Raw genomic sequence first — 115343 nt, 5'->3', positions numbered from 1 at the left:
GTTAAAATGAGTCACATCCCACACGGGATGTGTGAGTAGAAATTCTTATAATCCATGTAACCCCTCCTTAATATTTGTCACATCCCACACGGGATGTGTGAGTAGAAATCTTGTCAAGAGACTGGTCTATAATCTGTTTCATGTCACATCCCACACGGGATGTGTGAGTAGAAATTACGAAATTACCGCCATTTAATGTTGATAATCCCGTCACATCCCACACGGGATGTGTGAGTAGAAATGAAGATGGACAGATCACTTACACCTGCAGCAGATGTGTCACATCCCACACGGGATGTGTGAGTAGAAATGACCTTAGTAATTTTGATACTTCAAATGTAACTAAGTCACATCCCACATGGGATGTGTGAATAGAAATGAAATAAAGGTATTGAAAAGGTAAACATTATTTGTTCGGTGGAGGGCTGATTCTCCATTTGACAATTATCTGGAAGAATTGTCAAGGTGTGCAGTAGAAGTATATCGTGTGTTACATTTTTTGAAAAAATAAAAAAAGTCTTGACATATTTCAAAGCTTATAGTATAATAAATTTCGTTGATGACGTGGGATCTTAGCTCAGCTGGGAGAGCATCTGCCTTACAAGCAGAGGGTCACAGGTTCAAGTCCTGTAGGTCCCACTTATTTTTATCAATATTTATGGCGGGATAGCTCAGTTGGCTAGAGCACGCGGTTCATACCCGCGGTGTCGCTGGTTCAAATCCAGTTCCCGCTATTTTTTATTGCATTTAAGCCGGACATATGTGGTTTGATGCATGGTTTTGGTCAGTGGAAGCTGATAGATACTTATAATTTAATAGACGAACGGACAAGGTCATTATGCAAAGCTGCCTCGTATTTTACACAGTTAATGTGTTGATACATTGATTCTTTACTCAAAGGGCGCAGTTACTGTATAATGGCTTTTTTATGCTGTTCATGTAAATTTTTGTGAAGAAAAACTTTTCTCCCGCTATCGGATGTGGTAAACTGAAAAAGGAAAAATAAAAAGTAGAATAAGAATTCGCATAGTGCGGAGTTTGGAGGACCTATGAGAATTGGAAATGGTTATGACGTACATCGTCTTGTAGAAAATAGAAAGTTGATTCTTGGTGGTGTGGAGATTCCTTATGAAAAAGGACTGCTTGGACATTCGGATGCGGATGTATTGTTGCATGCCGTAATGGATGCACTTCTTGGAGCAGCGGCTCTTGGAGATATTGGAAAGCATTTTCCAGATAATGATCCGGCATACGAGGGAGCAGACAGTATGAAACTTCTTGAAGAGGTTGGAAAGCTGTTACAGGAGAAAGCATATTTTATTGAAAATATTGATGCGACAGTGATTGCGCAAAGACCAAAGCTTGCATCGTATATTCCACAGATGAAGAAAAATATTGCGAATGTACTTGGAATTCAGGAAGGCCAGGTTAATGTGAAGGCTACAACGGAAGAAGGTCTTGGATTTACTGGAGAAGGTCTTGGTATTGCGGCATCTTCTGTGTGTCTTCTTTCGGAAATTCAGAATTATGTTGGGGCAGATGTTCTCATGGAAGACAGAAACTGTGCCGGCTGTGGAGGCTGCGCCAGATTTGGGGGAACGAGAGAATGATTGTCTGGGATGACGGAACAAAAAAGCAGAGAATTTATGAAATGTGGCAGGACAATTTTCATGATCCGGTCTCATACGCAGATTTTTATTTTAAGGAAGTATATGGAAAGAATGAAGTCTTAATAAATCAGGAAGAAGATGTTGCAAAGGGTATGTTACATTTGAATCCTTATCTGCTTCATGTAAATGAACAGCCGGTTAGGGCAAAGTATATTGTTGGGGTAGCGACCGATAAGGAATACAGAAGGCAAGGCGTGATGAAGGAGCTTTTAATAGAAAGCTTTCAGACACTTCGCAGCAGGGGAGAATGCTTTACGTATCTGATGCCGGCAGATGAGAATTATTACCTGCCGTTTGATTTCCGATTTGGAATGACACAGATAGAACAGGAAGTAGAGTATCTGCCGGATCTGTATATACTAGAAGAAAGAGAAGCGGAGAAGTATACATTTAAAGCAGAGATTTCTGGAGGAGAACTTGAGAAGATTACAGCACAGGAAAATGCGGTTAAAGATACGGTATTTGATATTTATACAGACATTTCTCCAGACTATATCCGAAGAATGGAAAAGGAAGTGGAAAGTGATTTTGGGCAGGTTCTTTATGTTTTTGAAGGAGAAAAGTATATTGGAAGAACTGCGGTAGGCGCAGAAGACAGCTATTTTGTCTTGTCCCAGGTCTTTTGTGCAGACGATGCGAAAAGAGAAAGCTTTTTAGAACAGACCATGCTGTATTGTGAAAAGAAGTATCACTATAATCGTTATCAGCTTATTCTTGATGCATCATGGAAGGATGCCACAGATAAAATCGGATTACAGGGATGTTTCCGGTATATGCCTGCTAAACAGGTAAAGAAGATTATGTTCCGTTTGTTAGATTTAGAGAAGCTCAGTGCATTTTTAAAGTGTAAAGTGTCAGGGACACAGGGATACAGTACATTGGAAGAGAAGACAGCCGGTGATGAAGAAGCTATTTGTGAAGCAGATATTTATATAGAAGACAACTATCTGGAAGAACAGAGTGGGGTATATCATTTTCTGCTGAAAAATGGAAAAGTTTTAATTCAAAAGACAGGGGATACAAAAGAAGACTGTAAAGAAAGTATTTCTGTTGCAGCATTTACAGAATATCTTTTTGGTGCGGAAGAAGAATGCGTAGATGATTGTACTACGTTATCAAGAGAGACAAAGAATTTGTTAAAAGATATTTGTCCACTTTCAAAAAACTGTATCATGGAGATTGTTTAAAAGTTTTTTGGCATATGATTAGAGTTTTGTTTCTGTTATCAGGTATTTTCTTTGATTTCTTTATTGACAAAAGTGAGGAAATTGAATAGACTAAAAAGTACGTAAATAAAGACGGCGGAAGGCTTCGTCTCAGGGAGGCGGAGCTTTTTCATTGATAAAGGAGGATGACTATGAAACTGTATAATACACTTACCAAACAAAAGGAAGAATTTGTTCCGGTACACGAAGGAAAGGTTGGTATGTATGTTTGTGGACCTACCGTATATAATTATATCCACATCGGTAATGCAAGACCAATGATCGTGTTTGATACAGTAAGAAGATATTTTGAATATAAAGGATATGATGTAAATTACGTTTCTAACTTTACAGATGTAGATGATAAGATTATCAAGAAGGCGAATGAAGAGGGCGTACCGGCTTCAGAGATTTCAGAGCGTTTTATCGCAGAATGTAAGAAGGACATGGAAGGGCTTAATATTGAGCCTGCAACACACAATCCAAAGGCAACTGAGGAAATTGACGGAATGATTGCCATGATCTCTACATTGATTGAAAAAGGCTATGCTTATGAGAAGAATGGTACAGTATATTTCCGTACCCGTAAGTTTAAGAATTATGGTCAGCTTTCTAAGAAGAATCTTGATGATATGAGAGCAGGAATCCGTATCGCGGTAAGTGATGAAAAAGAAGATGCGATGGATTTCGTATTATGGAAGCCAAAGAAGGAAGGCGAACCAGCATGGGTATCTCCTTGGGGAGAAGGCCGTCCGGGCTGGCATATCGAATGTTCCGAGATGTCTAAGAAGTATATCGGGGACACGATTGATATTCACGCAGGTGGAGAGGATCTGGTATTCCCTCATCATGAGAATGAGATTGCACAGAGTGAGGCCTGCAATGATGAAAAGTTTGCAAATTACTGGATGCATAACGCATTTTTAAATATTGACAATAAAAAGATGTCTAAATCAGCAGGGAACTTCTTTACGGTAAGAGAAATCAGCGAGAAGTATCCTTTACAGGTAATTCGTTTCTTTATGCTCAGTGCCCACTACAGAAGTCCGTTAAACTTCAGCGATACTTTAGTGGAAGCTTCTAAGAACGGTCTTGAGCGAATTCTTACTGCTGTTGATCATTTAAGAGAGGTTCTTTTAGCAGCTCCGGAAGGTGAGCTTACAGCAGAGGATCAGAAGCATATGGAAGAAGTAACTTCATTAAAAGAGAAATATGAAGCGGCTATGGAAGATGACTTCAATACAGCGGATGCTATTGCTGCAATCTTTGAGCTTGTAAAACTTGCTAATATTACAGCGGAGAGCGGAAGTAAGGTATATGTACAGCATCTTTTTGATACGATTGTACAGTTGTGCGATATCCTTGGTATTATCACAGAGAAAAAAGAAGAACTTCTTGATGATGATATCGAAGCATTGATCGAAGAAAGACAGGCGGCAAGAAAGGCAAAGAACTTTGCACGTGCAGATGAAATTCGTGATATGTTAGCAGATAAGGGAATCATTCTTGAAGATACAAGAGCAGGTGTCAAATGGAAACGTGCTTAAAAGGAATCGCAGAACATTTTCCTTTGACGGAAAAAGAGCTTCGGGGATACTCTTCCCTGGGGCTTGCCTATATTGGAGATTGTATCTTTGAGTTGTTTGTCCGTACAATGGTTGTGACAAAGGGGAATGATAAGGCGAATCACTATCATCAAAAGACGATTGGTTACGTTAATGCAGCAGCACAGACAGAGATGATGGAAATAATAAAACCTCTGCTTACCGATGAAGAAAAAGCAGTTTTTCGTCGTGGAAAGAATGCAAAGTCTTTATCTCCGGCTAAAAATCAGTCCAGTCACGATTATCATATCGCAACAGGTTTTGAAGCATTAATGGGGTATTTATATCTTTCCGGCCAGATGGAGCGGTTAGAAGAATTAATCCGTATCTGTCTGTCCGAAAAAGCAAATAGAAATGAGGAATAACATGGCATACGAAGAATGTACTGTCGTTGGGCGTAATGCAGTTTTAGAAGCATATCGTTCCGGTAAAACGATTGATAAATTATTTATTTTAGATGGCTGTCAGGACGGACCGGTCAGGTCAATCCTTCGTGAGGCCAGAAAAAGGGACACATTAATTAAGTTTGTCTCTAAAGAGAAGTTAGACTCTTTATCTTCTCACGAAAAGCATCAGGGTGTTGTTGCGATTGCAGCCGCTTATGAATATGCAACGGTAGAAGATTTATTCAAAAAAGCAGAGGAAAAGGGTGAAGCGCCATTCTTTATTCTTTGCGATGAGATTGAAGATCCACATAACTTAGGAGCAATCATTCGTACCGCAAATCTTGCGGGCGCACATGGTGTTATTATTCCAAAAAGACGTGCGGTAGGACTTACCGGTACAGTAGCTAAAGTATCTGCCGGCGCACTGAATTATACGCCAGTAGCTCGTGTGACAAATCTTTCAAGAACAATTGATGAACTGAAAGACAAAGGTATGTGGTTTGTCTGTGGTGACATGGGAGGAGAACTCATGTATGATCTGAACCTTACCGGTTCAATCGGTCTTATCATTGGAAATGAAGGCAATGGTGTAAGCCGCCTTGTAAAAGAGAAGTGCGATTATGTTGCTTCTATCCCAATGAAGGGAGATATAGATTCTCTGAATGCTTCCGTAGCAACAGGAGTACTCGCATTTGAAATCGTAAGACAGAGAATGGGGAAATAGTTCTGAGTAGTTCTGGTTTAATTCGGTGACAGACAGACGCCCTCGAAGAAAAAAGATACCCTATATTTGTGGCTTTAGTTGCAGCGGTTTGAACGCTCGCTTTATGTGCTTGCATCCAAACCTTGCTCCAAGGCTACAAATATAGGGTATCTTTTTTTTTGAGGGCTGGCTGTGGATGGGAGGATAAATGAAATATGTTACGAATGGTAACCTCGCTGTAGGAAATCCTATGGTGAGGTTTTCTATATATCAATTTTTTTTTGAATATGGTATACTTTTACCATAAATCATCGTAAGTATTTAGAATTATTGCGTAAAATATGGCGGAAACCGCAAGGGTCTAAATAATTACAAATCATCAAACAGATGATTGGAAAAATGATTAGAGAAATGAAAAAAGAGCGGAGGATAAAAAATGGCTGAGTTAGAAAACAGCAAAGATTTGATTAGTGTATTATGGAGTGGAGCGGATATTCTTCGTTCAAAGATGGATGCAAATGAATATAAAAATTATTTGTTGGGAATTGTTTTTTATAAATATTTATCGGATTCTTTTCTGATTAAAGTATACGATATGATCTGTGATGGCAAACCGGGAACTTTAAAAGAAGCTTTGGAAGCTTATGAAGAAGTATTACAGAGTGAAGATGGGGAAGAATTAAAGGAAGAAATGAAACAGGAATGCCATTATGTGATGGAGCCAGAACTTACTTATACTTATCTGGCAGAAGCAGCCAGAAATAATGCTTTTCATCGGGAACAGTTACAAAAAGGATTCAACAATATTGAACAGAGTGATTCCATATTTGTAGATTTATTTGCTGATATTGATTTATACTCGAATCGCCTTGGTATGGGCGATCAGAAACAGAGTGATACAGTTGCCAATCTGATTAAAGAAATTGATAAGGCAGATTTGTTAGATTCTGATGCAGAAATATTGGGAAATGCATATGAGACATTAATTGGATGGTTCGCATCCGAAACAGGTAAAAAAGCTGGAGAATTCTATACACCACAGGCAGTATCTAAAATTTTAACAAAAATTGCAATTGATGGACAGGAAGAAAAGAAGGGATTGTCTGTATATGATCCATGTATGGGGTCTGGTTCCCTTCTTTTAAATGCGAAAACATATTCTAAAGAACCAGAATATATCAGATATTATGGGCAGGAATTAAATACTTCAACTTACAATCTGGCGAGAATGAATATGTTTCTACATGAAGTAGATGTGGAAAGTCAGAAGCTTCGAAATGGTGATACCTTAGATGGAGACTGGCCTACAGGAGAAGAAACAGACTTTAATATGGTACTTATGAATCCACCATACTCCGCAAAATGGAGCGCAGCAGCCGGATTTTTACAGGATGAAAGATTCAGCGATTATGGTGTGCTGGCACCAAAATCAAAAGCAGACTATGCATTTTTACTTCATGGACTCTACCATTTAAAAAATAATGGAACAATGGCAATCGTTCTCCCTCATGGAGTGCTGTTCAGAGGAGCGGCAGAAGGAAAAATCAGAGAAAAATTATTGCGTTCCGGTAATATCTATGCAGTAATTGGTCTTCCGGCAAACCTTTTTTACAATACCTCTATTCCAACTTGTATTATCGTATTGAAAAAACACAGAGATGGCAGAGACGTGCTGTTTATTGACGCATCTAAAAAGTTCAATAAAGGCAAAAAACAGAACGAAATGACAGACGAGCATATTGAAGCTGTGATGGATTTATATAGTAAGAGAGAAACAGTAGAAAAAGAATCCTTCCTTGCAAGCTTTGAAGATATCGAAAAGAACGACTTTAACCTTAACATTCCTCGCTATGTAGATACTTTTGAAAAAGAACCAGAAATTGATTTGAATGAAGTATTAAAAGAAATGGAACAGACGAACAAAGAAATCGAACAGGCAGAAGGAGAGTTTTTATCTCTTTTAAAAGAGCTGACATCATCAGATGAGAAGATAATGGCATCGTTAAATGACTTGATTAAGAAGATGGAGAGGTGAGAAAATGGGAAAGCCGAAGATAAGATTTAAGGGGTATACGGAAGATTGGGAACAGCGTAAGTTCGGAGAAATAGTAAAAAAATATGAAGATTCGATAGAAACTCCAACGGAAGGCTATACAAGACTTGGAATTAGAAGTCATGCTAAAGGAACATTTCATAGTTTTGTTGAAAAAGGTAAAGAACTTGAGACAGCTAAGATGTTCCGAGTAGCAGCCGATAAATTCATTGTGAACATCACATTTGGATGGGAACATGCAGTAGCAATTACTGATGAAAATGATGCTGGAAAGCTTGTTTCTCATAGGTTTCCACAATATAGCTTCAATGCAGGGATGGTTCCGAAATTTTTTAGATATCTGATTCTTGATGAAAACTTTAAACATCATTTGGAATTATCCTCACCAGGAGGAGCCGGAAGAAACAGGGTTTTGAAATTAAGCGATATGCTTGAATACAAAATGAATTTTCCATCTGAAGCAGAGCAGAAAAAAATTGCTACGTATTTTGATAACATAGACAACCTCATCACTCTTCACCAGCGCAAGTGTGATGAGACCAAAAAGTTAAAAAAATGTATGCTTCAGAAGATGTTTCCGAAGGAGGGAGAAAAAGTTCCGGAAATTAGATTTTCTGGTTTTACTGGCGATTGGAAACAGCGTAAGTTAGGAGAAATAGTCAATCGAATTACTAGAAAAAATTCAAAGTTAATATCAGAATTACCATTAACAATTTCTGCGCAACAGGGACTTATAGATCAGAATGAATTTTTTGATAAAAGAGTTGCTAGTAAAGATGTCAGCGGATATTACTTGATAAAGAATGGGGAATTTGCCTATAACAAAAGTACATCGAATGATGCACCTTGGGGAGCAATTAAAAGGCTGGATCGTTATGAAAATGGTGTATTATCAACATTGTATATAGTATTTGAAATAAAAGATGAAACTCTTGTTAATTCAGATTTTTTGGTTGCTTATTATAGTACAAATCTTTGGCATAAGGGGATTCATGAGATAGCAGCAGAGGGAGCAAGAAATCATGGACTTTTGAATATTGCACCAACGGATTTCTTTAAAACAAAGTTGAAGTTACCTGCTGATATAGAAGAACAGAAAGAAATCGGAGAATATTTTAAAAAAATTGATTTGCTCATCACTTTTCATCAACAAAAGTGTGATGAATTAAAAAATATAAAGAAATTTATGCTACAAAATATGTTTGTGTCAGAAAAATAAGCAAAATATATAAAAAGAAATCAAAACATAAAAAAACTGTTAAAAGAAATCTTTATTGGAAAATAAAGGACACTTACGCTGAGTTGAACGATAGTTTTTTGAATTATAGTGCAATTTTGAGGGATATTGCTTGCAGATGTCAGGAGGGAAAATGGACAGTAGGAAGATAGAATTATATCATGGAAGCGGACAAATAGTTGAATTCCCTGAAATTAGAAAAACAAGATATACAAAAGATTTTTCATGGGGATTTTATTGTACGAATAGTTATGAACAGGCATATCGCTGGGCGGACCGTAAACATGCTCAGGGAGTAGTTAATATATACTCCTATATAGAAGATCCACGATTAAATATTAAAAAATTTGATAAGATGAGTGATGAATGGTTAAATTTTATTGCAGAATGTCGTGCTGGAAAGATACATGAATATGATATTGTAGAAGGTCCGATGGCAGACGATACTATCTGGAATTTTGTAAATGATTATTTGGCTAATAATATTAGCAAATCAGTTTTTTGGGAATATGCAAAATTTAAACATCCAACCCATCAAATCAGCTTTCACAGTATCCGAGCATTGGGATGTTTACGGTATGAAAGGAGTGAAATAGTCAATGATGAGGAAGTGGAATAACGATGATTTGTTTTATGTATGTTCAATGATTGAGTTTGTAGCACGAGAGACCCATAATAAAACGAAAGACATCGTAGCTAAATTATCAGATAAAGAGTTATCTCATCAGTTAAAGGCGGCAGGAGTAAACCATTGTCTCTCATTTGAGCAGGTGTGTGATGAATGGATTGAGGAATATGGAATAGAAGAAGGCACATTTGATAATGTTTCAACCTGTAAATATAATGTTCCAACCGTACTTTCTATAGGACGGGTGTATCAAACATTGATATTAAATGTTATGGAATTATATGAGGATGTGATTGAGGCAATAAAAAAAGTATATAGTTCATTTATTAGTGAAGAAATTTCAAATTTTAATTCAAATGTCTACTATAGTAATCCAGATTATATAAAATGCTCTTATGAGGCAGGAATGTTGTTGGATTAGAGACATTTTTTATCGTAGTTTTGAGGCATCACTTTTTCTTATCGTAAGTCTTGAGATTTGGATAAAATATGGATATACGTTTGGAAACAGCGTAAGTTAGAAAGTTTATTGGATAATTTACAAAATAATACATTGTCAAGAGCTGACTTATCTTATGAAAAGGGGAAAATAAAAAATATTCATTATGGTGATATCCTCATTAAATTTGGAGAGATATTAAATATTAAAAAAGAACAGTTACCAAATATAGTGAATGAAGATGTTGTAAAAAAATATAAAACTTCTATTTTACAAAATGGAGACATTGTTTTTGTTGACACAGCAGAAGATGAAACAGTAGGGAAATGTAGCGAAATAGCTGGATTGACAGATGAAATAGTATTATCTGGATTGCATACAATTCCTTGTAGACCGAAACTGAAATTTGCTGATGGATATTTAGGGTATTATTTAAACTCTGAAATTTTTCATCAACAATTATTACCCTTTATGCAAGGAATTAAAGTGACATCCATTTCTAAAGCAGCAATGAAAAAAATGAATATTATTTATCCTAAATCTGTTGAAGAACAGGCTAAGATTGGAGGCTATTTTTATAATTTAGATAATCTCATCACTTTTCATCATCGTAAGTTAAATATTCTTAATAAAATATATAGATACGCTTGGGAACAGCGTAAGTTGGGGGAACTTGGGACAGTCCAGACATGCAAACGAATTTTTAAAGAACAAACATCTGAACAGGGGGACATTCCTTTTTTTAAGAATGGAACTATTGGATTAGAACCTGATTCATATATCTCGAGAGAAGTGTATGAAGAATTTCGTAGATTATATCCTTATCCAGAAGTAGGAGATACCCTGATTTCAGTAGTTGGAAGCATTGGAAGAACTGCTGAATATACAGGGAAAGATGAGTATTTTCAGGATTCAAATGTTGTATGGCTTAAGACAGATGGAAGCATTAATAAAAAGTTTCTCAAGATATCTTATCAAGTAATAAAGTGGTTGATAGAAGGGTCTACAGTCAAGCATTTATATAATGATAATATATTGCGAAGTGAGATTGTTATGCCGGTTTCGCAGATTGAACAAGCAAAAATAGCAGAGTTTTTTGAAGAGCTTGCTCAACTCATCACTCTTCACCAGCAGAAGTGTAAACAATTACAAATTATAAGAAAATTCATGCTAAAAAATATGTTTTTATGACAGATGGATAAAATATAGGCTAAAAAAAGAAAGGAGAAGGATGCGTATGGAAATAATCATTTATCATGGCAGCAACGTGGAAGTATACAGACCACGTATCCTCCAAAATGGATTCTATAAAGATTTTGGATACGGATTTTATTGCGCAAATTTTGAAAAGCAAGCGAAACGCTGGGCAATGTCTAGAAAAGGGAAGACGGTCGTAAATTACTATAAATATAAACCAAGTAAAAATTAGAAAATTTTGAGCTTTCCAGAAATGTCTGATAAATGGTTGTATTCTGTACGGAAGATGCATTAAAGACACTTATTTTTGAAGGAAGTGATACATTATGAAAAACAAATATTTTCCAGACGAAGAGATAACTATGAATGACTTATATTTTATTTGTTATATGATTGAACGTGTGGCCAGACATATTAAGCAGAAGAATAAATATGTAGTGAATGCTATAGGGAAAGATGAATTATATCACTTACTTAGCTGTGCCAGCACGTTGCATTGTGAGAATCCAGAAAAGGTGGAAGCGGATTGGATTAGAGATTATGGACTTGTAGAAGGAAGTTTTGACATTACAAATGTCGATTCAGAATTAGCAACGATTATTCCGACTTCGTTGGATATGGGAGAAGTATATCAAAGATTGATTGCAGATACACTTTCTACAAAAGAGGATTTTACAGAGGGAATCCTTCGGGTTTATAATGATGAAATTTGCGATGTGATTGATAATTATAATTGCAGTGCTTTTTACGAACCATCTTATGTGATTGCAAGAGCATATCAAAATGGTGGTTTCTAAGAAAGAGGATAGAAATAGAATATTATTACGGGGGATTACCAAATGCCAGAATTAGAATCAACAATAGAAAGAAAACTGATAGAGCAATTAGTTTACGGAGAATCTCAGTGGACCTATAGAGAAGATTTAAAAACGGAAGCGGATTTATGGGCAAATTTTAAATATATTCTTGAGCAGAATAATAAAGACAGATTGAACGGAGAACTGCTCTCGGATTCAGAATTTGAACAGGTTAAGAACCAATTACAGTTTTCTTCTTTTTATAAGGCTGGAGAATGGTTGGTTGGTGAAAACGGAAAAGTACAGGTTCATGTGCAAAGGGATACGGAAAGATTGCATCTTGTAGTCATGAATCATGAACATATAGCTGGTGGAAGTAGTGTTTATGAGGTGATAAATCAGTACAGCGCATTAAAAACAGAGGAAGATAGTACGGCATCAACCAGAGACAGGCGTTTTGATGTGACATTGATGATTAACGGTCTTCCATTGATACATATAGAATTGAAGAATAAGCAGCATTCTTATAAGGATGGATTTTGGCAGATTAGAAAGTACATCGGAGAAGGTAAGTTTACTGGTATTTTTTCAGCAGTGCAGATGTTTGTTGTCAGCAATGGCGTAGATACCAGATATTTTGCGGCAGCAGGGGATACGGAATTGAATCCGAAGTTTATGAGCGGATGGGTGGACAAGGAGAATAATTCTGTATCTGATTATCTTGATTTTGCAAAAAGTGTACTCAGAATTCCGGAAGCACATGAAATGATTGCAAGATATACGGTTTTAGATGAAGATGCAAAGCGGTTAATTTTACTTCGACCATATCAGATTCATGCAATTGAATCTATAAGAGAGGCTTCAAAAACGGGAAAATCTGGTTATGTATGGCATACGACTGGATCAGGGAAGACATTAACTTCTTATAAAGCAACCAGAAATTTATTGATGGATATTCCGGCAATTGATAAAGCAATTTTTCTGATTGACCGAAAAGATTTAGATACACAGACAACAATGGCTTTTCAGGCATATGCCAATAATGATTTGGTGGATGTTGATGAGACCGATAATGTAAATGATTTAAAGAAAAAGCTAAAATCTGAAGATAGGCAGGTTATTGTTACAACGATTCAGAAAATGCAGATTTTAATTAGTAAAAGGCTAAAGGAGGATACACCAGAATATCAGAAAATTAAAAATTTAAAAATTGCATTTGTTGTAGATGAATGTCATAGAGCTGTTACACCAAAGACGAAAAGAGAATTAGAAAGATTTTTTGGACGTTCTTTGTGGTATGGTTTTACCGGAACGCCTCGGTTTGCAGAAAATCCATATCCACAGTTGGGAGATTTGCCAAGAACGACAGAAAAATTGTATGGAAAATGTCTTCATAAATATACGATACAAAATGCTATTAAAGACAGGGCGGTATTAGGTTTTCAGGTGGAACATAATGGCCCGAAAAATGTAACAGATGAAACAGATGGCAGAGTATATGATAATGAAACGCATATGTTACGGGTGCTTGATATTATTCTTAATAAATCCTATCATAAATTGGGATTTCAAAATGGAAAAGGCAAGACTTATGAGGGACTTCTTACAACAAGTTCCATTCAATTAGCACAGAAATATTATGATTTACTGACAAAAATAAAAAATGGGGAATCTTCATTAAAAATTGATGAAAAGATAAAGCAGGTATTGCCGGATTTTCCTAAGTTTGCAATCACATATTCTGTAACAGAAAATGAAGAAGGTTCCTGCGTGAACCAACAGAAAATGCAAAAGTCTTTAGATGATTATAATGGAATGTTTGGTACCAAATATGAATTATCACAGATACAGGGCTATAATGGAAACCTTAACAAAAGACTGGCGAGAAAGGATGCAAAGTTTAAGAGTAGAAATGAACAGCTAGATTTGGTTATCGTTGTAGATCGCTTATTAACAGGTTTTGATGCACCTTGTCTGTCCACCATTTTTATTGACAGACAGCCGATGGGACCACATGATTTGATACAGGCATTTTCAAGAACGAATCGTATTTTTGACAAAAATAAACGCAATGGGCAGATTGTAACCTTTCAAGCTCCGAAGTTATTTAAAGAAAGTGTTGATAATGCAATAAAATTATACTCAGCAGGTAGTACAGGAATTGCAATTTTAGCACAATGGGAAGAGGTAGAACCGGCATTTCGCAAAGCCCTTTCCGCGCTCAGAGTTTGTGCCGAGAGTCCTTCGGAAATCCCTGAAATGTCTATGAAAGAAAAGAAGATTTTTGCGAAGATGTTCCAATCTTTTGACAGTCTGTTTGCCCAGTTAAAATCCTTTACAAACTATGACGACAGTATGCTTGAACAATATGGAATTACCGAGCAGGAATATGATGATTATGTAGGACATTATAAAAATGTAATAGAGGAAATTCGAGAAGAAAAAGCGAATGATTCAGAAACTGCCGTAGAGGAGACGGAGGTAGATCAGGATTATGAATTGATGGCATATAGTAATACAAAAATTGATTATGAGTACATCATCAATCTTATTCAAAATATTGTTACATCAACAGAAGAGGAAGAAGATATAACACAAGAAGAAAGACAGAAGAAGATAGATGAAGCAAAACAGTATGTAGAGGAATTACGTAAGGATAATGAAAAAGTAGCAGATATTATGTCTGATTTGATAGAAGAAATCGAAAAAGATGAAACAAAATATAAGGGACAGTCTATTCTTAATATTGTAGAAAATATGAAGCAGGATTGCATAGAAAAAGTTGTTTCTGAATTTTGTGAAAGCTGGTATGCAATGAAAGGTGATGTAATGTATGCGGCAATGCATTACAGGAACGGTGAAATTCCTAATGAAAGTGTAATTAAAAAGAATGTTGATTATACTAGTTATAAGGCAGAGCAAGAGAAAGCTTTACCTAAGTTCAAATATTATTCCCGGATGATAGCGGAACTGAAGGAGACACTGGAGAAAGAAATTAAGCCGTTAATAGCACATATGTAAGAAGGTCCATTATATAAATGTTTGTATCAGCGTAAGTAATTTCAGGGGATGGAGGGAACTTATGCTTAATAACACAAATAATTCACCTCTCTTTTATGAATACTACGCACAGTGGGTTGATGTGTATAAGAAAGGTGCGATAAGAGAAGCTACAATGGCGAAGTATTTAATGACTCAGAAGTGGATACAGAAACTAGCACCAGAATTAAAAGTTTCTGAGTTGACAAGAACAGCATATCAGCAGATTTTAAATGATTATGCGAAAGAGCATGAGAGACAGACTACATTAGATTTTCATCATCAGCTCAAAGGAGCAATTTTAGATGCATTAGATGAAGGTATGATTGAAAGAGACCCTACCAGAAAGGCAATTATTAAAGGAAAAACACCGAGAGCAAAAAAGATAAAATATTTAAACCAGTTTGAATTACATACATTAATTGCTAACTTAGATCTTTCAGAAGAACCAAACTGGGATTGGTTTATACTTTTAGTTGCAAAAACAGGAATGCGCTTTTCAGAGGCTCTTGCGATTACACCATCTGACTTTGATTTTGCCAGACAGGCTTTGTCAATAAGTAAGACTTGGGACTACAAAGGAGAAGGAGGGTTTTTGCCGACTAAGAACAGGTCATCGGTAAGAAAGATTCAGATTGACTGGCAAATAGTAGTTAAGTTTTCAGAGTTGATAAAAGGGTTGCCAGAAGATGAACCTATTTTTGTAGGTGAATCGAAAATTTATAATTCTACAGTTAATGATGTCCTTACAAGACATTGTAAACAATGTGGCATTTCCGAAATTTCTATTCATGGTCTTCGGCATACGCATGCGTCGTTATTGTTATTTGCCGGAGTATCTATTGCCAGTGTTGCACGAAGATTAGGGCATGCAAGTATGACGACCACACAGAAGACATATCTGCATATTATTCAAGAACTTGAAAATAAAGACGTAGATTTAATAATGAGAACTTTATCTGGATTATAAACTTAAAATGATAAAAGAAATACTTACGCTGAATAACTACTATTTAAGTCTTTAATAAATAGACACCCGATAAGAAAAAAAGATACCCTATATTTGTGGCTTTAGTTGCAGCGGTTTGAACGCTCGCTTTATGTGCTTGCATCCAAACCTTGCTCCGAGGCCACAAATATAGGGTATTTTTTGTCTTTGAGAATGTCCATTTTGCCTATGGCAAATTACTATTGTCTATCGAAAATTAGTCTTTTTAAAGTCATTGACATCTCTTTCTTTACGGAATTCCTGCTTTTTCACCATTGCAACCAACTCTGGTTCCTTTTTAAGGGAATAGGCAAGAGCATGATAATGCTTTAATATATTTCTTTGAAACATAGGTGTGATCTCGGCATAATTTGCAAATTGTGCGAGAGTTTGTTTGTTAAGAGTCTCGTGCTCCTGAAAATGACATTCGGCCTCTTTGGCAAAGGCATGATACAGTTCTTTTTCTTCTGGTGTTTCTAAAGCAGCGATAATCATCTCATTTTTCATGTCACAGGAAAATGCCTGTAACTTCTTTAATGAGATGCGGTGGCGCATCAGGGTGAGCTTCAAATAGCGGTACCACGTATTACGGAACTTGATATAGTATTCGCTTACGCCTCCATCGTAAACGTCAAGACCTTTACAGAAGTTAAAGTTTCTCTTCATGTAAGTGTAATCAAAGAGAATATTCTGTATAAGGTAACTGATAAAGTAACCTGCCCGATAAAGTGGAGAAGTGTACTTATCATAATAAAGATAATCATCAAGATCAACATGCAGTTTTTTTATTTTCTGAAACTTGATATAATGATGAATACGGTAAGTAACATATATGATAATGATAATACCGATAAATGCGGCGCGGTAAAGGTTACGATGTACGCCGGTCATAAAAACAGATCGTGAAAGACCATAGATAGCGGCAACGCATGCGGCTACAATGGTAGCAAACATTTCAAACATAACACACATTCCTTTCTTAATTGTTTATCATCATATCGTATTTTTGTGAAAAAAACAATTGATTTATATGATGTGTTCCTGTAAAAAATTAATAAAAATATACAGTAAATAAAAACAAAATATGGCAAGTGATGATAAGAAAAGGGTAAAAGGCTATTGACCTTTCTGTAAAAATACGATATGATAATGAACAAACATACGTTTGCTAGATGGGAGGACGCATATGAGAAAGATAAAAGTGATTTTAATGTCAGCACTTCTGGCTCTTTTTATAGCAGGATGCAGTTCGGGCAATTCGGCTGAACTTTTTGAGAGTGGCAGCCAGATTTCCGGGAAGACGGAGCAGTCAGATTCCGGTATGGAAGTACATTTTATTGATGTAGGACAGGGAGATGCTACTTTGATAAAAGCTGGGGATCATGCGATGCTGATTGATGCGGGCGATAACAGTGAGGGAACAGCGGTGCAGTCCTATTTGAACAGTCAGGGTATAGAGAAGCTTGATTATGTTATCGGTACCCATCCGGATGCGGATCACATCGGAGGTCTTGATGTTGTAGTTTATAAGTTTGATTGTAAGAAGATTTTTATGCCGGGAGTGACTTCGGATACGAAAACATATGATGATGTTATGCAGGCATTGAAGTCTAAGAATCAGAGGGCACAGGCGCCAAAGCCTGGAGAAACATATACATTAGGAGATGCGTCTTTTACAGTGATTGCTCCGGTGAAGGGCTATGGAGATGAGACGAATAACTGGTCGATTGGAATGGTACTTCAATACGGAGAGAATCGTTTTTTGTTTACAGGTGATGCAGAGAAAGAAGCAGAGGAAGATATGTTAGCGAAGGGGGAAGATATTTCCGCAGATGTATATAAGGCATCTCATCATGGAAGTAAGACGGGTTCCTGTGATGATTTTCTTGATAAGGTACATCCTTCTTATGCGGTAATCAGTTGTGGTGAGGGGAATAAGTACGGGCATCCTTCTGCCCAGACATTAACTAATTTCCGAAGCAGAGGGATTAAGACATTCCGTACCGATAATCAGGGAACGATTGTGGCATATAGCGATGGAAAGAATATTACATGGAATGCTTCTCCGGATACAACCTGGACACCGGGAGAGCCAAAGGGTTCTTCGTCTAACTGGAATTCCTCATCGAAGAATATTTCTAAGGGAAAGTTAGGGGATAGTTCAAAAAATACTTCCAAAACACAGGTGTCTTATGTTATAAATGAAGACACAGGTAAGTTCCATCTGCCATCCTGTCGTTTTGTAAAGCAGATGAATGAGGAGAATCGTATTACATCTTCAAAAAGCAGGAATACTTTGATAAAGGAAGGGTATGAAGCCTGTAAAGTATGCGAACCGTAGATGAGGATTTGCAGATTTACAGATATGGAATGAAAGAGAATAAAGATATGATAAAGGAGAACGATAGAGTATTATGATGAAAGACGGAAAAAGTATTGTTTTGATCGGTATGCCCGGTGTAGGGAAGAGTACGATCGGTGTTATTTTGGCAAAGGAGATCGGTTATCAGTTTCTAGATGCGGATCTTTTGATTCAGGAACAGGAAGGAATGTTGTTGAAGGATATTATCGCAACAAAGGGGCATGATGGTTTTCTTGCGGTAGAGAATCAGGTGAATCGTGATGTGGATGCGAAGCATTCTGTTATAGCAACAGGTGGAAGTGCGGTATATTGTGAAGAAGCGATGTTACATTATAAAGAGACATGCCAGATTGTGTATCTTCGCTGTCCGTATGAGATTTTGTCAAAGCGTCTTGGCGATTTAAAAGGAAGAGGTGTGGCATTAAAAGAAGGGCAGACATTGCTTGATCTATACGAAGAGAGAAGTGTTCTCTATGAGAAATATGCGGATGTTATCATTGATGAAGATAACAAAGGAATTGAAGAAACACTGGAATTGCTGAAAGAAAAGTTTTGTTAGCATATTCATAGGCTGATACTAATCGGCATGTCAGTGTGTGAAACGAGATTAGAAAGTCGTTATGAAAAGCTGCTTTATATTACCATCTAATAAATATGAGAATATATATTATCAGATGGTTGGGAGGTAGTTGTTGCATAATGGCTTTTTTCGATTTGTGACTTTTGGTGACGTTGCTTCGTTTGCCAGATTTCACAGCTAGGGAAATCTGACATACTAATCCTTTTCACAGTCAGGGAAACCAGGTGTATTAATTCTTTTCACAAGCAGGGAAATCAGACAGATAATTGATTTTCAGAAAGCTCGAAAAAGGACGTATTAAAAAAACAGGTAATTCTTACTATAATGGCGTTGTAAACAAAAAGTGCTTGAAACACTTACAAAAAACACTTACAAAGCCACAGGCAAAAATTAAAAGCAGATTTAAAAAAGGAGGATTACATGATGAATGGAAATTGGCTGGGATTAGACGGACAGGTTGTTATCGTAACAGGTGGTGCTTCCGGAATCGGAAAACACGTAGTAGACACACTTGTAAAGGTTGGAGCAAAGGCAGTTGCAGTCGATCTTAATGTAAAGACAGGAGATGAGCTTGACGGAGCATATTGTGTACAGTGTAATGTTACTGATCCGGAAAGTGTAAACCAGATGGTACAGGCTGTTCTTGCAAAGTATGGTAAGATCGATGCATTAGTAAATAATGCAGGAATTAATCTTCCAAGACTGCTTGTTGATGTAAAGGGAGAAAAACCAGAGTACGAATTAAACGAAGATTCTTTCGGAAAAATGTTTGCAGTTAATGTAAAGGGCGTATTCCTCTGTGCACAGGCAGTTGCAAGAGAACTCGTAAAACAGGGACATGGAGTTATTCTTAATATGTCCAGCGAGTCCGGAAAAGAAGGTTCTCAGGGTCAGTCAGCATACTCTGCTACAAAGGGAGCAGTAGACAGCTTTACTCGTTCCTGGGCAAAGGAACTTGGAAAGTACAATGTACGAGTTGTTGCATGTGCTCCTGGTATCATGGAAGCAACAGGACTTCGTACCGCTGCTTACAATGAAGCTTTAGCTTATACAAGAGGGGTAAAACCAGAAGATTTATCTACAGACTACAGTAAAGTAATTCCAATTGGAAGAGATGGAAAGCTTGATGAAGTAGGAAGCCTTGTAGCATACCTTGTATCCGATCAGGCAAGCTACATCACAGGAACAACAGTTAACATTTCCGGAGGAAAGTCCAGAGGATAATTACTTCAGGATAATTACTTCATAGGAATGGAAAATGGAGAGAAGAAGGAGGTCCGCTATGATAAAGATGGCGTTGGTGATTGGACTTGCATTTGTGATCCAATTTGTGTTAAGCAGTTTTCAGATGAAGAATTTCAATAATGAATTTGTCAGAATGAGACGGAAGGGCAAGGTGGCAATCGGCAGAAAGTCCGGAGGATTCCATGCAGGAGCAATTGTAATGTTCCGCATAGATGATGAGGGGATTATTCAGGAATCCAAAAAGATAGAAGGGACAACATTTCTGGCGAGAGTGAAAAATTTTCCGGGATTTGAAGGACGATACATTGGAGAATTATCTGTAGATGATGTAGAAAAAGGTCATCGAAATCTGAGAAAAGCAGTAGAGGACGCAGCGCTGACTTATAAGAAATATATAGCAGGAGAAGAAATAGCACAGCCTCCTTCCAATTTCCAGAAAGCAGGCAATATCGTAACAAATCTATTTAATCGACGCGCAGGAGCGTAAAGAGGGAGGTAACTATGAATATTTTAGTTAAATTAGCGTCAGGATTTATGAATCTTTTTACATTGGGTGGAGAGCAGTTTGTAAGCTGGGTTACAGGAATTATTCCAACTGTCTTGATGCTGTTATTATTAATGAATGCGATCATCGCATTAGCAGGAAATGAATCTGTAAATAAACTTGCAAAAGTATGTACAAAGAATCCGATTCTTCGTTATCTGGTACTTCCATTTGTATCTGCATTTATGTTAGGTAACCCAATGGCTCTTTCCATGGGTAAGTTCATGCCAGAATTTTATAAGCCAGCATACTATGCATCTGCAACATATCACTGTCATACAAACAACGGTATTTTTCCACACATCAATGCTTCAGAGCTTTTTGTATGGCTTGGAATCGCAAATGGTATCTCTGCATTAAATCTTGATACAACACCATTAGCAGTACGTTATCTTTTAGTTGGTCTTGTAGCAAACTTTATTTCAGGATGGGTGACAGAATTTACTACAAGATATGTAGAGAAGCAGCAGGGTGTAAAACTTAGCCGCACATTAAAGGCATAGGAAGATTAGAAGGAACGATAAGGGAGGAACGAAAATGTCAGAATTAAGAGCAATCAGAATAGAAAGAGGCCCACAGGGATTTGGCGGACCGTTGATCATCCGTCCAACAGAACAGAAAAATAAAGTTATGTATATTACCGGTGGTGGAACTGCACCGGAATGTCTGAAGAAAATCGTAGAACTTAGTGGAATGACACCAGTAGATGGTTTCCATGGTTCAGCACCAGAAGAAGAACTTGCTATGGTTATCGTAGACTGTGGAGGAACATTACGCTGTGGTATTTATCCACAGAAAAGAATTCCAACAGTAAACGTTATGCCGGTAGGTAAATCAGGACCACTTGCAAACTTTATCACAGAAGATATCTATGTATCTGCTGTTACATCCAAACAGATTTCTCTTGCAGATGAAGCAGATGTAGAAGAAGCTGCAAAGTCTGTAGAGACTTCTGAGAAGAAGGAAGAAAAAACAGTGAAGTTTAATGCAGATCAGAAAGTATCAGAAACACTTGCTGCACAGGAAAACAAATCTATCATCACAAAAGTAGGTTTAGGTGTTGGTAAGTTTGTAAATACATTTTATCAGGCAGGTCGTGATGCGATTCAGACATGTATCACAACACTTCTTCCGTTCATGGCATTTGTATCTTTGTTAGTAGGTATCATTAACGGTTCTGGTTTTGGTAATGCATTTGCAAAATTACTGACTCCATTAGCAGGAAATGTTTTTGGACTGGTTGCTCTTGGTGTCATTTGTTCTATTCCTGGATTATCTGCATTACTTGGACCTGGAGCGGTTATTGCACAGATTGTTGGTACATTGATCGGAACAGAAATTGGAAAAGGAAACATTGCTCCTCAGCTTGCACTTCCAGCACTTTTTGCAATCAACTGCCAGGGTGCATGTGACTTTATTCCAGTAGGTCTTGGACTTGCTGAAGCAGAGCCTGAAACAATTGAAGTTGGTGTACTTTCCGTTATGTATTCCAGATTTTTAACAGGCTGGATTCGTGTATTAATTGCATATGCAGCAAGTTTTGGATTATACGCTTAAGTAAATAAAACAAAAAGTAAATAGAGGATGTCAGAGAAGAGGAATGCTCCGGCATCCTGCTCGACTTGAATAAAATATTAAAATTAGCTCTTACATGTATTGGAGAATGTGTTACAATTAAAAGGAGCAAACTGTAGAAAGGATAGAAGAATCATGGCTATAATTTATGAGAACAAAGTAAAAGAACTTGGAAAAGATATTATGATGATGAATGGAGGAGACTTCATTATTATTTTTGGAGACAGTGCTCCGGCAGAATTAAGAGATTATTGTTACTCTGTTGATGTGAATCCGATTAATGGAGAAATCAAGGCAGGACAGACATTAAAAATTGATGAAAATGAATATAAGATTACCTGTGTCGGAGAAGAGGCACCGGTAACACTCGCAGGTCTGGGTCATTGTACGATCCGCTTTAATGGCATGACAGAAGCAGAACTTCCGGGAACTCTTTATGTAGAGGAAAAACCAGTTCCGGAAATCAAGATCGGTACAACAATCCAGATTATAGAATAAGTAGTAATTCAGAATTATTGATGATTCGTTTTGGTGAATGGATTCTGAATAATTACAGAAAATATTAATACGAAACCAAAACATAACCAGAAAATCTGAAAAGGATAACGGACAAGGTATGAAAAATTTATTTGGTGACAACAGACAGGCTAACATCCTGTCTGTTTTGCGAAAAAGTTCTACATTAAATATTGAGACACTGGCAGAACGATTTGGCGTGAGTGAGCGTACAGTTCGGAATGATATAAAAGACATTAACAAAGAATTAAAAAACAGTGGCCTGATAGAAATTAATCAGGGAAAGTGCGGTCTTAGAGTGTTTGATACGAGAGACTTTCAAAATGCGTATGCCCGTATTATAGAAACAGATGATTTGATGAATTCTTCCCACAAGAGACAGGAGTATGTTTTTGCGAAGCTTATGAGAGCGATGGAGCCGGTACTTACAGATGACCTTGCTTATGAGATGAACATAGGGCGAAGTACATTAATCAGCGATTTAAAAAAGCTTCGCCAGACAATGGAAGACTACGAGCTTGAGATTGTTGGAAAGACCAGTAAGGGATTAGCTCTTGCCGGTTCGGAACTTAATATTCGAAAGTTTGTTATGGAGAATCTTTTTGACTCTATTTATCAGAATTATCCCCAGGATGAATTGATGCTAAAGGGGATCAGAGAAGCGCTGGCTGAACAGAATTTTGAAGAATCAACACAGAAAATGTTTGAGAACTATATGACATTAATGTTTGATCGTTTTCTTACGGGACATATCATTACCCGTATGCCGGAAAAGTATTATAATTTAGTATCAAGAAACAGTTTTTCATTTGTGAATCAGTTAATTGATAATCTTTCAAAAGAATTTTACATTGAAATTCCAATAGAAGAAAAAATATTTGTTTTTCTGCCGATCATTGGTATGCGTACACCTGCAGACAGTAAAAATATGTATAGCATAGAACTCGATGAGAAGATTCAGCCATTACTGAAAAAGATTGTAGAGGGGATTCGTCTGGAATTAAATATTTCAATCGATCCTCATGAATTTGCAGAGAAGTTTATGTATCATATTATGTTTATGATAAACAGGCTTCGTTATAATGTACACATTGATAATCCGATGTTTGAAGACATTCATTACAAATATCCGCTTGCATTTAAAATGTCAGAAATAGCGGCGAGAGTAATCGGTGAGGAAGCGGAAGTTGCAGTGACACAGGCAGAACTTGGGTATCTGGCAGCTTATTTTGGGGTGTTCCTTGAAGTAAATACTTTGAATCAAAAGCAGCAAAAGATTGCAGTGATCAGCGATAAGGGAAGAGTTACAGCACAGTTATTTGCTGTGCAGATTCGTAAAGTAGTTGACAGCAGCAGTCAGCTTGATATACTGGCACCGTCTGAAGCAGTCAGTGATATTCTTGATCAGTATGATATTGTAATCTGTACAACGGAGCACATGATAGAATGTGAATGTCCGGTTATTTATATTCATGAGATTTTTGATGAGAATGAACTGAAAAACAAGCTTCGCCAGGCGAAGTTTTGTAAAGGAACAGATGCGGTGATTCTTGATGATAATTGGTATGTAATGGCTAATATTTTAAAAGAAGATACCTTTTTTAATCTTTCAGAACAAAAAGATTATATTTCCGCTTTAGACCAGATGATGGATACTCTTTGTCAAAATGGATATGTTGATGAAGACTTCAAAGAACGGGTATGGGAAAAAGAATCGAAATCCAGTATGATCATTGACAATATTGCGATTCCTCATGCTGTACAAAAGGCAGGAGATGCCATTGTGTTATCTGTGGGAGTATTTCGTGAGCCGATGCCATATAAAAATGACAATATTCAAGTTGTGTTTTTGCTGGCGCTCCCGGAAGAAATTCGAGATGAAAATCTTTTGATCTGTGTCTATGATGAGATTATGTCACTTGTAAAAAATGATGAGCTCATTGAAAAAATTACGCATTCAGGGAATTATATTGATTTTATGAAGGTATTATATAAAAGAAATTAATTGTCTGCTTAAGAGAATGTTGCAAAAACAGCCATGTACTATAACAAGGATTCCCTAATAGTACATGGTATATCTCATTTCACATTTGGTATATATAATGAAAAAGAGAATTATCCAATAATATTCATTGGATAACTCTCTTTTTCTTTTTCAGCATAGATATAAGCTGATGACGAGACTTGAACTCGAGACCTCCGCCTTACCAAGGCGACGCTCTACCGACTGAGCTACATCAGCAATTCAGATATACAAACCTGACAAAAAGGATTCTATCATGCCCTATTCGGTTTGTCAACGGAATTTTATTAAATTTTTAAAAAATATGTACTATTGGCACAATATGATGATACCAGGGTCAAAAGGTTAAAATACGGAGTAATTCGTGACATCAAATCAGGGAAAAAATACCTTTTATGATACCAAGGTCAAAAAATCAAAAATGCATATTTTTTGTCTTCTTGTCATATATTATTAGAAATCGCGATAGCGAAATAATAAGACAGGAGAAAAATATGAATAGAAAAAAACATGGGAATTACAGGCATATTTTACTGGTGTTAGTGTTGTGGCTTTTTTGGTTTCAGAATGTCAGTGCATCACAGATGCTTTTTCCATTTGTAGCGGACGACTGGATTTCTTTTGAAGGGCGTACTTTTTTACAGCTTCAGCAAGAGAAAAAACAGACAGAAATAAAAAAGCAGAGGAATCATAAAAAAAGTAATGAGAAAAGTAATAAAATAAGTAATAAGAAAAAAGTAAAAGAGACGATGGCGGTTCCGGTAAAATATGATAATGAAATCAGTGCCGGTGACCGCCAGATTCTTTATAAAGTGGTTTCTATGGAATGTGATACAGGGTACGAAGGTTCGTTAGCGGTGATTAGCTGTATGTTAAATCGTTTAGAATCTGACAAATATCCGGATGATTTAATGGATGTAGTGAGGGAAAAGGCACAATTTAGTGCATATTATGACAAAAAAACTGAGACATATCCATATATAGACAGAAAGCCATCTCAGGAATGTATACAGGCGGTAGACGATGCGCTTGCCGGCAAAAAAAGAAATCTGCCTTCTTATATCATGTATTTTCGTGCTTCTTCGTATAAAAAGCTGAAAGGTTATAAGAAATATGGGCAGATTGGAGACAATACTTACTTCTATAAAGAAGAAGACCGTTGATTTTCACTTGTACAGGAAAAATAAGTATGATATGATAGAACGCAGTTAAAGGGAATCGAAGCCTTTATAGAATTACAGGAGGATGAGAATGGAAGAAAAAGAAAAAGTATCGAAAAATTTTATAGAGATGGCGATTGATAAAGATTTAGAAGAGGGTGTGTATGATCATGTCATGACCAGATTCCCTCCGGAACCAAACGGATATCTTCATATCGGACATGCAAAGTCTATTTTATTAAACTATGGGCTGGCACAGAAGTATCATGGCAAGTTTAATCTGCGTTTTGATGATACGAATCCTACAAAAGAAAGAATGGAATTCGTAGAATCTATTAAGAAAGATGTGCAGTGGTTAGGGGCAGATTATGAAGACAGACTGTTTTTTGCATCCAACTACTTTGATCAGATGTATGAGGCAGCCGTTTCTTTGATTAAGAAAGGAAAAGCATATGTCTGTGATCTGTCCGCAGAAGAAATTCGTGAATACAGAGGAACATTAAAAGAACCTGGGAAAGAAAGCCCATATCGTAACCGTTCTGTAGAAGAGAATCTTGAACTTTTTGAAAAGATGAAGAATGGTGAATTTGCAGATGGAGAGAAAGTACTTCGAGCAAAGATTGATATGGCTGCCGGTAATATTAACATGAGAGATCCGATTCTCTACCGCGTTGCACATATGACACATCATAATACAGGAGATAAATGGTGTATTTATCCAATGTATGATTTTGCACATCCAATTGAAGATGCAATCGAGGGTGTAACACATTCTATCTGTACGCTGGAATTTGAAGACCACAGACCTCTTTACGACTGGGTTGTAAAAGAAGTTGGTTTCGAACAGCCTCCAAGACAGATTGAATTTGCAAAAATGTATTTGACCAATGTAATTACCGGAAAGCGCTACATTAAAAAGTTAGTAGAAGATGGTGTCGTAGATGGATGGGATGATCCACGTCTCGTATCCATCGCAGCTCTTAGAAGAAGAGGTTTTACCCCGGATGCTATCCGTACTTTTATTGAGCTTGCAGGTGTTTCTAAAGCACAGAGTTCTGTAGATTATGCGATGTTAGAATTTTGTATTCGTGATGATTTAAAACTTAAGAAGTCTCGTGTGATGGCAGTTCTTGATCCTGTAAAGGTTGTTATTACAAACTATCCGGAAGGACAGATTGAGTACCTGGATGTAGAGAATAATAAAGAGAATGAGGAGTTGGGAAGTCGTAAAGTTGCCTTTGGTCGTGAACTTTATATCGAAAGAGATGATTTTATGATTGACCCTCCAAAGAAATATTTCCGTATGTATCCGGGCAATGAAGTTCGTCTTATGAATGCTTATTTTGTAAAATGTACAGATTACATTACAGATGAGAACGGCAAAGTGACAGAAATCCACTGTACGTATGATCCGGAAACAAAGAGCGGAAGCGGATTTACCGGACGTAAAGTAAAAGGAACGATTCACTGGGTATGTGCAGATGAATGTGTAGATGCAGAAGTTCGTTTATATGAGAACATTGTGGATGAAGAGAAGGGTGTTTACAATGAGGATGGAAGTCTTAATTTAAATCCAAATTCTCTGACGATTCTTCCGGAATGTAAGTTAGAAGCTGGTCTGAAAGATAGCAAGGCTTATGATAGTTTCCAGTTTGTAAGACAGGGATATTTCTGCTGTGATGCAAAAGACAGTACAGAGGATCATTTGGTATTTAACCGAGTTGTTTCTCTGAAGAGCTCTTATAAACCCAAAAAATAAGGTGTAAGCTCTCGGGATTTGTTATGAACTTATCGTTATATTTATGACAGGATAAAAGCAGAAAACCGCAGAAAGACTCATTTTCTGCGGTTTTTACTTGAGTTTTTTTCTTGTTCATGTAATAATAAAGGCACGCTAAAATTTAGTTACTTAGATTGGCGAGATTATGAGTGAGGTGTAACCGTATGTACAAAATCGTAAAAAAAGAAACGCTCAACAGCGTTGTAGAACTGATGGAAATCCATGCTCCTTTCGTAGCACGTAAATGTGAGCCTGGACAGTTCATCATTCTTCGTGTGGATGAAGATGGTGAGAGAGTACCACTTACTATCGCAGATTATGACAGAGAAAAAGAGACTGTTACTATTATCTATCAGATTTTAGGATATTCAACAACTCTATTAAGCCAGAAGAAAGAAGGCGAGTATCTGGCAGACTTTGTAGGTCCTCTCGGAGTACCTGCATCTCTTGAAAAGAGAGAGAACAAAGTCATCGGTGTTGCCGGTGGTGTTGGAGCTGCCCCTCTGTATCCACAGCTTCGTAAGTTGGCTGAGAACGGAACAAAAGTAGATGTTATCATTGGTGGTAAGAGCAAAGAGTACGTTTTATGGGCTGATAAGTTCCGCGAATTTTGTGAGAATGTTTATATAGCAACAGATGACGGAAGTGAAGGAACAAAGGGATTTGTTACAACGGTTCTTCAGGATCTTTTAGATAAAGGAGAAGTTTATGATGAGTGTATCGCTATCGGACCACTGATCATGATGAAGAATGTTGTGAATGTTACAAAACCTGCTGATCTTCATACAATGGTATCTTTGAACCCGATCATGATTGACGGAACAGGAATGTGCGGTGGATGTCGTGTTACGATCGGCGGAGAGACAAAGTTTGCCTGTGTAGACGGACCGGACTTTGACGGATTCCTTGTAGACTTTGATGAATGTATGAAGCGTCAGGGAATGTTTAAAGAAGAAGAACACGAATGTAAGATGATGGCACTGGGAGGAGAAGCATAAGATGGCAAAGAAGAATATGAGTCTGACAAAGGTTCCAATGCCGGAACAGGCACCAGACGTAAGAAATAAAAACTTTGATGAGGTTGCTCTTGGTTATACTGCTGAGATGGCGATGGAAGAAGCAACAAGATGTTTAAACTGTAAGAATAAACCTTGTGTAGGCGGATGTCCGGTAAATGTACCAATTCCAGGATTTATCGAGAAAGTAGCAGAAGGAGACTTTGAAGCTGCTTATGAGATCATCACAAGTGAAAATGCACTTCCTGCAATCTGTGGACGTGTATGCCCACAGGAGAACCAGTGTGAAGGTAAATGTGTGCGTGGTATCAAGGGACAGCCGGTAGCCATCGGACGTATGGAGCGTTTCGTTGCAGATTATCATATGGAACATGCTGCACCAGTAAAGGCAGAGATTAAAAAGAACGGTAAGAAGGTTGCTGTAGTAGGTTCTGGTCCATCCGGAATCACCTGTGCAGGCGAGCTGATTAAGAAAGGTTACGATGTAACAGTATTTGAAGCTTTACATAAAGCCGGTGGTGTTTTAAGCTACGGTATTCCTGAATTCCGTCTGCCTAAAGCCTTAGTTGCAAGAGAGATCAAGAGCGTAGAAGATCTTGGTGTAGATATCGAGACAAACGTAATCGTTGGACGTTCTGTGACAATCGATGAACTGATGGAAGACGGTTACGAGGCAGTATTCGTAGGAAGCGGTGCAGGTCTGCCAAGATTCTTAAATATTCCGGGAGAGAACTTACTTGGAGTATACTCCGCTAATGAGTTCCTTACTCGTGTAAACCTTATGAAAGGTTACAAGTTCCCAGAAGTTCCAACACCAGTAAAGGTTGGAAAGAGAGTTGCCGTAGTAGGTGCTGGTAACGTAGCTATGGATGCAGCAAGAACAGCAAAACGTCTTGGTGCAGAAGAAGTTTATATCGTATACCGTCGTAGCGAAGAAGAAGCTCCTGCCCGTTTAGAAGAGCTTCATCACGCAAAAGAAGAAGGAATCATCTTTAAGTTCTTAAATAACCCTGCTGCGATCGTTGGTGATGATAACGGCTGGGTAAAAGGAATGGAGATCATCAAACAGGAACTCGGCGAGCCAGATGCATCTGGAAGAAGACGTCCTGTACCGGTTGAAGGCTCTAACTACATCCTTGATGTTGAGACAGTAATCGTTGCGATCGGCCAGAGCCCTAACCCATTAATCCGTCACACAACACCAGGTCTTGAGTGCCAGAAGTGGGGTGGAATCATCGTAAACGAAGAAACAATGGAATCTTCCAAAGAGAACGTTTACGCTGGTGGAGACACTGTAACAGGAGCTGCTACAGTAATCCTTGCTATGGGAGCTGGAAAGAAAGCTGCCGCTGCAATTGATGAGAAATTGTCAAGTAAATAATTCTGATTTACCAGTTTGAATAAGACGGACGAACCTCCGAAATTTATAGTATGTAAAATGCTTCGTATCACTGCACTCTTAATGCTCACCCGCATTAAGAGCTTGCTCTAAGGCGCATTTTTACATACTATAAATTCCGGAGGTTCTGTTCATTTTAAAAACTACAAATTAGCGGAAAAACCTTAAACTTCTCAATAAAAAATTTTATGTATTGTTTATCTGATGGATTGGGGGATTTTTCAGAAGAAAATGATGTGAGCTTGCTTTTGCAAACAAGATGGAATATTATGTCTATAAAAATATATTGAACGGGAGATATTTAAAAAATGGAAGTACAGATTGAAGTGGGTAAGGGTATTCAATGTGATGGTATAGAGATTATGTTTGGAAATAGTATTTCGTCTGTTGTGAAAGCTGTGGGTGAAGTTGATAAGTACGAAGATAATTACTATTTTTACGAGTCATCACTTTTAGTACATGTAGATTCGAATAATTGTATCGATGAAATAGAAATTAGAAACGATGAAGAACATAGTCATGTTGTGATGTTAAATGGTACTAATATTTTTTCTGAGATGAAAGATGTTGTTATAGAATTGATTGTAAGATTGAATCAAAGCCCTGCCGAAGATGAATTGGGAACATATGAGGCAAAAAGAATTGGCCTGGCATATTCGTTTAGCATGACGGACGAAGAAATTAAAGAAATGATTTCTGAAGCAAAAGAAGAAGGAACATACGAAGAAATGAAGGAAGAAATAGAAGCGGATATTAAGAGGGCAAAATATCTGCAAACGATTTCTATTCGTAAAACCAAATAATAAAAAAGAACGAGAAGTCTTATTTTGAAGGTTTGAGAATAAACAGAACCACCGAATCCTGTCATATATAAAAATGTGCCTTTGAGCAAGGCCAAGCTGCGATTGAGCGGTTTGGATGCAGTGAAACGAAGCATTTTTATATATTACAGGATTTGGTGGTTCATCTATTTTTTAAAATTTAAAAAGTCAGATTTTTCGTCTATTTTTTGCAATACGTGAAATTGTATAACATTTAAGCCGGAATTTTATAAAAAACTGTTTTATTTGCCACGTTGACAAAAGTGGATTTATTTGCTAACATAATTTACTAATATTAGCTATATTTTTTAATCAATTATTCAAGGATGGAAAGGAAGAAAACAATGGGAAAAATCATTAAAGAAGCGATTACATTTGATGATGTATTATTAGTTCCAGGATATTCAGAAGTTATTCCGAATGAAGTTAATCTGGAGACAAAGCTTACAAACAAGATTAAGTTAAACATTCCATTTATGAGTGCCAGCATGGATACAGTTACAGAGCATCAGATGGCAATTGCTATGGCACGTCAGGGAGGAATTGGTATTATTCATAAGAATATGTCCATTGAAGCCCAGGCAGAAGAAGTAGATAAGGTAAAGCGTTCAGAGAACGGTGTTATTACAGATCCTTTCTATCTATCCCCGGAACATACTTTACAGCAGGCAGAAGACCTGATGGCGAAGTTCCGTATCTCAGGTGTTCCGATTACAGAGAACGGCAAGTTAGTTGGAATTATTACAAATCGTGACTTAAAGTTTGAGACAAACTTTAATAAGAAGATTAAAGAGTCTATGACTTCTGAAGGTTTAGTTACCGCAAAAGAAGGAATTACATTAGAAGAAGCAAAACAGATTCTCGGTAAAGCAAGAAAAGAGAAGTTACCTATTGTAGATGATAACTTTAACTTAAAAGGCTTGATCACAATTAAGGATATTGAGAAACAGATTCGTTATCCATATTCCGCTAAAGACAGCAACGGACGTCTTCTTTGTGGTGCGGCAGTAGGATGTACACCAGATATCTTAAATCGTGTAGATGAGCTTGTGAAGTCTCATGTAGATGTTATCGTTATTGATACAGCACATGGACATTCAGCTAACGTATTAAAGACATTTGCTTTAGTAAAAGAGAAGTATCCTGACTTACAGGTTATTGCAGGTAACATCGCAACAGCAGAGGGAACAAAGGCTATGATCGAATGTGGTGTTGATGCTGTTAAGGTAGGAATCGGACCTGGTTCTATCTGTACAACACGTGTTGTTGCTGGTATCGGTGTTCCTCAGGTTACTGCTGTTATGGATTGCTATGAGATGGCAGATAAGTATAATATTCCAATTATTGCAGATGGTGGAATTAAGTTCTCTGGTGATGTTACAAAGGCGATTGCAGCAGGAGCGAACGTTGTTATGCTTGGTGGACTTCTTGCAGGATGTGATGAGAGTCCGGGAGAGTTTGAATTATATCAGGGAAGAAAATATAAAGTATATCGTGGAATGGGCTCACTGGCAGCTATGGAGAACGGAAGTAAAGACCGTTACTTCCAGGCTAATGCGAAGAAGTTAGTACCGGAAGGTGTAGAAGGCCGTGTAGCTTATAAAGGTAAAGTGGAAGATACCATCTTCCAGCTTGTTGGAGGATTACGTTCCGGTATGGGATATTGCGGAGCAAAGACGATTCAGGAATTAAAAGAAAAGGGACAGTTTGTAAAGATTACAGCAGCTTCCTTAAAAGAAAGTCATCCTCATGATATTCATATCACAAAAGAGGCACCAAACTATAGTGTAGAATAATAAGAACGCAAAGGGCTGCGCAGATGGGGGAATCTTCATCTGCGCAGTTTTTTTACTTTATAGGAAAGTTTGATTTTTACTTTAGAAAGAGGTGATCAGATGTTTTTTTCCAGAGACCGGAAACAGGTCTGGAAGAATAATAAAGTGAGGAAAAGGAAAAAGTCTGGGAAAAAACGCAGAGGAAAGAAAAAGACATCAAATAGAAAGATATCAACTAGAAAGACGTCAAATAAAAAGCAGCTGATTATTACGGTTTTTCTTTTGGCATTATTTATTTCTGTTTTACATAATAGCCTACTTTGGATGCCGGCGAAAGTAGCAGGAACATCACAGGAGCAGGAAAAGGGAGAAGCATCCGGTAATCGAGTACTTCCCGCAGAGGATGGACCTTGTGGGAGACCGGAAATCACAGAAGACTTTTTAGATAAGAACCCATATAGCAGAAGCGGAATCGCCCTTAAAAAAGTAAAAGGTGTAGTGATTCATTATGTTGCGAATCCAGGTAGTACGGCAAAGGAGAATCGGGATTATTTTAATAATCTCCAAAATACACATACTACGAAGGCAAGCAGCCATTATATTGTCGGCTTAGATGGAGAGATTATTCAGTGTATTCCACAAAATGAGATTTCTTATGCATCGAATAACAGAAATAAAGATACGATTTCTATTGAGTGCTGTCACCCGGGAAAGGATGGAAAGTTTAATGAGAAAACTTATGATTCTGTCGTGCGTCTGACAGCATGGATTTGCAAGATGTATGGATTATCTTCCCAAAATGTGATTCGCCATTATGACGTTACAGGAAAAATGTGTCCTAAATATTATGTAAAACATGAGCAGGCATGGAGAGAATTTTGCAATAAAGTACAGGAATGTCTGGAAAAAAGATTGATTATAATAGAAAAATGAGATATGATAAAGAAACGTGAGTATCTATACCCATAAGTATTTGAATTATTAATTTGCAGGAAATGATGCGTCTTAATTCATAAAGGGTATGAAGATAGAAGAAAAAGGAAAGGGATGAAACGATGAGTTATAAAGTAGGTGTAATCCGAGGAGACGGAATTGGTCCGGAAATCGTGGCAGAAGCACTTAAGGTGCTCGATAAAGTAGCAGAGAAATATAATGAGAAATTCGATTATACAGATATTCTTCTTGGTGGTGCATCTATTGATGCAACGGGAAAGCCTCTTACAGAAGAAGCTTTAGAAACAGCAAAAAGCTGTGATGCTGTGCTGATGGGGTCCATCGGTGGCAACACAACAACTTCTCCATGGTATAAGCTTCCAGCGAATTTAAGACCCGAAGCAGGACTCCTTGCGATCCGTAAAGGACTTGGATTATTTGCCAATATGAGACCGGCCTATCTTTATGAGGAATTAAAAGATGCCTGTCCGTTAAGAGAAGATATTATCGGAGATGGATTTGATCTCGTTGTTATGAGAGAACTTACAGGTGGTCTTTACTTTGGAGAAAGAAAGACATTTGAAGAAGATGGTGTGACAAAGGCTGTAGATACACTTACATACAGTGAAGAAGAGATTCGCCGTATTGCTGTCCGCGGTTTTGATATCGCTATGAAGAGAAGAAAGAAAGTAACAAGCGTAGATAAAGCGAACGTATTGGATTCTTCCCGTTTATGGAGAAAAGTTGTTAATGAGGTAGCTCAGGACTATCCGGAAGTAGAGTTAGAGCATATGTTAGTTGATAACTGTGCTATGCAGTTAGTAAGAGATCCAAAGCAGTTTGATGTTATTCTTACAGAGAATATGTTTGGAGATATTTTATCGGATGAGGCGAGCATGGTAACTGGTTCTATCGGAATGTTATCTTCTGCTAGTTTAAAAGAAGGAAGCTTTGGATTATATGAACCAAGTCATGGCTCCGCACCGGATATCGCAGGGCAGAACATTGCTAATCCAATCGCAACCATTCTTTCTGCTTCCATGCTTCTTCGTTATTCCTTCAATATGGATGAGGCAGCAGATGCTGTAGATCATGCGGTAAAACAGGTATTAAAGGATGGATACCGTACCGTTGATATCATGTCTGAGGGAATGACAAAGGTTGGATGTAAAGAAATGGGAACTCTTATCGCAGAACGCATTTAAAAAACTTGGAGGTTAATTATGAATAGTGATCATGTAAAAAAAGGAATGCAGCAGGCACCACATCGTTCCCTGTTTAATGCATTAGGATATACAAAAGAAGAAATGGAAAGACCTTTGGTAGGTATCGTTAGTTCTTATAACGAGATTGTTCCAGGGCATATGAATCTTGACAAGATTACGCAGGCAGTAAAGATGGGCGTTGCTATGGCTGGTGGTACACCGGTCGTATTTCCGGCAATTGCTGTCTGTGATGGTATTGCAATGGGTCATACAGGAATGAAGTATTCCTTAGTAACAAGAGAATTAATCGCAGATTCTACAGAATGTATGGCAAAGGCACATCAGTTTGATGCATTAGTTATGATTCCTAACTGTGATAAAAACGTACCGGGACTGTTAATGGCAGCCGCACGTATTAATGTGCCAACTGTTTTTGTAAGCGGTGGTCCGATGTTAGCCGGACATGTTGATGGAAGAAAGAGAAGTCTTTCCTCTATGTTTGAGGCGGTAGGCGCATATGAAGCTGGAAAAATGACAGCAGAAAAAGTAGAAGAGTATGTTAATAAAGTATGTCCTACCTGCGGTTCCTGCTCCGGTATGTATACTGCGAACTCCATGAACTGTATGACAGAGGTTCTTGGTATGGGACTTCAGGGTAACGGTACGATTCCGGCAGTATATTCTGAGAGAATCCGCCTTGCAAAACATGCAGGTATGAAGGTTATGGAATTATTAAAGAATAATGTACGTCCAAGTGATATCATGACAAAGAAAGCATTCTTAAATTGCTTGACTGTAGATATGGCTCTTGGATGTTCTACCAATACAATGCTTCACCTTCCGGCAATCGCACATGAGGCAGGTGTAGAACTGAACATGGATATTGCTAATGAGATCAGTGCAAAGACACCAAACCTTTGTCATCTTGCACCGGCAGGTCCTACTTATATGGAAGACTTAAATGAAGCCGGTGGTGTATATGCTGTCATGAATGAACTTAGTAAAAAAGGCCTTCTTTACGAAGATCAGATTACAGTAACAGGAAAGACAGTAGGGGAGAATATCAAAGATGTGCGTAACTTAAATCCAGAAGTTATCCGTCCGATTGACAACCCATATATGGCACAGGGTGGAATCGCTGTTCTGAAAGGAAATATCGCACCGGATACCGGTATAGTAAAACAGTCTGCTGTTGTTCCTGAAATGATGGTACATGAAGGACCGGCAAGAGTATTTGACTGCGAGGAAGATGCGATTAAAGCAATTAAAGGTGGAGATATTGTTCCTGGAGATGTTGTTGTTATTCGCTATGAAGGACCAAAGGGCGGTCCTGGAATGAGAGAGATGTTAAATCCTACCTCTGCAATCGCAGGAATGGGACTTGGTGATTCTGTTGCTTTAATTACAGACGGACGTTTCTCCGGTGCATCCAGAGGAGCTTCCATCGGACATGTATCTCCGGAAGCAGCCGTTGGTGGACCAATTGCATTAATTGAAGAAGGAGATATCATTAAGATCGATATTCCGAATAATAGCTTGAATGTAGATGTTACAGATGAGGAATTAGCAAAGAGAAAAGAAAAATGGCAGCCAAGAGAACCAAAGATTACCGATGGTTATCTTCGTCGTTATGCCGCACTTGTTACTTCCGGAAACAGAGGAGCAGTTTTGGATGTTGACCAGTTAAAATAATTGGAAAGGGTAATTTATAATGAAGCAGGTTCTTAATGGTTCAGAAATCGTATTAGAATGTTTAAAGGAGCAGGGGGTGGACACCGTTTTCGGTTATCCGGGTGGTGCTATTTTAAATATTTACGATGAATTATATAAACAAAGTGATAAAATCCATCACGTTCTTACTTCTCATGAGCAGGGAGCTTCTCATGCAGCAGACGGTTATGCCAGAGCAACAGGAAAAGTAGGAGTATGTATGGCTACATCCGGTCCGGGGGCAACAAATCTTGTGACCGGACTGGCAACTGCTTACATGGATTCTATTCCGGTTGTGGCGATTACAGCGAATGTTGGTGTCAGTCTTCTTGGAAAGGACTCTTTCCAGGAGATTGATATCAAAGGAGTGACAATGCCTGTTACAAAGCATAATTATATTGTAAAGGATGTTGAAAAGCTTGCGGATACGATTCGTGAGGCTTTCCAGATCGCACAATCCGGAAGAAAAGGTCCGGTTTTAGTCGATATCACAAAAGATGTCACAGCAGCAAAAACTTACTTTGAATCAATGACTCCACCAGTGATTCATCCAGTTTGTGAGACAATCAAAGAAAAGAGTGTAAAAGAAGCAATCGAGATGATTGAGGCAGCAAAACAGCCATATGTTCTTCTTGGTGGTGGATGTATTTTATCCGATGCCAGCGAGCAGGTTCGGGAGTTTGTTAGAAAGATTGATGCACCGGTTTGTGATACGCTTATGGGAAAGGGTACTTTTCCGGGAGAAGATCCAGCGTATACAGGAATGCTTGGTATGCATGGAACAAAGACATCAAATATTGGAGTATCAAAAGCAGACGTATTGATTGCGATTGGTACACGTTTCAGTGACCGTGTCTATGGTAATGCCAAAACATTTGCCAGTCATGCAAAGATTATCCAGATTGATATTGATCCGGCAGAAGTGAATAAAAATATTTTAATTGATACCGCGATCATCGGTGATGTAAAAGCAGTACTTTCTATTTTAAATAGAAGAATTAATCAGCAGCATCATGAAGAATGGATGAAAGAGATTCAGGATATGAAAGCAAAATATCCGATGACTTATCATCAGGAACGTCTTTCTGGTCCGGGACTTATTGAGAAGATTTATGAGCTTACCAAAGGAGATGCGATCATTACAACAGAAGTTGGACAGCATCAGATGTGGGCGGCACAGTATTATAAATATAAATCTCCTCGTCAGTTCCTTACTTCCGGTGGTCTTGGAACAATGGGATATGGACTCGGCGCTGCAATCGGTGCAAAGTGCGGATGCCCGGATAAAGTAGTAGTAAATATTGCTGGAGATGGCTGCTTCCGAATGAATATGAATGAGATTGCAACAGCAACCCGTTCTGAGATTCCGGTAATAGAAGTAGTCGTTAATAACCATGTACTCGGTATGGTTCGCCAGTGGCAGAATCTTTTTTATGAACAGCGCTATTCTTCTACAACTCTTTATGATAAAGTAGATTTTGTAAAGGTTGCAGAAGCAATGGGAGCAAAGGCAAAGCGTGTAGAGACGATTGAAGAATTTGAGACTGCTTTTAAAGAAGCAGTTGATTCTAATGAACCGTATTTACTTGACTGTATCATTGACAGTGATGATAAAGTATGGCCAATGGTAGCACCGGGCGGTTCGATCAGCGATGCTTTCAATGAAGAAGATTTAGAAAAGAAAAAGAGTGAATTAAAATAAATTAAAAATAAGAAAGGAAGATATATAATGTTTCAGTATAAATGCTTAAATCCGATTTCTGCATGCGGAACTTCTCTTTTTACAGAAGAATATAAACAGGTAGAAGAATTACAGGAGGCCGATGCCGTATTAGTAAGAAGTGCTGCTATGCATGATATGCAGGACGTGCCGAATCTTTTAGCTGTTGCAAGAGCAGGTGCAGGAGTAAATAATATTCCTATCGCAGATTATTCTGATAAAGGAATTGTTGTATTTAACACACCAGGAGCGAATGCAAACGGAGTAAAAGAAATGGTTATCGCAGGGATGTTATTGGCATCACGTGATTTGATCGGTGGTAACAAATGGGTGGAAGAGAATAAAGAAGACCCAAATATCACAAAGGCAATGGAAAAAGCAAAAAAAGCATTTGCCGGAAGAGAAATTCAGAATAAAAAGATTGGTGTTATCGGTCTTGGAGCAATTGGTGTTCTCGTAGCGAATGCAGCACACAACTTAAATATGGAAGTTTATGGATATGATCCATTTTTATCTGTAAAGTCTGCATGGAATTTATCAAGAGCGGTACATCATGTATCTTCTATCGATGAGATTTTTGAAAACTGTGATTTTATCACAATCCATGTTCCACTGTTAGACAGTACAAAGAACATGATTAGTGCAGAAGGCATTGCAAAGATGAAAAAAGATGCAGTGATCCTAAACTTTGCACGTAATGGTCTTGTAGATGAAGATGCTTTAGTAGCTGCATTAGAGAATGGCAAGCTGGCGCATTATGTAACAGACTTCCCTACACCAAAGGTAGCTGGAGTAGATGGAGTGATTGCCTTCCCTCATCTTGGAGCTTCAACAGAAGAATCTGAAGATAACTGTGCAGAGATGGCAGTAGAACAGCTTATGGATTATCTGGAAAATGGTAATATCACAAACTCTGTAAACTATCCAAATACACAGCTTGGTGTATGCCAGACACAGGGACGTATTTCTATTTTGCATAGAAATATTCCAAACATGCTGACTCGTTTTACAGGGGCATTTGCAAAAGATAACATTAATATTACAGAAATGAGTAATAAGACAAAAGGTGATTATGCATACGCAATTTTTGATGTGGATTCTCAGATTACAGAAGGATCTGTACAGCATATCACAGATATCGAAGGCGTACTCAAAGTAAGAGTTATTAAATAAATAGCAGGTAAATAAACATAGATAATTATAGATAATTATAGAAAGGTGACATAGGAAAATGGATCAGAAATTAAAAGTAGGTATCCTTGGCGGTACAGGAATGGTAGGACAGAGATTTATCTCTCTTTTAGAGAATCACCCATGGTTTGAAGTAGTAGCAATTGCAGCAAGTCCACGTTCTGCAGGTAAAACATACGAAGAAGCAGTAGGCGGAAGATGGAAAATGCACAAAGCAATGCCGGAAGCAGTAAAGAACATTGTAGTAATGAACGTAAACGAAGTAGAAAAAGTGGCTTCTGAAGTAGATTTCGTATTCAGTGCTGTAGATATGAGCAAAGAAGAGATTCGTGCGATCGAAGATGCATATGCAAAGACAGAAACACCAGTTGTTTCTAACAACAGTGCACACAGATGGACACCGGATGTACCGATGGTTGTACCAGAAATCAATCCAGAACATTTTGAAGTAATCGAAGCGCAGAAAAAGCGTCTTGGAACAAAGAGAGGATTTGTAGCAGTAAAACCGAACTGCTCTATTCAGAGCTATGCGCCTGCACTTTTTGCCTTAAAAGAGTTTGGTCCTAAAGAAGTAGTTGCAACAACATATCAGGCAATTTCCGGAGCAGGAAAGACATTTAAAGACTGGCCGGAAATGGTAGAGAATATCATCCCATTTATCGGAGGAGAAGAAGAAAAATCCGAACAGGAACCATTAAGATTATTTGGTAAAGTTGTAGATGGTAAGATTGAAAAGGCAGCCGCTCCATTAATTACAACACAGTGCATTCGTGTACCTGTACTTGATGGACATACTGCTGCTGTATTCGTGAACTTTGAAAAGAAACCAACAAAAGAAGAAATCATCGATCGTTGGGAAAACTTTAAGGGACTTCCACAGGAGCTGGAACTTCCAAGTGCACCAAAACAGTTTATTCGTTACATGGAAGAAGATAATCGCCCACAGGTTAAATTAGACATTGATTTTGAAAATGGAATGGGAATTTCCATGGGACGTTTAAGAGAAGATACAATGTTTGATTATAAATTTGTAGGATTATCTCATAATACAGTACGTGGCGCAGCCGGCGGAGCTGTACTTTGTGCAGAATTATTAACAGCACAGGGATATATCACAGCAAAATAAATTCGGATTTGTAGATTTGATATAGACGAAAATTCAAGTCGAGCCGTCACTCACCACCTGAAAGAGGTGGGAGTCTTCTCGACTGAGATAAAAAAATGATATATCCCATCTGCTTTACAGCCGCTATGTTTAAGATGCTTTCCCGTATTTTAAACACACGCTCCAAAGCGATGTCAGGGATATATCATTTTTCTTTTTTTAGGAGGTTTTTATGTTGTTAGAAGCAACTTCATTGAAGTCTTTTGCTCACTCACTTATCTATGAATACCTTGGTAAAACAGGAGTGAAACTGGCAGATTTTTGTGGTGACATTATCGGGGCACTGCTGATTTTATTTATCGGTTTTAAAATCGTATCCTATGTGGTAAAAATGGCACATAAGATTTTTGAGCGTTCGATTATGGATACAACGCTGCAGACCTTCCTGCTTTCTTTTATTAAGATTGGCGGTAAGGTACTTGTTATTTTTATGGCGGTAACAAAGATTGGCGTAGCAGCCTCATCTATTGTGGCATTACTTGGTTCTGCCGGTCTTGCTCTTGGTCTTTCTTTACAGGGTTCACTGTCGAATATTGCCGGTGGTGTTATTTTGTTATTATTAAAACCATTTCAGGTTGGGGATTATATTATTGAAGGAAACTCTGGGAAAGAAGGAACTGTACAGGCAATTGGAATTATGTATACAAAGCTTTTAAGTGTAGACAATAAAGCGATCATGATACCAAATGGAAATTTATCAAATGCTAGTATTACGAATGTAACTTATCAGGAAAAACGACGTGTTGATCTGAATGTCGGTATTGAATATAGTGAAGATATCAAAAAAGTCAGAAAAGTATTAAATGCTTTAATAGAAAAAGAACCGGCAAGAATTACAGATGAGCCGGTTAAAATTTACGTAAATGAATTTCAGGCAAGTTCTATAGATATAGGGATTCGTTACTGGGTAAAAACAGAGGATTATTGGGAATCACGTTGGAGAGTATTGGAAGAAATTAAAGAAGAATTTGACAATAACAATATTGCTATTCCATTTGAACAGCTTGATGTAAATTTGATTCCGCAGGAAAAAGAATAAGGGAGAAAATTTACAATGGAGAAGAATTTAACAACGGGCAGTATTTTGAAGAGTATTTTATATTTTTCTCTGCCCTATTTATTATCTTATTTTTTACAGACGCTTTACGGTATGGCCGACTTGTTTATTATCGGACAGTTTGAAGATATTTCGAGTATAACGGCAGTATCTATTGGCAGTCAGGTAATGCATATGATTACGGTAATGATCGTTGGCCTTGCTATGGGAGCAACGGTTAATATCGGACAGGCGATTGGGGCGGGCAATAAGAAAAAAGCAGCCAAAGATATCGGGAATACAGTCACTCTTTTTATGATGCTGGCAATTGCAGGAGCAGCAGGTCTTTTATTTTTTATCAAACCCATTGTCGGCATAATGTCAACACCACAGGAAGCAGTTTCTGAAACAGTTATTTATCTTACCATCTGTTTTCTGGGAATTCCTTTTATTACTGCCTATAATATTATCAGTTCTATTTTTAGAGGAATAGGAGATTCTAAAAGCCCGATGTACTTTATTGCAGCAGCCTGTGCTATAAATATTATTTTAGATTATCTGTTTATTGGCGAACTGCATATGGGAGCAGCGGGAGCAGCATTAGGAACGACTTGCTCACAGACAATCAGTGTACTGATTGCTCTTGTCGTTATTATGAAAAAAAAGACAGGAATCTCTCTTTCCAAAAATGATTTTAAGACAGACAGGAAAACAATAAAACGATTATTAAAAATTGGTATCCCTGTCGCGCTGCAGGATGGATTTATCCAGATTGCTTTTATAATTATTACTATTATTGCAAACAGGCGGGGACTCGATACTGCTGCGGCAGTAGGAATTGTAGAAAAAATTATCAGTTTCCTCTTTCTGGTACCATCCTCTATGCTTTCTACCGTATCTGCACTTGGAGCACAGAATATCGGTGCAGGCAAGAGAGAAAGAGCGCAGAGGATACTTTATTATGCAGTGATAATTACTGTAGGGTTTGGTATAATGATATCAATTATCATACAGTTTATTGCAGGACCGGTTGTTGGATTGTTCACAGAAAATGCAAGAGTAGTAGTACTTGGTTCCCAGTATATCAGGGGCTATATATTTGATTGTATATTTGCAGGTGTCCATTTCAGTTTCAGTGGTTACTTTTGTGCCTGTGGACATTCAGAACTTTCCTTTATCCATAACATTATAGCGATTCTTCTTGTAAGAATACCGGGAGTGTATATTACAGCTAAAGTATTTTCCAGCCTTTTTCCGATGGGATTGGCTACAGTAGGAGGTTCTCTCCTTTCTGTAATAATCTGTGTAATTGCCTATGTATGGATGAAGAAAAAACAAGGATATATTAACTGATTTTGTTGTTTCTGTTCGTTAACCTGTGTTATCATGATATAAGAATAAAAAGATGTCTCATAAGATGAAATACAAGAGATTATGAGAATATATAAAAATTATACAGGGGGTTCCTATGGAAGAAAATAAAGAATTAGAAAAACCACATAAAAGACGAGTGCGTTATAAAGGAACGCATCCAAGAAAGTTTGAAGAGAAATATAAAGAACTGCAGCCGGAAAAGTATAAAGATACGATTGAGAAAGTAATCCGTAAAGGAAGTACTCCGGCAGGAATGCATATATCTATTTGTGTGCAGGAGATTTTGGATTTTTTACAGATTCAGCCGGGACAAAAAGGATTAGACTGTACACTTGGATACGGAGGACATACAAGAAGGATGTTAGAATGTCTCCAAGGCGAAGGACATATCTATGGATTAGATGTGGATCCGATTGAAATCGTAAAAACAACGGATCGTTTAAGGAAAGCAGGATATGGGGAAGACATTTTAACGATCATACAGCAGAATTTCCGTAACATTGATCTTGTAGCGGAAGAACATGGATTATTTGATTTTGTATTAGCCGATCTTGGGGTATCCTCCATGCAGATTGATAATCCGGAACGAGGCTTTTCTTATAAAGTAGAAGGACCTTTGGATCTTCGTTTGAATCCGGATAAGGGAATTTCTGCAGCAGAACGGTTAAGAGAATTAACCAGAGATGAAATAGAAGGTATGCTGCGTGAGAATGCAGATGAGCCTTATGCAGAACAGATTGCAAAAGAGATTATGAGGACATTTCGTCAAGGAGAACAAATCGATACGACAGGACAGCTAAAAGAAGTTATTGAAAGAGCGCTTGTATTTCTGCCAGATGATAAAGAAAAAAAGGATATCATCAAGAAGACTTGCCAGAGAACCTTTCAGGCACTTCGCATTGATGTAAACAGCGAATTTGAAGTACTAGAAGAATTCTTAGAAAAGTTACCACATATACTTGCACCGGGCGGACGTGTAGCGATTCTCACGTTCCATTCCGGAGAGGACAGATTAGTAAAGAAAATCTGGAAAAGACAGCAGAAGGAAGGGTTATGGAGTGAAGTGGCAAAGAATGTCATCCGCCCTTCAAAAGAAGAATGCCATCGAAACGGCAGAGCAAGATCTACAAAAATGAGATGGGCAATAAAATAATTTCATTCAGACAGATTTGTTGGCTTTTTTTTAAAAAGGACAGATGTCCTTGTTGGTAAAAAGAAAACATGATAAAATTTCTCCATCAAATAAAAATGTTAAAAGAACATGATGGAGGGGGACAAAATGAAGAAAATGAGTTTTTTATGTGCACTGAGTATTACGACAGGATTGTTCTGTGGCGTGTGGTCTTTTATTTCGGTGCCGTTGGGGCTGCTGACTTGGGCTGGTTTTGCGGGATGCACTACCTATTTTGCCACAGGTAAGCATGGTGCAGCCGGATTGAAAAATGCAATTATTCCTAACCTTATGGGAATTGTGTGTGGAATGAGTATTATTTTATTAGGACAGCTTTCTCCTGAGCTGGGGAATCTGGGTATCTGGAGTGGAATTATCTCTTTTGTAATCTGCATTATTACGAAGTTTGAATGGTTCAGTTTTACACCAGGAACGTTTCTTGGATGTTTTGCAACCTTTGCAGCAGGAGGCGACTGGAAAGTTTTGGTACCGTCTATCATTGTAGGTGCATTTTTAGGATGGACTTGTGATACTAGTGGTGCATGGCTCTACAAAAAAGCAACTGGTGGAGAACAGCAGGAAGAAAGTGCAGCACAATAAGAAATAGAATAAAGATTTTCAGAAGAAACCAAAAATGGACTGTAAGATTTGGATGGGAAGAATCAGGAAATGCAGTCCATTTTTTATGTAAAAATCTTTTTAATAAAAGTAAGGACAAAAAGATTTTTAAAGTACGTTAAAGTTTAAATGGAGGATATCTATGCTTATACAATCTATTTTTCAATCGCTGGCTATGTTGTTTTTATTAGTTCTCCCAGGAATATTTTTTCGAAAAAAAGAGTGGATGACTGAGAACCAGAGTCAGGGAGTCAACAGCATCATTATAAATCTAACCTGGCCTTGTCTTGTGATTGATGCTATGCAGATGAAGTTTTCTATGCGGATATTAAAAGATAGTGGATATATCCTTCTGGTCTGTATGGCAGTATTTATCATTCTTTTTGTGTTTAGCTATCCTCTGGCAAAAGGATTAAAAATGATGAAACAAAGACGGTATCTTATGACGTTTATGTTACTATTTGGAAATACTGGTTTTATCGGAATCCCAGTTATGAAAGCGCTTTATGGAGGTGAAGCGGTATTTTATGTGGCTATTGTAGAGCTGATTAATGATATTTTGATTTTTACAGTGGGAATTTTGCTGATTCAGATGTCTGTGGAAGCAGACCTGCATATGCAGTGGAAGAAACTGTTTAGTCCGGGAATGCTCGGGGTACTTTTAGGATTATTTTTCTTTCTGGTAAGAATCACGTTGCCTCCGATTATTGGAGATGCCATAAAAATGTTGGGGAATGCCACCACCCCGCTGACTATGTTTATGATTGGATTTCAACTGGGGGGAATCTGTTGGACAGATTTTTGGAAAGATCGGCATATCTATGCAGTTGCGGTCATCAAACTGGTAGCTGTACCGATGATTACACTTTTTCTGATTCGCCTGTGGACAGAAGAAATTTCTTTGCTGGAAAAAGTTGTTATTATGAGTTTTGCTATGCCAGTAGGTTCGGTTAGTGCTATTTTTAGTAAAGAATATAAAAGTGATGAAGAATTTGTGGTCAAAGAGGTGATGTTATCTACTGTGTTTTGTTTCTTGACAATCCCATTATTTGCGCTTTTGTTAGGAAAATAAAAGAGGAAACTCTCCACTAAAGAGAGGGTAAAAAAACGCAAAAAAAGCGAAAAAAATCTCTTTTTTTTGTTTTTTCTCTTGCATTCTTTTTCTCTTCGTGATAGAATCCACCCCACCAAAAAGCACATGAATTTTTTGACAAGATTTTTCAGAGCCAGAAATGAAAAAGAAGACGGAAAAGTATCGTGTTGGGGTAAAGTTAAGAAACGGGTTATGATGGCAGGAGGGGTATAAAGTAAAAACAGTCTGCCATCAAAGAAAGGAGAAGGAACCATGATGGATTTCGCATTAACAAAACAGCAGGAAGAGATTAGACAGGCAGCAAGAGAGTTCGCACAAAGAGAATTACTCCCAGGAGTACAGGAAAGAGACATGACAGAAGAGTTTCCGATGGATATTTTAAAAAAGCTGGGAGAAGAAGGTCTCATCGGGGTACAGTTTCCAAAAGAATATGGAGGACAGGGGAAAGATTATCTTTCTTTTGCTCTAATTGTAGAAGAATTATGTAAGATAGATTCTTCCTTTGGTATTGCCTATGCTATTTCTTCAACCTTTACTACAGGAATTTTCAAATTCGGAACAGAGGAACAGAAAATGCATGCTCTTCCAAGATTATTTGCCGGAGATGCTTTGGGATGTTTTGCGCTGACAGAGCCTGATGCCGGTTCAGATCCAGGTAATGCAAAAGCAACAGCAGAAAAACGTGGAGACACATATGTGATCAACGGAAAGAAACGATACATTACTAACTCTGCGGTGGCAGATTACTGTATGCTGATTGCCAGCACAGATTTATCCAAAGGCTCCAAAGGATTAAGCGCTTTCTTGATCGACTTGAAAACTACACCGGGGGTACGCATTGGTCATGTGGAAAACAAATGTGGAATCCGTTCAGCAAAAGTTGCAGAAATTATTTTTGAAGATTGTGTAATTCCAGCAGATCGGCTGCTTGGTGAAGAAGGTAGTGGTCTCCGTTATGCATTGACAGCATTGAATGCAGGACGAATCAGTGTGGCAGCACAGGGCTTAGGATTGGCAGAAGGTGCTTATGAAATTGCGAAAAAACACATGATGGAACGAGTACAGTTTGGTAAGCCAATTTATAAGAATCAGTATCTTGCTTTTAAAATGGCAGATTTAGAAACAGAAATCGATATGGCAAGATTGCTGCTGTATCACACTGTATGGAAACAGCAAAATGGAGAAAACTTTGCAGTAGAGGCATGTAAAGCAAAACTTGCCTGCACGAATTTAGCAATGCATGTGACAACGGAATGTGTACAGAATATGGGTGGTGCTGGTTATATGAGGGAACAAAATGTGGAAAGAATGTTCCGCGATGCTAAGATTACACAAATTTATGAAGGAACGAATGAAATACAGAGGATGATCATCAGCAAAAATATCTTTAAATAAAAAGAAGAAAATGAAATAAAAATAGGAAAAGAACAGCTATCAAAGAGATGAAGACAATATATTTTGTTAGCTGTTCTTTTTTTACACAAAAAAACTATCAGAAAGGGGAGAGTTTTGGAAAAAATTCATAAAAAAAATGAAAAAAAGTTTATAAGGGTCATTGACTGTGCGTTTGTGGGATGAATTAGAATGATTGTAACGCATAGGAATATGCAAAAAGATTAAAAGTGGAATATTTAACAGGAGGGTTTTAACGTGAGTGCAAGAAAAACAGCCGTATTAAGTTACAAAATGACTACAGCAGATGCCAATGATCCAGAAGGAAGAATTCCTTTCGGTCGTCAGTTCGATTTTATTGGAGATGTAGAAACAGAATTAATGATTTTAAATGATGGAGATGAATCTTTATGTCTTGGTTATACGGATGTAGAGCTTTTAGAAGATGCATATGTAGGAGATCAGCTTGATTTTACCGCTGAGATGATCAAAATCGGAGGAACATCAAGAACTTGTAAGATTCGTACATATAAAGTAGCAACATTGGCTTCCAGAATGGGAATCAAAGATGCAAGACCAGGTGATATGTACTATTTTGATGAACCAAAATTGATTACAGAAGGAACGGTAGTTCTTGTTGTAAAAAAAGAATTACAGCGTGGAGAACAGCCGGATGGTGCTGTTATTGATCCATGGAGAGAACTGGAACTCTAAATCAAATCAGTTCAGATCAATAAGTTAAGATCAGTATATGAAAAGAAGCAGAACAGATATGAAGACAAAATGTACTCTGTAATCTTTTTGTATTTGGTTGGCGGAAAGATTACAGAAGTACATCAAAAGGAAAAAGGAGAAGAATCATGTCCAAAGAAGTAACGATGAGATATAGAATGTCAGACAGAGATGTATTTTACGGTGGCGGAGTAGTCAATGGTGCCCGTTCCATTACTTATATGGGAGATGTAGCAGATCGTCTGATGGCAAAATTATATGGAAATATCAGCAGATGCAGCAAGGTAAGAAAAATTCGTCTTTTTGTACCATGCCATGCTGGAGATTACATGGAATTTAAAGCAAGATTAAATGAAGAAGCAGATGGAAAAGCAGTGATTGAAGTTCGTTCTTTTAAAGTATGTGAACTGCCAGTAGATCCTCCATTCCCAAGCTCTATTGATATGATGGTTGATCCACCATTATCTACTGTAGCCATTTTTGAATATGATATTCCGAAAAATGAAAAGAAAGATACGGAAAATGAAAAAAATGAAAAAAAAGTATCTGAAAAAAGCAAAAAAAGTAGAAAAAGAGTAAGAGCAAAAAGAGAGGGAAAATGATGAAAGCCTTAGAAGGATTAAAGGTGTTGGATTTAACCAGCGCATTGAACGGACCATTTTGTACAACAATGCTGGCAGATCATGGTGCAGATGTTATCAAATTTGAACCTCCGGCAGGAGAACAGTGCAGAACCTGGGGACCACTGGATGAAAAGAGTGGCGAAAGTGGATTCTATGCTTTTTTAAATAGAAATAAAAAAGGTTGTACTTTGAATTTAAAAAATGAAAAAGCAAGGGAAATGTTCTATGAACTGGTAAAGGATGCCGATGCTGTTGTGGAGAATTATCGTCCGGGTGTAACAAAAAAACTGGGAGTAGACTACGAAACACTGAAAAAAATTAATCCGAAGATTATTTATGCATCAGGCTCCGGATTTGGTCAGTATGGTCCGATTTCCCACCGTCCTTGTTATGATATTGTTGCACAGTCTATGGGAGGCATGGTTAATCTTACTGGATATAAGGATGCTCCACCGGTCAAAGTAGGACCGTCTGTAGCAGATCATGTAGCAGGAATTTATTTATGTGTTGGTTTTCTTTTAGCTCTCTATCATAGAGAAAAAACTGGAGAAGGACAGCATGTGGATGTTTCCATGATGGATACGATTTTTACTTTATTGGAAAATTCCATTGTAAAAACAACTATGCAGGGTATTATTCCAGAAAGACAGGGAAATATCGATCCGTCGATTTCTCCATTTGACATTTACCCTACTTCTGACGGTTATGTGGCACTGGGGGTTGGAAATGATAAGTTGTTCCGTACATTCTGTGATGTTATCGAACGTCCTGAACTAGTGGATGATCCTTTATATCTTACGAACGACCTGCGTTGTCAGAATTACGAAAATGGATTACAACAATTAATTACTGAATGGACAAAACAGCATACAAAAGCAGAACTGGAAGAGATTTTTGATGAAGCAGGTATTCCTTGCGGCCCCGTTCTTAATATGAAGGAAGCCATTGAACATCCACAGATTCAGGCAAGAGAGATGATGGTGCATATGGATCATCCGACAATTGGAGAAATGTATTTCCAGGGATGCCCGGTTAAACTTAGCAAAACTCCACCAAGTATTGATACACCAGCACCGCTTTTGGGCCAGCATAATCAGGAAGTCTTCCATTTAGATGACGAAACCTACGCGCAGTTAAAGGATGAGGGCGTATTATAGAACCGGGAGGAAACTATGGATTTTAAATTTACTGATGGACAGCTGATGTTACAGAAAACAGCAGCAGAATTTGCAGAAAAATATATTGAACCAAGAGCAGAAGAAATTGACCGTACAGGAGAATTCCCAAGGGACATTTTTAATGAAATGTGTAAAGTAGGATTTGCCGGTATTGGTACACCGACAAATTATGGCGGAAGTGGAGGAACAGACATTGATAAGGTGTTAGTAGTAACAGAAATTGCTAAAAAAGACGCCTCTTGTGCAGCAATTCTTTCTATTCATACAATTTTCGCTTCTGTATTAAGTAAGTTTGGTACGGAAGAACAGAAAAAGAAATACCTACCAGAAACTACTAATGGAGGTGAACTGGGGGCTTTTGCTCTGACAGAACCTAATGCAGGATCTGATGCCGGAAGTGCAAAAACTACAGCAATTTTTGATGAAGAAACCGGTGAATACGTATTAAATGGAACAAAGTGTTTTATTTCTGGTGGAAGTCAGGCAAAAAACCTTCTGATTTTTGCTCTGACTGATCCAGCTAAGGGAACAAAGGGATTATCCTGTATTCTTGTAGAAAAAGGAACACCAGGATTTTCTGTAGGAAAAATTGAAGAAAAAATGGGTATTCATGGTTCAGAAACAGCAGAATTAATTTTTGACAATTGTCGTGTGCCTAAAGAAAATCTGATTGGTCGTGAAGGACAGGGATTTAAGATTGCCATGACTGCTTTGGATGGTGCCAGAATTGGTGTCGCAGCACAGGCGTTAGGTATTGCTGAAAGAGCTTTGGATGAAAGTGTAAAATACATGAAAGAGAGAGTGCAGTTTGGGAAACCAATTTCTGCTTTACAGGGATTGCAGTGGTATATTTCCGACATGGCGACAAAAATTGAATGTGCAAAATGGATGATTTTCCGCGCTGCATGGCTGAAAGTTAGTGGACAGCCATACTCTAAAGAGGCAGCCATTGCTAAATTAAATGCATCAGAAACAGCTACCTTTGTGACGAATCTCGCTTTGCAGATTCATGGTGGATATGGATATATGAAAGATTATCCATTGGAAAGAATGTATCGTGATGCCAAAATTACCGAAATCTATGAAGGTACCTCAGAAATACATAAGGTTGTCATTTCCAGAGCGGTGCTGAAATAATCGGGAGGGAAAAAGATGAATAGTATTGTATGTATTAAGCAGGTGCCAAATACCAATGAGGTAAAAATTAATAAAGAAACAGGCACATTGATTCGTGAGGGTGTGGAAAGTATCATCAATCCAGATGATAAAAATGCTCTGGAAGCCGCACTGGTTTTAAAAGAGCAGACAGGAGGTACGGTAACAATCTTGAGTATGGGACCTCCCCAGGCAAAAGCAGCATTAAAAGAAGGTCTGGCTATGGGTGCTGACGAGGCTTGGCTTCTTTCTGACCGGGCTTTCGGTGGGTCAGATACCTGGGCCACAGCAACCATTCTTGCGGCAGCTATTGAAAAAATAGGAAATTATGACATCGTATTTTGCGGGCGTCAGGCTATTGATGGAGATACCGCACAGGTAGGACCGGAAATTGCAGAATTTTTAGGAATCCCACAGGTGACTTATGCCAAAGAAATCAAACCGGAAGAGAATGCTCTTCGTGTAACCAGATTTACTGAAAATGCGGACCTCGTTTACCATGTACAGACTCCATGTCTTATCACTGCCATTAAAGAACTCAATGATCCGAGATTCCCGACAGTGGCAGATATTTTCAGAGCTTATGATGAAGAAACGGACAATATCCATGTGCTGACTTTTGCAGATCTTTCGATCGATCCGACACAGATTGGATTAAAAGGTTCACCGACAAACGTATATCGTTCCTTTGTTCCAGTAAAAGACAAACAAAGTGAAATTATCGAAGGAATGAACGAAAAAGAAAAAGCAAAAGCTTTGATGGATAAGCTCGCGGCGCTGAAATTATTTTAGGAGGTGAACAGACATGAGAGCAAAAGTAAATCAGAATATTTGTCTGAATGATTATAAAAATGTCTGGATCATTGCAGAGCAAAGAAATGGGAAAATCGAACCAGTAACTATCGAATTAATCGGTGAAGGAAGAAAGCTGGCTGATATTTTAAGTAGAGAACTTATAGTAGCTGTATGTGGTTATGAAATGAAAGAAGAAACAGAAAAACTTCTTCATTATGGCGTAGACAAAGTTTGTTATGTAGAAAGTCCATTGTTAAAAGATTTTTCCACAGATGGTTATGTGAAGGCATTTGCAGATTTAATTAATGAAAGAAAACCAGAGATTGTTCTTGTAGGAGCAACTTCTCTTGGGAGAGATATCGGACCACGCCTTGCCGCAAGACTGGGAACAGGTTTGACTGCGGATTGTACCAAATTGGAAATTGATGAGACAGATAATAAATTATTGATGACAAGACCGGCTTTTGGCGGTAATCTTATGGCAACGATCGTTTGTCCGAAAAACCGTCCACAGATGTCTACTGTACGTCCTGGAGTAATGGAGAAAGCACATTTCCATGAAGAAAAAACAGGTGAGGTAGAAGTGATTGTTCCGGCATTAACGAAAGAAGATATCCGGACTAATCTGGAACAGGTAATCGTAGCTGATCAGAAGAAGGTGAATCTGGTAGATGCAAAGATTGTGGTTTCCGGCGGTCGTGGATTAAAGACGGCAGAAGGCTTTGCTTTAGTCCAGGAACTGGCAGATACGATAGGTGGCGTTGTTGGTTCTTCTCGTGCCTGTGTAGAAGCAGGATGGATTGATGCCAGCCATCAGGTGGGACAAACAGGAACTACAGTAAGACCGGATCTTTATATTGCCTGTGGTATTTCTGGAGCAATCCAGCATTTGGCAGGTATGAGCGAATCGAAATATATTGTAGCTATTAATAAAGATCCAAAAGCACCTATTTTTGAAGTTTGCGATTATGGTATTGTAGGTGATCTTCATAAGGTTATTCCGGCAATGATAGAGCAGATTAAAGAGAATCCTGATCTGTAAAGAGAGACAGACGAAAAGCAGAAATTTATATAGAATAGAATATGAAGATAGTCGCGGCATAGAAAATGCCTGACCGGCATTTTTATTTGCTCCGACATCATATTCTATTCTATATAAAATTTCCGCTTTTCTGTTTGTTGGCTCCATATGAAATGTCAATCCTTTAGAATTTAATTTCCCGGAAAGCCATAACATTCTGGAGAATTCCCGTGTTGCCAAACTGTGGATTTAGATTAGTCAGAAAAAAGAAAAACTATCCTATCCCAGATGCGGCTTGGGAGCGTGATTAAGATGCGGATGAGCATCTTAATCACAGCGACTACAGAGCAGATGGGATAGGATAGTTTTTCTTTTTTCGTCTACCTTAAATCTACAAATCAAGAGTTTACGCTTGTCATTGCCAGTAGAGTTTGTTATAATTAAATCAAATCTATTATAAAGAAGAGTTGCTTGATGTTCAGGCAGCTCTTCTTTATACATATACACCTGTCAGCCATCAGATTTTGTGAAAAATTAATGAAGTATGGGAGTTTACAGGTAGAATAGAACCACAACAGTTTAATAAGATAAAATTGGCAATGGAGTGATATCCTATGGAAGAAAAGAAATACTATTCAATCGGGCAGGTATCAGGTATTTGCAAAATTCCGGTTAAAACCCTGCGTTATTATGATGAAATTAAATTACTCGTACCACAAATAAGAAAGGAAACAAGCAATTACCGATATTATAGCAAAGAACAGTTAATTACTGCTTTTATGATTCGCCAATTCCGTTCTCTTGGATTTAATTTAAAAGATATTAAAGAAATTATCAGTAATAATACTATGGATTATTATCTGGACAGCATTTATATACATCTTAATGAAATTGATGCTGAGATTGCTGAATTGGAAAAGAGACGACGGGAAAATGAATGTTTGCTGGAACGTTTTATTAAAGGTCAGAATTATCTGCATGACCGGGTGGATGAAGAAGAATATAAAATAGAAGAGATTCCGCCAATTCATGTTTTAGGATCTCGTTCCATCATTAAATCATACCGTAATGAGGAAGTCAGTCTGGAACGCTGGATTACCATTAATGAAGAGGCGGTTAATCTTGGGCTTGAAATCGCCGGTCCTATTTATGTAACCTTCCACACTGAGATGTTCGGACAGTTTTTTTCTAAGGACTGTGATATCGAATTTTCCATTCAGGTAAAAGAAGACCCTTCTGTCAATGAAAATATCCATAGTTTTGGAGGGTTTACAGCAGCGACAGCAATTTATAGGGGAGATTATGAAAATATTTTTAAAACCTATATCGCATTAAAACGTTGGATTGATGAAAATAATTATGAAATATGCGGAGATGTTATGGAAGAATTCCTTGTTTCTCCTATAGATACAGCTAATGTGGAAGAACATATTACAAGAATCATCGTGCCGATTAAAGAACCTAAGGGAAAAAAGAAACCTAGGTAAATTTAGAAGCTGGTTTTGTGAAAGAGAATAAAAGCTCCTTTTACAAAACCGGCTTTTTCTTTATATGAAAAATCTTGAATGATTGTTTCAGAATTACGGGAGTAGCGTTAGCTACAGCAAAATGCCTTTTGAACCTAACATCATTAGTTATAGAAGAAACATATTTATCTCAGTTGAGAAGACTCCCACCTCTTTCAGGTGGTGAGTGACAGCAAATTTGTCTCAGTGGAAGTCCAATCTCCGACTAAGAAAACGCTCCGCGAGAATCACGCGCCAAGTCTCGCGGCGGCTCGACTTGAAAAAGAGAAAGTTTGACAAAAAAACGATAAATGACCAAATGTATTTATAATGGAAATATGGAGAGAAAACCGTCCATAGGTGGAGAGTTTTATGCGATATGCACAATAAAAAAACGAAAAAAAGAAAAAAACCTCTTTACTTGCCCAAAACTGTATGTATTAAAATGAGTACATAAGGAACTACCGAATAAGTTTTCATTAAATTATTAACAATGTATTCCCCTATGGAAACAGGCAATGTGGAAACAAATAATAAGGAAAACATAAAAGGAAAAATGGAGAAAGGCGGTTTTTACATTATGAGTAAAACAATCATCAAACCATACGACCAGGAATTAGAAAAAGGGTATGACTTAAGAAGAGCCATGGAGGAAGCTTCTCGTTGTCTTCTTTGTCACGATGCCCCATGTAGCAAAGGATGTCCGGCAGGAACAGATCCAGCAAAATTTATTCGCTCACTGAGGTTTAGAAACGTTTGGGGCGCAGCAGAAACAATTCGTGAAAACAATCCATTAGCAGGATGTTGTGCAGATGTGTGTCCTTACGATCAGATGTGTGAACAGGCATGCAGCCGTTGTGGAATTGACAAGCCAATCAATATTGGTAAATTACAGAGATTTTTAGTTGAACAGGAAAAAGAAGAGCAGATGAATTTTATAAAACCAGGCGAAGCAAATGGCAAAAAAGTTGCCTGTATCGGTGGTGGACCTTCTTCTTTAGCTTGTGCTCGTGAACTGGCTCGTGAGGGATTTGATGTAACTGTATTTGAAGCAAATGAAAAAGTTGGTGGAATGCTTACTTACGGTATTACCCCATCAAGACTTCCACAGGATGTTGTAGATTTTGATTTAGAGACAATCCGTCAAGCTGGAGTGAAATTTGAATGTGATCATAAAGTAGATTTAGCTGAACTGGAAACGTTAAAAGCGGAATACGATGCAGTATTTGTAGGTGTTGGTCTTTGGAAATCTAAAATGGTTGACGTTCCAGGAGCAGATCTTGAAGGTGTAGAAAATGCGATTGACTTCCTGAAAGCAGCAAGAAGCAGAAGTAAAGAATTTAAACTGGGTGAAAATGTTATTGTGATTGGTGGTGGAGACGTTGCAATGGACTGCGTATCTACAGCAAAACAGTTAGGCGCAAATGCAACAATTGTTTATCGTCGTACGATTGAAGAAGCACCGGCAAATATGGAAGAAGTAACTACAGTACAGAACATGGGTGTTCCAATTTTTACTCAGTTTGCGCCAACAGAAATCGTGGGAGAAAACGGAAAAGTTACTGCATTAAAAGCAGCTGGACGTGATGGATATTCTTCATTAGTACTTAAAGCAGATCAGATTATTTTTGCTATCGGACAGGAACAGACAGAAGAATATGCAGAATTGAAAGCAGCAGACGGTGTATATCTTGGCGGAGATATGCTTTACGGCAGAGGACGTACTGTAGTAGAGGCAGTAGCAGATGGAAAAGAAGCAGCAGCAAAAATTGCAGCTGATTTAAAATAGGGGGAATACGACTATGGCATTAAAAAAAGATTTATCCATTGATTTTTTAGGTGTGAAATGTGAAAATCCATTTTTCCTTTCTTCTTCACCGGTAGGAAGTAATTATGAAATGTGTGCAAAAGCTCTGGAAGCAGGCTGGGGTGGAATTTATTATAAATCGATTGGTGTTTATATCCCGGATGAAATTTCTCCGCGTTTTGATATCACTACAAAAGAAGGAACACCTTGGTTAGGGTTTAAAAACATGGAACAGATATCGGATAAGCCACTGGAAGTAAACCTTGAATATATGCGCAGATTAAAACAGGATTATCCAAACAAAGTTATTGTTGCCAGTATCATGGGAAGTAATGATGATGAATGGGCTTATCTGGCAAAGGCAGTAACAGAAGTGGGTGTTGACCTGATTGAATGTAACTTCTCCTGTCCACAGATGACTTCCTCTACTATGGGATCTGACGTAGGGACAAGACCAGAACTAGTAAAACATTACTGTGAAGTAGTAACTGCAAATACCCATCTTCCTGTAATTGCAAAAATGACACCAAATATTACCAATATGGAACTTCCGGCTATCGCAGCAGTGGAAGGTGGAGCAAAAGGTCTTGCTGCCATCAATACTGTAAAATCTATCAGTAACATAGATTTAGATCTCAACTCTGGTATGCCGGTAGTTAACGGTAAATCTGCAGTATCCGGCTATTCAGGAGCAGCAGTAAAACCAATCGCTCTTCGTTTTGTTTCTGATCTTAAACATGATCCTAAGCTGGTAGACATTCCATTATCCGGTATGGGCGGTGTAGAAACATGGAAAGATGCTTTAGAATTTATCTTGTTAGGTTGTGAAAATGTACAGTGTACTACAGCCATCATGCAGTATGGTTACCGTATTGTTGAAGATATGATCAGTGGTCTGTCTCACTATATGGAAAGAAATGGTATTGATAAATTGCAGGATTTAGTAGGAAGAGCTCTGCCAAGTATTAAGGGAGCAGACGAACTTGATCGTTCCTTCCGTATCCTGCCACAGTTTGATACAGAAAAGTGTGTGGGTTGTGGAAGATGTTATGTATCCTGCTTTGATGGTGGTCATCAGGCAATCGAGTTTGATCAGGAGACAAGAAAACCAAAACTTTTAGAAGACAAGTGCGTAGGATGTCACTTATGCTTAAATGTCTGTCCGGTAATGCATTGTATCACACCGGGAGAAGTTGTTTTCAAACCGGGTAGAGAAGAACATGATGTTATTCTGAAAACAAAATATGAATAATCGTCTCCTTAAAAGAGACAGATTTATGATTGTTCGCAGCCCAATATTGGGCTGCAACAAAAATAAACAGGGGGTAAAGTGGTCATGAAAAAATATGATTTACTGATTAAAAATGGTGTTGTCGTTACTACAACAGATATGTATGCCTGTGATGTTGCCGTAAAAGATGGAAAGATTGCAGCTATGGAATTGAATATGGATGAAGCAGAGGCGGAAAAAGTCTGCGACGTCAATGGAAAACTGGTGCTTCCGGGTGCTTTGGATGTACATACACATTTACAGATGCCTTTTGGTGGAACAGTTTCTGCTGACAGTTATCTGTCAGGTACAAGAGCAGCAGCCTGTGGTGGTGTGACAACGATCTTCGATTATCCTGTGCAGCATGCAGGAGAAACAATCCTTGGTCTGGTAAATTCCAAAAAAGAAATTCTGGAACAGGATGCCTGTGTTGATTATGCGATGCATTGCTGTATTACCAATTTAAATGATGGAGAGATTCTAGAAGAGATGGAACAGGCAGTGGCAGAAGGTATCACAAGTTTTAAATGTTTCCTCGTTTACAAAAAAGAAGGAATGATGGTCGATGATGCGACTCTTGCCAGATTACTTATTCGTGCCAAAGAACTGGGTGCGATGATTAACGTGCATGCAGAAAACCCGGATCTTATTGATCTGAATATAGAAAAATTCCTGAAAGAAGGAAAGACAAGTGCCTGGTATCATTATTTGAGTCGTCCGGAGTTTGTAGAAGCGGAAGCAGATAAACGTGCCGTTCACTGGGCTAAACATCTTGATGCGCCGTTATATATCGTTCATATGGCAGATAAAGAAGGTTTGGAAGCCTGTATTGAAGCAAAACGTCAGGGTGCAGAAGTTTACGTGGAAACTTGTCCACAGTATCTAGAATTTACCTGTGATGTTTATAAGAGAGAAGATGGAAGAAACTTTGTATGTTCTCCTCCGATAAAGGGACAGGAAAGTCAGGATGCATTATGGCAGGCAATAAAAGCAGGTCTTATTGATACGGTTGCTACCGATCATTGTCCATTCCAGAGTTATGAAAAAGACTGGGGAAAAGACGACTTTACCAAAATTCCAAATGGCTGTGCCGGCGTGGAAAATCTGTATCCATACATGCTTGATGCAGCAAATACAGGAAAGATTTCTTTCCAGCGAGTAGTAGCACTTTGCGCTACTACACCAGCTAAAATTTTCGGCTGTGACAACAAAGGTTCTTTAGTTGTTGGAAAAGATGCAGATATCGTTATTTATGATAAAGACAAAGACTTTACCATCACGCTTGATTCTATGCATTCCGATTATGATCATACAATCTGGGAAGGTAAACAGCTGCATGGTTATCCGGTACAGACTTACTTAAGAGGACAGCTCGTTTATGATAATGGAGAATTCGTTGGTAAGCCTGGTATGGGTCAGTATATAAAACGTAGTCCGAAAAAATAAGCAGGACAGCTTTAGATAAAAAGGAGACAAAGTGGATACACGGGCGGCAACAGCGAGAGAAAATTTACAGATTATACTGGATATAGGTGAACAAATGTTATCTTCGGGAGCGGAAATTGGTCGTGTAGAAGACAGCATTGAACGCATGTGTCGTGTATTGGGTGCAGAAGCGATTGAATGTTTTGCAATTACTTATGTTATTGTAGTGACAATCTCGGGAGAAAATCTTCCGGGATTGACGGAAATCAGACGTGTGGATCAATTTGATAGAAATATGCATAAACTGACCTTGTTAAATACATTGTCCAGAGATATTTGTGCAGAAAAAATCGAGTTAAAAGAAGCGAGAATCCGTTTGGAAACTATTGATCAGGCAAGTGCCAGTTCTCTTTATAGTAAAATGTTTATTTTTGCATTAATTTCTTTATCTTTTACGATTTTTTTCGGTGGAAGTATCGTGGATGCTCTTGTTTCTGCTCTGATTGGTGTACTGATCGCACCGATTGATCAATTTCTGCTTAATAAAGAATTGAATCGTTTCGTACAGGTATTTCTGTGTGCGGCATCAGCGGGATTTCTTTCAAATTTAGCAGCGAGGATAGGAGTAGGAATTTCCTCCGAATTGGTAAGTATTGGTAATATTATGATTTTTATTCCTGGTGTAATATTTACCTGTGCCATACAGGAGTTTTTTTCTAACAATATGCTGTCTGGACTTACAAGATTTACGGAGGCAATCATGTTGAGTCTTGTAGTTGCCACAGGTTTTGTCTTTGTAAACGTACTGCTGGGGTAAAGGAGAGAGAAAATGAACTGGATACAGATTATCAGCGGATTTTTTGGTTCCGTAGGATTTGCTCTGTTGTTTCATTTGAGAGGCAAACAGGTTTTAGTTACGGCATTAGGAGGAGGATTAGCCTGGGCAGTTTATATATTTTCCGGCTTGTTCATTTCTTCCTATAGTGTCCAGTTTTTGATTTCCGGAGCAGTTCTTGGAATTTATATAGAAATTATGGCAATCTATACTAAAATGCCAAGAACTGCTTATATCGCAGTAGGAATTATTCCCCTGATTCCGGGGGCGGCTTTATATCATACGATGTACTATTTTTGCCAGAGTAACAGGAGTCTTGGAAAAGAATATGCATTAGAAGCATTGGTTACTTCAGTATCCATTGCGGCGGGACTGATTTTAGCCATGGATTTTTGGAAAGCTTTGAGAAGGTATTTTTTTAAACATAAAAAACAAATAGTATAATTAATTTTAATTATAAAAATAGAGGAGGAATTTAAAATGTATACATGTAGTGAAGAACGTATGGGTGATAAAATAAAAACATTTAGCACATTTGGTGATGCTGGACATGGTGGAATTACAAGATATTCTCTGTCTCCGGAAGCATTGCAGGCAAGAGCAGAGTTCGTAAAAAGAATGGAAGCAATTGGAGCTGAAATTAAAACAGACGATATGGCATGTGTATATGCGACATTAAAAGGTTCAGAACCTGATCTTCCAGGTATCGTTATGGGATCCCATTGTGATTCTGTAAAAAATGGTGGTAACTATGACGGTATTCTCGGTGTTATGGGTGCTATGGAAGTTCTTGAAACCATCGCAGCAGAGAAAATTCCACATAAACATAATATTACAGCTATGATCTGGACTAACGAAGAAGGTTCTTTATACCCACCATCAATGATGGCATCTGGTGTTTTGTGCTATGATTATCTGCCAGAGGATATCCGTTATAAATTCGTGCACGAGGATATGCTCAATTCCAAGTCTATTCTGGATCCGACACAAACATTTGGAGCAGCTCTTGAAGCATCCGGGTACAAAGGACCAGAGGCAAACCGCTTAAATCCAAAAGATTATAAAGCAATGTTTGAATTACATATTGAACAGGGGCCTATCCTTGAGGCAGAGAATAATGATGTTGGTGTAGTTACTTGTGTACTGGGTATGATCTGCTACAGAATTAAAACTTATGGACAGGCTGATCATGCGGGAACAACACCGATGAAATATCGTCATGACGCATTATATGCATCAGCAAAAATCTTACAGTATCTTCATGATGAATTAGATAAACTTGATCCGGAACTGGTATATACAACAGGCGAAATTGCTCTTCATCCAAATGTGCATACAGTTATTCCTGATTACGTGGATTTCTCTATTGATGCAAGACATGAAGATCCAAAGGTAATTGAACAGGTAGTGAAAATTATTGAAAACATGCCAAAAGAAATCGTAGGATGTAAAGTAGAATACGAACCGGCATGGACACGTGATACGGTGTATTTCAACGAAGAACTGGTTGGTTATGTAAAAGAATCCGTAGAAGAACTGGGATATTCTCATCAGAGAATCAACTCTGGTGCGGGTCATGATGCACAGTTCTGCGCATATATGATGCCAACAACAATGATTTTTGTTCCTTCAAAAGACGGACATTCCCATTGTGAACCAGAATTTACTTCCGTACAGCAGTGTACACAGGGGGCATCCGTACTCTTAAACGCTGTACTGAAATGCGATGCAAAATAGTTAAAAAGATGGAGCATCAACAGGAAAATCAAATGGGAACGAAAGCCATTGTTCCTCTTATCATGCAAATGTCGCTGCCACCGCTATTTTCTATGTTTTTGCAATATACCTACAATTTTGTGGACTGTCTCTTTGTGGCACAAATCAGTGAAAAAGCATTGACTGCAGTATCATTTTCTTTTCCACTGACTACACTGATGCTGGCATTTTCCATTGGTACAGGTGTGGGCATAAACGTTTTGGTGGCCAGGTATCTTGGACGAAAAGAGCAGGATGAGGCCAATAATATTGTTAGTCATGGACTGCTGCTTTCTTTCCTTTTTGGTATTCTGCTGAATGTTATTTTTTATCTGATCCTTGAACCATATTTTCATATTTTTATTAAAGATGAAGAGATATATGCGTTAAGTATGCAATATATGAAGATATGCGTATTTTTGCAAATACCGAATATGGTGCATATTGCCATTCAGAAAATTCTTCAAGGTACCGGCAATATGCTGACACCAATGGCATTTCAGACGGCAGGTGTTGTATTTAATTTTATTTTTGATCCAATTCTCATTTTTGGTCTGGGACCTTTCCCAGCTATGGGAATAAAAGGAGCGGCAGTGTCCACAGTACTTGGATATACCGTTTCCATGCTGATTGCTTTTTATGTATTATTGTTTACCAAACAAAAGGTAAAAATCAAGACAAAAGGATGGAAATTGAATCCGGCTGTCTGGATAAATATTTTTCGATGCGGGATGCCTTCATTTATTATGAACGCATTAGGCGCCTTTATGGTGACTTTTACCAACAGTTTTCTAGCTGCATATTCCATGACTGCGGTTGCCTTCTTTGGTGCATATTTTAAAGCGCAGCAGTTGGTCGTTATGACAGTAAACGGTCTGATCCAGGGTTGTATTCCTATTATGAGTTTTAACTTTGGTGCAGGAAATAAAGAGCGGCTGAAAAAAACTATGATATGGGGAACTGTCATTGCTATGCTGTTTATGGGAACAGGGGAGTTGATTCTTTCTCTTTTTCCAAAAGAGATTTTAAAAGTCTTCATGGCATCAGAAGAAATGATGTCTTTTGGTGTGCCAGCTTTACGCATTATGACGACAGGTTATCTTTTTAACGGTATTGCAACGATGGTTGCTTCCTATATTCAATCAGTAAATCAGATTCGTTATAGTATAGTGATTAATTTATTAAGACAGCTGGTAATGTTATATATTTTCATGTGGCTATTCAGTCGATGCTGGGGAATGACAGGTGTCTGGATTTCATTCCCTGCTGCAGAAATAGTGACTTGTATTTGTTGCTTTTTCATTATGAAAAAAGTAGAACGGCAGGAAAAATAAACCACCTGTCGGGAGTAAGGGTGTGGTAAAATGGGTAAAACGTGTTCAAAGGAAACCGTTCCTTTTTTGACAAAGGTTGATTCTGACAAAAAGGAGGAATTTTCCTTGTACTTTAAAACGGCTCCGGATTGGCTGCTTAATGCCATTACCGTAGAAGAGGTGAAAAAAGGAACGCCGGTTTTTCATGAAGGAGAAAAAATTAATACCATTTATTTTATTGGAAAAGGACTAGTAAAAGTAACAGATAATAATATTCATGGTATGTCATATAACCATAGGCTTTTTACAAAAATGTATGCTTATGGAGCTATGGAAGTCCTGATGGAAGTAGAAGAACACTGTCATACTCTTCAGACTCTCACCGATTGCCTTCTGGTTAAAGTACCGAAAAATAAGTTTGAGCGATGGATTCATACAGATATTATAGCATTGAAGCAGGTATCAAAACTGATGGGAGAATATCTTTTTTCCCAGGCATGTAGCAGTAGAGACTTTTTATTTTTACAAGGAGCAAATCGCCTGGCCTGGTTATTCGTAGACTGGCATGAAAAATATGCACAAAATGGTGTTTTACGAATTAGCTTTGTTCGACAAGACCTTTCGGATTATACAGGGATCTGCGTCAGAACAGTGAACCGGTGTTTGCGAAAATTTATCAATGAGGGATATATTTCCCGAAAAGGCAACGATATCGAAATTAATCAGAAGCAGTATCTTCTTTTAAAAGAAAGTACAGAAGATGGATTTCGAGAAGCCATATAATCCAATCATTCCACATTTAAATTAAAAAATATATGTAAAAAGGGGCTGTACAAAACGGCCCCTAATCCTATAGCAGGGAGTCCATATACTTTATTGGAACCCCTGCTATATTTTTTGTATTTATTTATAGTAGTCTACATTAGCTTACATAGAAATAAGCCTACATAGAAATAATTCCCAATACATTCGCGATAGAACTGCACAAAATAATAATCAGGCAGATTGGTGCGAAATATTTAAGGAAGACAGTGTATAACTTCTTTCTGCGGAAAGAAGAAGACTGTTCGATTTCTTCTGAGATTTTCTTAAATCCAACAACCCTGAGGATTAAGAAGCAGGTTGCTAAAGCAGCAAGCGGCATCATTACAGAGTTTGTAAGGAAATCAAAGAAATCAAGGAATGCCATTCCGAAGATCTGAATGAAATCAAGGGCACCGTATCCCATAGAAGATGCGGAACCAAGAACAATCATAACAACAGCCATGAATACACAACATTTTTTACGGCTCCAGTGAAATTCATCTGCAAAAGTAGATACACAGGTTTCCATTAAAGATACTGCACTTGTAAGAGCTGCCAGCAGCACGAGTACAAAGAACAGGATACCAGCTGCGGTACCGATTCCCATACTGGCAAATACTTTTGGTAAAGTAATAAACATGAGGGATGGTCCGGCCTGTAAGTTTTCAGGATTTCCACCAGAGAAAGAGAAAACAGCAGGAATGATCATTAATCCGGCAAGTATTGCAATCCCTGTATCAAAGATTTCAATCTGTGTTGTGGATTGTTCAAGATCCATATCTTTATCTGTATAAGAACCGTAGGTGTAAAGGATTCCCATAGCAATGGAAAGAGAATAAAACATCTGACCCATTGCAGCAACAATTGTCATAAAAGAAAAATTCTTCATGTTAGGAATTAAGAAATACTTTACTCCGGCTAATGCGCCCGGACGTGTAACGGAATAAATTGTTACAACGATTGCTAAAAGTACAAGAATCGGCATCATGATTTTAGACATTCGTTCTACTCCATTTCTTACGCCGCCAAGGATGATAATAAAGATCAGGACTGCAAAAACAAGGAACCACAGTTCTGTTTGAAAAGAATCTGTGATGAATCCGGTAAAGTAGCCATCCTGTGCAACTTCTTGCACATTTCCTTTTAGATATTCAGCAAGATATTTGATAACCCATCCGCCGATCGTACTATAATAAGGAACGATCAGGATAGGAATAACCGCATTGAGCCAGCCTCCAAGTTTAAAAGGAAAGCTATTACCAAAAGAAGCAAATGCACCTACCGGACTTTTTTTAGTCATACGCCCAAGAGCTGTTTCGGACATAATAAGAACATATCCAAAAGATACAGTTAAAAGGAGATAAACTAAAAGAAAGATTCCTCCTCCATATTTTGCAGCGAGGTATGGAAAACGCCAGATGTTTCCAAGACCTACAGCAGAACCGGCAACGGCCAGCACATAGCCGATACGGCCGGAAAAACTTCCTCGTCCCTCTTTATGTGACTTTTTTGAATGTTTCATAGTTATTCTCCCTGTTTACTCTTCGTGTTCTTCAATCCATTTTTTATTGATCGCGATGACCTGTTCCATTGCTTTTGGACCTGGGGCACCGATAGTATTTCTCTTGTCAACACAAGTATGAACATCAATTGCCTCATAAATGTCATTTTCAAATACAGGACTGATTGCTTTATATTCTTCAAGACTCATATCATCAAGAGCAATTCCTTTGTCAATACAATACAGTACAAGACGTCCCACGATTCCATGAGCATCGCGGAATGGAACCCCATGATTTACAAGGTAATCTGCTGCATCGGTAGCGTTTGTAAAGCCATGTTTGGCACTCTGCTCCATGATGTCTTTATGGAAAGTAATTGTCTTTAACATACCGTTAAAGAGAGCAAGGCAGCCCTTTACAGTGTCATATGCATCAAAAGTGAGTTCTTTATCCTCCTGCATATCTTTGTTATATGCCAGAGGGATTCCTTTCATAGTAGTTAAAATAGATGTTAAAGCTGCATAAACACGACCAGTTTTTCCGCGGATTAATTCTGCAATATCCGGGTTCTTTTTCTGTGGCATAATACTGCTTCCGGTACTGTAAGCATCATCAATCTCAATGAAACGGTACTCATTAGAATTCCAGAGAATGATTTCTTCACAAAAACGGCTTAAATGCATCATAATTGTAGAAAGTGCACTTAACAGTTCGATAACATAGTCTCTGTCAGATACAGAATCCATGCTGTTTAAAGTAGGGCCATAAAAGTCAAGAAGTTCTGCCGTCATTTCTCTGTCTAATGGATAGGTAGTTCCTGCTAATGCACCGGAACCCAACGGACAGTAATTCATGCGGTCATAAATGTCACTTAAGCGGGAATAATCTCTTTTAAACATTTCCATGTATGCACCGACATGGTGAGAGAGTGTTAACGGCTGTGCCTTCTGTAAATGAGTAAATCCAGGCATAACGGTGTGAATATTTTCTTCCATTAAAGTCTGGCATGTCTTGATCAGTTCAAGAACAAGCTCTCTGATAGAAAGAAGCTCCTGTCTTGTATATAACTTCATATCAAGAGCAACCTGATCGTTTCGGCTTCTTCCTGTATGAAGCTTCTTTCCGACATCGCCAATACGCTCTGTAAGTACAGCCTCTACAAAACTGTGGATATCTTCATATTCTTCCGTAATAATAAGAGAACCATTCTCTACATCACGAAGAATACCTTCGATACCGGTAATGATCTGATCTCTTTCTTCTTCTGTGAGGATACCAACACTAGCAAGCATCTTTACGTGAGCAATACTTCCTTCCATATCCTGTTTATAAAACTTCTTATCAAAATTGATGGACGCATTAAAATTGTAAACCAGTTTATCGGTTTCTTTTGTAAATCGTCCGCCCCATAATTGAGCCATAAAACTTCCTCCTGATTATATAATTTCTAAAAGTGTTCTAAATGAATATTCTACATGAAAATATGATAACTGGCAAGGAAAAAGGAAGAAAAATCTTGTCTCTGATATGAGATTGGAGTATAATCTGTCCTATCTTTGCTATTTGCAGAAGAATTTGAGAGGAAAAGAGGTTGATGGAAGATGAAAGCACAAATGAAAGCGCAAGTGAAGACACATAAATTGCGAAATACATTTTTTCTGTTTCTGACAGCCATGATCTGGGGTGCGGCTTTTGTGGCACAAAGTGTAAGTATGGATTATATCGGGCCATTTACATTTATTTGCCTGCGCTCTGTAATCGGTGGTTTGTTTTTGATCCCGGTTATTATAGTACTTGACGGTATCCGGAAAAAAAGTCAGAATGAAAGTGCAGATGTAGTGAATTCTGAGAATATTCTTCATATAGAGACGGAGGAGAAACAAAGACTAAGTTGGAAAAACAAACAGCTTATAGAAGGCGGCATTGTCTGTGGTATTTTTCTGTTTTTTGCCAACTGTTTTCAGCAGACAGGAATTCAGTATACGACAGTAGGAAAAGCTGGATTTATCACAACATTTTATATCATTATCGTACCGCTTATCGGTTTGTTCTTTAAGAAATATTGCGGAATTCTTACATGGATCAGTGTAGTCATTGCATTAGCAGGATTATATTTTTTATGTATTACACAGAAATTGACGATACAAAGAGGAGATGCACTTATTTTATGCTGTTCGGTCTTGTATGCAGGCCAGATTCTTGCAATCGATCATTATAATCCATTTGTAGATGGTGTAAAAATGTCCTGTATCCAGTTCCTTACCGGTGGGATACTTGGTGCTGTGTTCATGCTTCTATTTGAAAATCCGAGCATAGCAATGATTTTAAGTGCGGCAGGACCGATTCTTTATACAGGTATTATGTCAACCGGAGTAGGTTATACTTTGCAGATTGTAGGACAGAAGGGGTTGAATCCAACAGTAGCAGCACTTATTTTAAGTTTGGAATCTGTATTTTCTGCACTTTCAGGATATGTATTCCTGCATCAGGTTCTTACAACAAGAGAATTGATCGGCTGTGTACTTATGTTTATTGCGATTGTATTAGCGCAGCTTCCGGATATCCGAAGAAAAGTATAAAAATGCATAGTACATGTTCATTTTATTAATTCAAAGTAAGTTTGATGAATATTTATTCAAAGAATATGCAGGAAGCACTTGTGTTTTTATTCGGTTTGTGGTATTTTTTATATTTAGAAGAAAGCTTTGCGTAGCTTTCTTGCAATACGCAAATTTTTTTAGAAAAACTTGTAATGAAATGAAACAAAGGAGAGAGAAAAATGAAGATGAAAAAATTAGCAGCCGTTGCGCTTGCAGTTGTTATGTCTGTATCCATGTTAGCTGGATGCGGTAGCAGCAACGACAAAAAGTCAGCAGAATCCAGTACTTCTGCTAATGGAACAGCTACAGTAAAGACAGCAAAAGATGGTGTTTTAACAATGGCAACCAATGCGACATTCCCACCATATGAATCTTATGAGGGTAATGATATTGTTGGTATTGATGCTGACATCGCAAAAGCGATTGCAGATAAATTAGGACTGAAGTTGGAGATTCAGGATATGGAATTTAACTCTATCATCACAGCAGTACAGTCCGGTAAAGCAGACTTAGGTCTTGCAGGTATGACTGTAACAGATGAGAGAAAGCAGTCTGTTGACTTCACTGACAGTTATGCAACAGGTATTCAGTCCGTTATCGTAAAAGAAGGTTCTTCCATTAAGTCTATTGATGACTTAAAAGGTAAAAAGATTGGTGTGCAGTTAGCAACAACTGGTGACATCTACGCAAAGGATGACTTTGGCGAAGAAAACGTAGAAGAGTACAACAAAGGTGCTGACGCAGTTATGGCTCTTACAAGCGGTAAGATTGATGCAGTAATCATTGATAACCAGCCAGCTAAAGCTTTTGTAAAGACAACAGATGGTTTACAGATTCTTGACACAGATTATGTTCAGGAAGATTATGCAGCAGCAATTCAGAAAGGCAATACGGATTTACTTAACGCAGTAAACGGAGCATTAAAAGAGCTGAAAGAAGATGGAACTATCCAGAAGATTCTTGACAAATACATCAAATAATTATACGTAGTTACGGAGATTGTAGCTATGATATGAAAAAGCAGGAAGCAGTGTATACCGCTTTCTATACCCGGGGCAGTTGTCCCGGGTACTCTTTTGTTTTATAAAGTAACAGGTAAATACGAATGAATATTTAAGAAAGAGAAGGTTGAGATTTTGAGTGAGTGGTTTTCAGGCATAAAAGCAAAGTTTATATTGGACTTTATTGCAGATCAGCGTTGGAAGTACATTACAGATGGTCTTAAAGTAACATTGGAAGTAACGTTCCTTGCATTGATTCTGGGATTAGTTCTTGGAGCAGTCATTGCGGTGATACGTACAACACACGATCAGCTGAAAGAAGATCAGAGCAAAGGTTTTGGAAGTTTTCTGATCAAGCTGGCAGACCTGATCTGTCGAGTATATCTGACAGTTATTCGTGGTACGCCAACGATGGTACAGTTATTGATCATGTTCTTTATTGTTTTAGCATCTTCTAACAATAAAGTTATGGTAGCGGTTATCACATTTGGTGTGAACTCCGGGGCGTATGTTGCAGAAATTTTCCGTTCAGGTATCATGTCTGTTGATAAAGGACAGATGGAAGCAGGACGTTCCTTAGGACTTGGCTATACAGATACCATGTTACAGATTATCATGCCACAGGCAATCAAAAACTGTCTTCCGGCATTGGTAAATGAAATGATCACATTATTAAAAGAAACATCCATCTGTGGTTATATCGGTCTTAACGAGTTAACCAGAGGCGGGGATATTATACGTGGTATAACTTATGATGCAATGCTGCCGTTATTAATTGTAGCGGTTATTTATCTTGTAATTGTTATGTTCTTTACATGGCTTATGGGCAAACTGGAAAGGAGACTGAGAGAAAGTGATATCCGTTAAAAATTTATATAAATCTTTTGGAAGTCATCAGGTATTAAATGATATTAATGAACATATCGCCCCTGGTGAAAAAATAGTTATCATTGGACCATCCGGTTCCGGTAAGTCTACATTTTTACGCTGTATGAACCTCTTAGAGCGTCCGACATCCGGACAGGTTATCTTTGATGGTATTGATATTACAGATCCTAAAACAGACATTAATAAAGTTCGTCAGCATATGGGAATGGTATTTCAGCATTTCAACCTTTTCCCACATAAGACAATCATGGAAAATATTACACTTGCACCGGTACGTCTGAAGTTAATGAAGCCAGAAGAAGCAAAAGAAGAAGCTCTTAGACTTCTTAAATTAGTTAACTTAGAAGAAAAAGCAGACGCTTATCCGGGACAGTTATCCGGTGGACAGAAACAGAGAATTGCCATCGTTCGTTCTCTTGCGATGAAGCCGAAAATGATGCTCTTTGATGAACCAACATCCGCCCTTGACCCTGAAATGGTAGGAGAAGTTTTAGAAGTAATGAAAAACCTTGCCGATCAGGGAATGACAATGGCAGTAGTAACCCACGAGATGGGATTTGCAAAAGAAGTTGGAACCCGCGTTATGTTTATGGATGAGGGAAGAATTCTTGAACAGGGAACACCGGAGGATATCTTTGATAATCCGAAAGAAGCAAGAACACAGGAATTTCTTTCCAAAGTACTATAATCCTGATTTGTAGGGGTTGAAACAGACGCCGCTGAAGGGAGATTACTTAACTGAATTGGATTGAGGTTTCTAAAGAAAAGAGAATTTTTATAAGTTTGATTTTGTTCCGTTGCGCTAAACGTTTCATTTTGCCTCGAAAAACGAAAACTTCGGAAAAACAAGTCCGAAGTTTTCAGAGTCAAAATTCCACAGCGCAAAGTCACAAAATGCAATACTTATAAAAATTCTCTTTTCTTTACCATAATTTCCTTACAATTCAGTAGAAAGTTCTATTACAGCGGCTGTCTAATCAATTCTACAAATGAATTAAAAAATAAGGAGCACAGTCCATGTTGCTAACTGTGGATTTAAATTAGACAGAAAAAAGAACAAATACTATATCCCAGATGCGGCTTGGGAGCGTGTTTAAGATGCGGATGAGCATCTTAAATACAGCGACTACAGAGCAGATGGGATATAGTATTTGTTCTTTTTTCGTATAGAAAATTCCACTCTGCCAATACTATTCACAATAAAAATTGTGTTTTAGGAGCGGCAGAGAATGAGACATTTTGTGATAACAAAAATAGTGCAGCCATTATTTCTTATTAGTTTTGGAGGAATGGTATATTTTAATTTTGAGATTCTATATCGGGGTTATTCTCATATATCTATGATTATTTGTGGGGGATTATCTTTTTATACGATTGGATTATTAAATGAAGGTAAAAAATGGCATCCCTCTTTTCTTTTGCAAATGATACTGGGGAGTCTTATTATTATTTCTTATGAATATTTAACGGGTGTCATTGTGAATATTTATTTGAAGCTTCATGTATGGGATTACTCAAAAGTGCCTTTTAATTACCGGGGGCAGATTTGTATTCCATTTCTTATTATATGGTTTTTTGTCACTCCGTTATGTATTTGGATGGATGATGTTATAAGAGAGGTAGTTTTTAAATCCTGATTTGTAGATTTGGTAATAGACGAAAAAAGAAACAAATAATACATCCCATCTGCTCTGTAGTCGCTGTATTTAAGATGCTCACCTGCATCTTAAATACGCTCCCAAGCCGCATCTGGGATGTATTATTTGTTTCTTTTTTCTGACTATTCTAAATCTACAGTTTAATAACATGGACTACACCAGAAGCTTATGACATTCCGGGAAATTAATTTCTAAAGGACTGACATTTAAATTGTTCTATGTTGCTGAATTGCATTAAGGTATCTAAAGAAAAGAAAATTTTTATAAGTTTGATTTTGTTCCGTTGCGCCAAACGCTCCATTTTTTCCTTAAAAAACGAGGAGATTCTCCAAAAGTCTACGATTTCTATTCAGATGGAAACTTTCAGAAGAAATGTGTCAATCTTTTAGACTTTAATTTCCCGAGAATTCATAATCTTTTGGAGAATCCCCATTTTCATCAACTGTGGATTTAAAGTAGTCAGAAAAAAGAAATAATACCATATCCCAGATGCGGCTTGGGAGCGTGTTTAAGATGCGGATGAGCATTTTAAACACAGCGACTACAGAGCAGATGGGATATGGTATTATTTCTTTTTTCGTCTACATTAAGTCTACAAATCAGGATTTTAGGTTGAGAGAGGTAGAATGTTTTCTTTTCTATTTTATGGAAAGTATTAAAAATTATAGATATTCAATCTAAGGGAATCGTGATATAATCAAAATATATTTGAATGGAAAATATAGAGGTGGGTTTATGGGTGTAAGTTATATTGAGGGAATCCAATCAATGTAGTATCAAATCTATAGTATCTGGAAAGATAAGTTATAAAAAGTTTGTAAATCAGTATGTAGGAAAGGAAAACGAATGAAAAATGTATTGATTATTTCAAGTTCGCCAAGAAAAAAAGGAAATTCACAAATCTTGTGTGAGCAGTTTAAAAAAGGTGCAGAAGCAAAAGGACATCAGGTGGAACTCGTACGCATCATGGAGCAGAATATAGGTTTTTGCAGAGCCTGTGACGGCTGTATGAGAAATGGTGGCACCTGTGTATTAAAAGATGATATGGCTGAGATACTAAAAATGTTTCAGAAAGCAGATGTACTTGTACTGGCTACACCGGTTTATTTTTATGGAATCAGTGCCCAGATGAAGACCTTTATTGACCGTACTTATCCTATCTGGCAGCATCTTGGTAAAAAAGAGATTTACTACATTATATCGGCTGGTTTGGGTGAGGACATTATTGAAAGATCGCTTGGTGATCTGAATGGTTTTGTAGAGCATCTGGAAGAATATAAGATTGCAGGAAAGATATATGCAGCAAACGTGATGGATGCTGGATTGGTCGAGAATCAAAGTGTTTTTAAAAAAGCCTATGATATGGGATATTCTATTAGACTTTAATTTCCCGGAAAGTCATATCCTTCTGGTACATTCCACGTTGTCCAACTGTGGATTTAGCATAGTCAGAAAAAAGAAAAAATACCATATCCCAGATGTGGCTTCGGAGCATGTTTAAGATGCGAGCAAGTATCTTAAACACAGCGACTACAGAGCAGATGGGATATGGTATTTTTTCTTTTTTCGTCTACACCAAATCTACAGGTCAGGATTGTCATGTTAAATTATTGAAATACATTTATATTTATAATATAATAAATATAAAAAATAAAGGATATCTTTGATATATCCAGGGAGGAAAGAAATGAGACTAAAACTAAAACAGATGATGGCAGTGAGTTTATCAGCAGCAATGCTTTTGGCTGTAGCGCCAGGAGAAGCAGTATTTGCGAATGTAAAGCAGGGTAACATAGTAAATACGAAGCTTATGTCAGGTGACACAGAAAAGAGCGGGGGCAGTGAAGCTTCAGAGTATGGAAATCTTATGTATAGGGATCAGCTTGATGATTCTGATATCACATGGAGTGTCTATGACAGTGGAAAACTTGTAATTGAGGGAACGGGAGCTACTCCGGATTGGTCACCATGGTTTTATTATAAAGAACAGATTACAGATGTAATCATAGGTGATGGAATTACTACTCTTGGAGAAAGAAATTTTATGAATTACCCAAATCTTAAGACTGTTACGATAAAGGGAGTGCTTTCTAAGATTAGCAATTCTGCTTTTGAAGGATGTAAGCAAATTAAAAGTATCACAGCAACAGGTGCAGTAAATGCTGCTGGTAAAAAAGTGCTTCAGCTTGGTGAATGTGTATTTAAAGATTGTACTGGTCTTGAAAGTGTAGAATTTACAGGAAGTCTTGCAGTAAGTAAGAATGCATTTGAGGGATGTACAAGTCTTGGAAGTGTAAAAGTAAAAGAATCAGATATGGCATTACTTGGAAATTATGCTTTTTTGAATTGTACTAAGCTTACCGAAGCAGATATACCTGGAAAATTATTAATACAGGAAGGGGCTTTTTTTGAGTGTACAAGTTTGAAAAAGTTTGATTTTTCAAAAGTTTCCAGTATTGGTAAAATAGCATTTTATCATTGTAGTAGTTTGGAAAACATTGTATTGCCTGAGAATGTTACTACTATTGGTAACAGTGCATTCCAGGGTTGTAACGGAGTGACATCATTAAATATTCCGGGCACAGTAAAAACAATTGGCGAGTATGCATTTTATGGCTGCGAGAATCTAAAAGAACTTGTGATAGATGAGGGTGTTTCCAGCATTGGAAAGCATGCATTTGCTGAATGTAAAAGTCTTGAGACGATAACACTTCCTAAAAGTGCAGCGCTCGGTGAAAATATTTTTACAGATTATAGACCAATAAAAACAATCAGATATACTGGAACAAGAGAAGAATGGATAGCTGCCGGATTGAATCAGAACAACTTTTACAATGCAACGGTTTATTACGAATACACAGCAGATCATAAACATACCTTTGTAACTTATACATATACTTATACAAATTCATGTACGGAGCCTGGAGAAAGAGTAACGAAGTGTAAGGATTGTGGTTATATACAATTAAAAGAAACACTGCCGGCACAGGGACATGACTGGGAAGTTGTCAGTGAGAAAAAAGCAACGTGTAAGGAAGAAGGGTTACAGAATCTGAAATGCAGGAGATGCGGCGAAACAAAAAAAGTAGTACGAATCGGAGCGCATCAATTTTCTTCCTGGCAAACAATAAAGGATGCTACTGTTTTTTCACCGGAAGTACAGATTCGTACTTGTAATGTGTGCGGATATAAAGAGACGAGAAACAATGGAAAGAAGCTTGCAGCAACAATGAAAGTAAATGCAGCAAAGCTTCCGTTAAAAATAAAACAGAAAACAACTGTCCTGAAAGTTAGCGGTCTTGCAAATGGAGATTCTGTAGCATCCTGGAAGTCTGGTAATACAAAAGTTGTAAAAGTTTCTGGAAAGCCTAATGGAACCTGTACTCTTGTAGCAGGACGAAAAAAGGGTAAAACAACAATTACCATAATTTTAAAGAGTGGATTAAAGAAAAAAATTACAATTACTGTTCAGAAAGCCGCAGTAAAAACTGCAAAAATCACAGGAATGTCTAAGAATCTGAAACTGAAAAAGAATCAGACAGTAACATTAAAAGCAGCGGTAGCACCATTGACAAGTCTTCAGAAATTGAAATATAAATCCAGCAATAAAAAGATTGTGACGGTTACTTCAAAGGGTGTTGTAAAAGCAAAGAAAAAGGGTAACGCTGTGATTACTGTGCAGTCTGGAAGTAAGACAGTTAAATGTAAAGTGACAGTAAAATAATAATTATTTAAGAGTTTAAGAAAGTTCTCCGGAGGATACGGATATAATCCCCCTAAAGTAGACAAGGCAAATAACCAAATCTACTTTAGGAGGATTTTTTTATGTCCAAGAGAAGGAAATATTTACCCGAAGAAAAAATCAAAATAGTTAAATCATTTGCTGTGCAAATTAGGATTCAACTGATAGTAGAGTGCGATTTTCCTATAAATGTGTTAGGATATTTATATCGAAAACAGGTTTCTAAATATAAATTTGGAAATAAATACTATCATTTTATGGGAGCGTGAAAATATGGTTGAGCCAATAAAAGTAGGAAGGTTCATAGCACAAAATCGAAAGAATCTAAATTTGACACAAAAAGAACTGGCAGAAAAATTAGGAGTAACAGACCGGGCGGTTTCAAAGTGGGAAAATGGACGCTCTATACCAGATGTAGGAATTATAGAATCTCTTTGCAAAGAATTGAATATAAGTATTGGCGAATTCTTTGCGGGAGAAAAAATACAGGAAAAAGAATATAAAAAAGAGACAGAAAAAATGTTACTTGCCTCCCTTGATGAAAAACAGCTTTATGGAGTACAGGCAGTAATCTATATTCTCGAATTTGTGAGCTTGGAATTGCTCATGCTGCCATTTCAATTATCTGAAAAATGGCCTTCTATTAATAGAATAAATATAATTTACTGGATCTTGGCAGCAGTAGTTTTTTTCTGTATGTGTTATCTTGATAAAAAAATGCCAGAAAGAAGGTTGCGTAATTCAAATAAATGGATACAGGGAATAGAAGCGGCTGTAGGATTCTTGTGGGTGGTATTTCCAATAGCATCAAAGGAAAGAATGAATATATTTCAAGGTATGAGTATTGGGGAAAGTATTGCAATAGGTCTTGAAATAATCATTGGATTTATTATAGTAGTTGGCGTGGCAGTTATACAATCAAAAACGAGAAAGGAAGAATGGGAAGAAGAAAACAATAGCAAAAAATCTGATTGAGCAACATCGTTGTGCCATAGCTTTCCTAAGCCATCACGTCGCGATGTTGTTCAATCAGGATTTAGATTTGAGTTGTTGCAATGTATTATTACTTATATTACAATAAATATAACAGATAGAAGGGAGGGATATTTATGATGTATCCTTTTATGACGCTGAATGATGATACGGAAATCACTCATTCTGAGATGAAGGCAGATGGTAGTGTAAAAGTGTATATTGAAACTCCAGATGAAGTAGGTGGATTCCATAATGCAACATGTTGGTTGCCAGCCTATAAATGGGAAAATATTGAAGGATATAGTGATACAGAAATATCCTATTTTAAACAGTTGATTCGTAAAAATGCTCATCTTATTATAGAGTTTTCGCAAGAAGGGGGCGTTTTAAATGCCGCAACTTCTTAGAATTGGACCATACAGTATTTATTTTTGGTCTAATGAAGGTGACCCGTTAGAACCTATTCATGTCCATATATCTGAAGGGCGAGCTAAATCCACCGCAACAAAAATTTGGATTACCAGCACTGGGAATGTAATTCTTTCTAATAATAATTCACAGATTCCTGAAAGAATATTAAAAAAATTAATGCGGATGATAGCTGCAAACAGTGATGATATCATAAACGAATGGATTAACCGTTTTGGTGAAATAAAATATTTTTGTTAACATAATTCTTGGGCTTTGTCTGTTCCTTTATCTCACTCCACATATTTCCCAGATTTTGTGTGAATCTGTATCTATATTAGATTACCTGCTGTTTTATAATAAATAATAATTATTTTTTTTATTATAAATGGACGGGGTGGAATGAAAATGAAAAAGAGAATAGGTATTTATCATTATCAATACTATAGAGGGGCCTGCAAACTATGTTACAGACATTTTATTCAAGAGATGGTAGAATCCTATGAAAAATGCCATGAAGTAGCGGAAGAAATCTATGGAAAAGAGAATTGTGAGTTCCTTCATTATACAGATTTTGGACAATATGATTCAGAAAATACAGACAGACCAGGCTTTCGCCGTATCATGGAAGCGATAGAGAAAAAAGAGTTAGATGTAGTGATGTGTTATGGGCTGAATAACATTACGATCAATGAAGAGCTTTTAATTAAGTTCTATAAATATGTTCGCTCACAGGGAATGGAATTTTTAACAGCTGATCATGGAAGAGATGCGATGAAATATATAGATATCTACATCGAGAAAAATAACTTGTGAAGCTGCAAGACAGACGAACTCAGGAAAAAAATTGCTCCGAGGCCACAAATATGCTTTATTTATTTTCCTGAGTTCTGCTTGTTGGCAGCTCAAAAATCAGTTGGAAGGATTTGGAGGGGAGAAGACTGGAGATATAGAATGTCAGGGGAAGTGAATCCTCAAATTCTTCAACATGAATGTTTGATTTTGCTTCAGCCAAAACACAGCTCCCAAAGAAAGAAGCCACCCTATATTTGTGACCTTAGAACGAGGATTGGATGTGAGCCGTTTAGCGCACATCCAACCCGCAGTGATAGAGTCACAAATATAGGGTGGCTTCTTTCTTTGGGAGCGTCTCCCCTGCCTGCAGCAAACCAGAATTATTTACTGTGGTTTTTCTCTAATTCCTGCATTCTCATTGCACGAACTTTTAATGGAAGACCGAATAATGTGATGAATCCTTCAGCATCGTGGTGATCGTACTGATCGCCTGTTGTAAAGGATGCGAGTGTTTCGCTGTAAAGGCTGTATGGAGAAGTTGTTCCAGCTTTGATGATGTTACCTTTGTAAAGCTTGAATTTAACTTCACCAGTTACATATTTCTGTGTGGATTCTACAAATGCCTGGATTGCCTCACGAAGTGGTGTGAACCATTTTCCTTCGTATACAACCTGAGCAAGCTTATTACCCATGTCTTTCTTTACTGCCATAGTATCTCGGTCAAGTACGAGTTCTTCTAACTGTCGGTGTGCTTCCATAAGGATTGTTCCGCCTGGAGTTTCATAAACACCACGTGACTTCATACCAACAACGCGGTTCTCTACGATATCAACGATACCGATACCATGCTTTCCACCTAATTCGTTTAATTTACGAATGATATCAGCAACTTTCATTTCTTCGCCGTTGATTGTTTTAGGAACGCCGGCTTCAAAAGTCATTGTAAGATATTCTGGTTCATCAGGAGCTTTTTCTGGAGAAACGCCTAATACTAATAAGTGATCATAGTTTGGTTCACAGGCAGGATCTTCAAGTTCAAGACCTTCGTGGCTGATATGCCATAAGTTACGGTCGCGGCTGTAGCTGTTATCTACAGAGAATGGAAGGTGAATATCATGTGCTTTACAGTATTCAATCTCTGCATCACGAGAATCCATCTGCCACTTGTCATCACGCCATGGAGCGATGATCTTTAAGTCAGGAGCTAAAGCTTTGATACCAAGTTCAAAACGAATCTGGTCATTACCTTTACCGGTAGCACCATGACAGATTGCAACGGCATTCTCTTTACGTGCGATCTCAACTAATTTCGCTGCGATTCCAGGACGTGCCATAGAAGTACCGAGAAGGTATTTGTTCTCATATACGGCATCTGCCTGTACGCATGGCATAATGTAGTTTTCACAGAAATCGTCTGTAATATCTTCTATATATAACTTAGAAGCACCGGAGTAGAGAGCACGTTCTTCTAATCCGTCAAGTTCTTCGCCCTGTCCACAGTCAACGCAGCAGCAAATTACATCATAATTATATGTTTCTTTTAACCAAGGGATAATTGCGGTAGTATCAAGACCACCGGAATAGGCTAAAACTACTTTTTCTTTACTCATTCTATATATCCTCCTAAATTTTTCATCAGATGATTAAATTGTCTTATATACTATACGTCATTATAAAGGAAAATGCAAGAGCTTTTTTTGCATATTATTAATAAAAATTAATTAATACTTGCATAAATTGCTTTTTAGCTGTATAATTATGAAAAATTCCGAATAAATATGCAAACAAATATGCAAAATGATGCCTCTTGTTTTTTGGAAAACTTTGTGGGATAATAGAAAACTGAAATTGATTTGCAGTTTTCATATATAGATTATGTATATTCAAGAATGTCTTGGCATTCTTGCTGCGAGATGCGCATCATCTCACATCTGATATAAAAGATGACTACAAAGAGTAAAAAGAATGATAAGGATGCTAAGAATAAAATGTACTCACAAAATCAAGTGAAAGAAAGACTCTGAGAGTACATTAAAGAGAAAGGATGATAAAGAATGATAAGAGCTGGTATTATTGGTTCGACAGGATATGCAGGACAGGAGCTTGTCCGCATTTTACTTGGACATAAAGATGTAGAGATTAAGTGGTATGGTTCTAGAAGTTATATAGATCAGGCATATGCGAGTGTATTTCAGAATATGTTCCAGCTGGTGCCGGATATTTGTAAAGGAGAAGATTTAGAGCAGCTTTGTGAGGAGGTTGATGTTGTATTTACGGCTACTCCGCAGGGGCTTTGTTCTTCTTTAGTAAGTGAGAATGTATTATCTAAGGTAAAGATTATTGATCTGAGCGCTGATTTCCGTATTAAAGATGTAGACACATATGAGAAGTGGTATGGAATCAAACATCAGAGTCCACAGTTTATTGAAGAAGCTGTTTATGGGCTTTGTGAAGTGAACAGAGATAAGATTAAGAATGCCAGATTGATCGCAAATCCAGGATGTTATCCGACCTGTTCTTTCCTTTCTATTTATCCGTTAGCTAAGGCAGGGCTTATTGATATGAAGTCAGTGATCGTAGATGCAAAGTCTGGAACATCTGGAGCTGGAAGAGGAGCTAAGGTTGCGAATCTTTACTGTGAGGTTAATGAGAGTATTAAGGCGTATGGTGTAGCAACACATCGTCATACACCGGAGATTGAGGAGCAGTTATCTTATGCATCCGGACAGGAAGCGGTTATTAACTTTACGCCACATCTTGTTCCGATGAACAGAGGTATTTTAGTAACAGCTTATGCAAATCTGGTTAAGGATGTTACGGAAGAAGAGCTTCGTAAGATTTATGAAGATGCATATAAAGATGAACAGTTTGTACGTTTCTTAAATGCAGGTGTATGTCCGGAAACCCGCTGGGTAGAGGGAAGTAATTATGTAGATGTCAATGTGAAGTTAGATGAGAGAACACATCGTGTCATTATGATGGGTGCGATGGATAATCTTGTAAAAGGTGCAGCCGGACAGGCTGTGCAGAATATGAATTTATTATTTGGTCTGCCGGAAACAGAAGGACTTTTAATGCCTCCTGTATTCCCATAAACAATTATTTTGATTTTTACAAGGTAAACATATAAGGTAAATATATTCTGAAGCTGGAGGTTATTATGAGAGTGATAGAAGGTGGCGTTACTGCCGCAAAGGGATATAAAGCAGCAGGTCTTCGTGCCGGGATTAAGGCAGGAAAGACAAATAAAGATATGGCAATGATTTATTCTGAAAAAGAAGCAGTTTGTGCAGGAACATTTACAAAGAATGTTGTGAAAGCAGCTCCGGTTTTTTGGGATAGAGATGTTGTATATAAGGAAGGAAAGGCACAGGCCGTTGTCGTAAACAGTGGAATTGCGAATGCGTGTACAGGAGAAGAAGGGCTTGCGAATTGTAAGAAAGAAGCACAGAAGGCAGGAGAACTTCTTAACGTAGCACCAGAGCATGTGCTGGTAGCTTCTACCGGAGTAATTGGAGCACAGCTGGTGATGGATGTTGTCGAAAAAGGAATTGAGATGCTGGTTCCACAGCTTGCTTATGGAAAGGAAGCTGGAGAGGATGCCGCAACAGCTATTTTAACAACAGATACCTGCAAGAAAGAAATCGCAGTAGAATGTACGCTCGGCGGAAAGACAGTAACACTTGGCGGTATGTGTAAAGGTGCTGGTATGATTCATCCAAATATGGGAACCATGCTTTCCTTTATTACAAGTGATGCGGCAATTGATCAGAAGCTTTTACAGCAGTTTTTAAGTGAGATTGTAGAGGATACCTTCAATATGATTTCCGTAGATGGAGATACTTCAACGAATGATACCTGCCTTGTACTTTGTAATGGTATGGCAGAGAATTCGGTAATTACAGAAGAGAATGAGGACGCTGAAGAATTTAAGGCAGCACTCGCTTACGTTATGGAATATCTTGCAAAACAGATTGCAGGAGATGGCGAAGGATGTAACCGTCTTTTTGAAGTAACCTGTAATGGGGCTGCAACAAAGGAGGATGCGAAGATTATCAGTAAGGCTGTTGTATGTTCGACTTTAACAAAGGCAGCTGTATTTGGAAAGGATGCTAACTGGGGAAGAATTCTCTGTGCGATGGGATACAGTGGAGTAACATTTGATCCAGGGAAAGTAGATATTGTTTTAGAGAGTGAAGAAGGAAGCCTTGCTATTGTAAAAGATGGTATTGCAACGGATTACAGTGAAGAAAAGGCAACACAGATTCTTTCAGCAGATCCGGTGAAGGCGATTCTCGATATTCATGCCGGAGAGGAAAAAGCAACCGCATGGGGATGCGACCTTACTTACGAATATGTAAAAATTAATGCAGACTACCGTTCATAAAGAGGAGATAGAGATATGACAGAAATGGAAATCAACAACAATGTAGATGAAATTATGACAAAAGCGAATACGCTGATTGAAGCGTTACCTTATATCCGTCGTTTTAATGGAGCAACAATTATTGTAAAGTATGGTGGAAGTGCCATGCTTGATGATCAGTTAAAAATGAACGTAATTAAAGATGTTGCTTTGCTTAAGTTAGTTGGTATGCGTCCGATCATTGTTCATGGTGGTGGAAAAGAAATCAGTAAGTGGGTAAAACTCAGTGGAAAAGAACCAGAATTTTATAATGGTCTTCGTGTGACAGATAAAGATACCATGAATGTTGCGGAGATGGTTCTTAATAAAGTAAATAAAGAACTTGTTGGTCTGATGCAGAAGATGGGTGTCAATGCGGTAGGTCTTTGTGGTAAAGACGGAAATATGATTCGTGTTAACAAGAAGATGCCAGATGGAAAGGATATCGGATTTGTAGGTGAAGTTTCTACAGTAAATACAGATCTTTTAAATACATTAATGGATAATGATTTTATTCCTGTAATTGCACCAATTGGTCTTGATGATGAATTTAATGCGTACAATATCAACGCAGATGATGCTGCCTGTGGTGTAGCAAAAGCGATGAATGCAGAAAAGTTAGTATTTCTTACAGATATTGAAGGGGTCTTTATTGATCCAACGAATAAAAAGACATTAATTTCTGAGATGGATATTAAATCTGCAAAAGAATTTATTGAGAATGGTGTAGTTGGGGGAGGGATGCTTCCAAAACTCAATAACTGTATTGATGCGATTGAACAGGGCGTTTCAAGAGTACATATCTTAGATGGCCGCGTGGCACATTGCCTTCTTTTGGAGTTCTTTACAGAAAAGGGTATTGGTACTGCTATTTTAAAAGAGCCTCTTTTTTAATATAAGATGTACTCTCGGAGTCTAAATCAAGCACAAAACGATTCCGAGAGTACATTATAGAATAAAAAACAGAACTTCAAACAATTATATAAATACTTTACAGTGGTTAAATTAAGTGAGGAGTGAACAGTATGACAAAGATGCAGGAATATATGCAAAAGGGAGAAGATTATATTTTAAAAACATATAATCGATATCCGGTTGTATTTGAAAAAGGAGACGGTGTTTGTCTTTATGATATGGATGGAAAGAGATATCTTGATTTTGCAGCAGGTATTGCAGTATTTGCATTAGGATATAATAATAAAACATACAATGATGCATTAAAAGAACAAATTGACAAGATCTTACATACTTCTAATCTTTATTATAATCAACCGGCGATCGATGCCGCAGAGAAAATCGTTAAGACTTCAAAAATGTCTAAAGTATTCTTTACAAACAGCGGTACAGAAGCGATTGAGGGTGCTTTAAAAGTGGCAAGAAAGTATGCTTATTTAAAAGATCCTTCCAAAGACTATGAATTTATTGCTATGAATCATTCTTTTCATGGAAGAAGTCAGGGAGCATTATCTGTAACAGGCAATGCACATTATCAGGATGGTTTTGTACCGGTAGAAATGCGTGCAGTATTTGCAGATTTTAACGATCTTGATGATGTAAAGTCTAAGATTACTGATAAGACATGCGGTATTATCTGTGAGGTTGTTCAGGGTGAAGGCGGAATTTATCCAGCAAAGAAAGAGTTTTTAGAAGGACTTAGAAAACTTTGCGATGAGAAAGATATCCTGCTTATATTTGATGAAGTACAGTGTGGTATGGGAAGATGCGGTTCTTTGTATGCTCATGATCTTTATGGAGTGAAACCGGATGTTATGGCACTTGCCAAAGCACTTGGCTGTGGTGTTCCGGTAGGAGCTTTTGTAACAAATGAGAAAGCTTCTCATGCCTTAGTGCCAGGAGATCATGGAACAACTTACGGTGGAAATCCATTTGCAACAGCAGCGGTGTGTGAAGTATTCCGTCAGTTTGAAGAAAGGGATATCGTATCTCACGTGAATGAAGTGGGAGCCTATTTATATGAAAAGCTTGAAGAAGTGAATAATCAGTTTGCACAGATTAAAGCACATCGTGGTGTTGGTCTGATGCAGGGACTTGAATTTGAAAAACCTGTTGGGGATATTATTGTTACTGCTTTGAAAAAGGGTCTGGTTATTATTTCAGCAGGAGCCAATATTATTCGTTTTGTTCCGCCGCTGGTTATTGAGAAGAAAGATGTGGATGAAATGATTGCCATTCTTACGGAAACATTGAAAGAGAATGGAATTCAGTAAAAATTAAATATCGTATAAAAAAGTAAAAAATCTCCATACTAAAAGAAAGGTACTCAGGGAATCTTTCTGTGCTTGATTTTGTGAGTACATAAAAATAAAGGAAAAAGTATGGAGGTTTTTTATGTTTGGAATTATTGCAGCGCTGCTATCCGGAGCGCTTATGAGTATTCAGGGAGTTTTTAACACAGAAGTAACGAAGCAGACAGGGACATGGCTTACCAATTCTTTTGTGCAGTGTACGGGTTTTCTTGTCTGTCTTATTATATGGTTTTTTAAAGAAAGAAAAAAGAATCCGCCAATAGAAATTTTGACAGTAGAACCGAAATATTATCTTTTAGGAGGGGTTATAGGGGCATTTATTACATTTACTGTAATTGCAGGGATGTCAGCGTTAGGACCGGCAAAAGCAGTGATGCTTATTGTGGCGGCACAGCTTATTGTGGCATATCTTATTGAAGTATTCGGAATCTTTGGAGTGGAAAAAAGTGGATTTGATTGGATGAAATTATTAGGAACGGGACTGTTTCTTGCAGGAATCATTCTATTTAAAGCAAGAGAGTAAAAGAAAATTGTCATATCCTCTTGTGTTTTTTTTAGATATTCGGTATTATTAATAAGACTATGGACAATATGCAAAGGCAACATTTTCTGCGGAATATGAAGAAATATTCCGGAACTGTTTCAGTAAGGAGGAGAATTCCTGATTTGAGACGGAGTATAGTGAGAAGGTTGATTAGCACAGCACTTGGAATCGTAATGATTATTTTGTCAGGCTGTTCTTTTTCTGTTCCTGTAAGAGAGGAAGAAAGTATAGATTCTACAGCTATTGTAAGGGCAGAAAGAAAGACAGAATGGAATACAGAGCAGACGAAAGAGACAGAGATTTATGTTCACGTCTGTGGATGTGTGAAGAAGCCGGGAGTATATTCGTTACATTTTGGTGCGAGAACGCAGGAGGCGATCAATGCCGCCGGAGGTTTTTCGGAGAAAGCGAATCAGACAGCATGGAATTTGGCGGAAGTTCTTCAGGATGGAATGCAGATTTATGTTCCGTCAAAAGATGAGGCGAAGGAAGCGCTTAATGAAGAGCAATCTTCACAAAAAGATTTGTCAGCTTCCCAAAGAAAAGATACGGTGAACATTAATAGAGCATCGAAAGAGGATCTGGTAACCCTGCCGGGGATTGGAGAATCAAGAGCAGATGCGATTATTGCCCGCCGGGAAGAAAAGGGAACCTTTACTTCCATAGAGGAAATTAAAGATGTCGCTGGAATAGGAGATGGCATTTTTAATCGAATAAAAGATTTAATTACAGTTAACTGAGGTGTGTTATGGGAAAAAAAGTGCTGGTTGTCGATGATGAGCGTCTGATTGTAAAGGGAATTAAATTTTCTCTTGTACAGGATGATATGGAAGTTGACTGCGCCTATGATGGGGAAGAAGCCCTTGAGATGGCTAAGAAGACAGAGTACGATATTGTTCTTCTTGATGTGATGCTTCCGAAGATGGATGGGTTTGAAGTCTGCCAGAGGATTCGGGAATTTTCTAATATGCCAATTATCATGCTGACAGCAAAAGGTGATGACATGGACAAGATTCTCGGTCTGGAGTATGGAGCAGATGATTATATTACAAAACCATTTAATATTCTTGAAGTAAAGGCCAGAATTAAGGCCATCATGCGCAGAAGCTCCAAGAGAGTAACAGAAGATGAGAAGAAGAAAGTATTTGAGAAGAATGGATTGAAGATAGATTGCGACAGCAGAAGAGTATTTGTTGAGGGAAGTGAAGTGAAACTTACCGCCAAAGAATATGATTTGTTAGAACTTCTTTCTTTCCATCCTAACAAAGTTTACAGCAGAGAGAATCTGCTCAATATTGTATGGGGGTATGATTATCCGGGGGATGTTCGTACAGTGGACGTACATATCCGAAGGCTTCGTGAAAAGATCGAAAAGAATCCGGGTGAGCCGCTTTATATTCATACAAAATGGGGGGTAGGATACTATTTCCAAGATTAGTATAAGGAGAGTTTTCCGCTATATTTCATTATATCAGGTAGTCGGAATCTTAACATTTTTCCTGATTAATATTTTTTTGATAGTGGGAATTTCAAGTCAGATCAATTATTATGAGAAAAAGGCGATTGATCAGAGAGTACGGTACACACAAAAGCAGTGTGCCGTACTTTCTAATCAGATTGTAAATAACGGATTCCGAAATTATAATATGAGCAGTCTTTCGGGAGAGTCTGGGGCGAGTATATTTGAAGTGGAGCAGCTTGCCAATAATCTTGAGGGGAGGATTCTGTTAATAGACAGCCACTTTAAGATTCTTGCTGACACATATAATCGTAACTGTGGAAAGTACCTTGTTACAAAAGAGACGATTCATGCTATGAACGGTGAAAAAGTTTCCTACCGATATATAGGGGATCAATATCTTCAGATTATTCTTCCCATAGAGGATAAGAGCAGTGAAAAGCCAGATATAAGAGGATTGATCATTGCAGTTGTTTCGCTGCATAATTGTAATGAGATGTCGGAATATCTATATGATCAGAGAGATAATCTTCTTGGTATTTTTATAATCATTACAATAATTTTTAGTGTTCTCGTTGCACTTCTCATTCGTAATAGTTTTCGAAGAATGCAAAATGAACTTGATATTATTGCAGCAGGACATCAGGAAGAAGGATTGGTTGAAGAGAATTTTAGAGAATTTTATAATCTTTCCTCTACTTTTAATAAGATTATTAATCGATATAAGGAACTGGAGAATACAAGACAGGAATTTGTATCGAACGTTTCTCATGAATTAAAGACACCGATCACTTCTATGAAGATTCTGGCAGATTCCCTGTTGATGCAGCCAGATGTTCCAGTGGAGCTTTATGAAGAATTTATGAATGATATTGTTCATGAGATTGACAGGGAGAATCAGATCATTACAGATTTGCTTACATTAGTGAAGATGGATAAAACGCAGGCAAATTTAAATATTTCCTCTGTAAAGATTAATGATCTGTTAGAGGTGTTGTTAAAGAGGATTTCTCCTATTGCGGAAAAGAGAGGCATTAAGATTCGTTTGGAGACGATGCGTGAAGTAATAGCAGAAGTAGATGAGGTAAAGCTTTCTCTGGCATGCAATAATCTTATTGAGAATGCTGTAAAGTATAATGATGATAACGGAAGTGTAGATGTTTCACTGAATGCGGATCATAAGTTCTTTTATATTCGTGTAAAAGATACGGGATGTGGTATTCCGGAAGATTGTCAGGAACAGATTTTTGAACGTTTTTATCGGGTAGATAAGGCACGTTCAAGAGAAACAGGCGGTACCGGTCTTGGTCTTGCTATAACAAGAAATGTTATTTTAATGCATAAAGGTTCCATTCGTGTTCACAGCAAGGAAGGAGAGGGTTCAACATTTATTATCCGTATCCCTCTCAATTATATTGGATAGGAGACAGACACATGAGAAGATTAAAGAGAAAAGGATATCTGTTATTTTTCCTGAGTCTGCTTTTATTAAGTACTTTGTGTGGATACGGTGGCAATACGGCATCTTCCGCAGCATCAAAGGAAAAGACGGACAGCGGGGAAGGGATAACAACAGAAGCGGCAGAAGATAAGAATACAATTAACTTATATTATCTGAATGCAGAAGAAGATGGATTTAAAAAGGTTCCGTATACTTTACAGAATCCGAATGATTCGGTAAAGGCATCTTATGAAGTGCTTTATAAACTTTCCGATACAGAGGGGAATAATACAAGTGAGTATAAGGCATCCATTTTTGATGGGATTGCAGTAAATGATGTTTCGCCTTTGGAAAACGGAAAGGAGAATATAGACTTTGGTGCAGCCTATGGTCAGCTTAGTCATGTAAAGGAAGTATTACTTCGTACATCTGTTGTGAAGTCGCTGCTTCAGATTAAAGGAGTTGAAGGGATTACTTTTTCTGTCAATGGTTCTAGTTTATTAGATACAGACAAAGTTCCGGTAGGGCTGATGAATGAAGATACTCTTTTGACAGATGATGGAGAGAAGAGTATTTATTCAGAAAAGAAAAAAGTAAAACTATATTATACGAATAAGACAGGAGATAAGCTTATTTCCTGTTTTAGAGAAGTGGAAGTAAAGAATAATGTTCCACTTGAAACGCAGGTTCTTCTTATGCTGAAGAATCCTCCGGCTTCAAAGAAGAATTTGAAGAGTCCACTCTCACAGGATTTTCATGTGAATCAGACGCAGATTATGAATAATACCTGTTATGTGGATTTGAGCAGTGATATAGAGAATGCTGTAGCAGATGTAAAGGAAAAGATTACGGTGTATGCGATGGTGAATACTCTTACTGATCTAGATACTGCTTATCAGGTTCAGTTTACGATTGATGGGAAAAGAGTCAGTAAGTTAAATGAATTTGAAAAGTTCGATACGTTTCTGACAAGTAATTTTTCTTTATGTAAATAATATGATGTCAGGGTCAAAAGGTCAAAACGCCGTTCGTGCTTGTACGATAAGGTGTTTGACTTTGGGACCCTAACATCATAATATTGACCGCAGATCAGGTATACATATAGGTGATTTGCGATGAACCAATAAAGGGAGAATAAGTGAAAAGACCATTTTTTCTGTTTTTTATGGGGCTTGTGCTTGGAGAGGCTGTAGCCATTTCTTTAAACAGGACAGGTTTTTTTGTGATGGCTTTGTTTCTTTTTATTCTTATTTTAATCTGTTTTGGATTGTATCAGAGAATAAAAAGAAAACGGAGCCCTCTTTTTATATATGCAATTATATTTTATGGTTTATTTTTTGCCGGAGGTCTTTTGCTTCTTAGAGCAGAATACCCGGATACGGCAGATCAGATGCTTGCGAAAAGAGAGATTGATGGTACATTAAGCGGAAATGTAGAGTTTGTAAAGAAAACAGCGGAAGGGGAGTACCAGCTTACATTAAGTGAAGTTTCATTTTGGGAAGAAGGGAAGGGTTCTTTAAAGTATAAAAAAGGAAGTTATTTTTTTGAAAATTATAAATTAAGGGCGAAATGTCGTATTTTAAAGATTAAAGTATCTGAAAAGAAGATTTATCCGGGAGATCAGATCAGTTGTACAGGCAGACTGAGTGCAATCAAAGAAACTTCTAATCCAGGAGAATTTGATGCAAGAACATATTATTATTCCTTGGGAATCCGCTATCAGTTCTTTGGAAAGGCGATTAGCAGAAAGAAGGAACGGCCTTTGTCGGTATATCGGATGGCAGGCAGGGTAAGAGAAAGAATGGATGCAGTTTATTGCTATATACTTTCTGAAAATGAATATGGTTTATTAAAAGCAATGTTTCTGGGAGATAAGACAGAACTGTCTAGTGAAGAGAAACGTTTATATGAAGAAAATGGAGTGGCGCATCTGCTGGCCGTTTCCGGGCTTCACGTTTCTATCGTTGGAGGAATGTTGTTTCGTTTTTTAAGAAAAAGAAAGTTTAGTTATGCTGTTTCATGTATCTGTTCAAGCTTTGTTCTGTTATTCTATGCGATTATGACCGGTTTTGGAAATTCTGTTTTCCGGGCAGCCATTATGTTTTTGGTTTTTTTGCTGGCACAGTATTTCGGAGCAGAATATGATATGGTTACTTCTATGAGTCTGGCGGGAATATTAATGTTATATGACAGTCCACTGAGAATTCTGGAAAGTGGATGTATTATTTCATTTACTTCTATTTTTGCCATTGGAATGATTGTTCCTTTTGCGAAAGAACTGGAGGAAAAACGAAGAAAAAGTAAATTGATACCGGGTGAATTCTTAATAGAAAGCAAGTGGAAAAAAAGAATAAGGCAGGCTTTTTTTACAAGTGTTATTATTTCTATGGTAATTGGTCCGTTATTGCTACGGTTTTATTATCAGTGGAGTCCATATAGTGTTTTGCTGAATCTTTTTGTAATTCCGGCAATGAGCCCGCTTTTGCTTAGTGCGATTACAGGTGGAGTCGTGGGATTGTTTCAGCTATGGGCAGGCATGGCAGGATGTATCCCCGCAGTCCTATTGTTAAGAGGCTTTCATGTGATATTCCAGTTTATTCATAAGATGCCGGGTGCCGTTATTGTAACAGGGTGTCCATCATGGGGGAAGATTCTCCTTTTTTATCTGGCAGAGTTGTGTCTGTTTATTTGCTGGTATTATCGTTTATGGAGTGTGGGATGTGTTTTTATACTTATCTTGATTGCAGGAAGATTCTGCAGACCGGTGCCTCCTTTACAGATCAGTATGCTTGATGTAGGTCAGGGAGAATGTATTTTTTTAAAAACCCCTGCAAACGAAACCGTATTGATTGATGGGGGCAGTACATCAACGAAACATATTGCAGACTATACGATTCTTCCTGCCTTGAAATATTATGGAACAGATCATCTAGATTATGTTATAATAACCCATACGGATGAGGATCATATTTCGGGGATAAGAGAATTGTTAGAAGAAGAGTATCCTGTGAAAAATATTATTCTTCCGGATACGTTAGCGATGCGTTTCCCTGAACAAAAGACAGAAAAAAGGGAAGTACAGGAAAAAGACAGAGAAAGCAAGAAAAATATATTGGAAGTTATAAAAAAGAGTAACGCCAATGTTTTAAAAATAAGTAAGGGAGATATTATAAAGCTTGACAGAATAAGCCTATCTTGTCTTCATCCAGTAAAAGGATGGGATGATGAAGATGTTAACAGTGGTTCTATAGTATTTGCTCTCTCATATGAAAAGTTTACGATGCTGTTTACAGGTGATCTGCCAGGAGAACAGGAAGCATTGTTCATGAAAGAGGTACCGTCACCTGTTTCTATTTTAAAAACAGCGCATCATGGCTCAAAGAATTCTACGACAGATTTATTCTTAAAAATGGTGCATCCTCAAAAAGCAATATTGTCAGCCGGAAAAAATAATTTATATGGGCATCCACATAAGGAAACCATAAAAAGACTGCAAAAAAATGGAGCAGATATTTACGGAACTTTATGGGGAGGTGCGATTCATATCGAGAGTAACGGGCAAAAGTATCAGATAAATTATTTTAAAAATCAATGAACACGAGGAATTTATTTTTATGAAAGAAATAAAAAAACAGATAAAAGAAAAATCTTTTTATAAAGTCTATCTTCTGACTGGAGATGAACCATATCTTATCCTTCAGGCAAAGCATATGCTGAAGAATGGAATGATCAGAGAAGGTGATACGATGAACTACGCAGAATTTACCGATGCGAAAGTAGATATCAATACCTTGCAGGAACTGGCATTTACCTATCCGTTCTTTAGCGAAAAACGTCTTTTGCTTTTAGATGGAACAGGAATCTTAAAAACAGGAAAAGATGAATTTGTGAATATTATGGATAATATGCCGGAAACGACCTGTATTCTTATATGCGAATCAGAAGTGGATAAACGTTCTAAAGTATACAAGTGGATAAAAAAGAATGGTTATATTGGAGAATTTTTGAAAAAGAATCAAACAGAAAAAGTTCTTCTGCGCTGGATTGCAGCTTTGCTTGGAAAGGAAAAGAAGCAGATTCGAGAAAATGATGCAATATATTTTCTACAAAAAGTTGGAGATGATATGTTTCAGATAAAGAATGAAACAGATAAGTTAATCGCCTATGTCGGAGAAAAAGAAGAAATTACAAAAGAAGATATTGATGCGATTACATCCGGGGAAGTACAGGATAAAATATTTGACCTTGTAGATGCCATTGCCAGAGGAAATAAGCCGGCGGCACTTGGGTATTATAATGATCTTATTCTTTTAAAAGAACCGCCAATGCATATTTTATTTCTGATCGTGCGTCAATATCGGATTCTTCATATTATTTCCAATATGCGCACACTTCGCAAACCAGATGATGCCATCGCCAAAACCGCTGGAATCCCACGATTTGCCATTCGAAAAAATGAACAGCAGCTAAGAGGTTATGGAGAAAAAACATTAGAAAGATGTATCGAGGAATGTATTCAGATAGAAGAAGACATTAAAACCGGAAAAATAGGAGATCAGATTGGAGTAGAAGCTCTGATTTGCAAATTACTTTTGCCCTAATATCATACAATTTGGCAAAATAACAAGATAAATTCAAGTCGAGCAGCCGTCACTCACCACCTGAAAGAGGTGGGAGTCTTCTCGACTGAGATAAAAAAATCTCCGAAAAGCAGCCGCTCTTTTCGGAGATAAATGTTTTATTTTAATTAAGCAATTCCGTTAACCGCTTTTGTAAGACGGGAAACTTTTCTTGCTGCTGTATTCTTGTGGAAAATTCCTTTAGAAGTAGCTTTGTTGATTTCAGAAATAGCAACTGTTAAAGCAGCCTGTGCAGCTTCTTTGTCACCTTTTGCTACAGCAACTTCTACGTTCTTAATACAAGTTTTTACTTTAGATTTAATAGATTTGTTCCTTAATGTCTTTGTTTCGATAACTAAAATTCTTTTTTTTGCAGATTTGATGTTAGCCAATCTGTACACCTCCAAATATTATTACTTATAATTATTATTATGTTTATATTGTTTTGCATTATTTCGGACACGGACAATCTAATGTAAACATACTTCTATATTCTATTGATTTTCGAGCAGTTTGTCAAGCGTAAAATGAATTTTTTTTTGAAATATGTTATACTGAGATAACGTTTTTAAATTTAAAAGGAAAGGATCATTTATGGGTGCAATGTGTGAGATATGTGAGAATCGAAAAGACTTGGAATTATATATCCATATTCCATTTTGTATAAAGAAGTGTAACTACTGTGATTTTCTTTCTTTTCCTTCAAGTGCAGAAGACAGGGAAGAGTATGTTCGATGTTTGGTAAAAGAGATAGAGAAGACAGGTATAGTTTTAAATGATATTTTAAATAATAAAGATACTTATCAGGTAAGAAGTATTTTTATAGGAGGAGGTACCCCATCTCTTCTTTCTGGCAATCAGATAAAGAATATTATGCAGGTGGTTCAGAAATATTTTCTTATAAAAGAGGAAGCAGAGATTACAATGGAGGCGAATCCGGGAACTCTTACAAAGAAAAATCTTTCTGCATATAAAGATGCTGGTATAAACCGTCTGAGTATGGGATTGCAAAGTGCAGATAATTCCTGCCTGTATTTATTAGGAAGAATTCATACATGGGAAGAGTTTTTGAAAAATTATGAGCTGGCTAGAAAGGCTGGATTTGAAAATATTAATATTGATCTGATGAGTGGTCTTCCGGGCCAGACGATGAGTATCTATAAGAAAACGCTTGAAAAAGTAATGGCATTGCGACCGGAGCATATTTCTGCATACAGTCTTATTTTAGAAGAAGGAACCCCTTTTTACGAATCAGAAGAGATTCATAAAAAGATTCCGAATGAAGAAGCAGACCGCGAAATGTATCAGTTTACAAAGGAGATTCTTGCAGAAAACGGATATGACAGATATGAAATTTCTAATTATGCATTAAAAGGAAAGGAATGTATTCATAATCTTGGATATTGGAGCGGGGTTCCATATATTGGCTTTGGGCTTGGCGCATCTTCTTATTTTGAAGGAACTCGTTTTTCAAATGAGAGAAACTTGGAACATTATAAAAAAGAGCCGTATGTTCCTTTTATGATGAGGGAAGATTATACTGTATTAAGCCAAAAAGATAAAATAGAAGAATTTATGTTTTTAGGGCTGCGCAAACGAGCTGGCATTTCTAAAAAAGAGTTCAGGGAGTGTTTTCATAAAAATATCATGGACGTGTACGGAGAAGTGATATCTAAATATGAAAAGATTGATCTGCTTGAATGGATAAAAAATGGGGAAATGCTTCGTCTTACAGATGCAGGAATCGATGTGAGCGATTATATTTTCTGTGATTTTATGTTGTAAAAAGATTTTAAGAAAAAAATCGAAAATATACTTGACAAGGATTGCAGATAGTGATAACTTAATGAATGTAGATATTAGCACTCGATAATGATGAGTGCTAATAACTAAGAAGGAAGGGAGTAAGAGATGGAACTGGATGAACGTAAGATGAAAATTTTAAAAGCAATTATTTCTACTTACTTAGAGACCGGAGATCCGGTAGGAAGCAGAACGATTGCCAAAGATTCTGATTTACATTTGAGTTCAGCAACGATTCGTAATGAGATGGCGGATCTCGAAGAACTTGGATATATCCTCCAGCCACATACTTCTGCCGGAAGGATTCCTTCAGATTTAGGATATCGTTATTATGTGAACTGTCTGATGGAAGAGAATGATGAGATTCGAATCAGGGAAACCGAGAGGGAGAAGGAACATCAGGATCTGATTAATAAGATGGATCGCATGGAAGAGGTTCTGAAGAACGTTGCAGATTTACTTGCAGCGAACACGAACTACGCTACATTGATTTCCACACCACAGATTAAGGAATCGAAGCTTAAGTTTATTCAGCTTTCTATGGTGGATACACAGAGGCTTTTGGTAGTAATCGTAGTTGGGAATGATACGGTAAAGAACGTACTCATGAATATGGATGAACCACTTGGAAATGACGAGATTTTAAAACTTAATATTTTGTTGAACTCTTTTCTTCAAGGACTGACACTGAATGATATTAATATCGAGTTAGTTCATATGATGAAGGTGCAGGCAGGGATGCATGCAGATATTTTAGAAGGAGTTTTCAGTGGAATTGTAGAGGCAATTCACGAAGCAGACAACATGGAGATTTATACCAGCGGAGCAACGAATATGCTTAAGTATCCTGAGCTTGTTAATCCTGAGCATACAACAGCACTTCTTGATACATTAGTGGAGAAGAAGCAGCTTGTAAAGCTTGTGGATGATACAGTGAATCAGGAAGAAAAACATGGCATACAGGTTTATATCGGTAACGAGACGCAGGTACAGTCTTTAAGGGATTGCAGTATCGTAACTGCCACTTATGAATTGAAGGAAGGCGGAACAGGAACGGTCGGAATTATCGGACCGAAACGAATGGATTACCGAAAGGTTGTAAATACTCTCAGAAATCTAACCGATGATTTAGATGAGATTTTTAATAATAAATCATAGAAAGGTGGTACTTAAGTGGAAGAAGAAAAAAAAGTATCCGACGAAAGTATCGTAGAAGAGGCGAAGGGAGAGACTCCGGAAGAAACAACGACGGAGGACGGAACGGAAGCCAAAGAGACAAAAGAAACCAAGACGAAAAAGAAAAAGAAGTCTGCAGCCGCTCTTGAAATTGAATTAAAAAAGAGTGAAGAAAAGGCAGCAGAGATGACAGATAAATATCAGCGTCTGATGGCAGAATTTGAGAATGCCAGAAAGAGAAATGCAAAAGAGCAGAGCCATATGTATGATGTAGGAGCGAAAGAGGTTCTTGCAAAGTTACTTCCGGTTGTTGATAATTTTGAAAGAGGTTTGGATGCTCTTTCAGAAGAAGAGAAGGAAGGGGCATTTGCTCAGGGATTTATCAAGATTTATCAGCAGATGATTACCGTACTTGAAGAAATCGGTGTAAAACCGATGGATGCTGTAGGAAAGGAATTTAATCCAGATTTTCATAATGCAGTTATGCATGAAGAGAATGAAGAGATGGGTGAGAACCTTGTATCTGAAGAGTTCCAGAAAGGATATATGTACAAAGATGGAGTTCTTCGTCACAGCATGGTAAAAGTAGTTAATTAGTCATATTTTAGATATATGAATTTGACAGAATACAGGAGGAAATAATTATGGGTAAAATAATCGGTATTGATTTAGGTACAACAAACTCATGTGTAGCAGTAATGGAAGGTGGAAAACCTGTTGTTATCACAAATGCAGAAGGAATGAGAACAACTCCTTCCGTAGTAGCTTTCACAAAAACTGGTGAAAGAGTTGTCGGTGAGCCGGCAAAGCGTCAGGCAGTAACAAATGCTGACAAGACTATTTCATCAATCAAACGTGAAATGGGTACAGATTATAAAGTAACAATTGATGATAAAAAGTATTCTCCACAGGAGATTTCCGCAATGATTTTACAGAAGTTAAAATCTGATGCAGAGAATTACTTAGGAGAAAAGGTAACAGAAGCAGTTATCACTGTTCCTGCATACTTCAACGATGCTCAGAGACAGGCAACAAAAGATGCAGGTAAGATTGCAGGCCTTGATGTAAAGCGTATCATTAACGAGCCTACAGCAGCAGCTCTTTCTTATGGCCTTGATAACGAGAATGAGCAGAAGATCATGGTATATGACTTAGGTGGTGGTACATTTGATGTATCTATCATTGAGATCGGTGATGGTGTTATCGAAGTATTATCTACAGCCGGAGATAACCGTTTAGGTGGAGATGATTTTGATAATGTAATCACACAGTATATGTTAGAGGATTTCAAGACAAAAGAAGGTGTAGATTTATCTACAGATAAGATGGCAATGCAGAGATTAAAAGAAGCTGCTGAAAAAGCGAAAAAAGAGCTTTCTTCTTCTACAACAACAAACATCAACCTTCCTTTCATTACAGCAACTGCTGAGGGTCCAAAGCATTTTGAGATGAACTTAACAAGAGCAAAATTCAATGAATTAACAGCTCACTTAGTAGAAAGAACAGCAACACCTGTTTCTAAAGCATTAAACGATGCAGGCCTTAACGCTTCTGAATTAAGTAAAGTATTATTAGTTGGTGGTTCTACAAGAATTCCAGCTGTACAGGATAAAGTAAAACAGTTAACAGGTAAAGAGCCATTCAAGGGAATCAACCCAGATGAATGTGTAGCAATCGGTGCTTCTATTCAGGGTGGTAAGTTAGCAGGTGATACAGGTGCCGGCGATATCCTTCTTCTGGATGTAACTCCATTATCCTTATCTATCGAGACAATGGGTGGTGTTGCTACAAAGTTAATCGAGCGTAACACAACAATCCCTACAAAGAAGAGCCAGATTTTCTCTACAGCAGAGGATAATCAGACAGCAGTAGACATCCATGTTGTACAGGGTGAGAGACAGTTCGCAAGAGATAACAAGACTCTTGGACAGTTCCGTTTGGATGGTATTCCACCAGCAAGAAGAGGTGTACCTCAGATTGAAGTAACATTTGATATCGATGCAAATGGTATTGTAAATGTATCTGCAAAAGATTTAGGAACAGGAAAAGAACAGCATATCACAATTACTGCTGGATCTAATATGTCTGATGAAGATATCGATAAGGCTGTAAAAGAAGCTGCAGAATACGAAGCACAGGATAAGAAGAGAAAAGAAGGTATTGATGCAAGAAACGATGCAGACAATATGGTATTCCAGACAGAGAAAGCATTAGAAGAAGCAGGAGATAAGATTGATGCTTCTGAGAAAGCTACTGTTGAAGCAGACATTGCGAAATTAAAAGAAGTTCTTGACCGCACGACTCCAGATAACATTTCAGAAGCAGATGTAGCAGCTCTTAACGAAGGTAAAGAGCAGTTAATGAAAGATGCACAGTCTTTATTTGCTAAGATGTATGAGCAGGCTGGCGGAGCAGCAGGTCAGGCTGGTCCTGGACCACAGGCTGATGCTGATGCAAATGCAACTTATAATGCAGATGATGTTGTTGATGCAGACTATAAAGAAGTATAAACAGATAGAAATGTGTTTTATAACACTTGTTTAAAATGTAAATATTCCTCTTTCTTACTCCTGCCTGTTTTTACAGGTGGGAGAGAAAGGGGAAATTTGTTTATCTCAGTCGAGAAGACTCCCACCTCTTTCAGGTGGTGAGTGACAGGGCTGCTCGACTTGAACAAAAAGTTCCCAGTGTATTGTATCATTCATAATTATTTTGATTTTTCAAAACACCTATGGTATCTTAACTATTCAGGAACATAAAACTTTATGAATGATAGAGTACACCAGGTTGGAGGATAAAATGGCAGAAAAAAGAGATTATTATGAAGTCTTAGGCGTAGATAAGAATGCGTCAGAGACGGAAATTAAGCGTGCATATCGAAAGGTTGCAAAGAAGTATCATCCGGATATGAATCCGGGAGATAAAGAGGCAGAGGAGAAGTTCAAAGAAGCTGCAGAAGCTTATGAAGTACTTAGTGATCCGGAAAAGAAGAGTAAATACGACCAGTTCGGTCATGCTGCATTTGAGCAGGGTGGCGGTGGAGCCGGTGGTTTTGGCGGTTTTGATTTCGGAGGAGACATGGGAGATATCTTTGGAGATATTTTCGGAGATTTCTTTGGCGGAGGCAGACGAGGCGGCGATGCCAGAAGAAACGGACCAAGACAGGGAGCGAATCTTCGTGCCGGTGTTCGTATCACTTTTGATGATGCCATTCGCGGCGTAGATAAAGAACTGGAGATTACATTAAAAGAAGAATGTAAGACTTGTAACGGAAGTGGAGCGAAACCAGGCACAAGTCCGGAAACCTGTCCGAAATGTAAAGGAACCGGTCAGGTTGTATTTACACAGCAGTCTATGTTTGGAACAGTTCGTAATGTTCAGACTTGTCCGGATTGTAACGGAAGCGGACAGATTATCCGTAACAAGTGTAGTGACTGTTCCGGTACGGGATACATTAAGGTTCGTAAAAGAATTAAAGTGCCGATTCCAGCAGGTATCGACAATGGTCAGAGTGTAAGAATTCGTGAAAAGGGAGAACCAGGTATTAATGGCGGACCAAGAGGAGATTTACTTGTTAATGTAACCGTATCCCGTCATCCTAAGTTCCAGAGACAGGAATATGATATCTACTCTACAGAGCCAATCACATTTGCACAGGCAGCGCTTGGTGGAACGATTAAGATTGATACCGTAGATGGCCCTTATGAGTATACTTTAAAACCGGGAACACAGACAGATACAACAATTCGTCTGAAAGGAAAAGGTGTTCCTACCCTTAGAAACCGAAATATTCGTGGAACCCATATCGTCAAATTTGTTGTGCAGGTTCCTGAAAAAATGAATGCAGCACAGAAAGAGGCGCTTCGTAACTTCCAGGAAGCAATGGGAGAAGTAGCCCCTTCCGAAAAGAAAGAAGAAGCTCCGCACGAAAAACACGAAAAACATAAGAAAAAAGGTTTCTTTAAGAAGTAGGAGGAAAGCTTATGAAGTGGAATAAACTCACTATTGAAACAACAACTGCAGCAGAGGATATGTTGAGCTATGAGCTTTCTGAGATGGGAATGGAAGGTGTCGAAATCGAAGATCATGTGCCATTATCTGAAGAGGACAGAAAGATTATGTATGTAGATCTTCTTCCAGATGAGATTGCACCGGATGATGGTAAGGCTCGTATTTCCTGCTATGTAGATGAGAAAGAAGATTTACAGGCTGTTATTGCTAAAATAAAAGCAAAAATCGAAGAATTATCTGCATTTTTACCAATGGGAAGCGGGGAGATCACTTTAGGCGTAACAGAAGAAGAAGACTGGATCAATAACTGGAAAGTATTCTTTAAACCATTTCGTTTAGACGATAATATTGTGATCAAGCCAACCTGGGAGACCCTTTCTGATAAGAAAGATGATGATATTGTAATAGAGATTGATCCTGGAACTGCATTCGGAAGCGGATCTCATGAGACAACAAAGCTCTGCATTTCTCAGCTTAAAAAATATATTAAAAAAGATACAGAACTTCTTGATGTTGGAACGGGAAGCGGTATCCTTTCTATTATCGGATTAAAATTAGGTGCGCATCACGCGATGGCAACGGATATTGATCCGAATGCAATTCGAGCAACGAATGAGAACTTTGCCATTAATGAGGTATCTGAACAGGCAGAGGTCCAGCAGGTAAATATTCTTGATAAAGAAGAAGCAGATAGTTTTTATGAGAAAAACAATGGAAAGAAATATGATGTTATTGTAGCAAATATTCTTGCAGATGTTATCATTCCACTTTCTGGAATTGTCGCTCCACTATTGAAGGATGACGGTGTTTTTATCACTTCCGGAATCATCAATACGATGGAAGAGGCAGTAAAGGAAGCAATGCTTGCCAATCATTTTGAAATCCTTGAGATTAATCATATGAAAGACTGGGTAAGCATCACAGCTAAAAAAGCTTGATTTATCAATTTATTAAAAATATAAGTAAAAGTACACTATCTTTACAGATGCGATAGTGTGCTTTTTTTGTTTCCTCTTATTTTGGTAAAATAGATTTTTTGAATACTTTTTTTGTTTTTTTACATAATATTTAAAAGGGTTTGGTCAGAATAATATAGTTAGTGTAAAAAACGTATATTACAGATTTTGGGAGGTATTCATGAATATTTTACATTCTTTTTCTCATACAGATTTGGCATTGGAATTGAAGGATGAGCTGGAGGAATCTTGTGAAAGAGAGCAGTTTTTTGAAGGAATTACCGTCAGCCACAAGGAGATTGGAAAAAAGGGGCTTAAGGAAACGGTGATTAAGATTGAAAACGAAGCCGGAGAGAAACAGCTTGGGAAGCCACAGGGAATTTATATAACGCTTGAGGGAGAAAATATGGCAGGAAATGATGGAGGATTTCATGAGGAAATGAGCAATCATCTTGCAAAACGTCTTGCAAAATTACTTTTGGGAAGAAAAAAATTATTATTTATAGGACTTGGAAATGGGGAAGTGACACCGGATGCACTGGGACCACTCGTGATAAAAAATCTTTTTGTGACGAGACATTTGAAAGGCTGGAAGGAAGTGGAAGGATGTCCGGTAGTAGCGGCGCTGGCACCGGGAGTGATGGCACAGACAGGAATGGAAACGGGAGAAATCGTGGAGGGAATCGTGAAAAAGATTCATCCGGATGCGCTAATTGTAATTGATGCGTTAGCGGCTAAAAGTTCAGAACGTTTAAACCGGACAATTCAGATCAGCAATACGGGGATTGCACCGGGATCAGGGGTAGGAAATCAAAGAAATGAGATTACGGAAAAAACAATGGGCGTTCCGGTAATCGCGCTTGGTGTCCCTACTGTGATTTCTATTCCGTCACTGGCATGTGATATTATGGATTCTTTTTGTGCTTCACAGGGCGAAAAAATGGAAGATACATTTTCTTCTTGGCCGGAAAGTGAAAAGTATCGATTTTTAGGGAAGATTTTGGATGCTAAATTATGGGAGCTTTTTGTGACACCGAAAGAAATTGATGAGGCAGTGAAGAGAATCAGCTATACGCTTTCAGAAGGAATCAATCAATTTGTTTCAAGTAGAACTTCATAATCAAAAAGGACAAGCATAAGTTTATATTATGAGAATTATTTTGATTTTTGATACAAGCTGATGCTGCGTTTGCAAAAACTGCTAGAAGTTGTATGTTGATTGGGAGGTACTATGCGGGAGAAGAATTTAAAAACAATAGAGGGGTTATTGTTTGTTCTTTTTGTTTTATTATGGGGGTTATTTTTATCCGGTGGAAGCGGAAAGGTAAAAAGAAGGACACTTTCTTTATGGGAAAGTGTTCCCATACATACAGAAGTATTCCGAGAATTTTTTGAAAACGGAATACAAAAGGGGAAATATGGGATAGCACCGATTCTTGGATATGATACATACGGAGGGGAAAAACGGCTGCTGCTTCCTTTTTTTCGAAATGGAATGCAGACAGAGCTTTTTCCGATTCAACGGTTTGCTCTTGATTACTGGAAGGGGAAAGGGTACTACAAGGCAAAATATAGTGATAACGTACCAGGCTATTTTACAGAATCAGACGATCAGTCTGTAGAAGAAAAAAAGAAAGATCCAGGTAAAATGAAGCAGACTGGCACAGGAAGAACTTATACGATAAAAGAACTGGCAAGCTATTCTTTTTTATTAGAACATTTTTATATTGTTGATGAAACGACATCTATGACAAAACAAGAACTAAACGGGATAAAACTTGTAAAAACAGATTTGTCTGCAAAGCCTGGGAAAGGAGAACCACTGGTACTTATTTATCATACACATGGGAGTGAGACATATAAAAAGGTAAATGGAGAGGAAGGTTCTGTCATTGAAGTGGGAACAGCATTACAAAAGGAATTGGAAACCGTTTATGGAATCAAAACAATACATGACACATCAGTGTATGATATGGTTGACGGACAGCTTGATCGAAATGCTGCCTACAATTTTGCAGGTGACAGTGTGGAAGCAGCACTGAAAAAGAATCCTTCTGTAAAAGTAGTCATTGATCTTCACAGAGATTCGGTAGAAAGTAGTATTCATCTTCGGACCAAAATTAATGGAAAGTCCACAGCGCAGATTATGTTTTTTAATGGGGTCAGCCGTCTTGCAAAAAAAGGAGATATCGGATATCTCTATAATCCAAATAAAGAAGGCAATCTGGCATTTAGTTTACAAATGCAGCTTTTATGTGGGAAATATTATCCAGACCTGACAAGAAAAATATATATAAAAGGCTATCGCTATAATCTCCACCTGGTAAAACGGGCGATGCTTGTAGAAGTAGGAGCGCAGAATAATACTGTAAAAGAGGCAGAAAATGCAATGAAGCCATTGGCGGAGATGTTATATCGGCTTTTGTCAGGAGAAAAATCCTATAAAAAATAAATTGACAAATGATAAGGAGTATGCTTTAATAATATCAGAAAATTTAATTTTTCAAGTCAAACTGTTGAAGCGGAGATAAAAATAGTTGTGCACGCACAGAGAGTCCGGAAAGGTGAGAGCCGGGTGGAACGCAGATTATTAAATGGACCGCGGAGGGCACAGTCAAAGGTATCTTTTACTTAGTACACTGTGACGTGAGGGCATACGTCAGTTGCCGGGGATATGATGGTATCCTTCAGAGCGCACATTTTGTGAATCAAGGTGGCACCGCGGATGTGAAAGAATAAGTTTTTGAGATGAATTTATTTTGATAATACACCCGTCCTTGACAAAGTAGTAATACGTTGTCATGGGCGGATTTTTTTGTTTTATTTTAGTCGGGAAGGCTTCCATCCAGAAATCCGTATGGCAACATTGACAGCAGAAGAAGGAGGTAGCATTATGATTAAAGAAGCAATTATCAAATTAAGTAAAAAAGAAGATTTAAGTTATGAAATGGCACAGACTGTCATGGATGAGATTATGACGGGAGAAGCAGACGATATTCAAAAGAGTGCTTATCTTACAGCCCTTGCCATGAAGGGAGAAACGATTGATGAGATTACTGCTTCTGCAGCAGGAATGCGGACGCATTGTACAAGACTTCTTAATGATATGGATGTATTAGAAATCGTAGGAACAGGAGGAGACCGCTCTAATTCTTTTAATATTTCTACAACTGCCGCGCTTGTCATTTCTGCCGGCGGGGTTCCGGTTGCAAAACATGGAAACAGAGCAGCTTCAAGTAAAAGTGGAGCGGCGGATGTGCTAGAGGCTCTTGGTGTAAATATTACCGTTTCTCCGGCACAGAGTGCACAGATGTTAAAAGATATAGATATCTGTTTCCTCTTTGCACAAAAGTATCATACAGCGATGCGTTATGTGGCAAATGTTCGAAAAGAACTTGGAATCCGTACGGTATTTAATATTTTAGGACCTCTTTCTAATCCTGCAGGCGCAAACATGCAGGTTATGGGTGTTTATGATGAGAATCTGGTAGAACCTCTTGCAAGAGTCCTTTTTAATTTAGGTGTAAAAAATGCTATGGTAGTCTACGGTCAGGATTGTCTCGATGAAATTTCTATGAGTGCCAGGACAACTGTTTGTGAGATTAAAGATGGAATATTCCGCTCGTATGAAATTGAGCCGGAGCAGTTTGGATTTAAAAAATGTAGTAAGGAAGAACTTGTCGGTGGAAGCCCAGAAGAAAATGCAAAGATTACTTTGGCAATTTTAAATGGGGAAAAAGGCCCTAAAAGGGAAGCTGTTTTAATGAATGCCGGCGCAGGCTTTTATGTTGCCGGAAAGGTTTCGACTTTAGAAGATGGAGTGAAACTTGCCGCCGAACTGATTGATAGCGGGAAGGCAAAAGAAAGACTGGATGAGTTTGTCAAATTGTCCAATCAGTAATAAAAAGCAGTGAAATAATACATAAATAAATTGATAATACGTCCATTGCGTTGAAATTGTATCAGGATTAGGAATAAAAAATTGCAAAGGCAGGAAACTCATGATAGAATAGGACGGATAAGATAAAATGAATGTACTCTTGGAATCTTCTCACAAAAGTAAGTGAGGTGAAGACTTCGGGAGCACATATTATAAAACAGGAGGAAACTACCTTGGCTGGAATTGACCAGAGTAAAATAAGAAATTTTTGTATTATAGCACATATTGATCATGGCAAATCAACTTTAGCAGATCGTATTATTGAAAAAACCGGACTGCTGACAGATCGAGAGATGCAGAACCAGGTTCTTGATAACATGGATTTAGAAAGAGAACGTGGAATCACGATCAAGTCTCAGGCAGTACGTATTGTATACCATGCAGAAGACGGAGAAGAATATATATTTAATTTAATCGATACACCGGGTCATGTCGATTTTAATTATGAGGTGAGTCGAAGTCTTGCAGCTTGTGAAGGAGCGGTTCTTGTCGTTGATGCGGCGCAGGGAATTGAAGCACAAACTCTTGCTAATGTTTATCTGGCATTAGATCACGACCTTGAAATTATGCCGGTTATCAATAAGATTGATCTTCCGAGCGCGGATCCAGAGCGTGTAGTGGAAGAGATTGAAGATGTAATTGGAATTGAAGCGGAGGATGCTCCGAAGATTTCTGCGAAAAATGGAATCAATATCGAGCAGGTACTCGAACAGATTGTAGAGAAGATTCCGGCACCGGGAGGAAGCCCTGAGAATCCATTACAGGCACTTATTTTTGACAGTGTATATGACTCTTATAAAGGAGTTATCATTTTTGCCCGTATTATGGAAGGAACCATTAAAAAAGGTACGAATATGCTGATGATGGCAACTGGTGCGAAAGCAGAAGTTGTGGAGGTCGGTACTTTTGGTGCAGGTCAGTTCTTCCCATGTGATGAGCTTTCTGCCGGAATGGTTGGTTATGTTACCGCCAGTCTTAAAAATGTAAAGGATACTCGTGTGGGTGATACGGTCACAGATGCAGACAATCCATGTAAGGAGCCTTTGCCTGGTTATAAAAAAGTAAACCCTATGGTATTTTGCGGAATTTATCCGGCAGATGGAGCGAAATATCCAGATTTAAGAGATGCTTTAGAAAAGTTACAGCTTAATGATGCATCACTCCAGTATGAGCCGGAAACATCAGTAGCACTTGGATTTGGTTTCCGTTGCGGATTTTTAGGTCTTTTACATTTAGAGATTATTCAGGAACGATTAGAGAGAGAATATAATCTTGACTTAGTAACAACTGCACCGAGTGTTATTTACAAAGTGCATCAGACAGATGGAACCGTATTTGATCTGACTAATCCGACAAATCTTCCAGACCCATCTACGATTGAATACATGGAAGAGCCGATTGTATCTGCAGAAATTATGGTAACGAAAGAATATGTAGGAGCGATCATGACGCTTTGTCAGGAACGCCGAGGCACATATATTTCCATGGAATATATGGAAGAAACCAGAGCGCTTTTGAAATATGAACTGCCACTTAATGAAATTATTTATGATTTCTTTGATGCATTAAAATCCCGTTCCAGAGGATATGCTTCGTTTGATTATGAGATGAAAGGATACCAGCGTTCAGAACTTGTGAAGTTAGATATCCTCATTAATCGTGAGACAGTCGATGCACTTTCTTTTATCGTCCACTCTTCTACAGCGTATGAGCGAGCAAGAAAGATTTGTGAAAAGTTAAAAGAAGAAATCCCAAGACATTTATTTGAAGTTCCAATACAGGCAGCAATTGGAAGCAAGATTATTGCCCGCGAAACAGTAAAAGCTGTCCGTAAAGATGTACTTGCCAAATGTTATGGCGGTGATATTTCCCGTAAGAAGAAGCTTCTTGAAAAGCAGAAAGAAGGTAAGAAGAGAATGCGTCAGGTTGGTAATGTAGAGATACCACAGCAGGCATTTATGAGTGTATTGAAACTTGATGAAGACTAATTTTCTCTTGAAGTCTTTCTCCGCTAAATGAAGCACAGAAAAATTTCAAGAGCAGATAAATATATGAAGGAGAAACTATATAATGAAAAAAGTAATTTTAACTGGAGACCGTCCAACGGGTCGTCTTCATGTAGGACACTATGTAGGCTCATTATCAGAGAGAGTCAGATTACAGAATTCCGGAGACTATGATGAAATTTATATCATGATTGCAGATGCGCAGGCACTTACAGATAATGCAGAACATCCGGAAAAAGTACGTCAGAATATTATTCAGGTAGCATTAGATTATCTAGCATGTGGTATTGATCCGGAAAAGTCAACGATTTTCATTCAGTCCATGGTTCCTGAGCTTACAGAGCTTACTTTCTATTATATGAACCTTGTTACAGTTGCCCGCGTACAGAGAAATCCAACTGTTAAGTCTGAGATTAAGATGAGAAACTTTGAAGCGAGTATTCCTGTAGGATTCTTCTGTTATCCGATCAGTCAGGCAGCAGATATTACTGCTTTTCGTGCGACTACAGTTCCTGTAGGAGAAGATCAGATGCCGATGATCGAACAGTGTAAAGAAATCGTTCATAAGTTTAATAGTGTGTATGGAGAGACGCTAACAGATCCACAGATCGTTCTCCCATCTAATAAAGCCTGTCTTCGTCTTCCTGGCATTGATGGAAAGGCAAAGATGAGTAAGTCACTTGGAAACTGTATTTATCTTTCTGATGAAGCAGACGTAGTAAAGAAAAAGGTTATGTCTATGTTTACAGATCCAAATCACCTTCGTGTAGAAGATCCTGGTCAGGTAGAAGGCAATCCGGTATTTATTTATTTAGATGCATTTTGCAAAGATGAATATTTCGCAGAATTCCTTCCTGGTTACCAGAACCTTGATGAGTTGAAAGAACATTATCAAAGAGGTGGACTTGGTGATGTTAAGGTGAAGAAGTTCTTAAATAAAGTATTAGAAGCGGAACTTGGACCGATTCGTGAGAGAAGAAAGATGTGGGAACAGCGTATTCCAGATGTATATGATATCTTACATGAAGGCTCCAAAGTTGCTGAAAAGAAAGCAGCCGAGACATTGAATGATGTACGTGAAGCAATGAAGATTAATTATTTTGATGGAGATTTTGCATTGAATTAAATTTTGATCAGATTGATTAGAAAAAACGCTACGAGATAGCTTGCGAAAGCGATCTGTATCCAGAATCCTAGGTACAGATCAAAGCTATGACGTAGCGTTTTTTAATCAGAATCTATAACAATTAAAATCTTTTTAATGCTGCTTCATCGGCTACGATGATTACATCGTTATGAAGCTGCAGGATTGAGGCTGGCACTTCAGGAGTAATTTCGCCATAAACGGCATTGTATAAAGCATCTGCCTTGTCTTCCCCACTTGCAACAACAAGAATCTTTCTTGCCTGCATGATATTTTTAATTCCTAAAGAATATGCCTGGCGTGGAACATCAGCTTCGGAAGCAAAGAAACGTTTGTTTGCCTCGATTGTACTTTCTGTAAGATCTACACAGTGCGTTTCTTTCTTAAATACCGTACCTGGCTCATTAAAACCGATGTGTCCGTTTCTTCCGATTCCGAGAAGCTGCAGATCAATACCACCCTGTTTGAGGATATTCGCATTGTACTCAGCGCAGGACTTTTCTGAATCTGTGGCGAGTCCGTCTGGAACAAAAGTACGATTTTTATCGATATTGACATGGTCAAATAAATAGGTGTTCATGAAATAGCGGTAACTTTGCGGGTCTTCTGGACTTAATCCTTTGTATTCATCAAGGTTGATACTAGTTACTTCAGAAAAATCAAGCTCGTCTTTATTGTACCATTCGATTAACTGCTCGTAAGTTCCTATTGGAGAAGAACCGGTAGCTAAACCAAGGACACAATTAGGTTTCATAATAATCTGTGCCAAAATAATCTGAGCTGCCTTTCTGCTCATATCGTTATAATCTGTTGCTCTACAAATTCTCATAATAGCATACTCTCCTTAAAATTTGTTCTCATTTGTGTCTTTAGTATACCCAGAAAAAAGTAAAAAGCAATAGAATAAAAATATATGGAAGCTACTTTCAGTTTTTGATAAGAAGAATTACAAAAAAGAATTGCGATTGAAAGTACTTTCAGAAATAATAAAAATATTTGAAAATAATTTTGAAAAGGATTATACTAAGCGGGAAATAATATTTTTTACTCAATAAATAACGAAGTCAGGAGAGAAATTACCAATATAAATTACTAATATAAATTACCAATGGAAAATACGTTTAGAAAATACATTGGAAGTTTCTAAATAAAAGAAATTATGAATAACGAGACTAGAGCGTGTTTGAAAAACCATTCCTACAATCTGCACGCCCCAATTTGCGGTATATTTTGCCTTCATTCAGTTGACGTAGCCCGCTACGCCGCCCTCATTCAGGTAAAATCTCCCACAAATTGTAACGCACATCTTGCAGAAAGCATTTTTCAAACACGCTCTAGAATGAAGCAGGAAAGGAATAGATTAAAGATTATGAATATAAATATAAAAGAAAAGATTGAAAATTTAAAAGGGAAATTAATTGTATCCTGTCAGGCTCTTCCTGAGGAACCTCTACATTCCTCTTTTATTATGGGAAGGATGGCATTAGCAGCAAAAGTTGGCGGAGCCAGTGGTATTCGTGCAAATACAAAGGAAGATATTAAAGAAATTCAGACGCAGGTAGAACTTCCGATTATCGGCATTGTAAAGAGGGATTATGAGGATAGCGAAATTTATATTACCCCTACGATGAAAGAAGTTGATGAGCTGATGGAAGTAAAGCCGGAGATTATAGCGATGGATGCAACGAGTTCTGCAAGACCGGAAGGGAAGACGTTAGATGAGTTTTTTCACGAAGTAAAGAAAAAATATCCTAACCAGCTTTTTATGGCAGATTGTTCCACTGTAGAAGAAGCGGTTCATGCAGATACACTTGGTTTTGATTTTATCGGAACAACTATGGTCGGTTATACAAAGCAGAGTGAGGGAGATAAGATTGAAGAAAATGATTTTGAGATTTTGAGAACAATTGTTTCTAAAGTAAAACATAAGGTCATTGCAGAAGGGAATATCAATACACCAGAAAAAGCAAAAAGAGTTTTGGAGCTGGGGGCATATAGTGTTGTTGTTGGATCAATCATCACAAGACCACAGCTTATTACGAAGTCTTTTGTGGAAGTGATTGGAAAGTAAACAATGAATCATTATTTTAAATCAGTTATTCCGGTTATAGAGTCTAATTATAATAAGTTTACAACAGTTGAGAAATCGATTGCTGATTTCTTTATAAATAATCAGAAAAAGGCAGATTTTTCAGCAAAGACAGTAGCATCGAAACTTTTTGTTTCAGAAGCCTCTCTTTCCCGATTTGCACAGAAATGTGGATATCGTGGATATCGGGAATTTATTTATCAGTATGAGGAGAATTTTGTAGAGAAAAAGGAAACGATGGCAGGCAATACATTGATGATATTGAATGCATATCAGGAACTTTTAAATTCTTCATATAGCCTCGTGGATGAAAAACAGATTGAAAGAATTGGAAATTATCTGAATAAGGCAAAGAAAGTTCTGGTATGTGGGAAAGGAAGTTCAGGTCTTGCTGCAAAAGAAATGGAAATTCGTTTTATGCGTATTGGTGTAGATGTGGACTCGATTACAGATACTGATTTGATGCGTATGCGGGCTGTGTTTCAGGATGAAGATAGCCTTGTTTTTGGATTTAGTATCGGTGGGCAAAAAGAAGAAATTATTTTTCTTTTAAAAGAAGCGGAAAAGCGAGGAGCTAAAACAATCTTATTTACTGCGAACAACAGAGATGATTATAAAGAGTTTTGTACAGAAGTTGTATTAGTTCCGTCTTTACTTCATTTAAATCATGGAAATGTAATTTCGCCACAATTTCCGATTCTGATCATGACAGATATTATTTATTCTTATTATGTAGAACGAGATGAAACAAAGAAAAAAATATTGCATGAACGGACATTGCAGGCTTTGGAAAAATCTTATACAGAAAAAATCGAAAGAAAGTGAGAAGATTATAACTATGATAATTGATAATGTAAAAGTATATACAGAATCCGGGAAATTCGTTTTAGGTGGTATTATCACACAAGGAGATACCATTACAGCTGTGTATACCGAAAAGGAAAAAGAAATCACATTTAAAAAAATGAATATGACAGCAGATTCCTCCGCACAGAAAGAAAAACTGACAGAGAATGTAATAACAGAGTATGTAATAGACGGAAAGGGAACTTATGCCATTCCGGGATTAATCGATCTGCATTTCCATGGATGTATGGGGGATGACTTTTGTGATGGAGACAAAGAAGCGATTCGCCGCATTGCAGAGTACGAAGCAAGCGTTGGTGTTACTGCAATTGCCCCGGCTACAATGACTCTTCCGGTAGAAGAACTGGAGAGCATTTTAAAAACAGCGGCAGACTATAAAAAAGAATGTGAAGATATCGATCAGATAGAAACAAAGAACGATAAAAAGAGAGCAGACTTTGTTGGTATTAATATGGAAGGACCATTTATCAGTCCGATTAAAAAAGGTGCACAGGATGAACGGAATATTATCCCATGTAATGAAGAAATCGCTCAGCGATTTTTGGATGCATCAGATTATCTCGTTAAATTTCTGGGGATTGCACCAGAAGAAAGTGCAAACGCAGTTTCTTTTATCAAGAACATGAAAGACAAAGTAAATATTTCATTAGCACATACCAATGCATCTTATGAAATAGCAAAGGAAGCGTTGGAAGCGGGAGCAAATCATGTAGTACATTTATTTAATGCAATGACTGGTTTTACACACAGAGAACCAGGAGTTGTCGGTGCAGCATCTGACAATGAACATGCCATGTCCGAAATTATTTGCGACGGAGTGCATATTCATCCATCTATGATAAGAGCAGCATTTAAAATGATGGGTGCGGAACGTATGATATTTATCAGTGATAGTATGAGAGCAACGGGAATGCCAGATGGACAGTATACATTAGGAGGACTAGATGTAAAAGTAACAGGGAACAGAGCAACTCTCGTTTCCGATGGGGCATTAGCAGGTTCTGTAACAAATCTTGCAGACTGCATGCGAACAGCAGTTACACAGATGGGAATCCCGCTGGAAACAGCCGTAGCCTGTGCTACAAAAAATCCTGCCATCAGTCTTGGAATCTACGAAGAAAGAGGCTCAATCAGCATTGGGAAAAAAGCAGATATCCTTCTCCTTGATCAGAACCTCACATTAAAAAAAGTAATAAAAAGTGGAAGATAACTATTTGATTCATTAGAGGAAAACAGACGAAAAAAGAAATAATACCATATCCCATCTGCTCTGTAGTCGCTGTATTTAAGATGCTTGTCCGCATCTTAAACACGCTCCGAAGCCGCATCTGGGATATGGTATTATTTCTTTTTTCTGTGTTTTGGCTCCAGAAGGAATGAATGCAATAGTTTTTGAGGAGAGAAGGGGACAGAAGGTTGTGGCTTATTCTGATGTCATTTTCACTTTGCTGAACCTTTTTCAAGTTTCACTGATGATAAGATGATACCGCAAGCTATTACTTTACATAATAATTTTATTATTATATTGTCGCAATATATCATTTTTCTCTTCTGGCGAGATATCTTCCGAACAAGTAGTAGACTTCTGATCTCTCCCCTTTATCTTCCCAAAGACTATTGAATTCATTCACGTAGAGCCAAAACACAGAAAATAAAAAGAATAGACCATAATAAATGTAATGTGAGAGCAAGTAAAAATGCCGAACAGGCATTTTCTACGCAGTGATATCTTTACATTTGTTATGGTCTATTCTTTTTATTTTCGTCTGTTTTCTTCTAAATGAATTAAATAGTAAATTGACATATTTTTTGAAAGAAGTTATGATATATGCATGTCTTAAAAAGGCAGAGAATGGAACGGAGGAATTTATGTATCAGTTTTTTATACAACCTGCTAGTGTTAAAGAAAAGGAAGTCTGGATTACAGATTTACAGGATGTGAATCATATTCGTAATGTGCTTCGGATGAAAAAGGGAGAGAAGATTTCTCTTTGCTGTGAGGAAAAGGGAAAGGAATATATTTGCAGCATAGAGGATATGCAGTCAGATATTGTAAAGGCAGTTATTGTTGATATTAATGGAGAATCTCGGGAACTTCCTGTAAAGATTACGCTTTTTCAGGGACTTCCTAAAAACGATAAAATGGAGCTGATCATTCAAAAAGCAGTAGAGCTTGGTGTTGCAGAGATTGTGCCAATGGCTACGAAAAGAGCAGTTGTGAAGCTTGATGCAAAGAAGGCAGCAAAAAAAGTACAGCGTTGGAATGAGATTGCAAAAAGTGCAGCGAAACAGTCGAAAAGAGGAATGATTCCAGAAGTAAAGTCAGTAATGTCGTTTAAGGAAGCGGTAGAGTATGGAAAAAGTATGGATATGTTACTGATTCCTTATGAGGATGCAGAAGGAATCGTACATTCAAGACAAGTAGTAGAATCCGTAAAGGGTAAAAAGAGTTTGGGAATATATATTGGACCGGAAGGTGGATTTCCAGAGGAGGAGGTTTCTCTTGCTATGGAAGCCGGTGCAGAACCGATTACACTTGGCCATCGGATTTTGCGTACTGAAACTGCCGGAATGGCATTACTTTCTGTACTAATGTTTATGTTAGAAGAAGAATAAACAGACAAAGTATGAAGGCTTACGAAAAGTGGAATCATGAATAGTATGGCGGTATAAAATAATAAAAAAGAGTGAGTAATATTAAGGACAATTAATGATGTGATTTTAGCAGGAGGAATATATGGCAGGTTCAACATTTGGGACATTGTTCCGTATGACAACATGGGGAGAGACACATGGAAAGGGAGTTGGTGTTGTGGTGGATGGCTGTCCGGCAGGTCTTTCTCTTTGCGAAGAAGATGTACAGAAATATCTAAATAGAAGAAAGCCTGGGCAGTCAAAGTATACAACAAAGCGAAAAGAAGATGATCAGGTAGAGATTTTATCAGGTGTTTTTGAAGGAAAGACAACAGGAACACCAATTTCGATGGCAGTGTTCAATAAAGATCAGCATTCAAAAGATTATTCGGAAATTAAAGATGTATATCGTCCGGGACATGCAGATTATACATTTGATAAGAAATATGGTTTTCGTGATTATCGCGGTGGTGGACGTTCTTCAGGAAGAGAGACAACGGCTAGAGTAGCAGCTGGTGCAGTGGCAGCAAAAGTGTTAGAAGAGTTAGGAATCGAAATATTTGCTTATACAAAGGCAGTAGGACCAGTTCAGATTGACAGCAGCAGATTTTCAAAAGAAGAAAGAGATAAAAATGCTTTATATATGCCTGATGTACAGGCAGCAGCACAGGCAGAAGCCTATCTTCAGGAGAAGATGAGGGAACTGGATTCTAGTGGCGGTATTGTAGAGTGCGTGATTACAGGAATGCCGGTAGGAATTGGAGAACCAGTATTTGATAAATTAAGTGCAAATCTTGGCAAAGCAATTTTATCTATTGGAGCAGTAAAAGGTTTTGAAATTGGAGATGGATTTGCAGCGGCGCAAAGTGTTGGTTCTGAAAATAATGATGATTTTTATAATCATAATGGAAAGATTGAAAAGAAAACGAATCATGCAGGCGGGATACTTGGTGGAATGAGTGATGGCTCTGTGATTATATTTCGTGCAGCATTTAAACCAACTCCATCGATTGCACAGCCACAGCAGACCGTAAACCGAGAGGGAGAAGATACCGAGATTGTAATTCATGGACGACATGACCCGATTATTGTTCCAAGAGCGGTAGTAGTGGTGGAAACTATGGCTGCAGTAACTGTACTTGATCTGCTGCTTCAAAATATGGGAAGCAGTCTTGAAGGTGTGAAAAACTTTTATAGAAGTGATAAAAAGTAAGGATAAAGGTTGTACATTTGCTTTGTTTATGATAAAATCAAATTTATGTGTAAAGTTAAGGAGAGTATATGTATAAGTTATTAACGAAAGATGGTATGGCTAAACGGGGAGAGTTTGAGACAGTCCATGGTACGATACAGACTCCTGTTTTTATGAATGTAGGAACAGTAGGAGCAATCAAGGGGGCTGTCAGCACAGATGATCTTCGCACAATTGGAACACAGGTAGAATTATCAAATACGTATCATTTGCATGTAAGAACAGGGGACAAGTTGATTAAAGAATTTGGCGGTCTTCATAAATTTATGGGCTGGGATAAACCGATTCTTACCGATTCCGGTGGATTTCAGGTGTTTTCATTGTCCGGTCTTCGTAAGATAAAAGAAGAAGGGGTATATTTTCAGTCACATATTGATGGTCATCACATTTTTATGGGTCCAGAAGAAAGTATGCAGATTCAATCAAACCTTGGTTCGACGATTGCCATGGCCTTTGATGAATGTCCATCAAGTCGTGCAGACAGAACTTATATCCAGAATTCTGTAGACAGAACGACGAGATGGTTAGAGCGATGTAAGATAAAGATGAAGGAGTTAAATAGTCTTCCAGACACGGTGAATCCTCATCAGATGCTTTTTGGAATTAATCAGGGTGGTATATTTGCAGATATACGTGTAGAACATGCTAAGAGAATCAGAGAATTAGACTTAGATGGATATGCGATAGGTGGTCTTGCAGTAGGTGAGACACATGAAGAAATGTACCACATTTTAGATGAAGTTGTACCATATCTGCCAGAAGAAAAGCCTACGTATCTTATGGGAGTAGGAACTCCGGCAAATATCATAGAGGCAGTTGACAGAGGGGTTGACTTTTTTGATTGTGTATATCCTTCTCGAAATGGAAGGCATGGTCATGTATACACACATCATGGAAAATTAAACCTTTTTAATAAGAAGTTTGAATTAGATCCTCGGCCAATTGAAGAAGGATGCCAGTGTCCAGCTTGCCGGACATATAGCAGAGCGTATATTCGGCATTTGCTAAAAGCAAAGGAAATGCTTGGAATGCGCCTTTGTGTTCTGCATAATTTATATTTCTATAATCATTTAATGGAAGAAATACGCGGAGCGATTGAGGCACATCGATATAAGGAGTTCAAAAAAACCACATTAGAAGGTTTTTTGACACCGGAAGAAGAATACCGGTAATATATTTATGATATCAGGGTCAAAAGGTCAGAAAGCCGATGCAATCTGGTATCAAGGGGTCAAAATACCTTTTGACCCCAACATCATATTTATAGAAGAATAATGGAGGTAAAGACATGTTATTAGCACAGAGTGCGAGCGCAGGCTCATCTATCACTATGATTGTTGCATATGTAATTCTGTTTGGAGCAATCATTTACTTTATGACAATTCGTCCACAGAAAAAACAACAGAAGGCAGCAGACGAGATGCATGCAGGAATGCAGGCTGGAGATAGCGTATTAACAACAAGTGGATTCTATGGTGTGATTATTGATATTATGGATGACACCGTTATCGTTGAGTTTGGTAATAACCGTAACTGCAGAATTCCAATGCAGAAAGATGCAATTGCAGCTGTAGAAAAACCAAATCTTACAAA

102 protein-coding genes, 3 tRNA genes, 2 pseudogenes and 1 CRISPR repeat array (2 of these 108 cut by a window edge) are annotated in these 115343 nt (G+C 37.8%); of the genes and pseudogenes, 98 read left to right on the top strand and 9 right to left on the bottom strand.

The annotated features are described in order from the left end of the window. Positions 1-379: direct repeats of the CRISPR family, unit length 33 nt; unit sequence GTCACATCCCACACGGGATGTGTGAGTAGAAAT; it reaches 1869 nt to the left of the window's first position. A 187-nt stretch (positions 380-566) separates the two neighbouring features. The 16 genes from EHLA_RS09455 to EHLA_RS09380 all read left to right on the top strand — a co-directional run bounded on the left by EHLA_RS09455 (position 567) and on the right by EHLA_RS09380 (position 15928). Further along, positions 567-639, top strand: a tRNA-Val gene (locus tag EHLA_RS09455). A gap of 21 nt (positions 640-660) precedes the next feature. Then, positions 661-734: transfer RNA gene (locus tag EHLA_RS09450), tRNA-Met, on the top strand. A 315-nt stretch (positions 735-1049) separates the two neighbouring features. Beyond that, positions 1050-1610, top strand: coding sequence for a 2-C-methyl-D-erythritol 2,4-cyclodiphosphate synthase (gene ispF / locus EHLA_RS09445; RefSeq protein ID WP_021906382.1), 561 nt, complete (start codon positions 1050-1052; stop codon positions 1608-1610). Further along, positions 1607-2857, top strand: a complete 1251-nt coding sequence (locus EHLA_RS09440; protein WP_096240527.1) for a GNAT family N-acetyltransferase — start codon at positions 1607-1609, stop codon at positions 2855-2857. Before ispF ends, EHLA_RS09440 begins: the two co-directional genes overlap by 4 nt. A gap of 170 nt (positions 2858-3027) precedes the next feature. Beyond that, a complete protein-coding gene (gene cysS, locus EHLA_RS09435) occupies positions 3028-4422 on the top strand; it encodes a cysteine--tRNA ligase (protein ID WP_096240525.1) in 1395 nt (464 codons plus the stop codon). Next, a complete protein-coding gene (locus EHLA_RS09430) occupies positions 4407-4844 on the top strand; it encodes a Mini-ribonuclease 3 (RefSeq protein WP_021906385.1) in 438 nt (145 codons plus the stop codon). The genes cysS and EHLA_RS09430 overlap by 16 nt, the downstream gene beginning before the upstream one ends. 1 nt (position 4845) lies before the next feature. Continuing rightward, the gene (gene rlmB / locus EHLA_RS09425) at positions 4846-5589 is read left to right on the top strand and encodes a 23S rRNA (guanosine(2251)-2'-O)-methyltransferase RlmB (protein WP_096240523.1); all 744 of its coding nucleotides are present in this window, start codon (positions 4846-4848) and stop codon (positions 5587-5589) included. A 415-nt stretch (positions 5590-6004) separates the two neighbouring features. Further along, positions 6005-7603, top strand: a complete 1599-nt coding sequence (locus EHLA_RS09420; RefSeq protein ID WP_096240521.1) for a type I restriction-modification system subunit M — start codon at positions 6005-6007, stop codon at positions 7601-7603. 4 nt (positions 7604-7607) lie between these two features. Next, on the top strand, positions 7608-8840 hold the full coding sequence (locus tag EHLA_RS09415; RefSeq protein WP_096240519.1) for a restriction endonuclease subunit S: 1233 nt from the start codon (positions 7608-7610) through the stop codon (positions 8838-8840). A gap of 151 nt (positions 8841-8991) precedes the next feature. Next, the gene (locus EHLA_RS09410) at positions 8992-9477 is read left to right on the top strand and encodes a DUF3990 domain-containing protein (RefSeq protein ID WP_096240517.1); all 486 of its coding nucleotides are present in this window, start codon (positions 8992-8994) and stop codon (positions 9475-9477) included. Next, positions 9458-9907, top strand: coding sequence for a hypothetical protein (locus tag EHLA_RS09405; RefSeq protein WP_096240515.1), 450 nt, complete (start codon positions 9458-9460; stop codon positions 9905-9907). The genes EHLA_RS09410 and EHLA_RS09405 overlap by 20 nt, the downstream gene beginning before the upstream one ends. 57 nt (positions 9908-9964) lie before the next feature. Beyond that, a complete protein-coding gene (locus tag EHLA_RS09400) occupies positions 9965-11116 on the top strand; it encodes a restriction endonuclease subunit S (RefSeq protein WP_096240513.1) in 1152 nt (383 codons plus the stop codon). A gap of 46 nt (positions 11117-11162) precedes the next feature. Then, positions 11163-11354 (top strand): DUF3990 domain-containing protein, encoded by a 192-nt coding sequence (locus EHLA_RS09395; protein WP_242970709.1) that lies wholly within the window; start codon positions 11163-11165, stop codon positions 11352-11354. A 94-nt stretch (positions 11355-11448) separates the two neighbouring features. After that, entirely contained in the window at positions 11449-11919 is a 471-nt protein-coding gene (locus tag EHLA_RS09390) for a hypothetical protein (RefSeq protein WP_096240511.1), read from the top strand. A 42-nt stretch (positions 11920-11961) separates the two neighbouring features. After that, positions 11962-14940, top strand: coding sequence for a type I restriction endonuclease subunit R (locus EHLA_RS09385; protein ID WP_096240509.1), 2979 nt, complete (start codon positions 11962-11964; stop codon positions 14938-14940). A gap of 61 nt (positions 14941-15001) precedes the next feature. Then, positions 15002-15928, top strand: coding sequence for a site-specific integrase (locus tag EHLA_RS09380; RefSeq protein ID WP_096240507.1), 927 nt, complete (start codon positions 15002-15004; stop codon positions 15926-15928). Positions 15929-16153: 225 nt separating this feature from the next. Here the strand turns inward: EHLA_RS09380 and EHLA_RS09375 are convergent, their stop codons facing one another. Further along, the gene (locus EHLA_RS09375; protein ID WP_096240505.1) at positions 16154-16909 is read right to left on the bottom strand and encodes a hypothetical protein; all 756 of its coding nucleotides are present in this window, start codon (positions 16907-16909) and stop codon (positions 16154-16156) included. A gap of 223 nt (positions 16910-17132) precedes the next feature. Between EHLA_RS09375 and EHLA_RS09370 the strand changes: the two genes are divergently transcribed. The 8 genes from EHLA_RS09370 (at position 17133) to EHLA_RS09335 (ending at position 24773) form a co-directional block, all read left to right on the top strand. Then, positions 17133-18287 (top strand): ComEC/Rec2 family competence protein, encoded by a 1155-nt coding sequence (locus EHLA_RS09370; RefSeq protein ID WP_096240503.1) that lies wholly within the window; start codon positions 17133-17135, stop codon positions 18285-18287. 76 nt (positions 18288-18363) lie between these two features. Beyond that, complete coding sequence (locus EHLA_RS09365) at positions 18364-18867, top strand: shikimate kinase (protein ID WP_173854357.1); 504 nt, start codon at positions 18364-18366, stop codon at positions 18865-18867. A gap of 444 nt (positions 18868-19311) precedes the next feature. Then, on the top strand, positions 19312-20112 hold the full coding sequence (locus EHLA_RS09360; RefSeq protein WP_021906390.1) for an SDR family oxidoreductase: 801 nt from the start codon (positions 19312-19314) through the stop codon (positions 20110-20112). 58 nt (positions 20113-20170) lie between these two features. Then, on the top strand, positions 20171-20620 hold the full coding sequence (locus tag EHLA_RS09355; RefSeq protein ID WP_021906391.1) for a transcriptional regulator GutM: 450 nt from the start codon (positions 20171-20173) through the stop codon (positions 20618-20620). A 14-nt stretch (positions 20621-20634) separates the two neighbouring features. After that, on the top strand, positions 20635-21180 hold the full coding sequence (gene srlA, locus EHLA_RS09350) for a PTS glucitol/sorbitol transporter subunit IIC (RefSeq protein ID WP_096240497.1): 546 nt from the start codon (positions 20635-20637) through the stop codon (positions 21178-21180). Positions 21181-21214: 34 nt separating this feature from the next. Further along, complete coding sequence (srlE, locus tag EHLA_RS09345; protein WP_096240495.1) at positions 21215-22234, top strand: PTS glucitol/sorbitol transporter subunit IIB; 1020 nt, start codon at positions 21215-21217, stop codon at positions 22232-22234. Positions 22235-22387: 153 nt separating this feature from the next. Continuing rightward, positions 22388-22750 carry a PTS glucitol/sorbitol transporter subunit IIA gene (locus tag EHLA_RS09340; RefSeq protein WP_021906394.1) on the top strand — a complete coding sequence of 121 codons (363 nt, stop codon included), beginning with the start codon at positions 22388-22390 and terminating at the stop codon, positions 22748-22750. A 118-nt stretch (positions 22751-22868) separates the two neighbouring features. Further along, positions 22869-24773 (top strand): BglG family transcription antiterminator, encoded by a 1905-nt coding sequence (locus EHLA_RS09335; RefSeq protein ID WP_096240493.1) that lies wholly within the window; start codon positions 22869-22871, stop codon positions 24771-24773. Between the two features lie 164 nt (positions 24774-24937). Here EHLA_RS09335 and EHLA_RS09330 read toward each other — a convergent pair. After that, positions 24938-25010, bottom strand: a tRNA-Thr gene (locus EHLA_RS09330). 275 nt (positions 25011-25285) lie between these two features. Here EHLA_RS09330 and EHLA_RS09325 point away from each other — a divergent pair. The 33 genes from EHLA_RS09325 (at position 25286) to EHLA_RS09165 (ending at position 63547) form a co-directional block, all read left to right on the top strand. Beyond that, positions 25286-25954, top strand: coding sequence for a cell wall hydrolase (locus EHLA_RS09325; RefSeq protein WP_157908570.1), 669 nt, complete (start codon positions 25286-25288; stop codon positions 25952-25954). An 82-nt stretch (positions 25955-26036) separates the two neighbouring features. Then, positions 26037-27710: a glutamine--tRNA ligase/YqeY domain fusion protein gene (locus EHLA_RS09320; RefSeq protein ID WP_173854282.1), complete on the top strand. Its 1674-nt coding sequence runs from the start codon at positions 26037-26039 to the stop codon at positions 27708-27710. Between the two features lie 185 nt (positions 27711-27895). Further along, positions 27896-28729 (top strand): sulfide/dihydroorotate dehydrogenase-like FAD/NAD-binding protein, encoded by an 834-nt coding sequence (locus EHLA_RS09315; RefSeq protein WP_021906398.1) that lies wholly within the window; start codon positions 27896-27898, stop codon positions 28727-28729. Position 28730: 1 nt separating this feature from the next. Further along, positions 28731-30128: an NADPH-dependent glutamate synthase gene (gltA, locus tag EHLA_RS09310; protein WP_096240487.1), complete on the top strand. Its 1398-nt coding sequence runs from the start codon at positions 28731-28733 to the stop codon at positions 30126-30128. Between the two features lie 326 nt (positions 30129-30454). Then, entirely contained in the window at positions 30455-30949 is a 495-nt protein-coding gene (locus tag EHLA_RS09305) for a hypothetical protein (RefSeq protein ID WP_096240485.1), read from the top strand. 362 nt (positions 30950-31311) lie between these two features. Further along, positions 31312-32763 (top strand): IMP dehydrogenase, encoded by a 1452-nt coding sequence (gene guaB, locus EHLA_RS09300; protein WP_021906718.1) that lies wholly within the window; start codon positions 31312-31314, stop codon positions 32761-32763. 99 nt (positions 32764-32862) lie between these two features. Further along, complete coding sequence (locus EHLA_RS09295) at positions 32863-33675, top strand: N-acetylmuramoyl-L-alanine amidase family protein (RefSeq protein ID WP_096240483.1); 813 nt, start codon at positions 32863-32865, stop codon at positions 33673-33675. A gap of 122 nt (positions 33676-33797) precedes the next feature. After that, positions 33798-34880 carry a 3-isopropylmalate dehydrogenase gene (leuB, locus tag EHLA_RS09290; RefSeq protein WP_021907261.1) on the top strand — a complete coding sequence of 361 codons (1083 nt, stop codon included), beginning with the start codon at positions 33798-33800 and terminating at the stop codon, positions 34878-34880. Between the two features lie 18 nt (positions 34881-34898). Next, positions 34899-36572: a dihydroxy-acid dehydratase gene (gene ilvD, locus EHLA_RS09285; RefSeq protein WP_021907262.1), complete on the top strand. Its 1674-nt coding sequence runs from the start codon at positions 34899-34901 to the stop codon at positions 36570-36572. 19 nt (positions 36573-36591) lie between these two features. Beyond that, a complete protein-coding gene (gene ilvB / locus EHLA_RS09280; RefSeq protein ID WP_096240481.1) occupies positions 36592-38292 on the top strand; it encodes a biosynthetic-type acetolactate synthase large subunit in 1701 nt (566 codons plus the stop codon). 27 nt (positions 38293-38319) lie between these two features. After that, entirely contained in the window at positions 38320-39483 is a 1164-nt protein-coding gene (locus tag EHLA_RS09275; protein WP_096240479.1) for a phosphoglycerate dehydrogenase, read from the top strand. A gap of 58 nt (positions 39484-39541) precedes the next feature. Next, entirely contained in the window at positions 39542-40627 is a 1086-nt protein-coding gene (asd, locus tag EHLA_RS09270) for an aspartate-semialdehyde dehydrogenase (RefSeq protein WP_021907265.1), read from the top strand. Between the two features lie 211 nt (positions 40628-40838). Beyond that, entirely contained in the window at positions 40839-41705 is an 867-nt protein-coding gene (locus tag EHLA_RS09265) for a mechanosensitive ion channel family protein (protein ID WP_021907266.1), read from the top strand. A 15-nt stretch (positions 41706-41720) separates the two neighbouring features. Next, positions 41721-43055 (top strand): MATE family efflux transporter, encoded by a 1335-nt coding sequence (locus tag EHLA_RS09260; RefSeq protein ID WP_096240477.1) that lies wholly within the window; start codon positions 41721-41723, stop codon positions 43053-43055. 115 nt (positions 43056-43170) lie between these two features. Continuing rightward, positions 43171-44229: a 16S rRNA (cytosine(1402)-N(4))-methyltransferase RsmH gene (gene rsmH / locus EHLA_RS09255; RefSeq protein ID WP_096240475.1), complete on the top strand. Its 1059-nt coding sequence runs from the start codon at positions 43171-43173 to the stop codon at positions 44227-44229. A 126-nt stretch (positions 44230-44355) separates the two neighbouring features. Beyond that, positions 44356-44847: a DUF1097 domain-containing protein gene (locus EHLA_RS09250; RefSeq protein ID WP_242970708.1), complete on the top strand. Its 492-nt coding sequence runs from the start codon at positions 44356-44358 to the stop codon at positions 44845-44847. Between the two features lie 160 nt (positions 44848-45007). Next, entirely contained in the window at positions 45008-45937 is a 930-nt protein-coding gene (locus EHLA_RS09245) for an AEC family transporter (RefSeq protein ID WP_096240473.1), read from the top strand. A gap of 273 nt (positions 45938-46210) precedes the next feature. Then, the gene (locus tag EHLA_RS09240; protein ID WP_330399976.1) at positions 46211-47353 is read left to right on the top strand and encodes an acyl-CoA dehydrogenase family protein; all 1143 of its coding nucleotides are present in this window, start codon (positions 46211-46213) and stop codon (positions 47351-47353) included. 255 nt (positions 47354-47608) lie between these two features. Further along, entirely contained in the window at positions 47609-48064 is a 456-nt protein-coding gene (locus EHLA_RS09235) for a beta-alanyl-CoA:ammonia lyase (RefSeq protein WP_242970707.1), read from the top strand. Between the two features lie 146 nt (positions 48065-48210). After that, positions 48211-48684, top strand: a complete 474-nt coding sequence (locus tag EHLA_RS09230; RefSeq protein WP_242970706.1) for an acyl-CoA hydrolase — start codon at positions 48211-48213, stop codon at positions 48682-48684. Beyond that, positions 48681-49862: a CaiB/BaiF CoA transferase family protein gene (locus EHLA_RS09225; protein WP_096240471.1), complete on the top strand. Its 1182-nt coding sequence runs from the start codon at positions 48681-48683 to the stop codon at positions 49860-49862. Before EHLA_RS09230 ends, EHLA_RS09225 begins: the two co-directional genes overlap by 4 nt. Before the next feature lie 15 nt (positions 49863-49877). Continuing rightward, entirely contained in the window at positions 49878-51020 is a 1143-nt protein-coding gene (gene acrC, locus EHLA_RS09220) for an acryloyl-CoA reductase (protein WP_096240469.1), read from the top strand. A gap of 15 nt (positions 51021-51035) precedes the next feature. Then, a complete protein-coding gene (locus tag EHLA_RS09215; protein ID WP_096240467.1) occupies positions 51036-51830 on the top strand; it encodes an electron transfer flavoprotein subunit beta/FixA family protein in 795 nt (264 codons plus the stop codon). Between the two features lie 13 nt (positions 51831-51843). Next, on the top strand, positions 51844-52875 hold the full coding sequence (locus EHLA_RS09210) for an electron transfer flavoprotein subunit alpha/FixB family protein (RefSeq protein WP_096240465.1): 1032 nt from the start codon (positions 51844-51846) through the stop codon (positions 52873-52875). A gap of 593 nt (positions 52876-53468) precedes the next feature. Beyond that, positions 53469-54341 (top strand): MerR family transcriptional regulator, encoded by an 873-nt coding sequence (locus EHLA_RS09205; protein ID WP_096240463.1) that lies wholly within the window; start codon positions 53469-53471, stop codon positions 54339-54341. Positions 54342-54939: 598 nt separating this feature from the next. Next, entirely contained in the window at positions 54940-56148 is a 1209-nt protein-coding gene (locus EHLA_RS09200) for an FAD-dependent oxidoreductase (protein WP_096241612.1), read from the top strand. Positions 56149-56161: 13 nt separating this feature from the next. Beyond that, positions 56162-57418: an NAD-dependent dihydropyrimidine dehydrogenase subunit PreA gene (gene preA / locus EHLA_RS09195; RefSeq protein WP_096240461.1), complete on the top strand. Its 1257-nt coding sequence runs from the start codon at positions 56162-56164 to the stop codon at positions 57416-57418. An 84-nt stretch (positions 57419-57502) separates the two neighbouring features. Then, complete coding sequence (hydA, locus tag EHLA_RS09190; RefSeq protein WP_096240459.1) at positions 57503-58882, top strand: dihydropyrimidinase; 1380 nt, start codon at positions 57503-57505, stop codon at positions 58880-58882. Positions 58883-58913: 31 nt separating this feature from the next. Continuing rightward, positions 58914-59678 (top strand): threonine/serine ThrE exporter family protein, encoded by a 765-nt coding sequence (locus tag EHLA_RS09185; RefSeq protein WP_096240457.1) that lies wholly within the window; start codon positions 58914-58916, stop codon positions 59676-59678. Between the two features lie 12 nt (positions 59679-59690). Then, positions 59691-60140: a threonine/serine exporter family protein gene (locus EHLA_RS09180; protein ID WP_096240455.1), complete on the top strand. Its 450-nt coding sequence runs from the start codon at positions 59691-59693 to the stop codon at positions 60138-60140. A gap of 36 nt (positions 60141-60176) precedes the next feature. Further along, the gene (locus EHLA_RS09175) at positions 60177-61433 is read left to right on the top strand and encodes a Zn-dependent hydrolase (protein WP_096240453.1); all 1257 of its coding nucleotides are present in this window, start codon (positions 60177-60179) and stop codon (positions 61431-61433) included. 32 nt (positions 61434-61465) lie between these two features. After that, positions 61466-62785: an MATE family efflux transporter gene (locus EHLA_RS09170; RefSeq protein ID WP_242970705.1), complete on the top strand. Its 1320-nt coding sequence runs from the start codon at positions 61466-61468 to the stop codon at positions 62783-62785. A 105-nt stretch (positions 62786-62890) separates the two neighbouring features. Beyond that, positions 62891-63547, top strand: coding sequence for a Crp/Fnr family transcriptional regulator (locus EHLA_RS09165; protein ID WP_162290857.1), 657 nt, complete (start codon positions 62891-62893; stop codon positions 63545-63547). Between the two features lie 160 nt (positions 63548-63707). On the opposite strand, the gene EHLA_RS09160 is transcribed toward EHLA_RS09165, so the two are convergent. Further along, a complete protein-coding gene (locus tag EHLA_RS09160) occupies positions 63708-65090 on the bottom strand; it encodes a sodium-dependent transporter (protein ID WP_096240449.1) in 1383 nt (460 codons plus the stop codon). A 15-nt stretch (positions 65091-65105) separates the two neighbouring features. Further along, on the bottom strand, positions 65106-66491 hold the full coding sequence (argH, locus tag EHLA_RS09155) for an argininosuccinate lyase (RefSeq protein ID WP_021907269.1): 1386 nt from the start codon (positions 66489-66491) through the stop codon (positions 65106-65108). 180 nt (positions 66492-66671) lie between these two features. On the opposite strand from argH, the gene EHLA_RS09150 reads away from it, so the two are divergent. From EHLA_RS09150 to EHLA_RS09095, 12 genes are all read left to right on the top strand, one after another. Beyond that, on the top strand, positions 66672-67649 hold the full coding sequence (locus EHLA_RS09150; RefSeq protein ID WP_242970704.1) for a DMT family transporter: 978 nt from the start codon (positions 66672-66674) through the stop codon (positions 67647-67649). A 200-nt stretch (positions 67650-67849) separates the two neighbouring features. After that, positions 67850-68650 carry a basic amino acid ABC transporter substrate-binding protein gene (locus EHLA_RS09145; RefSeq protein ID WP_021907271.1) on the top strand — a complete coding sequence of 267 codons (801 nt, stop codon included), beginning with the start codon at positions 67850-67852 and terminating at the stop codon, positions 68648-68650. Between the two features lie 156 nt (positions 68651-68806). After that, the gene (locus EHLA_RS09140) at positions 68807-69538 is read left to right on the top strand and encodes an amino acid ABC transporter permease (RefSeq protein ID WP_096240447.1); all 732 of its coding nucleotides are present in this window, start codon (positions 68807-68809) and stop codon (positions 69536-69538) included. Continuing rightward, complete coding sequence (locus EHLA_RS09135; RefSeq protein WP_096240445.1) at positions 69525-70247, top strand: amino acid ABC transporter ATP-binding protein; 723 nt, start codon at positions 69525-69527, stop codon at positions 70245-70247. Before EHLA_RS09140 ends, EHLA_RS09135 begins: the two co-directional genes overlap by 14 nt. Before the next feature lie 541 nt (positions 70248-70788). After that, positions 70789-71196 carry a putative ABC transporter permease gene (locus EHLA_RS09130; RefSeq protein ID WP_096240443.1) on the top strand — a complete coding sequence of 136 codons (408 nt, stop codon included), beginning with the start codon at positions 70789-70791 and terminating at the stop codon, positions 71194-71196. 867 nt (positions 71197-72063) lie between these two features. Beyond that, complete coding sequence (locus tag EHLA_RS09125; RefSeq protein ID WP_096240441.1) at positions 72064-72603, top strand: flavodoxin family protein; 540 nt, start codon at positions 72064-72066, stop codon at positions 72601-72603. 301 nt (positions 72604-72904) lie between these two features. Beyond that, positions 72905-74941 (top strand): leucine-rich repeat protein, encoded by a 2037-nt coding sequence (locus EHLA_RS09120; RefSeq protein WP_096240440.1) that lies wholly within the window; start codon positions 72905-72907, stop codon positions 74939-74941. A 101-nt stretch (positions 74942-75042) separates the two neighbouring features. Next, positions 75043-75228, top strand: a complete 186-nt coding sequence (locus EHLA_RS09115) for a hypothetical protein (RefSeq protein WP_096240438.1) — start codon at positions 75043-75045, stop codon at positions 75226-75228. 4 nt (positions 75229-75232) lie between these two features. Then, positions 75233-75934, top strand: coding sequence for a helix-turn-helix domain-containing protein (locus EHLA_RS09110; protein WP_096240436.1), 702 nt, complete (start codon positions 75233-75235; stop codon positions 75932-75934). A gap of 134 nt (positions 75935-76068) precedes the next feature. Further along, complete coding sequence (locus tag EHLA_RS09105) at positions 76069-76341, top strand: hypothetical protein (protein WP_005347742.1); 273 nt, start codon at positions 76069-76071, stop codon at positions 76339-76341. Further along, the gene (locus tag EHLA_RS09100) at positions 76325-76603 is read left to right on the top strand and encodes a DUF4160 domain-containing protein (protein ID WP_005347744.1); all 279 of its coding nucleotides are present in this window, start codon (positions 76325-76327) and stop codon (positions 76601-76603) included. The genes EHLA_RS09105 and EHLA_RS09100 overlap by 17 nt, the downstream gene beginning before the upstream one ends. Before the next feature lie 147 nt (positions 76604-76750). Continuing rightward, complete coding sequence (locus EHLA_RS09095) at positions 76751-77158, top strand: recombinase family protein (RefSeq protein WP_021906721.1); 408 nt, start codon at positions 76751-76753, stop codon at positions 77156-77158. A gap of 55 nt (positions 77159-77213) precedes the next feature. On the opposite strand, the gene EHLA_RS16235 is transcribed toward EHLA_RS09095, so the two are convergent. After that, positions 77214-77357 carry a hypothetical protein gene (locus EHLA_RS16235; RefSeq protein WP_157908569.1) on the bottom strand — a complete coding sequence of 48 codons (144 nt, stop codon included), beginning with the start codon at positions 77355-77357 and terminating at the stop codon, positions 77214-77216. 160 nt (positions 77358-77517) lie between these two features. Next, a complete protein-coding gene (locus tag EHLA_RS09090) occupies positions 77518-78747 on the bottom strand; it encodes an argininosuccinate synthase (protein WP_096240432.1) in 1230 nt (409 codons plus the stop codon). A 444-nt stretch (positions 78748-79191) separates the two neighbouring features. Here EHLA_RS09090 and argC point away from each other — a divergent pair, with 444 nt between their 5' ends. The 11 genes from argC to holA all read left to right on the top strand — a co-directional run bounded on the left by argC (position 79192) and on the right by holA (position 91854). Then, on the top strand, positions 79192-80232 hold the full coding sequence (gene argC / locus EHLA_RS09085; RefSeq protein ID WP_021906723.1) for an N-acetyl-gamma-glutamyl-phosphate reductase: 1041 nt from the start codon (positions 79192-79194) through the stop codon (positions 80230-80232). Between the two features lie 65 nt (positions 80233-80297). Further along, positions 80298-81524, top strand: a complete 1227-nt coding sequence (argJ, locus tag EHLA_RS09080; protein WP_096240430.1) for a bifunctional ornithine acetyltransferase/N-acetylglutamate synthase — start codon at positions 80298-80300, stop codon at positions 81522-81524. Between the two features lie 15 nt (positions 81525-81539). Next, the gene (gene argB / locus EHLA_RS09075) at positions 81540-82436 is read left to right on the top strand and encodes an acetylglutamate kinase (RefSeq protein WP_096240428.1); all 897 of its coding nucleotides are present in this window, start codon (positions 81540-81542) and stop codon (positions 82434-82436) included. Between the two features lie 131 nt (positions 82437-82567). Further along, positions 82568-83770: an aspartate aminotransferase family protein gene (locus EHLA_RS09070; protein WP_096240426.1), complete on the top strand. Its 1203-nt coding sequence runs from the start codon at positions 82568-82570 to the stop codon at positions 83768-83770. A gap of 121 nt (positions 83771-83891) precedes the next feature. Further along, complete coding sequence (locus tag EHLA_RS09065) at positions 83892-84332, top strand: DMT family transporter (protein ID WP_096240424.1); 441 nt, start codon at positions 83892-83894, stop codon at positions 84330-84332. A gap of 143 nt (positions 84333-84475) precedes the next feature. After that, a complete protein-coding gene (locus EHLA_RS09060; protein ID WP_162290856.1) occupies positions 84476-85093 on the top strand; it encodes a helix-hairpin-helix domain-containing protein in 618 nt (205 codons plus the stop codon). An 8-nt stretch (positions 85094-85101) separates the two neighbouring features. Then, on the top strand, positions 85102-85791 hold the full coding sequence (locus tag EHLA_RS09055; protein ID WP_021906729.1) for a response regulator transcription factor: 690 nt from the start codon (positions 85102-85104) through the stop codon (positions 85789-85791). Positions 85792-85870: 79 nt separating this feature from the next. Further along, entirely contained in the window at positions 85871-87235 is a 1365-nt protein-coding gene (locus EHLA_RS09050) for a sensor histidine kinase (RefSeq protein ID WP_096241608.1), read from the top strand. Between the two features lie 11 nt (positions 87236-87246). Further along, on the top strand, positions 87247-88248 hold the full coding sequence (locus tag EHLA_RS09045) for a GerMN domain-containing protein (protein ID WP_096240420.1): 1002 nt from the start codon (positions 87247-87249) through the stop codon (positions 88246-88248). A 143-nt stretch (positions 88249-88391) separates the two neighbouring features. Then, the gene (locus EHLA_RS09040) at positions 88392-90848 is read left to right on the top strand and encodes a DNA internalization-related competence protein ComEC/Rec2 (RefSeq protein WP_096240418.1); all 2457 of its coding nucleotides are present in this window, start codon (positions 88392-88394) and stop codon (positions 90846-90848) included. 19 nt (positions 90849-90867) lie between these two features. Beyond that, entirely contained in the window at positions 90868-91854 is a 987-nt protein-coding gene (gene holA, locus EHLA_RS09035) for a DNA polymerase III subunit delta (protein WP_096240416.1), read from the top strand. Positions 91855-92000: 146 nt separating this feature from the next. Here holA and rpsT read toward each other — a convergent pair whose 3' ends face one another. Continuing rightward, positions 92001-92264 carry a 30S ribosomal protein S20 gene (gene rpsT, locus EHLA_RS09030; RefSeq protein ID WP_096240414.1) on the bottom strand — a complete coding sequence of 88 codons (264 nt, stop codon included), beginning with the start codon at positions 92262-92264 and terminating at the stop codon, positions 92001-92003. A 202-nt stretch (positions 92265-92466) separates the two neighbouring features. On the opposite strand from rpsT, the gene hemW reads away from it, so the two are divergent. From hemW to trpS, 11 genes are all read left to right on the top strand, one after another. Beyond that, positions 92467-93657: a radical SAM family heme chaperone HemW gene (gene hemW / locus EHLA_RS09025; protein ID WP_242970703.1), complete on the top strand. Its 1191-nt coding sequence runs from the start codon at positions 92467-92469 to the stop codon at positions 93655-93657. Positions 93658-93783: 126 nt separating this feature from the next. Further along, a complete protein-coding gene (gene hrcA / locus EHLA_RS09020) occupies positions 93784-94833 on the top strand; it encodes a heat-inducible transcriptional repressor HrcA (protein WP_096240412.1) in 1050 nt (349 codons plus the stop codon). Between the two features lie 15 nt (positions 94834-94848). Then, entirely contained in the window at positions 94849-95448 is a 600-nt protein-coding gene (grpE, locus tag EHLA_RS09015) for a nucleotide exchange factor GrpE (RefSeq protein WP_096240410.1), read from the top strand. A gap of 47 nt (positions 95449-95495) precedes the next feature. After that, on the top strand, positions 95496-97361 hold the full coding sequence (gene dnaK, locus EHLA_RS09010; RefSeq protein ID WP_096240408.1) for a molecular chaperone DnaK: 1866 nt from the start codon (positions 95496-95498) through the stop codon (positions 97359-97361). A 289-nt stretch (positions 97362-97650) separates the two neighbouring features. After that, the gene (gene dnaJ, locus EHLA_RS09005) at positions 97651-98823 is read left to right on the top strand and encodes a molecular chaperone DnaJ (protein ID WP_096240406.1); all 1173 of its coding nucleotides are present in this window, start codon (positions 97651-97653) and stop codon (positions 98821-98823) included. 11 nt (positions 98824-98834) lie between these two features. Continuing rightward, complete coding sequence (gene prmA, locus EHLA_RS09000; RefSeq protein WP_096240404.1) at positions 98835-99800, top strand: 50S ribosomal protein L11 methyltransferase; 966 nt, start codon at positions 98835-98837, stop codon at positions 99798-99800. A gap of 199 nt (positions 99801-99999) precedes the next feature. After that, a complete protein-coding gene (gene gpr, locus EHLA_RS08995; RefSeq protein WP_096240402.1) occupies positions 100000-100938 on the top strand; it encodes a GPR endopeptidase in 939 nt (312 codons plus the stop codon). A 111-nt stretch (positions 100939-101049) separates the two neighbouring features. Continuing rightward, positions 101050-102270, top strand: coding sequence for a stage II sporulation protein P (spoIIP, locus tag EHLA_RS08990; RefSeq protein ID WP_096240400.1), 1221 nt, complete (start codon positions 101050-101052; stop codon positions 102268-102270). A gap of 441 nt (positions 102271-102711) precedes the next feature. Beyond that, positions 102712-103719, top strand: coding sequence for an anthranilate phosphoribosyltransferase (trpD, locus tag EHLA_RS08985; protein ID WP_021906743.1), 1008 nt, complete (start codon positions 102712-102714; stop codon positions 103717-103719). A 212-nt stretch (positions 103720-103931) separates the two neighbouring features. Continuing rightward, a complete protein-coding gene (gene lepA, locus EHLA_RS08980) occupies positions 103932-105746 on the top strand; it encodes a translation elongation factor 4 (protein WP_096240398.1) in 1815 nt (604 codons plus the stop codon). Between the two features lie 82 nt (positions 105747-105828). After that, on the top strand, positions 105829-106890 hold the full coding sequence (trpS, locus tag EHLA_RS08975; RefSeq protein ID WP_021906745.1) for a tryptophan--tRNA ligase: 1062 nt from the start codon (positions 105829-105831) through the stop codon (positions 106888-106890). Between the two features lie 121 nt (positions 106891-107011). On the opposite strand, the gene nagB is transcribed toward trpS, so the two are convergent. Both nagB and EHLA_RS17030 read right to left on the bottom strand, forming a co-directional pair. Next, the gene (nagB, locus tag EHLA_RS08970; RefSeq protein WP_096240396.1) at positions 107012-107737 is read right to left on the bottom strand and encodes a glucosamine-6-phosphate deaminase; all 726 of its coding nucleotides are present in this window, start codon (positions 107735-107737) and stop codon (positions 107012-107014) included. Positions 107738-108010: 273 nt separating this feature from the next. Beyond that, positions 108011-108235 (bottom strand): annotated as a pseudogene (locus EHLA_RS17030) (DUF6783 domain-containing protein). Between EHLA_RS17030 and EHLA_RS08960 the strand changes: the two are divergent. The 7 genes and pseudogenes from EHLA_RS08960 to yajC all read left to right on the top strand — a co-directional run. Further along, positions 108152-108979, top strand: a pseudogene (locus tag EHLA_RS08960) (putative N-acetylmannosamine-6-phosphate 2-epimerase); the annotation flags it as partial. The pseudogenes EHLA_RS17030 and EHLA_RS08960 overlap by 84 nt on opposite strands. 3 nt (positions 108980-108982) lie before the next feature. Then, entirely contained in the window at positions 108983-109822 is an 840-nt protein-coding gene (locus EHLA_RS08955) for a MurR/RpiR family transcriptional regulator (RefSeq protein WP_096240394.1), read from the top strand. A 13-nt stretch (positions 109823-109835) separates the two neighbouring features. After that, positions 109836-111074, top strand: a complete 1239-nt coding sequence (gene nagA, locus EHLA_RS08950) for an N-acetylglucosamine-6-phosphate deacetylase (RefSeq protein WP_096240392.1) — start codon at positions 109836-109838, stop codon at positions 111072-111074. Between the two features lie 659 nt (positions 111075-111733). After that, positions 111734-112480 carry a 16S rRNA (uracil(1498)-N(3))-methyltransferase gene (locus tag EHLA_RS08945; protein ID WP_096241604.1) on the top strand — a complete coding sequence of 249 codons (747 nt, stop codon included), beginning with the start codon at positions 111734-111736 and terminating at the stop codon, positions 112478-112480. A 121-nt stretch (positions 112481-112601) separates the two neighbouring features. Further along, entirely contained in the window at positions 112602-113711 is a 1110-nt protein-coding gene (aroC, locus tag EHLA_RS08940; protein WP_096240390.1) for a chorismate synthase, read from the top strand. Positions 113712-113779: 68 nt separating this feature from the next. Next, positions 113780-114922, top strand: coding sequence for a tRNA guanosine(34) transglycosylase Tgt (tgt, locus tag EHLA_RS08935; RefSeq protein ID WP_021906695.1), 1143 nt, complete (start codon positions 113780-113782; stop codon positions 114920-114922). A 116-nt stretch (positions 114923-115038) separates the two neighbouring features. Next, positions 115039-115343, top strand: partial view of a preprotein translocase subunit YajC gene (gene yajC, locus EHLA_RS08930; protein ID WP_021906694.1) — the 5' portion only. It continues 16 nt past the right edge of the window; only the first 305 of its 321 coding nucleotides appear in the window; its start codon is at positions 115039-115041; its stop codon lies off the right edge, out of view.

Source organism: Anaerobutyricum hallii, assembly GCF_900209925.1.
GTDB lineage: Bacteria > Bacillota > Clostridia > Lachnospirales > Lachnospiraceae > Anaerobutyricum > Anaerobutyricum soehngenii.
This window is presented reverse-complemented; position numbering and strand designations above follow the sequence as displayed.

Coding starts and splice junctions, on each gene's coding strand:
- ispF (WP_021906382.1), top strand. CDS start 1,050: ATGAGAATTGGAAATGGTTATGACGTACATCGTCTTGTAGAAAATAGA.
- EHLA_RS09440 (WP_096240527.1), top strand. CDS start 1,607: ATGATTGTCTGGGATGACGGAACAAAAAAGCAGAGAATTTATGAAATG.
- cysS (WP_096240525.1), top strand. CDS start 3,028: ATGAAACTGTATAATACACTTACCAAACAAAAGGAAGAATTTGTTCCG.
- EHLA_RS09430 (WP_021906385.1), top strand. CDS start 4,407: ATGGAAACGTGCTTAAAAGGAATCGCAGAACATTTTCCTTTGACGGAA.
- rlmB (WP_096240523.1), top strand. CDS start 4,846: ATGGCATACGAAGAATGTACTGTCGTTGGGCGTAATGCAGTTTTAGAA.
- EHLA_RS09420 (WP_096240521.1), top strand. CDS start 6,005: ATGGCTGAGTTAGAAAACAGCAAAGATTTGATTAGTGTATTATGGAGT.
- EHLA_RS09415 (WP_096240519.1), top strand. CDS start 7,608: ATGGGAAAGCCGAAGATAAGATTTAAGGGGTATACGGAAGATTGGGAA.
- EHLA_RS09410 (WP_096240517.1), top strand. CDS start 8,992: ATGGACAGTAGGAAGATAGAATTATATCATGGAAGCGGACAAATAGTT.
- EHLA_RS09405 (WP_096240515.1), top strand. CDS start 9,458: ATGATGAGGAAGTGGAATAACGATGATTTGTTTTATGTATGTTCAATG.
- EHLA_RS09395 (WP_242970709.1), top strand. CDS start 11,163: ATGGAAATAATCATTTATCATGGCAGCAACGTGGAAGTATACAGACCA.
- EHLA_RS09390 (WP_096240511.1), top strand. CDS start 11,449: ATGAAAAACAAATATTTTCCAGACGAAGAGATAACTATGAATGACTTA.
- EHLA_RS09385 (WP_096240509.1), top strand. CDS start 11,962: ATGCCAGAATTAGAATCAACAATAGAAAGAAAACTGATAGAGCAATTA.
- EHLA_RS09380 (WP_096240507.1), top strand. CDS start 15,002: ATGCTTAATAACACAAATAATTCACCTCTCTTTTATGAATACTACGCA.
- EHLA_RS09375 (WP_096240505.1), bottom strand. CDS start 16,909: ATGTTTGAAATGTTTGCTACCATTGTAGCCGCATGCGTTGCCGCTATC.
- EHLA_RS09370 (WP_096240503.1), top strand. CDS start 17,133: ATGAGAAAGATAAAAGTGATTTTAATGTCAGCACTTCTGGCTCTTTTT.
- EHLA_RS09365 (WP_173854357.1), top strand. CDS start 18,364: ATGAAAGACGGAAAAAGTATTGTTTTGATCGGTATGCCCGGTGTAGGG.
- EHLA_RS09360 (WP_021906390.1), top strand. CDS start 19,312: ATGAATGGAAATTGGCTGGGATTAGACGGACAGGTTGTTATCGTAACA.
- EHLA_RS09355 (WP_021906391.1), top strand. CDS start 20,171: ATGATAAAGATGGCGTTGGTGATTGGACTTGCATTTGTGATCCAATTT.
- srlA (WP_096240497.1), top strand. CDS start 20,635: ATGAATATTTTAGTTAAATTAGCGTCAGGATTTATGAATCTTTTTACA.
- srlE (WP_096240495.1), top strand. CDS start 21,215: ATGTCAGAATTAAGAGCAATCAGAATAGAAAGAGGCCCACAGGGATTT.
- EHLA_RS09340 (WP_021906394.1), top strand. CDS start 22,388: ATGGCTATAATTTATGAGAACAAAGTAAAAGAACTTGGAAAAGATATT.
- EHLA_RS09335 (WP_096240493.1), top strand. CDS start 22,869: ATGAAAAATTTATTTGGTGACAACAGACAGGCTAACATCCTGTCTGTT.
- EHLA_RS09325 (WP_157908570.1), top strand. CDS start 25,286: ATGAATAGAAAAAAACATGGGAATTACAGGCATATTTTACTGGTGTTA.
- EHLA_RS09320 (WP_173854282.1), top strand. CDS start 26,037: ATGAGAATGGAAGAAAAAGAAAAAGTATCGAAAAATTTTATAGAGATG.
- EHLA_RS09315 (WP_021906398.1), top strand. CDS start 27,896: ATGTACAAAATCGTAAAAAAAGAAACGCTCAACAGCGTTGTAGAACTG.
- gltA (WP_096240487.1), top strand. CDS start 28,731: ATGGCAAAGAAGAATATGAGTCTGACAAAGGTTCCAATGCCGGAACAG.
- EHLA_RS09305 (WP_096240485.1), top strand. CDS start 30,455: ATGGAAGTACAGATTGAAGTGGGTAAGGGTATTCAATGTGATGGTATA.
- guaB (WP_021906718.1), top strand. CDS start 31,312: ATGGGAAAAATCATTAAAGAAGCGATTACATTTGATGATGTATTATTA.
- EHLA_RS09295 (WP_096240483.1), top strand. CDS start 32,863: ATGTTTTTTTCCAGAGACCGGAAACAGGTCTGGAAGAATAATAAAGTG.
- leuB (WP_021907261.1), top strand. CDS start 33,798: ATGAGTTATAAAGTAGGTGTAATCCGAGGAGACGGAATTGGTCCGGAA.
- ilvD (WP_021907262.1), top strand. CDS start 34,899: ATGAATAGTGATCATGTAAAAAAAGGAATGCAGCAGGCACCACATCGT.
- ilvB (WP_096240481.1), top strand. CDS start 36,592: ATGAAGCAGGTTCTTAATGGTTCAGAAATCGTATTAGAATGTTTAAAG.
- EHLA_RS09275 (WP_096240479.1), top strand. CDS start 38,320: ATGTTTCAGTATAAATGCTTAAATCCGATTTCTGCATGCGGAACTTCT.
- asd (WP_021907265.1), top strand. CDS start 39,542: ATGGATCAGAAATTAAAAGTAGGTATCCTTGGCGGTACAGGAATGGTA.
- EHLA_RS09265 (WP_021907266.1), top strand. CDS start 40,839: ATGTTGTTAGAAGCAACTTCATTGAAGTCTTTTGCTCACTCACTTATC.
- EHLA_RS09260 (WP_096240477.1), top strand. CDS start 41,721: ATGGAGAAGAATTTAACAACGGGCAGTATTTTGAAGAGTATTTTATAT.
- rsmH (WP_096240475.1), top strand. CDS start 43,171: ATGGAAGAAAATAAAGAATTAGAAAAACCACATAAAAGACGAGTGCGT.
- EHLA_RS09250 (WP_242970708.1), top strand. CDS start 44,356: ATGAAGAAAATGAGTTTTTTATGTGCACTGAGTATTACGACAGGATTG.
- EHLA_RS09245 (WP_096240473.1), top strand. CDS start 45,008: ATGCTTATACAATCTATTTTTCAATCGCTGGCTATGTTGTTTTTATTA.
- EHLA_RS09240 (WP_330399976.1), top strand. CDS start 46,211: ATGATGGATTTCGCATTAACAAAACAGCAGGAAGAGATTAGACAGGCA.
- EHLA_RS09230 (WP_242970706.1), top strand. CDS start 48,211: ATGTCCAAAGAAGTAACGATGAGATATAGAATGTCAGACAGAGATGTA.
- EHLA_RS09225 (WP_096240471.1), top strand. CDS start 48,681: ATGATGAAAGCCTTAGAAGGATTAAAGGTGTTGGATTTAACCAGCGCA.
- acrC (WP_096240469.1), top strand. CDS start 49,878: ATGGATTTTAAATTTACTGATGGACAGCTGATGTTACAGAAAACAGCA.
- EHLA_RS09215 (WP_096240467.1), top strand. CDS start 51,036: ATGAATAGTATTGTATGTATTAAGCAGGTGCCAAATACCAATGAGGTA.
- EHLA_RS09210 (WP_096240465.1), top strand. CDS start 51,844: ATGAGAGCAAAAGTAAATCAGAATATTTGTCTGAATGATTATAAAAAT.
- EHLA_RS09205 (WP_096240463.1), top strand. CDS start 53,469: ATGGAAGAAAAGAAATACTATTCAATCGGGCAGGTATCAGGTATTTGC.
- EHLA_RS09200 (WP_096241612.1), top strand. CDS start 54,940: ATGAGTAAAACAATCATCAAACCATACGACCAGGAATTAGAAAAAGGG.
- preA (WP_096240461.1), top strand. CDS start 56,162: ATGGCATTAAAAAAAGATTTATCCATTGATTTTTTAGGTGTGAAATGT.
- hydA (WP_096240459.1), top strand. CDS start 57,503: ATGAAAAAATATGATTTACTGATTAAAAATGGTGTTGTCGTTACTACA.
- EHLA_RS09180 (WP_096240455.1), top strand. CDS start 59,691: ATGAACTGGATACAGATTATCAGCGGATTTTTTGGTTCCGTAGGATTT.
- EHLA_RS09175 (WP_096240453.1), top strand. CDS start 60,177: ATGTATACATGTAGTGAAGAACGTATGGGTGATAAAATAAAAACATTT.
- EHLA_RS09170 (WP_242970705.1), top strand. CDS start 61,466: ATGGGAACGAAAGCCATTGTTCCTCTTATCATGCAAATGTCGCTGCCA.
- EHLA_RS09160 (WP_096240449.1), bottom strand. CDS start 65,090: ATGAAACATTCAAAAAAGTCACATAAAGAGGGACGAGGAAGTTTTTCC.
- argH (WP_021907269.1), bottom strand. CDS start 66,491: ATGGCTCAATTATGGGGCGGACGATTTACAAAAGAAACCGATAAACTG.
- EHLA_RS09150 (WP_242970704.1), top strand. CDS start 66,672: ATGAAAGCACAAATGAAAGCGCAAGTGAAGACACATAAATTGCGAAAT.
- EHLA_RS09145 (WP_021907271.1), top strand. CDS start 67,850: ATGAAGATGAAAAAATTAGCAGCCGTTGCGCTTGCAGTTGTTATGTCT.
- EHLA_RS09130 (WP_096240443.1), top strand. CDS start 70,789: ATGAGACATTTTGTGATAACAAAAATAGTGCAGCCATTATTTCTTATT.
- EHLA_RS09125 (WP_096240441.1), top strand. CDS start 72,064: ATGAAAAATGTATTGATTATTTCAAGTTCGCCAAGAAAAAAAGGAAAT.
- EHLA_RS09120 (WP_096240440.1), top strand. CDS start 72,905: ATGAGACTAAAACTAAAACAGATGATGGCAGTGAGTTTATCAGCAGCA.
- EHLA_RS09115 (WP_096240438.1), top strand. CDS start 75,043: ATGTCCAAGAGAAGGAAATATTTACCCGAAGAAAAAATCAAAATAGTT.
- EHLA_RS09110 (WP_096240436.1), top strand. CDS start 75,233: ATGGTTGAGCCAATAAAAGTAGGAAGGTTCATAGCACAAAATCGAAAG.
- EHLA_RS09105 (WP_005347742.1), top strand. CDS start 76,069: ATGATGTATCCTTTTATGACGCTGAATGATGATACGGAAATCACTCAT.
- EHLA_RS09100 (WP_005347744.1), top strand. CDS start 76,325: ATGCCGCAACTTCTTAGAATTGGACCATACAGTATTTATTTTTGGTCT.
- EHLA_RS09095 (WP_021906721.1), top strand. CDS start 76,751: ATGAAAAAGAGAATAGGTATTTATCATTATCAATACTATAGAGGGGCC.
- EHLA_RS09090 (WP_096240432.1), bottom strand. CDS start 78,747: ATGAGTAAAGAAAAAGTAGTTTTAGCCTATTCCGGTGGTCTTGATACT.
- argC (WP_021906723.1), top strand. CDS start 79,192: ATGATAAGAGCTGGTATTATTGGTTCGACAGGATATGCAGGACAGGAG.
- argJ (WP_096240430.1), top strand. CDS start 80,298: ATGAGAGTGATAGAAGGTGGCGTTACTGCCGCAAAGGGATATAAAGCA.
- argB (WP_096240428.1), top strand. CDS start 81,540: ATGACAGAAATGGAAATCAACAACAATGTAGATGAAATTATGACAAAA.
- EHLA_RS09070 (WP_096240426.1), top strand. CDS start 82,568: ATGACAAAGATGCAGGAATATATGCAAAAGGGAGAAGATTATATTTTA.
- EHLA_RS09065 (WP_096240424.1), top strand. CDS start 83,892: ATGTTTGGAATTATTGCAGCGCTGCTATCCGGAGCGCTTATGAGTATT.
- EHLA_RS09055 (WP_021906729.1), top strand. CDS start 85,102: ATGGGAAAAAAAGTGCTGGTTGTCGATGATGAGCGTCTGATTGTAAAG.
- EHLA_RS09045 (WP_096240420.1), top strand. CDS start 87,247: ATGAGAAGATTAAAGAGAAAAGGATATCTGTTATTTTTCCTGAGTCTG.
- holA (WP_096240416.1), top strand. CDS start 90,868: ATGAAAGAAATAAAAAAACAGATAAAAGAAAAATCTTTTTATAAAGTC.
- hemW (WP_242970703.1), top strand. CDS start 92,467: ATGGGTGCAATGTGTGAGATATGTGAGAATCGAAAAGACTTGGAATTA.
- hrcA (WP_096240412.1), top strand. CDS start 93,784: ATGGAACTGGATGAACGTAAGATGAAAATTTTAAAAGCAATTATTTCT.
- dnaK (WP_096240408.1), top strand. CDS start 95,496: ATGGGTAAAATAATCGGTATTGATTTAGGTACAACAAACTCATGTGTA.
- dnaJ (WP_096240406.1), top strand. CDS start 97,651: ATGGCAGAAAAAAGAGATTATTATGAAGTCTTAGGCGTAGATAAGAAT.
- prmA (WP_096240404.1), top strand. CDS start 98,835: ATGAAGTGGAATAAACTCACTATTGAAACAACAACTGCAGCAGAGGAT.
- gpr (WP_096240402.1), top strand. CDS start 100,000: ATGAATATTTTACATTCTTTTTCTCATACAGATTTGGCATTGGAATTG.
- spoIIP (WP_096240400.1), top strand. CDS start 101,050: ATGCGGGAGAAGAATTTAAAAACAATAGAGGGGTTATTGTTTGTTCTT.
- trpD (WP_021906743.1), top strand. CDS start 102,712: ATGATTAAAGAAGCAATTATCAAATTAAGTAAAAAAGAAGATTTAAGT.
- trpS (WP_021906745.1), top strand. CDS start 105,829: ATGAAAAAAGTAATTTTAACTGGAGACCGTCCAACGGGTCGTCTTCAT.
- nagB (WP_096240396.1), bottom strand. CDS start 107,737: ATGAGAATTTGTAGAGCAACAGATTATAACGATATGAGCAGAAAGGCA.
- EHLA_RS08955 (WP_096240394.1), top strand. CDS start 108,983: ATGAATCATTATTTTAAATCAGTTATTCCGGTTATAGAGTCTAATTAT.
- nagA (WP_096240392.1), top strand. CDS start 109,836: ATGATAATTGATAATGTAAAAGTATATACAGAATCCGGGAAATTCGTT.
- EHLA_RS08945 (WP_096241604.1), top strand. CDS start 111,734: ATGTATCAGTTTTTTATACAACCTGCTAGTGTTAAAGAAAAGGAAGTC.
- aroC (WP_096240390.1), top strand. CDS start 112,602: ATGGCAGGTTCAACATTTGGGACATTGTTCCGTATGACAACATGGGGA.
- tgt (WP_021906695.1), top strand. CDS start 113,780: ATGTATAAGTTATTAACGAAAGATGGTATGGCTAAACGGGGAGAGTTT.